The organism is Scandinavium sp., from assembly GCF_032012665.1.
GTDB lineage: Bacteria > Pseudomonadota > Gammaproteobacteria > Enterobacterales > Enterobacteriaceae > Scandinavium.
In genome coordinates, this window is record NZ_DALZVG010000003.1 from 198,274 (window position 1) to 301,705 (window position 103,432).

The 103,432-nt window shown below is 54.9% G+C and carries 87 protein-coding genes, 1 tRNA gene, 3 pseudogenes and 1 riboswitch; of the genes and pseudogenes, 40 read left to right on the forward strand and 51 right to left on the reverse strand.

Features of this window, described 5'->3' with window-relative positions; translation table 11 throughout:
- The 4 genes from RTU33_RS04350 to RTU33_RS04365 all read left to right on the forward strand — a co-directional run.
- The coding region (locus RTU33_RS04350; RefSeq protein WP_312625570.1) for a hypothetical protein at positions 1 to 4,047 on the forward strand (4,047 nt) is incomplete at its 5' end.
- A 179-nt stretch (positions 4,048 to 4,226) separates the two neighbouring features.
- Complete coding sequence (locus tag RTU33_RS04355; protein WP_312625572.1) at positions 4,227 to 5,720, forward strand: TolC family protein; 1,494 nt, start codon at positions 4,227 to 4,229, stop codon at positions 5,718 to 5,720.
- Between the two features lie 13 nt (positions 5,721 to 5,733).
- Entirely contained in the window at positions 5,734 to 7,869 is a 2,136-nt protein-coding gene (locus tag RTU33_RS04360; RefSeq protein WP_312625694.1) for a type I secretion system permease/ATPase, read from the forward strand.
- Between the two features lie 63 nt (positions 7,870 to 7,932).
- Positions 7,933 to 9,213: an HlyD family efflux transporter periplasmic adaptor subunit gene (locus RTU33_RS04365; RefSeq protein ID WP_312625573.1), complete on the forward strand. Its 1,281-nt coding sequence runs from the start codon at positions 7,933 to 7,935 to the stop codon at positions 9,211 to 9,213.
- A gap of 262 nt (positions 9,214 to 9,475) precedes the next feature.
- On the opposite strand, the gene RTU33_RS04370 is transcribed toward RTU33_RS04365, so the two are convergent.
- On the reverse strand, positions 9,476 to 10,042 hold the full coding sequence (locus tag RTU33_RS04370) for a serine acetyltransferase (protein ID WP_312625574.1): 567 nt from the start codon (positions 10,040 to 10,042) through the stop codon (positions 9,476 to 9,478).
- A gap of 217 nt (positions 10,043 to 10,259) precedes the next feature.
- Positions 10,260 to 10,335: transfer RNA gene (locus tag RTU33_RS04375), tRNA-Ile, on the reverse strand.
- Positions 10,336 to 10,462: 127 nt separating this feature from the next.
- Between RTU33_RS04375 and mug the strand changes: the two genes are divergently transcribed.
- Positions 10,463 to 10,969, forward strand: a complete 507-nt coding sequence (mug, locus tag RTU33_RS04380) for a G/U mismatch-specific DNA glycosylase (protein WP_312625575.1) — start codon at positions 10,463 to 10,465, stop codon at positions 10,967 to 10,969.
- 29 nt (positions 10,970 to 10,998) lie between these two features.
- Here the strand turns inward: mug and RTU33_RS04385 are convergent, their stop codons facing one another.
- The 4 genes from RTU33_RS04385 to rpsU all read right to left on the reverse strand — a co-directional run bounded on the left by RTU33_RS04385 (position 10,999) and on the right by rpsU (position 15,777).
- Positions 10,999 to 11,412 carry a hypothetical protein gene (locus RTU33_RS04385; RefSeq protein ID WP_312625577.1) on the reverse strand — a complete coding sequence of 138 codons (414 nt, stop codon included), beginning with the start codon at positions 11,410 to 11,412 and terminating at the stop codon, positions 10,999 to 11,001.
- A gap of 285 nt (positions 11,413 to 11,697) precedes the next feature.
- The gene (gene rpoD, locus RTU33_RS04390) at positions 11,698 to 13,545 is read right to left on the reverse strand and encodes an RNA polymerase sigma factor RpoD (RefSeq protein WP_312625579.1); all 1,848 of its coding nucleotides are present in this window, start codon (positions 13,543 to 13,545) and stop codon (positions 11,698 to 11,700) included.
- A gap of 155 nt (positions 13,546 to 13,700) precedes the next feature.
- Positions 13,701 to 15,446: a DNA primase gene (gene dnaG / locus RTU33_RS04395; protein ID WP_312625580.1), complete on the reverse strand. Its 1,746-nt coding sequence runs from the start codon at positions 15,444 to 15,446 to the stop codon at positions 13,701 to 13,703.
- A 115-nt stretch (positions 15,447 to 15,561) separates the two neighbouring features.
- Positions 15,562 to 15,777: a 30S ribosomal protein S21 gene (gene rpsU, locus RTU33_RS04400; RefSeq protein ID WP_001144069.1), complete on the reverse strand. Its 216-nt coding sequence runs from the start codon at positions 15,775 to 15,777 to the stop codon at positions 15,562 to 15,564.
- 226 nt (positions 15,778 to 16,003) lie between these two features.
- Between rpsU and tsaD the strand changes: the two genes are divergently transcribed.
- Complete coding sequence (tsaD, locus tag RTU33_RS04405; protein WP_312625581.1) at positions 16,004 to 17,017, forward strand: tRNA (adenosine(37)-N6)-threonylcarbamoyltransferase complex transferase subunit TsaD; 1,014 nt, start codon at positions 16,004 to 16,006, stop codon at positions 17,015 to 17,017.
- 81 nt (positions 17,018 to 17,098) lie between these two features.
- On the opposite strand, the gene ureG is transcribed toward tsaD, so the two are convergent.
- From ureG to plsY, 8 genes are all read right to left on the reverse strand, one after another.
- The gene (ureG, locus tag RTU33_RS04410) at positions 17,099 to 17,716 is read right to left on the reverse strand and encodes an urease accessory protein UreG (protein ID WP_312625582.1); all 618 of its coding nucleotides are present in this window, start codon (positions 17,714 to 17,716) and stop codon (positions 17,099 to 17,101) included.
- Between the two features lie 9 nt (positions 17,717 to 17,725).
- Complete coding sequence (locus RTU33_RS04415; RefSeq protein WP_312625583.1) at positions 17,726 to 18,400, reverse strand: urease accessory protein UreF; 675 nt, start codon at positions 18,398 to 18,400, stop codon at positions 17,726 to 17,728.
- On the reverse strand, positions 18,400 to 18,873 hold the full coding sequence (ureE, locus tag RTU33_RS04420; protein WP_312625584.1) for an urease accessory protein UreE: 474 nt from the start codon (positions 18,871 to 18,873) through the stop codon (positions 18,400 to 18,402). Before ureE ends, RTU33_RS04415 begins: the two co-directional genes overlap by 1 nt.
- A gap of 9 nt (positions 18,874 to 18,882) precedes the next feature.
- Positions 18,883 to 20,586: an urease subunit alpha gene (gene ureC / locus RTU33_RS04425; protein WP_312625585.1), complete on the reverse strand. Its 1,704-nt coding sequence runs from the start codon at positions 20,584 to 20,586 to the stop codon at positions 18,883 to 18,885.
- Positions 20,583 to 20,900 (reverse strand): urease subunit beta, encoded by a 318-nt coding sequence (locus RTU33_RS04430; RefSeq protein WP_312625586.1) that lies wholly within the window; start codon positions 20,898 to 20,900, stop codon positions 20,583 to 20,585. Before RTU33_RS04430 ends, ureC begins: the two co-directional genes overlap by 4 nt.
- A 9-nt stretch (positions 20,901 to 20,909) precedes the next feature.
- The gene (locus tag RTU33_RS04435; RefSeq protein ID WP_097162189.1) at positions 20,910 to 21,212 is read right to left on the reverse strand and encodes an urease subunit gamma; all 303 of its coding nucleotides are present in this window, start codon (positions 21,210 to 21,212) and stop codon (positions 20,910 to 20,912) included.
- Positions 21,213 to 21,221: 9 nt separating this feature from the next.
- Positions 21,222 to 22,046 carry an urease accessory protein UreD gene (locus RTU33_RS04440; protein ID WP_312625588.1) on the reverse strand — a complete coding sequence of 275 codons (825 nt, stop codon included), beginning with the start codon at positions 22,044 to 22,046 and terminating at the stop codon, positions 21,222 to 21,224.
- Between the two features lie 142 nt (positions 22,047 to 22,188).
- Positions 22,189 to 22,803 carry a glycerol-3-phosphate 1-O-acyltransferase PlsY gene (gene plsY, locus RTU33_RS04445; RefSeq protein WP_312625589.1) on the reverse strand — a complete coding sequence of 205 codons (615 nt, stop codon included), beginning with the start codon at positions 22,801 to 22,803 and terminating at the stop codon, positions 22,189 to 22,191.
- 107 nt (positions 22,804 to 22,910) lie between these two features.
- Between plsY and folB the strand changes: the two genes are divergently transcribed.
- Both folB and bacA read left to right on the forward strand, forming a co-directional pair.
- Entirely contained in the window at positions 22,911 to 23,273 is a 363-nt protein-coding gene (gene folB / locus RTU33_RS04450) for a bifunctional dihydroneopterin aldolase/7,8-dihydroneopterin epimerase (RefSeq protein ID WP_312625590.1), read from the forward strand.
- 99 nt (positions 23,274 to 23,372) lie between these two features.
- Entirely contained in the window at positions 23,373 to 24,194 is an 822-nt protein-coding gene (gene bacA, locus RTU33_RS04455; RefSeq protein ID WP_312625592.1) for an undecaprenyl-diphosphate phosphatase, read from the forward strand.
- Here bacA and RTU33_RS04460 read toward each other — a convergent pair.
- Complete coding sequence (locus RTU33_RS04460) at positions 24,187 to 25,425, reverse strand: multifunctional CCA addition/repair protein (protein WP_312625594.1); 1,239 nt, start codon at positions 25,423 to 25,425, stop codon at positions 24,187 to 24,189. The genes bacA and RTU33_RS04460 overlap by 8 nt on opposite strands.
- An 80-nt stretch (positions 25,426 to 25,505) precedes the next feature.
- Positions 25,506 to 26,126 carry a TIGR04211 family SH3 domain-containing protein gene (locus tag RTU33_RS04465; protein ID WP_312625596.1) on the reverse strand — a complete coding sequence of 207 codons (621 nt, stop codon included), beginning with the start codon at positions 26,124 to 26,126 and terminating at the stop codon, positions 25,506 to 25,508.
- A 198-nt stretch (positions 26,127 to 26,324) separates the two neighbouring features.
- Between RTU33_RS04465 and RTU33_RS04470 the strand changes: the two are divergent.
- The 4 genes and pseudogenes from RTU33_RS04470 to RTU33_RS04485 form a co-directional block, all read left to right on the forward strand.
- Positions 26,325 to 27,227, forward strand: a pseudogene (locus RTU33_RS04470) (inorganic triphosphatase); the annotation flags it as partial.
- 29 nt (positions 27,228 to 27,256) lie between these two features.
- Positions 27,257 to 30,097: a bifunctional [glutamate--ammonia ligase]-adenylyl-L-tyrosine phosphorylase/[glutamate--ammonia-ligase] adenylyltransferase gene (gene glnE, locus RTU33_RS04475; RefSeq protein ID WP_312625597.1), complete on the forward strand. Its 2,841-nt coding sequence runs from the start codon at positions 27,257 to 27,259 to the stop codon at positions 30,095 to 30,097.
- Between the two features lie 47 nt (positions 30,098 to 30,144).
- Entirely contained in the window at positions 30,145 to 31,578 is a 1,434-nt protein-coding gene (gene hldE / locus RTU33_RS04480) for a bifunctional D-glycero-beta-D-manno-heptose-7-phosphate kinase/D-glycero-beta-D-manno-heptose 1-phosphate adenylyltransferase HldE (RefSeq protein WP_312625599.1), read from the forward strand.
- Positions 31,579 to 31,924: 346 nt separating this feature from the next.
- A complete protein-coding gene (locus RTU33_RS04485; protein ID WP_312625601.1) occupies positions 31,925 to 36,358 on the forward strand; it encodes an autotransporter outer membrane beta-barrel domain-containing protein in 4,434 nt (1,477 codons plus the stop codon).
- A 60-nt stretch (positions 36,359 to 36,418) separates the two neighbouring features.
- Here RTU33_RS04485 and ubiK read toward each other — a convergent pair whose 3' ends face one another.
- Positions 36,419 to 36,700 (reverse strand): ubiquinone biosynthesis accessory factor UbiK, encoded by a 282-nt coding sequence (ubiK, locus tag RTU33_RS04490; RefSeq protein WP_312625603.1) that lies wholly within the window; start codon positions 36,698 to 36,700, stop codon positions 36,419 to 36,421.
- Between the two features lie 122 nt (positions 36,701 to 36,822).
- Positions 36,823 to 36,972, forward strand: a riboswitch (FMN riboswitch).
- Between the two features lie 102 nt (positions 36,973 to 37,074).
- Between ubiK and ribB the strand changes: the two genes are divergently transcribed.
- Positions 37,075 to 37,728: a 3,4-dihydroxy-2-butanone-4-phosphate synthase gene (gene ribB, locus RTU33_RS04495; RefSeq protein ID WP_312625604.1), complete on the forward strand. Its 654-nt coding sequence runs from the start codon at positions 37,075 to 37,077 to the stop codon at positions 37,726 to 37,728.
- 49 nt (positions 37,729 to 37,777) lie between these two features.
- Here ribB and zupT read toward each other — a convergent pair whose 3' ends face one another.
- Positions 37,778 to 38,551 (reverse strand): zinc transporter ZupT, encoded by a 774-nt coding sequence (zupT, locus tag RTU33_RS04500; RefSeq protein ID WP_312625605.1) that lies wholly within the window; start codon positions 38,549 to 38,551, stop codon positions 37,778 to 37,780.
- Positions 38,552 to 38,746: 195 nt separating this feature from the next.
- Here zupT and ygiD point away from each other — a divergent pair, with 195 nt between their 5' ends.
- The gene (gene ygiD / locus RTU33_RS04505; RefSeq protein ID WP_312625606.1) at positions 38,747 to 39,538 is read left to right on the forward strand and encodes a 4,5-DOPA dioxygenase extradiol; all 792 of its coding nucleotides are present in this window, start codon (positions 38,747 to 38,749) and stop codon (positions 39,536 to 39,538) included.
- Between the two features lie 46 nt (positions 39,539 to 39,584).
- Here ygiD and RTU33_RS04510 read toward each other — a convergent pair whose 3' ends face one another.
- The 3 genes from RTU33_RS04510 to tolC all read right to left on the reverse strand — a co-directional run bounded on the left by RTU33_RS04510 (position 39,585) and on the right by tolC (position 43,066).
- Positions 39,585 to 40,745 carry a glutathionylspermidine synthase family protein gene (locus RTU33_RS04510; protein WP_312625607.1) on the reverse strand — a complete coding sequence of 387 codons (1,161 nt, stop codon included), beginning with the start codon at positions 40,743 to 40,745 and terminating at the stop codon, positions 39,585 to 39,587.
- A 5-nt stretch (positions 40,746 to 40,750) separates the two neighbouring features.
- Positions 40,751 to 41,416: a DUF1190 family protein gene (locus tag RTU33_RS04515; protein WP_312625608.1), complete on the reverse strand. Its 666-nt coding sequence runs from the start codon at positions 41,414 to 41,416 to the stop codon at positions 40,751 to 40,753.
- Positions 41,417 to 41,587: 171 nt separating this feature from the next.
- The gene (gene tolC, locus RTU33_RS04520; protein ID WP_312625609.1) at positions 41,588 to 43,066 is read right to left on the reverse strand and encodes an outer membrane channel protein TolC; all 1,479 of its coding nucleotides are present in this window, start codon (positions 43,064 to 43,066) and stop codon (positions 41,588 to 41,590) included.
- A 199-nt stretch (positions 43,067 to 43,265) separates the two neighbouring features.
- Between tolC and nudF the strand changes: the two genes are divergently transcribed.
- Genes nudF through parE form a run of 5 tightly spaced genes read left to right on the forward strand, consistent with a single transcriptional unit; the run spans position 43,266 to position 47,667 of the window.
- Positions 43,266 to 43,898, forward strand: coding sequence for an ADP-ribose diphosphatase (gene nudF / locus RTU33_RS04525; protein ID WP_312625610.1), 633 nt, complete (start codon positions 43,266 to 43,268; stop codon positions 43,896 to 43,898).
- Positions 43,895 to 44,317: a DUF1249 family protein gene (locus tag RTU33_RS04530; RefSeq protein ID WP_312625611.1), complete on the forward strand. Its 423-nt coding sequence runs from the start codon at positions 43,895 to 43,897 to the stop codon at positions 44,315 to 44,317. Before nudF ends, RTU33_RS04530 begins: the two co-directional genes overlap by 4 nt.
- 24 nt (positions 44,318 to 44,341) lie before the next feature.
- Positions 44,342 to 45,169: a 3',5'-cyclic-AMP phosphodiesterase gene (cpdA, locus tag RTU33_RS04535; RefSeq protein ID WP_312625613.1), complete on the forward strand. Its 828-nt coding sequence runs from the start codon at positions 44,342 to 44,344 to the stop codon at positions 45,167 to 45,169.
- Positions 45,169 to 45,744, forward strand: a complete 576-nt coding sequence (yqiA, locus tag RTU33_RS04540) for an esterase YqiA (RefSeq protein ID WP_312625614.1) — start codon at positions 45,169 to 45,171, stop codon at positions 45,742 to 45,744. Before cpdA ends, yqiA begins: the two co-directional genes overlap by 1 nt.
- A 27-nt stretch (positions 45,745 to 45,771) precedes the next feature.
- On the forward strand, positions 45,772 to 47,667 hold the full coding sequence (gene parE / locus RTU33_RS04545) for a DNA topoisomerase IV subunit B (protein ID WP_312625615.1): 1,896 nt from the start codon (positions 45,772 to 45,774) through the stop codon (positions 47,665 to 47,667).
- Positions 47,668 to 47,958: 291 nt separating this feature from the next.
- Here the strand turns inward: parE and RTU33_RS04550 are convergent, their stop codons facing one another.
- From RTU33_RS04550 to RTU33_RS04600, 11 genes are all read right to left on the reverse strand, one after another.
- The gene (locus tag RTU33_RS04550) at positions 47,959 to 48,216 is read right to left on the reverse strand and encodes a hypothetical protein (RefSeq protein ID WP_312625616.1); all 258 of its coding nucleotides are present in this window, start codon (positions 48,214 to 48,216) and stop codon (positions 47,959 to 47,961) included.
- Positions 48,217 to 48,299: 83 nt separating this feature from the next.
- Positions 48,300 to 49,328 (reverse strand): fimbrial protein, encoded by a 1,029-nt coding sequence (locus tag RTU33_RS04555; protein ID WP_312625617.1) that lies wholly within the window; start codon positions 49,326 to 49,328, stop codon positions 48,300 to 48,302.
- A gap of 33 nt (positions 49,329 to 49,361) precedes the next feature.
- Positions 49,362 to 51,935 carry a fimbria/pilus outer membrane usher protein gene (locus tag RTU33_RS04560; protein ID WP_312625618.1) on the reverse strand — a complete coding sequence of 858 codons (2,574 nt, stop codon included), beginning with the start codon at positions 51,933 to 51,935 and terminating at the stop codon, positions 49,362 to 49,364.
- A gap of 28 nt (positions 51,936 to 51,963) precedes the next feature.
- Entirely contained in the window at positions 51,964 to 52,668 is a 705-nt protein-coding gene (locus tag RTU33_RS04565) for a molecular chaperone (RefSeq protein WP_312625620.1), read from the reverse strand.
- Positions 52,669 to 52,746: 78 nt separating this feature from the next.
- Positions 52,747 to 53,289, reverse strand: a complete 543-nt coding sequence (locus RTU33_RS04570) for a fimbrial protein (protein ID WP_312625622.1) — start codon at positions 53,287 to 53,289, stop codon at positions 52,747 to 52,749.
- A gap of 94 nt (positions 53,290 to 53,383) precedes the next feature.
- Positions 53,384 to 53,641 (reverse strand): hypothetical protein, encoded by a 258-nt coding sequence (locus tag RTU33_RS04575; RefSeq protein WP_312625624.1) that lies wholly within the window; start codon positions 53,639 to 53,641, stop codon positions 53,384 to 53,386.
- A 16-nt stretch (positions 53,642 to 53,657) separates the two neighbouring features.
- The gene (locus tag RTU33_RS04580; protein WP_312625625.1) at positions 53,658 to 53,975 is read right to left on the reverse strand and encodes a hypothetical protein; all 318 of its coding nucleotides are present in this window, start codon (positions 53,973 to 53,975) and stop codon (positions 53,658 to 53,660) included.
- Positions 53,976 to 54,236: 261 nt separating this feature from the next.
- Positions 54,237 to 56,378 (reverse strand): peptidase domain-containing ABC transporter, encoded by a 2,142-nt coding sequence (locus RTU33_RS04585; protein ID WP_312625627.1) that lies wholly within the window; start codon positions 56,376 to 56,378, stop codon positions 54,237 to 54,239.
- A 31-nt stretch (positions 56,379 to 56,409) separates the two neighbouring features.
- Complete coding sequence (locus tag RTU33_RS04590) at positions 56,410 to 57,669, reverse strand: HlyD family efflux transporter periplasmic adaptor subunit (RefSeq protein ID WP_312625629.1); 1,260 nt, start codon at positions 57,667 to 57,669, stop codon at positions 56,410 to 56,412.
- 20 nt (positions 57,670 to 57,689) lie between these two features.
- Positions 57,690 to 59,021, reverse strand: coding sequence for a TolC family outer membrane protein (locus RTU33_RS04595; protein ID WP_312625631.1), 1,332 nt, complete (start codon positions 59,019 to 59,021; stop codon positions 57,690 to 57,692).
- A gap of 4 nt (positions 59,022 to 59,025) precedes the next feature.
- Entirely contained in the window at positions 59,026 to 59,676 is a 651-nt protein-coding gene (locus RTU33_RS04600; protein ID WP_312625633.1) for a LuxR C-terminal-related transcriptional regulator, read from the reverse strand.
- A gap of 464 nt (positions 59,677 to 60,140) precedes the next feature.
- Here RTU33_RS04600 and RTU33_RS04605 point away from each other — a divergent pair, with 464 nt between their 5' ends.
- Positions 60,141 to 63,245, forward strand: coding sequence for an autotransporter outer membrane beta-barrel domain-containing protein (locus RTU33_RS04605; protein ID WP_312625635.1), 3,105 nt, complete (start codon positions 60,141 to 60,143; stop codon positions 63,243 to 63,245).
- Between the two features lie 475 nt (positions 63,246 to 63,720).
- Here RTU33_RS04605 and RTU33_RS04610 read toward each other — a convergent pair whose 3' ends face one another.
- The 6 genes from RTU33_RS04610 to qseB form a co-directional block, all read right to left on the reverse strand.
- Positions 63,721 to 64,332 carry a LuxR C-terminal-related transcriptional regulator gene (locus tag RTU33_RS04610; RefSeq protein WP_312625637.1) on the reverse strand — a complete coding sequence of 204 codons (612 nt, stop codon included), beginning with the start codon at positions 64,330 to 64,332 and terminating at the stop codon, positions 63,721 to 63,723.
- Between the two features lie 92 nt (positions 64,333 to 64,424).
- The gene (locus RTU33_RS04615; RefSeq protein WP_312625638.1) at positions 64,425 to 65,033 is read right to left on the reverse strand and encodes a LuxR C-terminal-related transcriptional regulator; all 609 of its coding nucleotides are present in this window, start codon (positions 65,031 to 65,033) and stop codon (positions 64,425 to 64,427) included.
- A gap of 422 nt (positions 65,034 to 65,455) precedes the next feature.
- Positions 65,456 to 65,770: a putative quinol monooxygenase gene (locus RTU33_RS04620; RefSeq protein ID WP_312625640.1), complete on the reverse strand. Its 315-nt coding sequence runs from the start codon at positions 65,768 to 65,770 to the stop codon at positions 65,456 to 65,458.
- 33 nt (positions 65,771 to 65,803) lie between these two features.
- Positions 65,804 to 66,385, reverse strand: a complete 582-nt coding sequence (locus RTU33_RS04625; RefSeq protein WP_312625642.1) for an NAD(P)H-dependent oxidoreductase — start codon at positions 66,383 to 66,385, stop codon at positions 65,804 to 65,806.
- Positions 66,386 to 66,490: 105 nt separating this feature from the next.
- Positions 66,491 to 67,840: a quorum sensing histidine kinase QseC gene (qseC, locus tag RTU33_RS04630; RefSeq protein ID WP_312625644.1), complete on the reverse strand. Its 1,350-nt coding sequence runs from the start codon at positions 67,838 to 67,840 to the stop codon at positions 66,491 to 66,493.
- Complete coding sequence (gene qseB, locus RTU33_RS04635) at positions 67,837 to 68,511, reverse strand: quorum sensing response regulator transcription factor QseB (RefSeq protein ID WP_312625695.1); 675 nt, start codon at positions 68,509 to 68,511, stop codon at positions 67,837 to 67,839. Before qseB ends, qseC begins: the two co-directional genes overlap by 4 nt.
- Before the next feature lie 151 nt (positions 68,512 to 68,662).
- Here qseB and RTU33_RS04640 point away from each other — a divergent pair, with 151 nt between their 5' ends.
- The 6 genes and pseudogenes from RTU33_RS04640 to RTU33_RS04665 all read left to right on the forward strand — a co-directional run bounded on the left by RTU33_RS04640 (position 68,663) and on the right by RTU33_RS04665 (position 76,648).
- Positions 68,663 to 69,064 (forward strand): YgiW/YdeI family stress tolerance OB fold protein, encoded by a 402-nt coding sequence (locus tag RTU33_RS04640; protein ID WP_312625646.1) that lies wholly within the window; start codon positions 68,663 to 68,665, stop codon positions 69,062 to 69,064.
- Between the two features lie 176 nt (positions 69,065 to 69,240).
- Positions 69,241 to 69,430 (forward strand): annotated as a pseudogene (locus tag RTU33_RS04645) (GyrI-like domain-containing protein); the annotation flags it as partial.
- 135 nt (positions 69,431 to 69,565) lie between these two features.
- A complete protein-coding gene (parC, locus tag RTU33_RS04650; RefSeq protein ID WP_312625648.1) occupies positions 69,566 to 71,830 on the forward strand; it encodes a DNA topoisomerase IV subunit A in 2,265 nt (754 codons plus the stop codon).
- A 155-nt stretch (positions 71,831 to 71,985) separates the two neighbouring features.
- Positions 71,986 to 72,726, forward strand: a complete 741-nt coding sequence (locus RTU33_RS04655) for a 1-acylglycerol-3-phosphate O-acyltransferase (protein WP_312625650.1) — start codon at positions 71,986 to 71,988, stop codon at positions 72,724 to 72,726.
- 87 nt (positions 72,727 to 72,813) lie between these two features.
- A complete protein-coding gene (ftsP, locus tag RTU33_RS04660) occupies positions 72,814 to 74,226 on the forward strand; it encodes a cell division protein FtsP (protein ID WP_312625652.1) in 1,413 nt (470 codons plus the stop codon).
- 184 nt (positions 74,227 to 74,410) lie between these two features.
- Positions 74,411 to 76,648, forward strand: coding sequence for a YgiQ family radical SAM protein (locus RTU33_RS04665; protein WP_312625653.1), 2,238 nt, complete (start codon positions 74,411 to 74,413; stop codon positions 76,646 to 76,648).
- Between the two features lie 81 nt (positions 76,649 to 76,729).
- Here the strand turns inward: RTU33_RS04665 and dkgA are convergent, their stop codons facing one another.
- Entirely contained in the window at positions 76,730 to 77,557 is an 828-nt protein-coding gene (dkgA, locus tag RTU33_RS04670; protein WP_312625655.1) for a 2,5-didehydrogluconate reductase DkgA, read from the reverse strand.
- A gap of 239 nt (positions 77,558 to 77,796) precedes the next feature.
- Positions 77,797 to 78,960: an alcohol dehydrogenase gene (yqhD, locus tag RTU33_RS04675; RefSeq protein WP_312625657.1), complete on the reverse strand. Its 1,164-nt coding sequence runs from the start codon at positions 78,958 to 78,960 to the stop codon at positions 77,797 to 77,799.
- Between the two features lie 194 nt (positions 78,961 to 79,154).
- On the opposite strand from yqhD, the gene RTU33_RS04680 reads away from it, so the two are divergent.
- Positions 79,155 to 80,054: an AraC family transcriptional regulator gene (locus RTU33_RS04680; protein ID WP_312625658.1), complete on the forward strand. Its 900-nt coding sequence runs from the start codon at positions 79,155 to 79,157 to the stop codon at positions 80,052 to 80,054.
- 35 nt (positions 80,055 to 80,089) lie between these two features.
- On the opposite strand, the gene yghB is transcribed toward RTU33_RS04680, so the two are convergent.
- Positions 80,090 to 80,749 carry a DedA family general envelope maintenance protein YghB gene (gene yghB / locus RTU33_RS04685; protein WP_312625659.1) on the reverse strand — a complete coding sequence of 220 codons (660 nt, stop codon included), beginning with the start codon at positions 80,747 to 80,749 and terminating at the stop codon, positions 80,090 to 80,092.
- 131 nt (positions 80,750 to 80,880) lie between these two features.
- A complete protein-coding gene (metC, locus tag RTU33_RS04690) occupies positions 80,881 to 82,068 on the reverse strand; it encodes a cystathionine beta-lyase (protein ID WP_312625661.1) in 1,188 nt (395 codons plus the stop codon).
- 250 nt (positions 82,069 to 82,318) lie between these two features.
- Between metC and exbB the strand changes: the two genes are divergently transcribed.
- Together exbB and exbD are read left to right on the forward strand one after the other, a co-directional pair.
- Positions 82,319 to 83,050, forward strand: a complete 732-nt coding sequence (exbB, locus tag RTU33_RS04695) for a tol-pal system-associated acyl-CoA thioesterase (RefSeq protein WP_312625663.1) — start codon at positions 82,319 to 82,321, stop codon at positions 83,048 to 83,050.
- A gap of 6 nt (positions 83,051 to 83,056) precedes the next feature.
- A complete protein-coding gene (gene exbD / locus RTU33_RS04700; protein ID WP_312625665.1) occupies positions 83,057 to 83,482 on the forward strand; it encodes a TonB system transport protein ExbD in 426 nt (141 codons plus the stop codon).
- Positions 83,483 to 83,532: 50 nt separating this feature from the next.
- Here exbD and RTU33_RS04705 read toward each other — a convergent pair whose 3' ends face one another.
- From RTU33_RS04705 to RTU33_RS04715, 3 genes are all read right to left on the reverse strand, one after another.
- The gene (locus RTU33_RS04705) at positions 83,533 to 84,429 is read right to left on the reverse strand and encodes an SDR family oxidoreductase (RefSeq protein WP_312625666.1); all 897 of its coding nucleotides are present in this window, start codon (positions 84,427 to 84,429) and stop codon (positions 83,533 to 83,535) included.
- Positions 84,430 to 84,490: 61 nt separating this feature from the next.
- Positions 84,491 to 84,946: a cytoplasmic protein gene (locus RTU33_RS04710; protein WP_312625667.1), complete on the reverse strand. Its 456-nt coding sequence runs from the start codon at positions 84,944 to 84,946 to the stop codon at positions 84,491 to 84,493.
- 2 nt (positions 84,947 to 84,948) lie between these two features.
- Entirely contained in the window at positions 84,949 to 85,353 is a 405-nt protein-coding gene (locus RTU33_RS04715) for a hypothetical protein (protein ID WP_312625668.1), read from the reverse strand.
- Positions 85,354 to 85,456: 103 nt separating this feature from the next.
- Between RTU33_RS04715 and RTU33_RS04720 the strand changes: the two genes are divergently transcribed.
- Complete coding sequence (locus RTU33_RS04720; protein ID WP_312625669.1) at positions 85,457 to 85,960, forward strand: ESA_00282 family adhesion-associated protein; 504 nt, start codon at positions 85,457 to 85,459, stop codon at positions 85,958 to 85,960.
- A 132-nt stretch (positions 85,961 to 86,092) separates the two neighbouring features.
- Here RTU33_RS04720 and RTU33_RS04725 read toward each other — a convergent pair whose 3' ends face one another.
- Complete coding sequence (locus RTU33_RS04725; RefSeq protein ID WP_312625670.1) at positions 86,093 to 87,133, reverse strand: aldo/keto reductase; 1,041 nt, start codon at positions 87,131 to 87,133, stop codon at positions 86,093 to 86,095.
- Between the two features lie 285 nt (positions 87,134 to 87,418).
- Here RTU33_RS04725 and RTU33_RS04730 point away from each other — a divergent pair, with 285 nt between their 5' ends.
- Entirely contained in the window at positions 87,419 to 89,038 is a 1,620-nt protein-coding gene (locus RTU33_RS04730; RefSeq protein ID WP_312625672.1) for a methyl-accepting chemotaxis protein, read from the forward strand.
- 67 nt (positions 89,039 to 89,105) lie between these two features.
- A complete protein-coding gene (locus RTU33_RS04735) occupies positions 89,106 to 89,393 on the forward strand; it encodes a DUF2623 family protein (protein ID WP_312625674.1) in 288 nt (95 codons plus the stop codon).
- Here the strand turns inward: RTU33_RS04735 and RTU33_RS04740 are convergent.
- Both RTU33_RS04740 and yghU read right to left on the reverse strand, forming a co-directional pair.
- Positions 89,343 to 90,365 carry a sensor domain-containing diguanylate cyclase gene (locus tag RTU33_RS04740; protein WP_312625675.1) on the reverse strand — a complete coding sequence of 341 codons (1,023 nt, stop codon included), beginning with the start codon at positions 90,363 to 90,365 and terminating at the stop codon, positions 89,343 to 89,345. The two genes, RTU33_RS04735 and RTU33_RS04740, sit on opposite strands and share 51 nt — an antisense overlap.
- A gap of 236 nt (positions 90,366 to 90,601) precedes the next feature.
- Entirely contained in the window at positions 90,602 to 91,468 is an 867-nt protein-coding gene (yghU, locus tag RTU33_RS04745; RefSeq protein ID WP_312625677.1) for a glutathione-dependent disulfide-bond oxidoreductase, read from the reverse strand.
- A gap of 241 nt (positions 91,469 to 91,709) precedes the next feature.
- Between yghU and RTU33_RS04750 the strand changes: the two genes are divergently transcribed.
- The 5 genes from RTU33_RS04750 to RTU33_RS04770 all read left to right on the forward strand — a co-directional run bounded on the left by RTU33_RS04750 (position 91,710) and on the right by RTU33_RS04770 (position 97,175).
- Positions 91,710 to 93,302, forward strand: a complete 1,593-nt coding sequence (locus tag RTU33_RS04750; protein ID WP_312625678.1) for an ABC transporter substrate-binding protein — start codon at positions 91,710 to 91,712, stop codon at positions 93,300 to 93,302.
- Between the two features lie 138 nt (positions 93,303 to 93,440).
- Positions 93,441 to 94,385, forward strand: coding sequence for an ABC transporter permease (locus tag RTU33_RS04755; protein ID WP_312625697.1), 945 nt, complete (start codon positions 93,441 to 93,443; stop codon positions 94,383 to 94,385).
- A gap of 6 nt (positions 94,386 to 94,391) precedes the next feature.
- Positions 94,392 to 95,237 (forward strand): ABC transporter permease, encoded by an 846-nt coding sequence (locus tag RTU33_RS04760; RefSeq protein ID WP_312625680.1) that lies wholly within the window; start codon positions 94,392 to 94,394, stop codon positions 95,235 to 95,237.
- A complete protein-coding gene (locus RTU33_RS04765) occupies positions 95,230 to 96,207 on the forward strand; it encodes an ABC transporter ATP-binding protein (RefSeq protein ID WP_312625698.1) in 978 nt (325 codons plus the stop codon). The genes RTU33_RS04760 and RTU33_RS04765 overlap by 8 nt, the downstream gene beginning before the upstream one ends.
- The gene (locus tag RTU33_RS04770; protein ID WP_312625681.1) at positions 96,204 to 97,175 is read left to right on the forward strand and encodes an ABC transporter ATP-binding protein; all 972 of its coding nucleotides are present in this window, start codon (positions 96,204 to 96,206) and stop codon (positions 97,173 to 97,175) included. Before RTU33_RS04765 ends, RTU33_RS04770 begins: the two co-directional genes overlap by 4 nt.
- A gap of 68 nt (positions 97,176 to 97,243) precedes the next feature.
- On the opposite strand, the gene RTU33_RS04775 is transcribed toward RTU33_RS04770, so the two are convergent.
- The gene (locus RTU33_RS04775) at positions 97,244 to 98,158 is read right to left on the reverse strand and encodes a LysR family transcriptional regulator (RefSeq protein WP_312625682.1); all 915 of its coding nucleotides are present in this window, start codon (positions 98,156 to 98,158) and stop codon (positions 97,244 to 97,246) included.
- Between the two features lie 104 nt (positions 98,159 to 98,262).
- Here RTU33_RS04775 and RTU33_RS04780 point away from each other — a divergent pair, with 104 nt between their 5' ends.
- Positions 98,263 to 99,678: an aldehyde dehydrogenase family protein gene (locus RTU33_RS04780; RefSeq protein ID WP_312625683.1), complete on the forward strand. Its 1,416-nt coding sequence runs from the start codon at positions 98,263 to 98,265 to the stop codon at positions 99,676 to 99,678.
- A 113-nt stretch (positions 99,679 to 99,791) separates the two neighbouring features.
- Here RTU33_RS04780 and RTU33_RS04785 read toward each other — a convergent pair whose 3' ends face one another.
- Positions 99,792 to 100,340: a thioredoxin gene (locus tag RTU33_RS04785; protein WP_312625685.1), complete on the reverse strand. Its 549-nt coding sequence runs from the start codon at positions 100,338 to 100,340 to the stop codon at positions 99,792 to 99,794.
- A 150-nt stretch (positions 100,341 to 100,490) separates the two neighbouring features.
- Here RTU33_RS04785 and gss point away from each other — a divergent pair, with 150 nt between their 5' ends.
- Positions 100,491 to 102,356: a bifunctional glutathionylspermidine amidase/synthase gene (gene gss, locus RTU33_RS04790; RefSeq protein WP_312625686.1), complete on the forward strand. Its 1,866-nt coding sequence runs from the start codon at positions 100,491 to 100,493 to the stop codon at positions 102,354 to 102,356.
- Positions 102,357 to 102,382: 26 nt separating this feature from the next.
- On the forward strand, positions 102,383 to 102,541 hold the full coding sequence (locus RTU33_RS04795; RefSeq protein WP_312625687.1) for a hypothetical protein: 159 nt from the start codon (positions 102,383 to 102,385) through the stop codon (positions 102,539 to 102,541).
- A gap of 230 nt (positions 102,542 to 102,771) precedes the next feature.
- On the opposite strand, the pseudogene RTU33_RS04800 reads toward RTU33_RS04795, so the two are convergent.
- A pseudogene (locus tag RTU33_RS04800) lies at positions 102,772 to 103,250 on the reverse strand (DUF4942 domain-containing protein); the annotation flags it as partial.
- Positions 103,251 to 103,432 lie beyond the last annotated feature (182 nt).

Sequence of the window (103,432 nt, forward strand, 5' to 3'; positions counted from 1 at the left end):
GCCAAAGACGACGCCAATAAGGCGATCGACGACATGGAGCATCTGACCGACAAGGAGAAGGACGATGCCCACAAGGCCGTTGATGAGGCCAAAAATGAGGATGAGGTAAACAAAGCCGTTGAGGACGCGGCCGAGAAAAACCTCGAGGGAGCTAAAGACGATGCCCTTCAGGTGGCTAAAGACGACGCCGACAAGGCGATCGACGACATGGATCACCTGACCGACAAGGAGAAGGACGATGCCCATAAGGCCGTTGATGAGGCCAAAAGTGAGGACGAGGTAAACAAAGCCGTTGAGGACGCAGCAGAGAAAAACCTTGAGGGCGCCAAAGACGACGCCAATAAAGCGATCGATGAGATGGAGCATCTGACGGACGAGCAGAAGGATGATGCTCACCAGGCCGTTAACGATGCGACCGACGTTCCGGGCGTGGAAAAAGCCGTTGAGGATGCAGCAGAGAAAAACCTTGAGGGCGCCAAAGACGACGCCAACAAGGCGATCGACGAGATGGAGCACCTGACGGACGAGCAGAAGGACGATGCTCACCAGGCCGTGAACGACTCAACCGATGTTCCGGGCGTGGAAAAAGCGGTGGAGGACGCAGCAGAGAAAAACCTTGAGGGCGCCAAAGACGACGCCAATAAAGCGATCGATGAGATGGAGCATCTGACGGACGAGCAGAAGGATGATGCTCACCAGGCCGTTAACGATGCGACCGACGTTCCGGGCGTGGAAAAAGCGGTGGAGGATGCAGCAGAGAAGAACCTCGAGGGTGCCAAAGACGACGCCAACAAGGCGATTGACGACATGGAGCATCTGACGGACGAGCAGAAGGATGATGCTCACCAGGCCGTGAACGACGCGACCGACGTTCCGGGCGTGGAAAAAGCCGTTGAAGACGCGGCTGAGAAAAACCTCGAGGGCGCCAAAGACGACGCCAACAAGGCGATCGACGAGATGGAGCACCTGACGGACGAGCAGAAAGATGATGCTCACCAGGCCGTTAACGATGCGACCGACGTTCCGGGCGTGGAAAAAGCGGTGGAGGATGCAGCAGAGAAGAACCTCGAGGGGGCCAAAGACGACGCCAACAAGGCGATCGACGACATGGGGCATCTGACGGACGAGCAGAAGGACGATGCTCACCAGGCCGTGAACGATGCGACCGACGTTCCGGGCGTGGAAAAAGCCGTTGAGGACGCAGCAGAGAAAAACCTCGAGGGAGCCAAAGACGATGCCCTTCAGGTGGCTAAAGACGACGCCGACAAGGCGATCGACGACATGGATCACCTGACCGACGAGGAGAAAGACGACGCCCACAAGGCCGTTGATGAGGCTAAAAACGAGGATGAGGTAAACAAAGCCGTTGAAGATGCGGCCGGGAAAAACCTTGAGGGAGCCAAAGACGCTGCCAATAAGGCGATCGACGACATGGCGTACCTGAGCGCTGAGCAGAAAGAGGCTGCCCATAAGGCCGTTAATGACGCGACCGATGTTCCGGGTGTGGAAAAAGCCGTTGCGGATGCCGCCAAAGATAACCTTGAGGGAGCCAAAGACGCTGCCAATAAGGCGATCGACGACATGGCATACCTGAGCGACGAGCAGAAAGACGCTGCCCATAAATCAGTTAATGACGCGACCGATGTCCCGGGCGTAGAAAAAGCACTGGACGATGCCGCCAAAGATAACCTCGAGGGAGCCAAAGACGACGCCAACAAAGCGATCGACGAGATGGCATACCTGAGCGATGAGCAGAAAGACGCAGCTCACCAGGCCGTAAACGGTGCGACCGACGTGCCGGGCGTGGAAAAAGCACTGGACGATGCCGCCAAAGCTAACCTCGAGGGAGCCAAAGACGACGCCAACAAGGCGATCGACGAGATGGAGCATCTGACGGACGAGCAGAAAGACGACGCTCATAAGGCCGTTAATGACGCGACCGATATCCCGGGCGTGGAAAAAGCACTGGACGATGCCGCCAGCCTCAATGTTGAAGACGATTCTTCATTCCTGGGCGATATTATCAGTGGCATATGGAATGCGATTATTGCAATTCCTAAAGGAATTTTAGAAGCACTTAAGTCGGTTATTTCGAAATTAGGTGATTACCACTTCTTGCTCGAATCAGGTCCTGCTGCCCTGACCGGTGTTGCATTGATCGTTTGGGAAGCGGTGGTTGAAATTATTCACGTGCCATTAAGCTTCTTGTCTAACATGGCTCAGTGGGTTATTGGCTTTACTACAGGTATTTTGGGCGGAATTTGGGGACCGTTAGGCACCATTCCACATATCCTGAATGGCATATTGATTCTCGTAGATGGTGCAGTTAATGCCATTAAAATTATCGTCGAAAGCATCGGTATTGGCGTTATTACCCTCCCTGCGATCATTACCGGGGCAATTGCCTGGGTGATTACCCTTGCTAAAGGGATTGGTGCTTTGTTAAGTGGCGACTCTTCCGCGATGGAAGATTTCATCTCTGACCTTTCACAATCATTTTTGCAAAACCCACTTATCCCATTAGTACTGGGTGATCTGTTCGTCGCGTTTATGGTTATCCCTAAACTGGCCGTTGAGGCTATAGGCGTCATTGCAGAGTGGATACTGGGAATTATCACAGGAGTGATGCAGTGGATCCCGGGATTAATACCTATTGCCAGCGTAGTCTCTGATTTCACACTTGCAATTGACGGTGTTATTATTGCCATTCATTATGGCTTAAGCAATGTTATTAACCTGATCACGAAATTGGGCATGGCGCTGATCATGGGGATCCCTATCGCTATCAGCACAGGGACATCAGCGGTTGCCATTATTGAAGCCTTTATCAAAGGTGTCCTGGGACTCGACGCAGATAAGGACACATCCGATAACCCGATCAATAATATTATTGATGCAATTATCGACTTTATTTCTTCACCACTGACCGCTATTGGAGATATTATCTCCTCAATATTCGAAAACATTGGGAACTTCATCAACGATCCGTTCGGCACTATCGGCGAAATGTTCCAGAATGTTATTGATATGATTCTCAGCCCGTTCAAGTTTATTATTGATGCAGTTGGCTCTGTCATTGATTTCATTACCAGTCCGTTTGCGATTGTGGGTGATATTATTAACGGTGTAATAGAAAGCATCGGTAAAATCATCAGCGATCCGATTGGCGCAATCGGTGATATGATTCAGGGGGTTATTGATATCATTCTCAGCCCGTTCAAGGCTGTCCTTGATGTAATTGGTTCCATCATTGATATCATTACAAATCCGATTGATGCGATATTTAACTTGATCGGCGATCCAATCGAATTTGCGTTTAAGTTTATTGCTGATCCGATCGGAACAATTTCCGATTTGTTCGGTAAAATCGTTGATACTATCCTGGGGCCATTTAAGGGACTCATTGATTTTATCGGAGATGTCATTTATGGCATTACTCACCCTCTGGAAACGATTGGTAATATCATTAACGATATTATATCGAAAATCTTTGGTGGTCCCGACGAGCCTGGTGAAGTTGACCCTGAACCGCTCATGGCAATTGTTGATGCCATTGAAACGGCTGTTGAGGCCACGACGCCTGCGGCTGAAGCAATTGATAATCTGCTCGTTCGCGCAGAGGGTGCTGTTGATAATTTCCTGAAGGCTCCGGTTGAATTCGTCTTTGGGGAAAGCAACGAGAAAGGCTCTTCTGTCAAAGATTTGACCGAAATTACGAGTACGCTCGATGAGTTAGCGGGTTATGCCGATGCTAATGTTGTTTCGCTGACCGAAATGGCTGAGGCGCAGGCTTCGCAGGAAGCAATTACGCCAGCGGTAAGTGAAGAGCTCACAGAGGCGCAGCTTGCTTCTGTCATGGAGGAAAGCAACGCCAGCGAGATTGATTTGGATTCACTCATTGGTGCAGAAAACGAGCTCATCGTAGCAGAGAATAATGCTCAGGATGAGCAACGCAGCGTCGAAGATACCGGAGGATATAGCGTATTTGAACAAATTATCAGTCAGCTACAGTTAAACGAAGATAGTTATCAGTTTGCTGCTGCATAATATTAAGTAATCACCTTTCCCAACAGCTTTATATATTGAGCTGTTGGGATTGGTCAGCCACATGTCTTATAAAAAGTGGCTTCTTATCAGCGCCATGAAGTATCTCTTCATCACGGATGCCAGAAACACATCATCATGGAATGATAACGCGTTGTATTTATAATTCAGGGAGATATCTGGTGGGACTTACTCATAAAACACTACTCTATTTATCCGTTACCATGGGAAATCTGTTAACGATCGCGGATGCTTCCTGTGAACTTATAACTTATCCCGTTTCATTTATTAATGAGGATAAATCATCTGCGACTTTCGAACCGAAAAAAGATCGGAACAGTGATGCCTCTGTTGTATATGTCAGGACTGTGGAAGCGAGCCCGTTACCAAAGAAACACGCTCCTGTGGCATCAGCGGCGGCGACTAAAAAAAATATCACTACTTCAAAAGAGAAATATAGCCTGCGCAGCGCAATATGGATGGCAGTCAGCTGGCACCCGGAAATAAAACGGGCAAAAGCTGAAACTGAAAGACTTAAGTCTATGGTGGATGAGGTCAGATCTGCATATTATCCTAATGTAGAAATGGGCCTTAATTCAGGAATAGAAAAAGATGGTTATACTGACGACAATAACAAAACCAATCAGCTAAATGTCTCAGTTGAACAGATGATTTATGATTTCGGCAATACTGGCGACAGGGTAGAGCTTTCTGAGCTTAACGTCATCGGTGCTAATTATGAAGTTGAAAAAGAGGTTAACGACATCCTCTATCAAACCATTAACGCTTATTTACAGATAGTTCGTTATCATCAGCTCATTGCCGCCGCCAGGGATCGCATTGACGGTTTTACTAAGATCAGAGATATAACAAAAAAACGCGTAGCCCTGGGGGCCAGCGCTGAATCTGACTACTCTCAGGCCAGCCTCAGAGTGGCCGAATCGCTCTCGAACTATAATGATTATATTTCTCAGTATAAAAAATGGTCAGCAACGCTGGATTATCTGCTAAACAAAGAGATTGCTTCCAGGATTATCATGGAATTTCCTGCTGACGTTGAAGAACTCTACAATAAAATATTACGTGATAATCCAGCTAATATTGAATCTCCGGCGATCAGGATTGCCAGGGCAAAAATAGAGATCTCGAAAAAACAAATTGATGTGCAAAGAAATGGGCATTACCCGAAGATCACGTTGACACCTTACTATGAACACGATTTGACATCCCAATCAACCGGTAACAGCGTTGCGAAAAATCGCGATCGCTATGGCGCATTTATAAATGTAAAAGTCCCGCTTTATCAGGGGGGGGCAGTGTCATCTAAAGTACAGCAAGCACAAGAAGCGTTAAATACTGCACAATTTAACTTAGATGCTGAACAAAATAATGCTAAACAGAAAATGATGGAATTTTCCAGCCAAATGATAAACACGAAAATCAGCCTGGAAAACAAACTGGAGCGGGAACAAAGTGCTATACGAACCCGGAATCTTTATATGTCTCAGTATCTGGAGTTAGGGACTCGATCATTCTCCGATTTAACCAGCGCTGAATCGGAGATCCACCAGACCAAAGCAGACATTATTAACAGTCATTATGCGATATCGAATCTTGCCCTTGAAAGTCTCTACTATGCTGGCAAGTTAATGAATTTATTACAAGATAAAAGGTAATATAGTGCAAGATATGGATTTCTTTTCCTGTATGGAAAGTGATAGTGACGCCAAAGAGTACTATCTGGAACAATGGAAAAGTGCGTTGGTTAATATTGCTCACCACTATCGACTCAATGTGTCAGAACAGAATATTCTGATAACATCGTTATGGCATGACAATGAGCCAACCCGGAAAATCATAGAAAACATGAGTCGTCGGGCCGGGCTTTCGTTTAAAGAAGACTTTGTTGATGGCTATCGGTTTAATTCCTGGCTCTTTCCTCAGGTGCTGGAAATGAAAGACGGGCGTCTGGCCATTATCAAAAGCATTGATGAGGATAAAAATTTTGTTATCTCGTTTATTGAAGACGGTGAGCTGATCTCGTTAGTGCCGGAAGAGCAGGTTCGCGCTGAAGGGCGCCGAATTATTACCTTGCGGCCGGCAAAAAACGTCTCCGATTCCAGAATTGACGATTATATCAAGCCGGCTGAGAAGTACTGGGTCTGGAAGATCATTTTTGCGGACATGAAGCCATACTACCTGGTCATCCTGGGTTCACTGTTTGTCAATATTCTCGGCCTGGCGGGTATCACTTACTCGATGCAGACCTATGATCGAGTCATTCCTGCGCAATCACACCCCACAATGTGGGTGCTTTTTATCGGCGTAGTTGTGGCGCTGATTTTTGATTTCACCTTACGCTTAATCCGCTATAGCGTAACGGACATTCTGGGAAAGCGTGCCGATTTGATTATTTCAGACCGAGTATTTGGCCGGGCCTTAAGGATTAAAAACCCTTACCGTCCAAAATCCACCGGTTCGTTTATTTCTCAGCTAAAGGAGCTGGAACAGGTTCGTGAAATGATGACCTCGTCGACCGTTGTCGCAATTACGGATTTGCCGTTCTTCTTTATGTTCCTGGTTATTATCTATTTCCTGGGCGGGATTGTCTTCCTTGTGCCTTTGGCTGGGGCAATTCTCATGGTGCTTCCCGGTTTATTGAGTCAAAAGAAACTTTTCCGCCTGGCCAATACGGCTACGCGAGAATCCAGCCTGCGTAATGCCATGCTGGTCGAGACGGTTCAGGGGCTGGATGACATTAAATTTTTACAGGCTGAGCATCGCTTTCAGCAGCAATGGCTGCATTACATTAAGACCACATCTGAAAATAGTCTGGAACTAAAGCATTTGACGCATACGTTAACCACCTGGTCTTATTTAGTGCAAAGTTCGGTGTTTGTATGCCTGGTTCTGGTGGGGACACCCTTTGTCATGTCCGGCGATCTGTCTACCGGTGCATTAGTCGCCTCATCCATTCTTAGCTCAAGAATGATGGCGCCCATTGCCCAAATTGCCAATATCATCACCCGCTGGCAACAAACCAAAGTGGCAATGACGGGCCTCGACTCGATCATGCAGTTACCGATTGATCAGCCGGAACATCAGCGGTTGATTCATAAGAAATTTATCGAAGGTAACTATTCGATTAAAAACGCCTCCTTTATGCATCATGCTGATGGCCAGAAAATAGCCGTGAGCATTGATTCGCTGGAGATCAAAGTGGGCGAGCGTGTTGCCATCCTTGGGCGCAACGGTTCGGGGAAATCATCGCTGTTAAATGCGCTTTCAGGGATGATGTGTCAGAGGTCCGGAGAGGTGATTCTGGATGGTATTAATATCAATGACATCGACCCCGCCGATCTGCGTCGCGATGTTGGATACTTGAGCCAAAACTCCCGGCTTTTTTTCGGTTCCCTTAGAGAGAATATTACGTTGGGCTCCCCTTTGGCGCGGGATGAGGACATCGTTGAAGCAATCAGGATCACCGGAGCCATTAATTTCATTAACCAACTTCCGTCTGGTTTAGATTATATTATCCAGGAAGGTGGCCATGGTCTTTCAGGTGGGCAGCAGCAAACAATTTTGCTGGCAAGACTGGTGTTGCGTAATCCTAATATTGTGATTATGGATGAACCAACTTCCTCTCTTGATGATGTTACTGAAGATGAGTTCGTCAAAAAAATGGGCAGCTGGATTTCTGGTAAAACAGTAATTATTGCCACCCATCGTAAAAAAATATTGAATCTCGTTAACCGGACTATCGTTGTATCTGGCGGAAGGATTGTGTTAGATAAAAGCAAGAATGAGATTATCGATGAAATGTAACCATATATTTTCAAGGTCGATAAATTTATATTGTGGTCCAGCTATTTCGGGTGATGGTTTTTAATGAAAAATATTTATGAAAAATTAAAAAAGAAATTTCTGTCTGCCAAAGACTTTTGTCAGCATGTGTTTTTTACAACCGATAAGGACGCAATCCGTCAGGTTCGGGCGACCGATGAATTTACGCTTGCCGATACCCATGGTGGCGTAAAGACCAGCCGGGCCCTTTATATCCTGCTCAGCATTGTCTTTTTCCTCAGTATATTTTTGCTGTGGGCCTCGATGTTCAGTATTGATGAGGTCTCTAAAGGCGATGGTCGGGTAATCCCCAGTTCAAAAGAGAAAATCATTCAGTCTCTTGATGGCGGGATCCTCGATAAGATAAATGTTAAGGAGGGGCAAATCGTTCAGGCGGGAGATATTATTGCCAGCCTGGATACGATAAGAACCCAGGCTGCAGTGATGGAGTCTGAATCTAAATATCGGGCTTTATTGGCCAGCAAGGTCAGGCTGTTGGCGGAGATAAGCGATCGCCCTTTGGTGTTTCCTGACGAGCTGAATGATTTTCCTGAAATCACCGACAGAGAAAGGATACTTTATACGTCGAGAAAAAATAATTATATTTCGTCGATTAAAGATATCCAGGCATCTAAGGTGTTATTAAACAATGAGCTGGCGATCAATACACGGCTTATGGCGCAGGGTGCATCAAGTAAAGTCGACGTTATCAGACTCAGGAAGCAGCTGGTCGATCTGAACATGAAAGAGTCAGAGCTGAATTACAATTATCAGGTCAGATCGGGCGAGGAGCTATCCAGAATTTCCGGGGAAGTGGATTCACTGTATCAAAAGATCGTTGGCCAGCGCGATTTGCTGAAAAAATCGACCATTACTTCGCCGGTCAGAGGGATTGTAAAGAATATAGAAATTAACACTATTGGCGGGGTTATTCCTCCTAATGGCACCATCATGAACATCGTTCCCCTTGACGATCGCCTGCTTATTGAAGCAAAGATCTTGCCGCGCGATATCGCCTTTATTCATCCCGGACAGCGTGCAATCGTCAAAATCACCGCATATGACTACTCAATTTATGGCGGCCTGGACGGTGAAGTGGTAACGATTTCTCCTGATACCATTTCAGACCCTCAAAAACCTGAAGTTGTCTTTTATCGTGTCTACATCAGAACGACGAAAGACCATTTACAAACCACCGATAACAAACAGCACTTTATCTCTCCAGGGATGGTAGCCAGCGTTGATATTAAGACCGGTAATAAGACGATTCTCCAGTACCTGATTAAGCCATTCAATAAGGTGGGGGAAGCATTAAGGGAGAGATAACAGAGGGGGTAAAATTGGCCATATGGTAAGGGTAAAAGGGCCTTCTGTAACCTTGGCGGGGCTTTTTCATGCCAGAAATGAACTACCCCCGATTTTCTGGATAAGTCAGACTGTATGTACACCATTCAGGAATCACCAAAGGATGGAATAAACTGCGCGGTGAAGCCCTGAAGACGGAACAGCAGGCGCCAGCCAATGGGATAGAGCACACCAGCTAAGATCAATGGGCCGATGATTTGTGATCGGCTCAGGTGTGAAGATATTAAGATGTTTTTTTCGAGATTATTTTTAATGATTTTCCGGTATAAACGGTGACATCGTCAGGGATGCTTTTATTTACGAACGACATTGCCCCGATCACAACGTTATTTCCAATGCTAATTTGGTCCGCAATGATGCAGGAATTTGCGCCGATACTGACATTGTTACCGATTAAGAGTGAGATCGGTTCCTTTTCGATATTCGTACCCGTGATGCCAATGGTTGTGTTTTGTCTTATCCGAAACGAATGACCAATTATGGCCGCGCCATTAATCACGATACCTTGATGATGTGATATCACGAGGCCCGGGCCGATATGCGCCCCCAGTTGTATCTCTGTTCCATACTTAGCGATCAGCCTTCTGTTTATCTTAGCGGCACGCTTTTTTAAAAACGAGTTGTTAGAGGTGTGCCAGAAAGAGGCGACACGCCACCAAAAATGATAGCGGCGGTTTGGACACTTTATCGCTTTATGTATCACCCTGTACCACGAAAATTTTTTGGTACTCATCATCACTTCTCGTTGCAGGCATTCACGCAAGTGTTCAGAACTAGATTTTCTATTCATGCATCTCATTCCCTGGTGATGTGAGGGGGAATTTAAATTCAATTAACACTTAAGGCAACCATTAAGGGAGTAGATTTATGATGCCGCAAGCTTCACTGTAGCTAAAAAGCATAAGGGAGACGTCGGTGTGTCTGGATGTCATGCGACACTCTGTGCATCGATATGAAAAAGCCACCTAAGAAAGGTGGCTTAATTATATGATTCTAAAACTTAAATTTGGTGGCCCCTGCTGGACTTGAACCAGCGACCAAGCGATTATGAGTCGCCTGCTCTAACCACTGAGCTAAGGGGCCGTGGCGGGGAATTATAAAGGAACTGGCGGGTGCAATCCAGCACCACGCGCATGGTTGCTGTTTTTATAAACAAATGGTTTTTCAATCCTTTATACTTTGGTTATCTCTCAGTAAGACAGGAAAGGCGATGATCAACGATATTCTGGCACCTGGTCTGCGCGTGGTGTTCTGCGGCATTAATCCCGGCAAATCGTCGGCACACACCGGGTTTCACTTTGCTCATTCTGGTAATCGCTTCTGGAAGGTGATTTATCAGGCCGGTTTTACCGACAGGCTGTTAAAGCCTGAAGAGGAGCAGCAGCTACTCGATACCCGCTGCGGCATTACCATGCTGGTCGAACGCCCTACGGTGCAGGCCAGCGAAGTGGCGCTGCATGAGCTGCGAAGTGGAGGAAGAGGGCTGATTGGTAAGATAGAGAGCTACCAGCCTGCGGCGTTGGCGATTCTGGGTAAGCAGGCGTACGAACAGGCTTTCAGCCAGCGTGGAGCGCAGTGGGGCAAGCAGCCGACGTCCATTGGCGCGACTCAGGTTTGGGTACTGCCAAATCCGAGCGGATTAAATCGTGCGACGCTGGATAAGCTGGTTGAGGCGTACAGAGAGCTCGATCAAGCGTTGATAGCTCGAGGGTTATAACCCGGCGTCGGACGCCGGGTCTGGCAAGATTAGAGCTGATTCGCCTGGTTGATCATCGACTGGCCTAACGTGCTCTGAATACGGTAACAAAGCGATTTCATACGCGAGTCGTAGGCGCCGGTCACCAGATCGTCAATCTGCGGGTTCAGATTTTCTTTCACTGAAAGGTACTGGCTGGTTTTACGGGTCAGCACCTGCATTTCACCGCTGTAGCGTTTATAGCTCTTGGGATTATAGGTTTTAAGCGCGGTCAGTTGTTTCACGCAGGTATCGTTGGCGATAAGAGTGGGGGCGCTGCTGACGGTTTGCGCGACAGCGGGCTGAGGCTCCACCACGACGGGCTGGGCAGGGAGCGGTGTGACCACGGATTTCGGCGTATTTTGCGGTTTGTTGACGCATCCTGCCAGCGCGATGCAAAGCATCAGAAGCCAAGTTTTATTCATTATGTTTTTAATTCCTGCGAGGTTTTCAATAGTCTAAAAGGAAATCATGACGCGATGCAGTGTCTGATTCACCTCATCTCTAAGCGCCATTAAAAGGAAAAAACTTAATATCTTAGGGGAAAATTCTGCGCCGATGAGTATAGAGCGTCACTGGGCAGGTTCAAAGATTCATAAACGGCCAAAAGTCAGGCTAAAACCGTAGATTGGGTGATGAAAGCTGCACTGATGAGCAAAAAAAAGCCACACTTGCGTGTGGCTTTTCTGTAGCGGATGAGCGTAACGAAATTAATCGTCCAGGAAGCTACGCAGCACTTCAGAACGGCTTGGGTGACGCAGCTTGCGCAGCGCTTTCGCTTCGATCTGACGGATACGTTCGCGGGTTACGTCGAACTGTTTACCCACTTCTTCCAGAGTGTGGTCGGTGTTCATGTCGATGCCAAAGCGCATACGCAGAACCTTCGCTTCACGCGCGGTGAGGCCCGCCAGCACGTCGTGCGTTGCCGCACGCAGGCTTTCGGTGGTCGCCGAATCCAGCGGCAGCTCGAGGGTCGTATCCTCGATGAAATCGCCCAGATGTGAATCTTCATCGTCACCGATTGGGGTTTCCATGGAGATAGGCTCTTTGGCAATTTTCAGTACTTTGCGGATTTTGTCTTCCGGCATCAGCATACGTTCGGCCAGCTCTTCCGGCGTCGGCTCGCGGCCCATTTCCTGCAGCATCTGGCGGGAGATACGGTTGAGCTTGTTGATGGTCTCAATCATATGCACCGGAATACGGATGGTGCGTGCCTGATCCGCGATGGAACGGGTGATCGCCTGACGGATCCACCAGGTTGCGTAAGTGGAGAACTTGTAGCCGCGACGGTATTCGAACTTATCAACCGCTTTCATCAGGCCGATGTTGCCTTCCTGAATCAGGTCGAGGAACTGCAGACCGCGGTTGGTGTACTTCTTGGCAATGGAAATAACCAGACGTAAGTTCGCTTCAACCATCTCTTTCTTCGCACGGCGGGCTTTGGCCTCACCGATGGACATGCGACGGTTGATATCTTTTACCTGTTCAATGGTCAGGCCGGTTTCTTCTTCAATCTGCTGCAGCTTCTGCAGGCCGCGCTGAACGTCGCCTTTCACATCGTTCAGTTTTTCAGACCACGGCTTATTCATTGCTACGGCGGCGTTGAACCAGGTTTCGCTGGTTTCGTTGCCGGTGAACAGGGTGATGAAGTTTTTCTTCGGCATTTTGCACTGTTCAACGCACAGCTTCATGATGATACGTTCCTGAATACGAACGCGCTCCATCATGGTCCGCATGCTGTTGACCAGGTAATCGAACTGTTTTGGCACCAGGCGGAACTGTTTGAATACTTCAGACAGCTTCTGGATCTCTTCCTGCGCCGCCGCGTGGCTACGACCTTTAGCTTTGATCGTGTCGCGGGTCAGTTCGTACTGAGTGCGCAGCTCACCGAATTTTTCACGCGCCAGTTCCGGATCGATGCTGTTGTCATCATCGCTGGAATCGTCGTCGCCGTCCTCTTCGTCTTCATCTTCGTCATCATCCTGCTCTTCCTGAGAGAGCTCAGAACCGACGTGGGTGGCGGTTGGTGCCATCTCTTCTTCAGCGTTAGGATCGACGAAGCCCGTGATGAGATCGGACAGACGCGCTTCCGCGGCTTCCACGCGATCGTACTGCTCAAGCAGGTAGGTGATCGCTTCCGGGTATTCTGCAACGGAGCACTGCACCTGGTTGATGCCGTCTTCGATACGCTTGGCGATGTCGATTTCGCCTTCGCGGGTCAGCAGCTCAACGGTCCCCATTTCGCGCATGTACATGCGCACCGGGTCGGTGGTACGACCGATTTCAGATTCAACGCTGGACAGCACCTGAGCAGCCGCTTCTTCCGCGTCCTCATCGGTGTTGTTTGAGTTTTCAGCCAGCAGGAGATCATCGGCATCCGGTGCTTCTTCCATCACCTGAATGCCCATGTCATTGATCATTTGGATGATGTCTTCGATCTGATCGGAGTCGACGATATCTTCCGGCAGATGGTCATTGACCTCGGCATAGGTCAGATAGCCTTGCTCCTTACCACGCTGGACAAGAAGCTTAAGCTGTGACTGCGGGTTTTGCTCCATAAGACGGTATCCACACTTAATTCATTGATTGGTGTCGGTCGGCGAAAACGAGTTACCGACTTTTAAAGCGAGGGCCTGCTTATATTATTGCCGCTGCGCCTCGGGGCGGCTTTCGGGGGCTTCCCGATTGATATTCGGCACTTAAGCCGTTGAATTCATTTTTTGGCCAGTTCCTGGTTCAGCGTCCAGAGTTCCCGGCGTTCTTCACTGCTTAATCCGTGTGTGCGGTCGCGAGCTATCAACTCTTCTTGCCGCTGGACCAGCAGTGAATCAAACATATGGTTTAACGAGTCGGTGAAAGTTTGTTCAGCGATTTCCTTATCTGCTATATCGTCCCACATCGACAGTTTTTCAAGGGTTGCGGCCTCATTTGTGCCGCGATACTGCTCAAGCATTTGGCCCGTTGTCAGTCCAGGCTGCGACAAACAAGTGTTGACCAGTTCAGAAAATAAGCCAAGCCCAGGCAGCTTTTTCGGATCAAGCCCGGTCAAAGGCGGCACCAGAGCAGCAAGCTCAGGGTTTTGCACCAATAACCCTATCAGTATACGCATGGTCGTGCGTTTTAGCTGAGGCGCGGGGCGGGCAGCGCCATTTTCTGCCTGTTTTGGCATTAAACGTTCAAGCTGCGCGTCGTCCAGGATCCCAAGCTTCTTGCCCAGCTCCTGGCGCAGATAAATACGCAGCGTTTCACCCGGGACCTGGGTAATCAGCGGCAGCGCCAGCGTACTGAGCTGTGCGCGCCCGTCCGGGGTGCTTAAATCGACCTGCGGCATCAGGCTGTTAAACAGAAACGTGGAGAGCGGCTGTGCCTGCTCCATCCGTGCTTCAAACGCTGCTTTGCCCTCTTTACGCACCAGCGTATCCGGATCTTCGCCGTCCGGCAGAAACATAAACCGCAATTGACGGCCGTCAGTCATATACGGCAGCGCGGTTTCCAGCGCTCGCCATGCGGCATCGCGGCCTGCACGGTCGCCGTCGTAGCAGCAGATGACCTGATTGGTCACCCTGAACAGCAGCTGAATGTGATCGGCTGTAGTAGAGGTGCCCAGTGACGCGACGGCATAATTAATGTCGTACTGCGCAAGCGCCACCACGTCCATATAGCCTTCGACCACCAGCAGACGCTGCGGTTCAGCTTCGGTTTGCTGCGCTTCATAAAGGCCGTACAGCTGGCGGCCCTTATGGAAAATATCGGTTTCCGGAGAGTTGAGGTATTTCGGCAGGGCATCGCCCAACACGCGGCCACCAAAACCTATCACCCGGCCTCGCTTATCGCGGATGGGGAACATCACCCTTTCGCGGAAGCGATCGTAGCTGCGTCCTTGATCGTTGGTGACTAACATGCCCGCGTCGGTCAGCGACTGCTGATTTTCCCGGTTGTTGCCAAAACGCTTCAGGACGTTATCCCAGCCCGGTGGCGCATAGCCAATCGCAAACCGGGCGATGACTTCGCTGCTTAAACCACGCTTTGTCAGGTACTGACGCGCAGGTTCGGCGACGGGTTGGTTCAGGGATTGCTGATAAAACGCGCTCAGACCATCCATGAGCTGATAGAGACTTTGCCGCTGATGGCGCTCTATCTGGGTTGGGCCAGAGCCTGCTTCGTACGGGACTTCGAGGTTGTGCATGGCCGCCAGCTCTTCGACGGTTTCCACAAACTCGAGCTTGTCGTAGTTCATCAGAAAGTCGACGGCGTTCCCGTGCGCACCACAGCCGAAGCAGTGGTAAAACTGTTTCTCACCGTTGACGGTGAAAGAAGGGGTTTTTTCGTTGTGGAACGGACAACACGCGTGATAATTCTTGCCCTGCTTTTTCAGCTTAACGCGCGCATCGATCAGATCGACGATGTCGGTTCTCGCCAGCAGGTCATTGATAAAGACACGTGGGATTCGTCCGGCCATAAGCCCCGTTAAGTTTTACCAATACATAAACGAAAATAAGCCGCGCATTCCTTCCGGAAGCACGGCCTTTACAGCTTAAACTCGGTCTGGATTGAGAGCGTGCGCTCCCAACAGATTAGTACAGACGAGTGCGGCGTGCGTTTTCGCGAGCCAGTTTCTTCGCGTGACGTTTCACAGCAGAAGCTTTAGCGCGCTTACGTTCAGTCGTTGGTTTTTCATAGAACTCACGACGACGAACTTCCGCCAGAACACCTGCTTTCTCGCAGGAACGCTTGAAGCGACGCAGTGCTACGTCGAACGGCTCGTTTTCACGTACTTTAATTACCGGCATGTAACTCTCACCTTTATAAATTCGGTTTGCCGCTGGCATCAACGCCAGCTTATTTCAAAATGGTGCGGAATTTTACTGCAACTGTCGCTGCTTTGTAAAGCACCAATGCCGTTTTTGAACGGGACTTTTGTAAGGGGCACGAGTATACACGAAGTCACCCCTGAGGGTATACATCAACCCGCATTCGCCCTACACTGCGCGGTATTGAAACGAGGTAAAACGAACCATGCGTGTACTGGGAATCGAAACATCCTGCGACGAAACCGGCATCGCCATTTATGACGATGTGAACGGATTGTTAGCCAACCAATTGTATAGTCAGGTGAAACTGCACGCTGACTACGGCGGCGTGGTGCCGGAGCTTGCCTCCCGCGATCACGTGCGGAAAACCGTTCCGCTGATTCAGGCAGCGCTGAAAGAAGCGAATCTGTCGGCAAAAGAAATTGATGCCGTGGCCTATACCGCAGGTCCGGGTCTGGTGGGCGCGCTGTTAGTTGGCGCAACCGTGGGGCGCGCGCTGGCGTTCGCATGGAACGTACCGGCCATCGCCGTTCACCATATGGAAGGTCATCTGCTGGCCCCGATGTTGGAAGATAATCCGCCGGAATACCCGTTTGTGGCGCTGCTGGTTTCCGGTGGCCACACGCAGCTGATAAGCGTAACGGGCATTGGTGAGTACGAGCTGCTAGGCGAATCTATTGATGATGCGGCAGGCGAAGCCTTCGACAAAACGGCGAAGCTGCTGGGGCTGGATTATCCCGGCGGCCCGATGCTGTCAAAACTGGCTTCTCAGGGCGCAGAAGGGCGCTTTGTTTTCCCTCGTCCGATGACGGATCGTCCGGGACTGGACTTCAGCTTCTCCGGCCTGAAAACGTTCGCTGCGAATACGATTCGCTCGAACGGCAATGACGATCAAACCCGCGCCGATATCGCCCGTGCGTTCGAAGATGCGGTCGTTGATACGCTGATGATCAAATGCCGCCGTGCTCTGGATCAAACGGGCTTTAAGCGTCTGGTGATGGCGGGCGGCGTAAGCGCCAACCGCACTCTGCGCGCGAAGCTCGCCGAAATGATGCACAAGCGTAAAGGCGAGGTGTTCTATGCGCGTCCCGAATTCTGCACCGATAACGGCGCGATGATCGCATATGCCGGCATGGTGCGTCTGAAAACCGGCGTTCATGCAGATTTAGGCGTTACCGTCCGTCCTCGCTGGCCGTTGGCTGAACTGCCTGCCGCGTGATTTTTTCGCCGGGCGGCACTTCGTTTGCACCGGCCTACGGTTTGTAGGTCCGGTAAGCGAAGCGCCGCCCGGCATTGATAATCACCCCTTCAGCATTCCCTTATCTTCCAGAAACGCAATAATCGTCTTTAGCCCTTCTCCGGCTTTCAGGTTGCTGAAGGTCCAGGGTTTGTCGCCGCGCATGCGGTTGGTGTCGCGCTCCATCACTTCCAGCGATGCGCCGACGTACGGGGCGAGATCGATTTTGTTGATCACCAGAAAATCGGATTTGGTGATCCCCGGGCCGCCTTTGCGGGGGATCTTTTCCCCTTCCGCCACGTCGATCACGTAGATCGTCAGATCCGCCAGCTCCGGGCTGAACGTTGCGCTGAGGTTATCGCCGCCGCTCTCCACGAAGATCAGATCCAGATTGCCGAATTTCTCACTTAATGCTTCTACGGCGGCAAGATTCATTGACGCATCTTCGCGAATGGCAGTATGCGGGCAGCCGCCCGTTTCTACGCCGACGATGCGCTCCGGCGCCAGCGCGCCCGCTTCGGTCAGAATACGCTGGTCTTCTTTGGTGTAGATGTCATTGGTGACGACTGCCAGGTGATATGTATCGCGCATTGCTTTACACAACGCTTCCAGCAGGGCGGTTTTACCGGAGCCCACCGGGCCGCCGACGCCGACGCGCAGCGGGTGTTTGTAACTTGCCATACCTTCTCCTCAGGAACGGAATATCCGGGAATATTGGGTTTCGTGACGCGCCGAAGCGATGGCCGAAAGCGGCGTCGCGGAACCGATCTCTTCGTCTGGGCAGTTCAGCCCCCGTTCAACGCCTGCGGCATAGCGCTCGCAGAGCGTCATTATTAATTTCTGCGCGGCCTGCTGCCCGAACGGCACGAGCTTCACGCCGGCCATCACCGCGCTTTCGATCCAGCTGTATCCGAGCGTCAGGGCCAGCTCGTGCAGGTTTATCTGCCAGCGCACGCCAAGCCACGCCATGCCGCACAGCTGGCTCTGGTTAAACAGAGTGCGCCATTGCGCAGGACATTCCGGATGCCAGTCGTAGAGCAGGCGGGTGAACGCCTGGCCGCGGTTACGTTCTTCTTCACGCAGCTCACGCGTTTCGCGACAGGCGAGCAGCCATGCCGTCCAGCGCTTCGCGGCTTCCGCATCGTCCTGCTCCCAGGCCTGATACAGTCGGGCGAGCAGCGGTAAATCAACGTGGAAAAAACTCTGCTCCATCTGCTGCGTTTGCCAGTGGGCAAAGGCGGCGCTGTCTTTCACCCAGCCTGCTTCGACTGCCCATTCCAGGCCCTGCGACCAGCTGTAGCCGCCGACCGGCAGGTTGCTGCTGGCGAGTTGAAACAGGCGCAGCTTTTGCGTGGCGCTGGTCATCAGTGGCTGTGCGAATGGCTGTGAGAATGATGATGATGTCCCTGCGCTTCGCTGGTGTACGCGCCGGCCTCAGGTTCGAACGGCAGATGTGCAAAGTTCACCTCAAGGCCGAACTGGCGCAGCATATCGTCGAGGACGTGGTCGTGATGAAAGCGCAGTTCGCCGGGCATGATTTGCAGCGGCACGTGGCGGTTGCCGAGGTGATAGCAGGCTTTGGCAAGCTGGAACGGATCGTCGCAGCGCACCACTGAAACGCCTTCATCGGCGGCGATCACTTCGATAAATTCGCTGCCGTCTTCGCTGGAAAGAATGTCGCCACCGCGCAGCAGCAGGCCGCGTGGCAGCATCAGTCCGGCTTCTCGCCCGTCGCTGAGCGTCACTTTGGCGCGACTTTTTACCCGCACGTCAATCGGCAGCGTGACGCTGGCGGTGAGGCTGTGCGCGTGTTCGACGCGCTGAGTCAGATACAGCATCTTTGCTCCTTAAAACAGAAAATAACGTTGCGCCATCGGCAGCACGTCCGCCGGTTCGCTGGTAATCAGCTTGCCGTTGACCTTCACTTCGTAGGTCTGGGCATCCACGGTGATATCCGGCTGTAAGCCGTTGTGGATCATGTCGGCCTTTTTCACCGTGCGGCAGCCTTTCACCACGGCAATCTGGCTTTTCAGCGCCAGCTTTTGCGGCACCCCGTTGTCGAATGCAGCCTGAGAAATAAACGTCATGCGCGTGTGATGACGTGCTGTGCCAAGTGCGCCAAACATCGGGCGATAGTGAACAGGCTGCGGCGTGGGGATAGACGCGTTGATGTCGCCCATCGGGGCCATTACGATCATCCCGCCTTTGACGATCGTTGCAGGCTTCACGCCGAAAAATGCGGGTGACCAGAGCACAAGATCCGCCAGTTTTCCTGCTTCGATGGATCCGACCTCATGGGCAATGCCGTGGGTTAAGGCCGGGTTGATGGTGTACTTGGCGATGTAGCGCTTCACGCGGACGTTATCGTTATCGCCGGTTTCTTCCTCCAGCGCGCCGCGCTGTACCTTCATGCGGTGTGCTACCTGCCATGTGCGCAGAATGACCTCGCCTACGCGGCCCATTGCCTGTGAATCTGATGAGGTCAGCGAGAACGCGCCAATGTCGTGCAGTACGTCTTCGGCTGCGATGGTTTCCCGGCGAATGCGCGACTCGGCAAAGGCCACGTCTTCGGCGATATCCGGCGACAGGTGATGGCAGACCATCAGCATGTCCAGGTGTTCGTCGATGGTATTGACGGTGTAGGGCAGCGTCGGGTTGGTGGAGGAGGGCAGAATATTCGGGCGCGCGCAGGCGGTGATGATGTCCGGCGCATGGCCGCCGCCCGCGCCTTCTGTATGAAACGTATGAATAGTCCGGTCGCCAATGGCCGCGAGGGTATCTTCGACAAAGCCTGATTCGTTCAGCGTGTCGCTGTGCAGCGCCACCTGAATGTCCATCTCTTCGGCGACCGTCAGCGAGCAGTCAATGGCAGCGGGCGTGGCGCCCCAGTCTTCGTGAATCTTCAGGCCGACCACGCCTGCGGCGACCTGCTCCCGGAGCGCGTCTGGATTCGAACTGTTGCCTTTGCCGAGCAGGCCAATATTGACCGGCAGTGAATCGATAGCCTGAAGCATCCGGCTGATATACCACGGTCCGGGCGTACAGGTGGTGGCGTTGGTGCCTGCCGCCGGTCCCGTGCCGCCGCCGATCATCGTTGTCACGCCGGAGACCAGCGCTTCTTCCGCCTGCTGCGGGCAGATCCAGTGAATATGAGTGTCGACGCCGCCTGCCGTCACGATCTTACCTTCGGCGGCGATCGCTTCGGTGCCTGCGCCGATCGGGATCGTGACGTTGGGCTGAATATCCGGGTTGCCCGCTTTGCCAATGGCAAAGATCCTGCCGTCCTTTACGCCGATATCGGCCTTCACGATCCCCCAGTGATCGACGATCAGCGCGTTGGTAATCACCAGATCCACGCAGTCGTTACTCAGCATCTGGCCCTGACCCATGCCGTCGCGGATCACTTTGCCACCGCCGAATTTGACCTCTTCGCCGTAGGTGGTGAAGTCGTCTTCGACTTCGATCCACAGTTCGGTGTCAGCCAGGCGGACTTTATCACCCGTTGTCGGGCCAAACATGTCGGCGTACGCCTGACGGGAAATCTCAGTCATGCTTTTGCCTCCAGCTCGCCCATTACGTCTGCGCGAAAGCCGAAAATACGCTTCTCTCCCGCCACGGCGACCAGTTCGACTTCACGCTTCTGGCCGGGTTCAAAGCGCACGGCGGTGCCCGCCGCGATGTTCAGTCGGAAGCCTTTGCAGGTGTCGCGCTCGAACTTCAGGGCCGGGTTCACTTCATAAAAATGGTAGTGCGATCCGACCTGGATCGGACGGTCACCGTGGTTCTCGACGATGACTTTTCGCGTTTCGCGGCCTGTATTCAGGGCAATATTGCCATTTTGGATCTTGTATTCACCGGGGATCATGGCGGTACCTCAGAGTATCGGATTGTGCACGGTGACGAGCTTGGAGCCATCCGGGAATGTGGCTTCTACCTGAATATCGGGGATCATTTCCGGCACGCCTTCCATTACCTGGTCGCGAGTCAGCACATGGCGGCCATCCTCCATCAGCGAGGCCACGCTTTTGCCGTCGCGTGCGCCTTCCATGATGAAGGCGCTAATCAGCGCCACGGATTCCGGATAGTTGAGTTTTACTCCTCGGGCGAGGCGGCGTTCAGCCACCAGCGCTGCGGTGAACAGCAGCAGTTTGTCTTTTTCTCTGGGCGTCAGTTCCATAGCGTTCTCTCAGGTCAGCCAGATGCGGGGAAGCAGAGGCGATTTGTTCAGTAACTGCGGTCGAAGCTGCTGCCAGACGTCACGCATTGCGCGCTGGCAGACCAGGTTATCGTGCGACAAAAAGCGGACCATTAGCAGGCCGTCGGCAAGCGTGGCACCGGCGAAGGCGTCAAGCGGCGCAAGCCTGTCGCGCACGTCCTCAAGCATGTGTTCATCGGCGGGATAGCACGTCAGGCTGCCAACCCACGGCTGTTCGGCCACGGCGCTTAAGTCACCGTTGCTCAGGCGCAGGCGCTCAATCAGCAGCGGCTCGCCGTTCTTCCACACTTCAAGACGGTTGCTGATATCGCCTTCGCTAAAGCGTTCTCCCATCACCGGGCGGCCAAAGCAGAACAGATCCCAGGCGAGCAGCTTTGCGCCTTCCTGCAAATGGAAAATGCTGTGCAGCGTGGCGCGGGCAGCGGGAAAGAAGATGGTGTCCTGCGGCAGCCATTCGAGAATGGCGTTTTCGCCGATGTCAAAACGCTGGTGAAGTTGAGACTGCGGGCCGCAGCTTCGGTAGAACTTGCTCGCGCCGGGCATAGTGATAAGCGTATGGCTGCCGGCTTCAAGGGTGACGTTGATAGCCAGCTCATCGCCACCAACGATGCCGCCGGGTGGATGAAGCAGGTAAAGGTGGCAGGTTTCGCCCTCGGGATAAAAGGGGCGCTGGACGGTGAGCGGACCGTAATGGCGGGCGGAAGCCAGCACTGTTTTTTCCGGCGTGCGGCGAAACAGCAGATCGAGCGTGGCGCGCCAGCCCGTATGTTCACTTTTCGGTACTGCGCCAGGCAACGAGGCACCCCTGCAATCGCGTGAATAATCAGACGATAATGAGTATGGATCAGCGTGCAGGCTTCGCGATCATAGGAAACGCTTATGATGTTAAGTAAATGCAATAATTGATGTCGCCGCCCGAACGGCGGCGAAGGGGAAACTATTCCTGCGGTTTTTTCTTGCGCTTGAGGCGCGACCAGATTTTGGTTTCCTGACGTCGCCACAGGCGCTGAATATTGTCATGATGGCGCAGCAAAATCAGGCAGGAGAGCATGGATACCGGGAAGGTGTACTGCGGTTTGAACCACCAGACATAGAACGGAGCGACCAGCGCGCTGATGATGGCACCCAGCGACGAATAGCCGCTCAGCAAAATAGTCAGTAGCCAGGTGCCGGCCATCACGCCAGTTAGATCCCAGCCGATAGGCGCGATAGCACCAAACGCCGTAGCAACGCCTTTGCCCCCGCGAAAGCCAAAGAAGATAGGCCAGATATGCCCGAGACAGGCTGCGATAGCGACGAGGCCGAGCCAGAACGGGGTGAACCCCAGCGCCCAGGCACCCCAGGTCGGCAACATGCCTTTGAGGATGTCGAAGATTAAGACTGCTACGGCTGCTCCCTTGCCGCCAATTCGTAAAACGTTGGTCGCTCCGGGATTCCCGGAACCGCTCACGCGTGGGTCAGGCAGACCCGCAATGCGGCAGACCAGAATGGCGCTGGAAATTGAGCCGCAAAGGTAGGCGAGGAAGACCATTCCAGGCTCGATTGCACTCATAACGCTGTTCCGTTTTGAAAATGTATCGGTATTCTCTTCATCTGTGGATAATACGCATATTTTGCCGGAAGTGGTATCCGGCACGGGCAAAAAGCAGGCAGGGCGTGATGGATATTGTATTTATAGAGCAACTTTCGGTTATCACCACTATTGGTGTTTATGACTGGGAACAGACCATCGAACAGAAGCTGGTGTTCGATATCGAAATGGCGTGGGACAACCGTAAATCAGCTGCCAGCGACAACGTTGAGGATTGCCTGAGCTATGCCGATATCAGCGAGGCGGTCATCGCCCATGTGGAAGGCGGGCGTTTTGCGCTGGTGGAACGCGTGGCGGAAGAAGTCGCGCAGATTCTGCTGACGCGCTTTAACTCACCGTGGGTGCGCATCAAACTCAGTAAACCGGGGGCCGTGGCGCGTGCGGCAAACGTGGGCGTTATCATCGAGCGTGGCACAAATCTGAAACCGTAAGAATAAATTCATCACAAGTAAACGAAACGCCGATAGTTATGTCTTAGAGCTGGATTCTTTTTAGCAGCTTCTTTTTTCTATTATTTAAGGGTTTATTGAATGAGCGATATGCACTCGCTGCTGGTAGCGGCTATCCTGGGTGTTGTCGAGGGACTGACGGAGTTTTTACCTGTTTCCAGCACCGGCCATATGATTATTGTCGGCCATTTGCTGGGTTTTGAGGGCGAAACAGCAAACACGTTTGAGGTGGTTATCCAGTTAGGATCGATCCTTGCGGTGGTGGTGATGTTCTGGCGTCGTCTGTTTGGTCTGATCGGCATCCATTTTGGTCGTCCACCGGTGCATGAAGGTATGGGGACAGGTCGCCTGTCGCTGATTCACGTGCTGCTGGCGATGATCCCGGCGGTGGTGCTTGGGCTGGTGTTGCACGATGCCATTAAATCGCTCTTCAACCCGGTAAACGTGATGTATGCGCTGGTGGTCGGCGGCGTGCTGCTGATTGCCGCTGAGCTGCTGAAGCCGAAAGAGCCGCGCGCAATGGGCCTGGATGATATGACCTACCTTCAGGCGTTTGCTATCGGCTGCTTCCAGTGTCTGGCGCTGTGGCCGGGCTTCTCCCGCTCGGGTTCCACCATCGCGGGCGGGATGCTGCTTGGCGTGAGCCGCTATGCGGCGGCAGAGTTTTCCTTCCTGCTGGCTGTGCCGATGATGATGGGCGCGACGGCGCTCGATCTCTATAAGAGCATCGGTTTCCTGACCAGCTCTGATATCCCGATGTTTGCCGTAGGCTTTGTGAGTGCGTTCGTGGTGGCGCTGTTTGCCATCAAAACCTTCCTGCACATCATCAAACGCATCACCTTTATTCCGTTCGCTATCTACCGCTTTGTCGTGGCGGCAGCGGTCTACGCGGTGTTTATGTAACCTGCGGACAGCGTTTGTCCTTCCACTGCGCGACGGCGTCAATGCGGCGTCGCGTCAGTTCTTCCCGCACTTCAGGCCCCTTGAATCCTGCCTCAATCACCGGTTTCGTCGGCACGGATTTCGCCACCTCCCACGCTTCGCGTAGCAGACGCCCCTGCGGATAATCGCAGGCTTCAAACGTGGTGCGCCCGCGCACGTCGGCTTCGCTGGTGAGCGCCAACTGCTCGACTCGCTGTGGTTTACGCCAGGCATCCAGGGAGTCAAAAAGCTTCACGATCGTCGCGGGTTTGAGAATGGGCAAGGTGTGAATGAGGTCATGGAATTCTGCCACCAGTTTCGCCAGATCGCGCATCTCGTTAGGCACCCGTAACCGGGCGCAAAGCTGTTCGACAAGCTTTACGCCAGCCAGACCGTGGCCATGATGGCGCGGCCAGAACTCTTTTGGCGTGAGTGCCTTACCGAGATCGTGGCACAGCGTGGCGAAGCGTACGTCAACGGCTGGCGTCAGCATTGCTGCCATCGTCAACGTCATCAGCGTATGTACGCCGGTGTCAATTTCAGGGTGCCATTTGGCCGGCGCGGGCACGCCGTACAGCGCGTCGATTTCCGGGAAAAGGACCTTTAATGCACCGCAGTCGCGCAGCGTCTGGAAGAATACCTGCGGGTTTCGTGTGCTTAGTGCGTTCTCGGTTTCTTTCCATACGCGTTCCGGCGTGAGGTGTTCAAGCTCACCTGCGGCGGTCATGTCGCGCATCAGCGTCATGGTTTCATCGGCGATGCGGAAACTCAAATGCGCGTAGCGGGCGGCAAACCGCGCCACGCGCAGTACGCGAAGCGGATCTTCACTGAAAGCCGGGGAAACATGGCGCAGCAGGCGGTTTTGCAGATCGGCCTGACCGTGATACGGGTCGATAATATCGCCGCTTTCGTCCTGGGCAAGGGCGTTAACGGTCAGGTCGCGGCGCTGTAAATCCTGCTCCAGCGTAACGTCCGGAGCGGCGTAGCAGGTGAAACCGGTATAGCCTGAACCGGATTTTCGCTCGGTGCGGGCGAGGGCGTACTCTTCGTGCGTTTTCGGATGGAGAAAAACAGGAAAATCGCGACCTACCTGCTGGTAGCCCGCATCGAGCATTTGCTGTGGGGTGGCGCCGACAACGACCCAATCTTTGTCTTTGACCGGCAGGCCTAACAACGCATCACGTACTGCACCACCGACCAGATATGTCTTCACGCCAACCTTCTCCCCTCACTGTTTTATCTGCTGATAATACGTAAGTGTAGAGGAGATGGCTAATCAGGCCGATGCTGGCATCAGTTCATCCAGCGATCGTTGCGTTTGCGGCTTGGCACCAGGCGCGGCAGAACCAGACCCAGAATCAGACCTACGCCGAGCACGCCGCCGCCGTACATAAACCACTGCATGATGATGGTGCGCTGCTTGTCATCGAGCTGCAGATTGGCGGCATTCACCTTTTTCTGCGCCACGATAAGCTCGTTTTTCAGCTTCTGGTTTTCGGCTTTCAGGCTGTTAATGACGCTGTCGCTTCCGGCGACTTTTTTCTGCATGTCTGCCGTGCGTTGGTTCCAGGTTCCGTCAATATTGTTCAGCTTGTCGGTCAGGGTTTTGACCTGGTTTTCGAGATCCGGCACGCGAGTTTTGAAGCTCGGTTCGCTTTTCAGCTCTTTCAGCGGGATCCATGCGGTACGGCCGTTGCTGTCGCGCACCTGGCCATACTGGGTGTTTTCATTGGTCTGGAGCAGGGTGACGGCTTCACCGGCGGTGACGGTGCCCGCAAGGCGATAGTTGTCGCCGGGGCCGCTGCGTACCCAGGTATTCAGCTCATCAGAAACGTAGCGAGTTTCTTCCGCGTGAACGGCAGCAGAAGCGCTAAGGGCAAATAAAGTTAATCCAATCAGGCGTAATTTAAGCATCGGGTCTTCGTTATTTTCATAAAGTGAGTCGATAGTAAAGGCATCAGTCTGACGATGCCAGGCATTCTACGGCAATCAGAATCGTCCAGGAGGCGATTGCATGGCAAAGTACCGCGAAATACACTCTACTGACAAAAAAGATGCGCGGAAGTTCGGCGTAACGATCAATCAAGGCTTCGCAACCATAAGAAATCAGTCATGGATCAGGAAATCGAATTAAAGTTCATCGTTGAGCAGCACGGCGTGGAGACGCTGCGCCGGCAGCTCAATACCCTCACCACGGAACACATTCCGGCGGCACAGCTTCTCAATATCTATTACGAAACCGCCGACAGCTGGCTGCGTCGTCACGACATGGGGCTACGCATTCGTGGCCACAACGGCCGCTATGAAATGACGATGAAAATTGCCGGGAAAGTGGTGGGCGGCCTGCACTCGCGACCTGAATACAATATCGACCTCGATAACGCCGAACTGGCGCTGGAAAAGCTGCCGGCTGAAGTCTGGCCGCAGGGTAAGCTGCCGCCGGAGCTGGCCTCGCAGGTGAAGCCGCTGTTCAGCACCGATTTTTACCGCGAAAAGTGGCTGGTAAACCACAACCAGAGCCGGATTGAGCTGGCGCTGGATTTGGGCGACGTCAAAGCGGGCAACCATCAGGAGCCGATTTGTGAGCTGGAGCTGGAGCTGCTGCACGGCAGCGTGGACGATATTCTGGATTTGGCCGAACAGCTGATTTCCGTGGGCGTGCTGCGTCAGGGTAGCCTCAGTAAGGCGGCTCGCGGTTACCACCTGGCGGCAGGTAATGCAGAACGTACTCTGAAAAAAGCTGAATTTAAAGAACAGGATAACGCGGCTCTCGAAGCGGCGCTGGCGCACTGGCAGTATCATGAAGAGCTCTGGCTGCGCGGCAAAGCTGAGGCGAAAGCTGAAGTGCTGAAGGCGGTGGCGTTTATCCGTGACGCGCTCCAGCGCGAACACGAAATGGCTGCCGCGCAAATGGCGCAAATTGGCGAAGCGATTGTCAGCGCATCCGATGCGAAAGGGGCAGCCTTTAAGCCGCAAATCGCGCAGGCCAAACTGATGCTGACGGCCTTTCTGGTCACCGGACGATAACTTTCACGAGGGCAGTCATGACGCCGTTTTCTTTGCAGTTAGAGCAGCAGTGGCAGACGGTGATTGACCGACTGCCGGCAGATTTCCCGTCTATGCCGCTGAGCCAGCAGGCGCAGGCGGCGATGGCCTTCAGTGATTTCATCAGCCAGAGCCTGGTCGCACACCCGGAATGGCTGGGCGAGCTTGAAAACAGCCCACCGCTCGCTGACGAGTGGCAGCACTATGCCGCCTGGCTTCAGGAACGGCTTGCGAACGTCAGTGACGAAAATAGCCTGATGCGCGAGCTGCGCCTGTTTCGCCGCCGCATCATGGTGCGCATCGCCTGGTCACAGGCCCTGTCGCTGCACTCCACCGAAAGCAGTTTGCAACAGCTGAGCCATCTGGCAGAAACGCTGATCGTCAGCGCGCGCGACTGGATTTACGATGCCTGCTGCCGCGAATGGGGCACGCCCTGCAATGCCGAAGGCAAACCGCAGCCGCTGCTGATCCTTGGCATGGGCAAGCTCGGCGGTGGCGAACTTAACTTCTCCTCTGACATCGACCTTATTTTTGCCTGGCCGGAGCACGGTTCAACCCAGGGCGGGCGGCGTGAACTCGACAATGCCCAGTTCTTCACCCGCATGGGGCAGCGGCTTATCAAAGCGCTCGATCAGGCAACGATGGACGGGTTCGTGTATCGCGTGGACATGCGCCTGCGCCCGTTCGGCGAAAGCGGTCCGCTGGTGCTGAGCTTCGCCGCGCTGGAAGATTACTACCAGGAGCAGGGCCGCGACTGGGAACGCTATGCGATGGTCAAGGCCCGCATCATGGGCGACCGGGAAGGCCTCTACGTCGACGAGCTGCGCGCCATGCTGCGGCCCTTTGTTTTCCGCCGCTATATCGACTTCAGCGTAATCCAGTCGCTGCGTAGCATGAAGGGGATGATCGCGCGTGAAGTACGCCGTCGTGGCCTCAAAGACAACATTAAGCTCGGCGCGGGCGGCATCCGTGAAATCGAGTTTATCGTTCAGGTGTTTCAGCTGATCCGCGGCGGGCGTGAGCCATCGCTTCAGGGCCGCTCGCTGCTGCCGACGCTGGAGGCCATCGATGCGCTGCATCTCCTGCCAGAAGGTGAAGCCGCGCAGCTGCGTGAAGCGTATCTTTTCCTGCGCCGACTGGAGAACCTGCTGCAAAGCATCAACGATGAGCAAACCCAGACCTTGCCGCAGGACGAGCTTAATCGCGCACGTCTGGCATGGGGCATGGATTTTGCCGACTGGGAAAGGCTCACTGAAGTACTGAACCAGCACATGGTCCAGGTGCGGCAGATCTTTAACGAGTTGATTGGCGATGACGAAGAAACCTCGGCGGATGAACAGCTCTCCGAGCACTGGCGCGAGCTGTGGCAGGATGCGCTACAGGAAGATGACACCACGCCGGTGCTGGCGCATTTGGCAGACAGCGCTCGTCACCAGGTGCTGGCGCTGATCGCGGATTTCAAAAAAGAGCTGGATAAGCGCACCATTGGCCCGCGCGGGCGTCAGGTGCTGGATTCACTGATGCCGCATCTGTTGAGCGAAGTGTGCAGCCGGGAAGATGCACCCGTTCCGCTGGCGCGCATCATGCCGCTGCTGACCGGTATTGTTACCCGAACGACTTATCTTGAATTACTGAGCGAATTTCCCGGCGCGCTGAAGCATCTGATTCGCCTTTGTGCCGCGTCGCCAATGGTTGCCAGCCAGCTGGCACGCTATCCGTTGCTGCTTGATGAACTGCTGGATCCGAATACGCTCTACCAGCCGACGGCGACCGACGCCTATCGCGACGAGCTGCGCCAGTATCTGCTGCGCGTGCCGGAAGAAGATGAAGAGCAACAGCTGGAAGCGCTGCGCCAGTTCAAGCAGGCGCAATTGCTGCGCGTGGCGGCGGCGGATATCGCCGGAACGCTGCCGGTGATGAAAGTGAGCGATCACTTAACCTGGCTTGCGGAGGCGATGATCGATGCCGTCGTGCAGCAGGCCTGGACGCAGATGATCGCCCGCTATGGTCAACCGAAACACCTGTCAGAACGTCAGGGGCGCGGTTTTGCCGTGGTCGGGTACGGTAAGCTCGGTGGCTGGGAGCTTGGCTACAGTTCCGATCTCGATCTCGTTTTCCTTCACGACTGCCCGGCGGACGTGATGACCGACGGCGAACGTGAAATTGACGGTCGACAGTTCTATCTGCGCCTCGCACAGCGCATCATGCACCTCTTCAGCACCCGCACTTCCTCGGGCATTCTGTACGAAGTGGACGCTCGCTTACGTCCTTCCGGTGCTGCAGGCATGCTGGTGACAACGACGGAGTCGTTCGCCGATTATCAGCGCAATGAAGCCTGGACCTGGGAGCATCAGGCACTCGTCCGGGCTCGCGTGGTGTATGGCGATCCGCAGCTTCAGGCGCAGTTTGACGCTATTCGTCGCGACGTACTGATGCTGCCGCGCGCAGGCGAGAAGCTGCAAACCGAAGTGCGGGAAATGCGTGAAAAAATGCGCGCGCATCTTGGCGGCAAACATCGCGATCGTTTTGATATTAAAGCGGATGAGGGCGGTATCACCGATATTGAATTTATCACGCAGTATCTGGTGCTGCGTTTTGCCCACGATAAGCCGAAGCTGACGCGCTGGTCCGATAACGTGCGTATCCTCGAGCTGCTGGCGCAAAACGACATTATGGATGAACAGGAAGCGCTGGCGCTGAGCCAGGCATACACGACGCTTCGCGATGCGCTGCATCATCTGGCCCTGCAGGAAGAAGCGGGGAACGTGGCGCTGGATGCATTTACGGCAGAGCGTGAGCTGGTTGCCGCCTCATGGCGGAAATGGCTGGTAATGCCCTGAGTTATGCTATTATCGCGCGCAATTGATGAATCTTTCAGGAGTCTGGAATGAAAGTAACGCTGCCAGAGTTTGAACGTGCAGGGGTGATGGTTGTCGGCGACGTAATGCTGGATCGCTACTGGTATGGCCCGACGAGCCGCATTTCTCCGGAGGCCCCGGTGCCGGTGGTGAAAGTGGATACCATTGAGGAACGCCCTGGCGGCGCGGCGAACGTGGCGATGAACATTGCTTCACTGGGCGCTAACTCCCGCCTGGTTGGCCTGACGGGCATCGACGATGCGGCACGCGCGTTGAGCAAAGCGCTGGCGGACGTCAACGTGAAATGTGATTTCGTTTCGGTGCCGACGCACCCGACCATCACTAAGCTGCGCGTACTTTCCCGCAACCAGCAGCTGATTCGTCTGGACTTCGAAGAAGGCTTTGCCGGCGTTGACCCTCAACCGATGCATGAACGCATCCAGCAGGCGCTGGGCCATATTGGGGCGCTGGTGCTCTCCGATTACGCCAAAGGCGCGCTGGAAAGCGTGCAGGCAATGATTCAGCTGGCGCGTAAAGCGGGCGTCCCGGTGCTGATCGATCCGAAAGGCACTGAGTTTGAACGCTATCGCGGCGCGACGCTGCTGACGCCTAACCTGTCTGAGTTTGAAGCCGTGGCCGGGAAGTGCAAGAGTGAAGCAGAAATCGTTGAGCGCGGCATGAAAGTGATCGCCGACTATGAGCTTTCTGCACTGCTGGTGACCCGTTCCGAGCAGGGCATGACGCTGTTGCAGCCGGGCAAAGCGCCGCTGCATATGCCGACTCAGGCGCAGGAAGTGTATGACGTAACCGGTGCGGGCGACACGGTGATTGGTGTGCTGGCGGCAACGCTCGCAGCCGGGAATTCACTGGAAGAAGCGTGCTTCTTCGCGAACGCCGCAGCAGGCGTTGTCGTCGGCAAACTCGGGACGTCCACCGTTTCGCCGATCGAGCTGGAAAACGCCGTGCGTGGCCGTGCCGATACCGGCTTTGGCGTGATGAGCGAAGACGAGCTGAAGCAGGCTGTTGCCGCTGCCCGCAAGCGCGGTGAAAAAGTCGTGATGACCAACGGCGTGTTCGACATTCTGCACGCCGGTCACGTCTCCTATCTTTCGAACGCGCGTAAGCTTGGCGATCGCCTGATTGTTGCGGTGAACAGCGATGCGTCCACCAAACGCCTGAAGGGGGAAACCCGTCCGGTGAATCCGCTCGAACAGCGTATGATTGTGCTCGGCGCGCTGGAGTCCGTTGACTGGGTCGTTTCATTTGAGGAAGACACGCCTCAACGCCTTATCGCGGGCATTCTGCCGGATCTGCTGGTGAAAGGCGGTGACTACAAGCCAGATCAAATAGCGGGCAGCGAGGAAGTCTGGGCGAACGGCGGCGAAGTGATGGTGCTCAACTTTGAAGACGGTTGTTCAACCACGAATATTATTAAGCGCATTCAGCAGGACAGCGACCGCTAAGCCTCAATTCACGCCAAAAGCGCCCCGCCAGAGGGGCGCTTTTTTTTGGGCGCTCTCCCGTCCCGGCACCAAAAACGCCCTTCATCTCTGTATCTGCGATGCTTATCAAATTTTAACTTGTTGATAACTTTTGTTTGCTGGTATTGCAACTATCATTAACATGCATCTGATTCCTGAATGCTGGCGCAGATATTTACCCAGGAAAATTTAGGATAAGTGTCTGTGTATATAAAATTCTTATTACTTGTGACTTATTAATGCATTTCTTAAGTTTTGTGCTTTTTTGTAGTTGTTAACGCTATGTCTTGCGCATTTCTACGGAATTTTATGTTTTTGGGGTGATGCAATGAAACCAACCTGTAGTCTCTCTTTTCTTACCTCCTGCATCTGTCTGGCGCTGACCTCAGGCCAGGTCTGGGCCACATGCAACGAGACGTCTCCCACGAACGGTCAGACCGTGACTTGCGATGCGACGACACCTGAAAGTACCTCCGTCGTGAGCGGCGCCGCCGTGACGAACGTGACCGTGAATGTGCTCCCGAGCGGCGAATTAAACGTGACCACCGGTCCGGCTATTTCCCTGGGTGATGGCAGTAAGATCGCCAACGACGGGACGATTAGTGGCTCTACGTCGGGCCTGCTGCTGCGTGAGGGCAGCAGCACCGTTACGAATAACGGCTCTATTACCGGCACTGCCGGGCCGGGAGTTATGTTTCAGGGAAGCGGCGGCAACACATTAAATAACAACGGTACCATCACCGGACGTGACGATAAAAATAATGCCGTTATCTTTGGGAGCGGCAATGATACGCTGTCGGTGGGTGTCGGAAGTCTTATCGATGGTAACGTCGATCAGGATTTTGGCTCTACTGGTACATCCGGTAGCGGTAACGACACTTTTACGATGGACGGGGGAACGATCAGAGGCACCGTTGATCAAGGCGTTGGGCCGGGTGTTGATCGTGCCACCATCACCGGCGGCACCATTGAAGGTGACTTCAGGCAGGGCGGCGGCAGAGATACTTTCGAAATGTCGGGCGGCACCATTACCGGGGAGTTTAATGATGGCGATATTGTCACCATCACCGGGGGGACTATCGGAAGCGTTGCGCTCAACCTGGGAAATGATGATTTTCGGATGTCCGGCGGTGAAATACTCGGGGATGTAAAGGGGCAGGTCAACAATGACAGCTTTAATATCTCAGGCACCGCGATCGTTGACGGCAATATCCTGGGTGGCATCGGCGATGATAGGCTTGTCTGGCAAAACGGAGGTACCATCAAAGGAAGTATTCTGATGGATGGCGATCCCAGCGGCGATAAAATTGGCAATGATGAAGTCACCCTTATCAACCAAAGCTCGGCCACAACCGCCTCATCTCCTGTCATTGATGGTGGGGCTGGCACCGATCGCTTCACTTTAGACAACAGTCAATATATTCATCGCGATGCGAATATCCTCTCTGGATTTGAGTCCGTTAACCTGACGAACAATTCCACGTTGACGCTGGATCACCGGGATCTCAAGTTGGGCGACAGCCAGGACGATAATGCCAGCACCGGCTTTACTATCGATGCAACCAGCACCCTCGCGATTGACAATGATAATGCCGTGGCCTTTACCGGACATCTTAGCGGCACCGGTACCGTCAGCACCGATACCAGCGGCAATGCGTTCGATTTTACCAGCAACAACAAAGACGATGGCTTTGAAGGTACGCTGGCGCTGGGTAACAGTACCCTGGCGCTGGAGGGCATCAATACTGAAGCGCTCAGCAACGCCACGCTGAAGGCCGGTGCAGGCAGCGTAACGACCGTGGGCAGCGGGCAGCAGCATATCGGCGGGCTGGCCTTTGACGGCGGAACCGTTATTTTCGGCTCGGTCGCACCGGGAGAGAAGACGTCTGATAATACGATTCAAACCGCAAAGGACCTCGATCTTAGCGGCTCGGGAACCGTGCAGGTTGATCTGGGCGATGCGGTGAATACGCCGCCCCAGACGGATGGCCGGGTTCCTCTGCTGGAGCAGGATGATGGCGATACCCTTATCAGGCTCTCCGGCTCGGACGGTACGGTAACCGGAACGGGCGGTGCGCTTGAGCTAAAAGACAGCAGCGGCAACGTTATCAGCAGCGGTAAAACGCAGGATATTCTCGATCGGGACGGCGGCAGCAAGGTAGCGGAAGGAACCTGGGACTGGCGTTTAACCTCCGGTGATAGCAATGATGGCCTGTATGTGGCCTATGCGCTGAAAGAGGTAAACCTGATTGGCCAGGGCAACAGCGCCCTTGTGCTGAACAGCGGTAGCAGCACGGGGAACGCCGCCGATCTTAGCGCGAAGGTAACCGGAAGCGGCGATCTGGCTATCGATACCGGCAGCGGAACCGTTTCGCTTTCCAACCGCAGCAACGATTACACCGGCGTTACGGATGTGCGCAGCGGTACGCTGCTGATGAGCAACGATAACGTGCTGGGCCAGACTTCGCTGCTGAAGCTTGCCGATAGCACGGGCCTGGCAATGAGCGGACATGCGCAGACCGTAGGGGCCGTAGACACTGCGGCCGGTTCGCTGATCGATATTGCCGGTGGCAGCCTTGGAATCAATAACGGCGGTACGGTGAATGGGCATCTGCAGGGGGCGGGAGCGCTGACGCTGAACGGCGGTGAGCTGACGATTAATGGCGCAAACACGGCGATGACTGCCACCACGACCCTGAAAAGCGGTTCGACTATTAATCTGGACAGCGTCCAGGGGCTGGGAAGTGGAAATATCGACAACGGCGGCGTGCTTAACCTGAATGGCGCGGCAGGAACGTTTGCAAATAACCTGAGCAACAGCGGACAGGTCAATCTGAACAGCAGTCAGACCGTGCTGGCCGGCGATAATCGCGGCTTCAGCGGCGAATTTAATATCGATAATGCCAGCCGGCTGACCGCAGGGCAGGCGTCTCATCTGGGCCAGTCGGTTATTCATGATGAAGGTACGCTGGCGCTGGTGACCGACAGCAACTGGTCGCTGGAAAACGCGGTGAGCGGTGCGGGTAATCTCGTGAAAGAGGGTGCCGGGCTGGTCACGCTTGCTGCGCAGAATATGACCTATACCGGCACCACGGATATTACCGGAGGTGGGTTAATATTCGGCGATCGCGGCAGCGATCTGACGCTCTCATCTTCTCAGGTCAATATTGCGGAAGGCGGCCTGCTGGCCGGCAACGGCACCGCAGCCGGCAGCGTTGATAATAAAGGCCTGCTGCAGGTTGGACACGCCGGGCTGGTGGTTTCTGCGGCTGCTCGTCAGGCCCTCGCCGCAACTCTGGCGACGGTTAGCAGTAATAACGACGCGCTGACGGTCGGCGGCAATCTCACTAACAGCGGGCAGATCCAGCTGGGCCAGACCGGTAGCGATGTGCTGGCAGGCAACTCATTGACGGTTAACGGCAACTATCTGGGAGAGGGCGGAAAAATCGCTTTCAACACCGCCCTGGGTGACGATAGCTCCCTGACCGATCATATGACGGTAATGGGCGACACCAGCGGCAATACGCTGGTGAGCGTGAGAAATGCGGGGGGGAGCGGGGCCAGAACGCTGAACGGTATTGAGATCATCTCCGTTGAGGGAAATTCGGCCGGTACCTTTACCAAAGATGGGCGTATTGTTGCGGGCGCCTGGGACTATAACCTGGAGCGCGGTAAAGGTGGGGCCAGCGATCCTGATAACTGGTATCTGACGAATAATGCCCCCACGCAGCCAGTCGGGCCAACCAACCCGACGGAACATGTGAATCCGGGAACGCCGATGTATCGTGTGGAAGCCGGGAGCTATATCGCCAACGTTGCGGCAGCAAACACTCTTTTTGTTACCCGACTCCACGATCGCCTGGGCGAGACCCAATATACCGATGCTTTAACTGGCGAAAAGCGCGTCACCAGCCTGTGGCTGCGCCAGGTGGGCACCCATAACACATGGAGAGACAGCACGGGGCAGCAGAAAACCCAGAGCAACCAGTACGTTGTGATGCTGGGCGGTGACGTGGCGCAGTGGAGCAGCGACGGACTGGATCGAGGGCATCTGGGCCTGATGGCCGGCTACGGTAATAACCACAGCAACACCCGCTCTGATGTGACAGGCTACCATTCAGATGGTCGGGTCAGCGGCTATAACGTTGGCGTGTACGGCACCTGGTATGCCAATGATGCGGAGAAGACGGGGCTTTACGTGGACTCCTGGGCCAGCTATAGCTGGCTGAAAAACACGGTCAACGGTGAAGATCTGGCCCGCGAGGAGTACGACTCTAAGGGGCTGACTGCATCGCTGGAAAGTGGCTATACGTGGAAAGTCGGTGAGTTCAACGGCAGTAAAGGTACGCTCAATACCGTTTATATTCAGCCGCAGGCCCAGGCTATCTGGATGGGGGTTAGTGCAGATGATCACACCGAAAGCAACGGCACCCACGTCAGCAGCAACGGTGATGGCAACGTGCAAACCCGTCTTGGCGTGCGTACTTACCTGAAAAGCCACAGCCGGCTTGATGACGGTAAAGATCGCGAGTTTGAACCTTTTGTTGAGGCTAACTGGATCCATAACACCCGTGATTTCAGCGTAACAATGAATAATGTGACGTTGAGCCAGTCCGGCGCGCGTAATCTGGGTGAGCTGAAAACAGGGGTGGAAGGTAAGCTGAGCAACAATCTGACGGCCTGGGGCAACGTGGGTCAGCAGATAGGCGATAAAGGCTACAGCAATACGGAAGCCATGCTGGGGGTTAAATACAGCTGGTAACCTGATACCAAATAAAAAACCCGTCCTGCGTGACGGGTTTTTTGATCGACAGAGAGCAGGCTACTGCTGATTTTCTGCTGAAGATGATGCCGCATCCGGCGTGGATCGGGCTTCCAGATCGCTGAGGCGCTGCTCCAGCAGAGCCAGCTTCTCACGGGTGCGCAGCAGCACCTGCGTTTGTACGTCAAACTCTTCACGGCTTACCAGATCCAGACGGGTCAGCTGAGACTGCAGCACCTGACGGATTTTCTTCTCGACGTCATCACCAAACTCACGCAGGCCTTTCGGCATCGACTCGTGAACCTGGCGGGCAATCTGTTCAATTTTCTTCGGATCAATCATTACGGTTTTCCTGATCGGGTCTGATTTGCAGATTATTGTAGTGCCTATAGCCTGCGCTATAAACCAGAAATGTTTGAAGCTTATGCATTGCCGGAGATAATCATTAGCGTTATAGTTATCTCGCTTATTCTCAGGGCGGGGCGAAATTCCCCACCGGCGGTAAATCAACCCAGGTTGAAAGCCCGCGAGCGCTTCAGACGCCAGTCTGAAGGTCAGCAGATCCGGTGTAATTCCGGGGCCGACGGTTAGAGTCCGGATGGGAGAGAGTAACGATCTACGGGCAAGGCCCGCTCACGTTATTTTTTTGCCGCTGCGTCGGCGCTCCTAAGACTGCCCTGATTCTGGTAACCATAATTTTAATGAGGGCTTTTACCATGAATCAGACGCTACTTTCCTCTTTTGGTACCGCTTTTGAACGTGTAGAACACGCGTTATCCGCGCTGCGCGAAGGCCGCGGCGTGATGGTACTCGATGATGAAAACCGTGAAAACGAAGGCGATATGATCTTTGCCGCTGAAACCATGACCGTTGAGCAGATGGCGCTGACTATCCGCCACGGCAGCGGCATTGTGTGCCTGTGCATCAACGAAGAGCGCCGCAAGCAGCTTGACCTGCCGATGATGGTAGACAACAACACCAGCGCCTTCGGCACCGGTTTTACCGTGACTATCGAAGCGGCGCATGGCGTGACCACCGGCGTCTCTGCGGCCGACCGCATCACTACCGTGCGTGCCGCCATTGCCGATGGCGCGAAACCTGCCGACCTGCATCGTCCGGGCCACGTTTTCCCTCTGCGCGCGCAGGCGGGTGGCGTGCTGACTCGCGGCGGTCACACGGAGGCGACCATCGATCTGGTGACCCTGGCAGGTTTCAAACCTGCGGGCGTACTGTGTGAACTGACCAACGATGACGGCACCATGGCGCGTGCGCCGGAGTGCATCAAGTTTGCTGCGGAACACAATATGCCGGTGGTGACCATCGAAGATCTGGTGGAATATCGCCAAAAACATGAGCGTAAGGCCAGCTAAGTCTGCCTGACGCTGAAATGAAGAACGCCGGGATAATCCCGGCGTTTTGCTATGCGAAATCCATCGTCTGTAACAGCACCAGGCTCAGCCCCATCACCGACATGCCACACAGCACGCCGTAGCTCGGGTTGTTATGCGGATCTATCTCTTTGGCGAGCGGCATCAATTCATCGACCGACAGTGCCACCATAATTCCGGCCACCGCGGCCATGATGGCAGCCATGACCACCGGTGATACCAGCGTTCCCAGAATCAGCCATGCCAGCACCCCGCCAAGAATTTCAGCCATGCCTGAAATCCCTGCCCAGAACACCGCTTTACGTTTCGAGCCCGTGGCGGCATAGACCGGCCCGGCGACGGCCAGACCTTCCGGAATATTGTGCAGCGCAACGGCGAGCGCAATGCCAAAACCGAGTTCCAGATTGCTGCTGGCGGTGACATACGTTGCAACACCTTCCGGGAAGTTATGCAGGCTGATGCCGAGCGTTAACAGGATTGCTGTCCGGCGCAGGTTACGTGGCATGATGGCTTTGTCGCCCTGCATCAAATCCTGCGGGTGGGCGTGCGGCAGCATACGATCAAGCGCGAAGTAGCCAAGCAGTCCAATCACAAACATGCCGTAGCCGAGCACCGGCGACATCCCTTCCGTGCCGAGCGCGGCGGGCAACATTTCCATCAGGGAAATCAGTAGCATAATCCCGGCAGCGAAGCCAAGAGAAAAGGCCAGTACGCGATCAGAAGGCTTCTGGCCTATAACGCCCAGCAGCGCCCCGATGAAGGTGGCCCCACCGGCAAGTAAGGTCAGAATCAAAGGTACTGACATAGAAACTCCTTAATGATAACCATTATCATTTATAGTAAAGCTCCCTTTTCCCAAAAGCGAGGGGGCAAAGGTGCTTTTACGTGTCCTTACATTCAAATTTCCTGATGATCATCATCACCGTTATCTGAGTTCATCCGCACTCAAAACCGCGTAATGTAGAGCCATCAATCCGACTGTTCCTGTAAGGATATCATCATGTCTTCTTCCCGTATGCCAGCTCTGTTTTTAGGTCACGGTAGCCCGATGAACGTGCTGGAGGATAACGTGTACACGCGTGCCTGGCAGCAGCTGGGCGAAACGCTGCCGCGCCCAAAAGCGATCGTGGCGATTTCCGCGCACTGGTTTACGCGAGGAACGGGCGTCACGGCGATGGAAGCCCCGAAAACCATTCATGATTTCGGTGGATTCCCGCAGGCGCTGTATGACACGCACTACCCGGCTCCGGGGTCGCCAGAGCTTGCTCAGCGGCTGGTTGAGCTGTTAGCTCCTGTGCCCGTTGCGCTTGATAAAGAAGCCTGGGGCTTTGACCACGGCTCCTGGGGCGTGCTCATTAAGATGTACCCGGATGCTGATATCCCGATGGTGCAACTGAGCATAGACAGCACGAAACCCGCTGCCTGGCATCTCGAAATGGGACGTAAACTCGCGGCTTTGCGCGATGAAGGTATCATGCTGGTGGCGAGCGGTAACGTGGTGCATAACCTGCGCACAGCGCGCTGGCATGGCGAAAACTCGCCGTATCCTTGGGCGACCTCGTTCAATGAATTTGTGAAAGATAACCTGACCTGGCAAGGGGCAACGGAAGCACATCCGCTGGTAAATTACCTCGATCATGAAGGCGGTTCATTATCGAACCCGACGGCGGATCACTATTTACCGCTGCTGTATGTGCTGGGCGCGTGGGACGGGCAGGAGCCTGTCAACATTGTGACAGACGGGATTGAGATGGGGAGTCTGAGTATGCTTTCGGTACAGATCGGGGAGTGATGAAATTGCCCGGAAAACAACGCGTCGCCGGGCATTTGCAAGAGCGTTACTCCACAAAAGTATGCGGATAGAAGCGTGACAGATCCTGAGTGATCAGCGCCCGATCTTCACGAATGCCGATCCCGGCAGGCTGGTCGTTGATCAGCCAGCTACCGATCAGCGTATAGCTGTCGCCAAATTTAGGTAGTTCGCAAAACTGCTGGACGATCATGCCTTCTTCGCCGTAAGGCCCTTCAACCGCTTCCAGCACTTCACCGTTCTCCACGATCGACACATTTGCGCCTTCACGGGAGAAAATCGGTTTCTTCACGTACTTCGCCATTTCCGGGTATTCGTCTTCGGCGAAATACGCTGGCAGCAGGTTCGGGTGATCCGGGAACATTTCCCACAGCATTGGCAACAGGGCTTTGTTGGAGATAATGCTTTTCCAGGCCGGTTCCAGCCAGCGCACGCCAGCGTCTTCGAGCTTGGTGGAGAAAATCTCCCGTAGCATGTATTCCCACGGATAGAGCTTGAACAAATTGCTGATAACCTGATCCTGCAGATCGGTGAACTGACCCTTTTCGCCAAGCCCGATATCTTCGATGTACAGAAATTCGCTGGCGACGCCGGCTTCGTTGGCGCAGTCCTGCAAATACTGCACGGTACCGCGATCTTCTTCGGTGTCACGGCAGCAGGTAAAGTGCAGCAGATTAAAACCGTGCTGTTCACGCAGCACGGCAAAGCGCTCAATCAGCTTTTCCTGCAGGCTGTTAAACTGATCGCTTCCCTCAGGCAGCTTTCCGGCATTGAGCTGATCTTCCAGCCAAATCCACTGGAAGAATGCTGCTTCGTACAGAGACGTTGGTGTGTCTGCGTTATTCTCCAGAAGCTTAGGTTCACCTTTGCCGTCCCACGCCAGATCGAGGCGGGAGTAGAGCGACGGCTGCTGCGTTTGCCAGGACTGGCGCACGAAGCTCCAGGTGTGCTTCGGGATGCGGAACTTAGTCAGCAGTTCATCGCTGCTGACCACGCGTTCCACAACTTTCAGGCACATCTGATGCAGTTCGGCGGTGACGTCTTCGAGTTTCTCGACCTGATCAAGCGTTAGTTTGTAATAGGCGTCTTCACACCAGTACGGCTCACCGTACATGGTGTGGAAGTTGAAGCCATACTCGGTGGCTTTTTCGCGCCAGTCCGGGCGCTCGGTGATGCTGACTCTTTCCATGACGGTTAGCCGCCCATCGAACGGGTGGAGGTTCCCGCAGCGCTGCGCGACATGGTGGACTGTTTAGCGACGGACTCACCAAAGCCGCCGCGGGTGACGGTGCTGGTGGTGGCCGGTTTTGGTGCCATCGCGGTTTTCGGCACGTTCATGGTGCGTCCGGACTGCGCTGCGCCGTAGCTTTTCCCGCCTGCGTCGGTGTACTGACCGTACGCCGGGCTTGCCGGGTTTTTCGAGCTGAACAGCGGCTGCTGCTGCATTCCGCCACTCATCATGCGGCCCATCATGTAGCCTGCCATCAGCGGCATCCAGAAGCTGCCGCCGCCCTGCTGGGCCTGCGCCTGATTTTCTGGAGCCATGCCTGCCTGGGCTGGCGCCTGCTGGCACTGGCCTTCGCCAAACTCTGCCACGCAGTCTTCACGGCTGGCGTATTTTGGCGCGGTGCGCTCGGCTTCTTTCAGCGCATTATTGTACGAGGCGGTACATTCGGCGCTTTTGCCCGGGTTGGCACTCGAGCAATCATCCGCGTTCTGGTACATCGATACCGTTTCATCTGTTTTTTCGCAGCCTGAAAGCATAAAGACTGCGGTGATCGCCAGCGCAACCGGCGTCAAATGGCGTGCGCCCCAGTTCTTGCGGAACGAAGCGTGATTAATTGTTTTTGTCCGTTTCATTATCTTTCATCCTGGACCCAGTGGTAGCGCTCAGGATAGTGGATGAGTGGTTGAAATTGAAGCGATGAGGGACGAGCGACGCAGATCTTTACGTTGCCTTACGTTTATTTTTGTGGGAGTTGTGAGAAAAGGAATAAACCCCGGCGAACGATGCCGCCGGGGCAGCCCGAATCAGTTTTTGAACGGGTTAGAGCCAGTGCTGCTGGTGGTTCGCTGGGCGGCTGGCTGCGCCGCAGGTGCGGTGCTGGCGCCATTGCCATTATAACCATCCGCGTTAGCGTCCTGCTGGGCATTCTCAGGCGCAACGGTTTCCGGAGAGGTGGAAACCGGCTTACCGAGCGTGCCGTTCAGGGCCAGCAGGTCGTTCTCATTGAGCGTACCCAACGCTGACTTGATGTTCAGCTGGTTGATCAGATAGGTGTAACGCGCGCTGGAGAGCTGCTGTTTTGCGTTGTACAGCGTGGTGGTCGCATCCAGAACGTCAACGATGGTGCGGGTACCGACCTGGTAACCGGCTTCCATCGCATCCAGTGAGCTCTGCGCAGAAACAACGGCCTGTTTGTAGGCGTTGATGCTGCTCACGGAAGCGTTGATGTTATTAAAGGAAGAACGCACGTTCTGTACCACGTTGCGGTGCGCGCTTTCCAGCTGCTCGCTTGCGCCAACAAAGTTGTACTGCGCTTGTTTCACCTGCGAGGTGACTGAGCCACCGCTATACAGCGGCAGGCTGAAGTTCAGGCCAATCTGATTCTGACCGATGTTGCGATCGGTATACTGGCTGCTGGTGGCGTTGCTACCGTTATACTTGGTATCCGTAACGCCGGTAGACGCTGTCAGACCCACGGTCGGCATATGGCCGGTTTCTGCATAACGAATTTGCTCACGCGCCAGGTCCTGGCTCAAACGAGCCTGCAACAGCGCCAGGTTACGATTTTCAGCCTCTTTCAGTAGCGCATTCACCGGCTGTGACTTGTCCGTTTTGAAGCTGCTGACGTTCAGAGAGGCCAGTTCCGGATAGTAGTTACCGGTGACCTGGCGCAGCTGTTCAACGGCGTTGTCGAGGTTGTTACGGGCAGTGACTTCGTTTGCCAGCACGGTATCGTACTGTGAACGGGCGTTCTGCACGTCAGTGATAGCCACGAGACCGACGTTAAAACGTTGAGTCGTCTGATCCAACTGTCGGTAAATCGCCTGTTTCTGTGCTTCGGTGTAGGAGAGCGAATCGATAGCGCTCAGCACGCCAAAGTAAGCGGTTGCCGTGTTCAGGATCAGGGTTTGCTGATCGGTCTGGTAGGTGACGTCCTGAATACCCGCGGATTTTTCCTGCAGCGTCAGGGCGCGCCATTTCGACATATCGAAAATGGTTTGCGTCAGGGACAATGAGGCACTGGTCGCATTAGAATTGATACCATTCTGATCTTTATAGCCGTTCGTATAGGTATAATCTGCGCCTAAACCGAGCTGAGGCAGTAACGGGCTGCGTGCTTCGTTAATTTTTTCGAATGCAGCATCACGATCTGCCGCGGACTTACGCAGGTCCGGGTTGCTCAAACGTGCCTGCTGATACACCTGCAACAGGTTTTCCGCATGGCTTAGTGCGCTGAAGCCCGTCAGGCTTAAGCCGATAAGGATGGGGAGCAATTTCTTCATTTGCATTCCTTGTTGTGAAGCATTTAGCGCTGATCTAATTCAAAAAGATTCGTCGATTGTACCAGAGTCTTGCCGCTTAAAAAGTTGGCGTATCGTGCCATCTGACGTTAATTTGCACCAATCTATCACAGCACCATTAAAAAGTAGTCAAATGGGCCGGAAATCCATAATTTCATCACGAAGTCACCAGGAATGAACGATGAGCAACAAACCACAGTCAGTCGTTACTTACGGCAAAAATGATGTAGAAATTATTGCACGAGAAACGCTCTACAGCGGTTTTTTTTCGCTGGAGTCGTGGCGTTTCCGTCACCGGTTATTCAATGGTGAAATGAGCGGTGAAGTGCGTCGTGAAATTTTTGAACGCGGGCATGCCGCAGTCTTGCTACCCTTTGACCCAGTGCGTGATGAAGTTGTGCTGGTGGAGCAGATTCGCATCCCGGCTTACGATACCAGCGAAAGCCCGTGGCTGCTGGAAATGGTTGCCGGGATGATTGAAGAGGGCGAAACACCTGAGGACGTGGCCCGCCGTGAAGCGGTGGAAGAGGCCGGTCTCGACGTGAAACGAGTCAAAAATATGCTCAGCTATCTGGCAAGTCCAGGTGGCACCAGCGAGCGCCTGACCATTTTGGTCGGCGAAGTGGACGCCACGACCGCGCACGGTATTCACGGTCTGGCAGATGAACACGAAGATATTCGGGTGCATGTGGTTAGCCGGGAACAGGCTTACCGGTGGGTAGAAGAGGGAACAATCGATAACGCAGCCTCTGTCATCGCCCTGCAATGGCTGCAATTGCATTATCAGGCATTACGAAACGAGTGGACAAAATGAAGCGCTATACACCTGACTTCCCTGAAATGATGCGTCTGTGCGAAACCAACTTCGCCCAGCTGCGCCGACTGCTGCCCCAAACGGATGCGCCCGGCGAAACGGTGAGCTATCAGGTGGCCAATGCGCAATACCGGTTAACGATCAGCGAATCGACCCGCTACACTACTCTGGTGGAAATTGAGCAGACCGTGCCCGCCGTGAGCTACTGGAGCCTGCCGTCAATGACGGTGCGCCTTTACCACGATGCGATGGTGGCTGAAGTGTGTTCGAGTCAGCAGATTTTTCGCTTCCAGGCACGGTATGATTACCCGAATAAAAAGTTGCATCAACGCGACGAAAAGCATCAAATTAACCAGTTTTTGGCCGACTGGCTGAGGTACTGTTTAGCACATGGAGCGATGGCGATTCCGGTTTGTTAGCGTCGTGAAACCTAAGGACACCATTTGGAAAGCCTGTTAAATCTCACTCTGGCTGGTGGGGCCGGGGTGAGAGTCTTACAAATCACTGATACTCACCTGTTTGCTGAAAAACATGAAACGCTGCTGGGAGTGAACACCTGGGAAAGTTACCAGGCCGTACTGGCAGCCATCCACGCTTCAGAGCGTGAGTGCGATCTCGTCGTCGCCACTGGGGATTTAGCACAGGATCACTCATCCGCGGCCTATCAGCATTTCGCTGAAGGCATCGCGGGCTTTGACGCGCCCTGCGTCTGGTTGCCCGGCAACCACGATTTTCAGCCAGCCATGTACAGTGCTCTACAGGATGCGGGAATCTCCCCGGCAAAGCGCGTCTTTGCTGGCGAAAACTGGCAAATTCTGATGCTTGACAGCCAGGTGTTTGGCGTACCGCACGGTGAACTAAGTGAATTCCAGCTCGAATGGCTGGAACAACGTTTGATGGAATCCCCCGATCGCTACACGCTGTTGCTGCTGCATCATCACCCGCTTCCGGCCGGGTGCAGCTGGCTGGATCAGCACAGTCTGCGTAACGCGGGTGCGCTGGATCGCGTGCTTATGCGCTTCCCAAGGGTTCGGCATTTGCTCTGCGGGCATATCCACCAGGAGATGGACGTGGACTGGAACGGCCGTCGGATGATGGCGACGCCGTCAACCTGCGTGCAGTTTAAACCGCACTGTGCGAATTTTACTCTTGATACCATTGCCCCAGGCTGGCGCTGGCTGGAACTGCATGCTGACGGTACGCTTACCACCGAAGTCTGCCGCCTGGACGGTGCGCAGTTCCGCCCGGACACTGCTTCAGAAGGATACTGATGTCTACGCTTCTCTATCTCCACGGATTTAACAGTTCGCCGTTATCGGTGAAAGCCACGGCCATGAAGACGTGGCTTGCGGAGCACCATCCGGAAATCGATATGGTGGTGCCACAGTTGCCTGCATTTCCAGCACAGGCGGCGGAGCTACTGGAGAAACTTGTCATGCAACACGGCGGGGCTCCGCTTGGGATTGTAGGGTCGTCGCTCGGCGGCTATTACGCCACCTGGCTGTCACAATGCTTCATGCTGCCTGCCGTGGTGGTTAACCCGGCGGTACGTCCGTTTGAGTTGCTCACCGGTTACCTCGGTCATAATGAGAATCCCTACACCGGGGAGCAATATGTGCTAGAGTCACGCCATATTTACGATCTGAAAGTGATGCAAATCGACCCGCTTGAAGCGCCGGATCTACTCTGGCTGCTGCAACAGACGGGCGACGAGGTGCTGGATTATCGCCAGGCCGTTGACTACTACGCCGCTTGTCGACAAAACGTTGAAGAGGGCGGGAATCATGCCTTCATCGGCTTTGAAGATCATTTCACACAGATTATTGATTTTCTGGGACTGCGTTAATCAGTCCTGACTACTCGTGAACATACCATGACGCAATCTTCTTATAACGCTGATGCCATTGAGGTACTCACCGGGCTTGAGCCGGTTCGCCGCCGCCCGGGAATGTACACCGACACTACTCGTCCTAACCATCTTGGTCAGGAAGTGATTGATAACAGTGTGGATGAGGCACTGGCAGGTCACGCCAAACGCGTGGAAGTGATTCTGCATGCGGACCAGTCACTCGAGGTTATCGATGACGGGCGCGGCATGCCGGTCGACATTCACCCGGAAGAAGGCGTTCCGGCGGTAGAGCTGATCCTTTGTCGTCTGCATGCGGGCGGTAAATTCTCCAATAAAAACTACCAGTTCTCCGGCGGCCTGCACGGCGTAGGGATCTCGGTGGTGAACGCCTTGTCAAAGCGTGTAGAAGTCAACGTACGCCGTGATGGCCAAATCTACACCATCGCCTTTGAAAATGGCGAGAAGGTGGAAGACCTGCACGTGAGCGGCACCGTCGGTAAGCGTAACACCGGCACCAGCGTGCACTTCTGGCCGGACGAAAGCTTCTTCGACAGCCCGCGCTTCTCCGTTTCGCGCCTGACGCACCTGCTGAAAGCGAAAGCGGTGCTTTGCCCGGGTGTGGAAATTGTCTTCAAAGACAAAGTAAACAACAGCGAGCAGACCTGGTGCTACGCTGACGGTCTGAACGACTACCTGAGCGAAGCGGTGAACGGCCTGCCGCTGCTGCCGGAAAAACCGTTCGTTGGCAGCTTTGCCAGCGATACCGAAGCCGTTGACTGGGCGCTGCTGTGGCTGCCAGAAGGTGGCGAACTGCTGACCGAAAGCTACGTTAACCTGATTCCAACGATGCAGGGCGGCACTCACGTGAACGGCCTGCGCCAGGGTCTGCTGGACGCAATGCGTGAGTTTTGCGAATACCGCAACATTCTGCCGCGCGGCGTGAAGCTGTCGGCGGAAGATATCTGGGATCGCTGCGCGTACGTGCTGTCGGTGAAAATGCAGGATCCTCAGTTCGCCGGGCAGACTAAAGAGCGTCTGTCCTCACGCCAGTGTGCGGCGTTCGTTTCCGGCGTGGTGAAAGATGCCTTTAGCCTGTGGCTGAACCAGAACGTTCAGGCCGCAGAAATGCTGGCCGAAATGGCGATTTCCAGCGCCCAGCGCCGCCTGCGTGCTGCCAAGAAGGTGGTGCGTAAAAAACTCACCAGCGGTCCGGCGCTGCCGGGGAAACTGGCAGACTGCACGGCACAGGATCTCAACCGTACAGAGCTGTTCCTCGTGGAAGGAGACTCGGCGGGTGGTTCAGCCAAGCAGGCGCGCGATCGTGAATATCAGGCGATCATGCCGCTGAAGGGCAAAATCCTGAATACCTGGGAAGTGTCGTCCGATGAAGTGCTGGCTTCGCAGGAAGTGCACGATATTTCGGTGGCGATCGGCATCGATCCGGACAGCGACGATCTGAGCCAGCTGCGCTACGGCAAGATCTGTATCCTTGCGGATGCGGACTCCGATGGACTGCACATCGCCACGCTGCTGTGTGCGCTGTTCGTGAAGCATTTCCGAAACGTAGTGAAGGCCGGCCACGTCTACGTCGCCATGCCGCCGCTGTACCGTATCGACCTGGGTAAAGAGGTCTATTACGCGCTCGACGAGCAGGAAAAAGAGGGCGTACTGGATCAGCTCAAGCGTAAGAAAGGCAAACCGAACGTCCAGCGCTTCAAAGGCCTGGGTGAAATGAACCCGATGCAGCTGCGCGAAACTACGCTCGATCCGAACACTCGCCGTCTGGTGCAGCTGTTTATCGACGATGAAGACGATCGCCAGACCGATGCGGTAATGGATATGCTGCTCGCCAAGAAACGTTCCGAGGATCGCCGTAACTGGCTGCAGGAAAAAGGCGACATGGCGGATCTGGAAGCCTGAGGCAAAAAGGACAGGGTGGTTTAGAAAGGCACACGCACCACCCTGCCAAACTACTGCTCAATTAACCTGCCGGGGCTGATGAAATCTCCCCCTGCGTCGGGTGGCATCAAAAGCTTTCCCCGCGCGACCTCTGCTCTGCCCAGTCACATCCTCTTAATAGCGCTGCTTTGATTCATTTCGGCGGGCTTACGTTCATCATGGCGGGAGAGGTGTAAAAATGGCGGGCTGAAAATTCATCCCGCCAGAGTAGCGTTTAAGGCCACTATTGCCTTAATTCACGCGCGACGCTTATTACTTGAACAGTGGAGCAGGCAGCGGAGCGGGAGCGGGTTTTTTGTGGAACAGGCCATCCAGGAATGAGGAGACATTCTGGAAAATTTCTACGATCTGACCGATACCGTTACCGACTTCTGACAGCACGCCGGAAGCGCCTTTCAGGCCGAAACCCTCCAGAACCTCACCAATTCCTTTACCGATGGCAGCACCCGTATCTGCAATGGCACCTGCGCCTGATACCGCTTCGATTTCCTGATTGTGTAATTCTCTCATTTTTTCATCCTTACTCTTGAGGTTTAAATAAACCCGGCGGCGAACGCATTTTTCAGCGCCGGGGTTGGGAAGCATATTCCGCACTACTGATAGTCAATCTGATAGACCAGGATCGACTGCAGCTTGCCGGGAGTCATATTTTTGTCCCGAACGTAATATCCAGCCCGCAGCGGTATGGTGACCACCGATTGCCCGTCTTCGAAGTTGCCGACCTCAAAGTTCTGGCCAACGGTTACCGGCGTGAACGGCTGACCCCGGGCACCCTGGAACATCTGCAGGGCAATCCCCGGCGCGCTCTCGCCTGAGTCCAGACTTTTGAAGAAGAACAGCCCATCGCTGGCCGAGCCTGGAACGTCCTGGCCGGTAAGCTTCATCATGATTGCCTGGGTGCTCCAGAGCGTGGAGTTACAGGAAAGCTGAACGTTAATATCAGCCGTGTGCCCGTCAACCGGCCCTGTTCCCTTCACGTCGCTGATGTTGAGTGGCGGCAGATTTGCGGTGTAGTTGCCACTGCCCATTACGTCACAGGTCTGAGTGGTGAATACCAGCTTGTTACCGTTTTTCATATAAAACACCATATCGCTGGTATCGAACTGGTCGCCCACGCTGAACAGCATGACGGTGTTTTTCGTGCTGAGAAGCGTGTTCTCTGCGGTTTTTACCAGCTCAATAGTGACGTCCAGAGTAAGACGCGTGGCGTCTTTCGTGGACAGGCTCGGAAGCCAGATATAGCTGGTCTGGAGCCCGGTATTAAAAGCCTTACGGGTATTACCGCGGTCACCGGCTACCGTGATATAGAGCGTTAATCCGCTTTTGCTGCCAAACACGTTGGAGACATCCGAGCGGTTGATATAAATGGGCTCGGGCCCGCTGATTGAGCTGCCTTTTCTGCCATCCTTCGCACACCAGATAGGGATCTGGTGTGTTTTGCTAAACAGCACGGTGCCAACAGGGGCGCTGGCGTTAATGCCATTCGGCATTTCGTTGAAGTCGAACAACGTTGTCACCATTGACGAACTGTCAAAATCGCAATGCACCGCCGCCTGAGTGATAAGCGGCGCGGTGATAAGGCCCGCGCCGAGCGTCAACAGTATAAAAAAACGCTTAAGCATATAGTTTTCCTGATCTTTACGTTCACACCGACGTTAGCTGCGTTGGTCTTCGTCCGGCTGCGTCATGGCAATATTCTGTCGAGGCGTTTGATCGACGCCGTCACAAACCGTATTCACGCGTTCGAAGTTCTGACCGGAGCGGGGATGGCCCACGGTGAGGTCGAAACCGCAGGTAAATTTCTGCCGGCGTTCGCCCCAGCTGATGTTGAGACGATCTTTCCCTTCTTCCAGGCGGGCATAGATTTGGCCGCCCTGGGCCACTACGCCGACGGCTTTACCCTGACCGTCGGTTACGGCGGCGCCGAATGGCAGCGCATCGCCTTCAGGCGTGGTGGCGCGAATCAGCACCATGCGGCCCTTATCGGTCGGGTAGTCGATTTTGACGATGGCACCCTGAGCCGGAGCAATCTGTTTGCTGGTGGTCTTAAGATCCACGTCAAACGGCAGTCCTTTCGGATCGATCGCCACTTCATTCACGCGGTATGGCGTCATATAGGGCACCAGCGCCAGGCCCCAGCGGTTAACCTCTACGCCCGGATAGCCTTCAACAGCGGCGCCCTTGGCATCTTTAGCAGAAACCACAGCCATGGTTGTCAGGCTGTCATACGGGCTTGCTACGACGCCGTCAGTCAGCGCCACGACGCTTCCTGACATGCCCACGGAGTAGCCGTGATAGTGCTCGCCCTTCGAGAAACTGCCGTTCAGCGTTGTATCGCGGAAGCGGTAGGCGCCATTGAGGTTGCTGGAGTAGCGGTTGTCGTAGTCGCGCCCTGCGGAAACGTTATAGGAGAGCTGATTGCGTTCCCCCAACTGCCCGCTCAGCCCCATCTGCGACATAACGCCGTTGTCGTCAATGGTGGTGTAGTTGTTAAGGGTTGGGCTATGGTCGCTGTGCCCCAACGGAACAGAGAAGTTCAGCAGGTATTGCGTCTCACGGACGTTGTCGCTGTCGGTGGTGCGGCTGATGGCCAGGCCGTAGCTGAGCCAGCGGTAGCTGTTGTTATAACCTACCTGGAACTGAGTATTGCTGCCGCTACGGTTCCAGTAATTCTCCTGGTAGCCGGAGACATAGAGCTGTCCAAAGAGATCCCCAAGATCCTGGTTTACGGTCAGCGATACGCGGTTACGTGGACGGTCCAGCTTCTGCCAGGTCACATTGTCGTTGCCTTGCCTCAGGTGGTCGGACAGATAGACCGCATTATGCAGATCCAGATAGCCGGAAGAGGAAAAGCGGTAAGCCGCAAGCGAGAAGCTACTGTTGGTCGAGGAGATAAATTTACTGTAGCTGGTACGCAGGCTCATCCCGTTATGCGATTCGCCTCGATCGGAAAAGCGGGTGCCGTTTACATCGAGGGAGATAGCGCCAATCGGGGTACCGAATGCGCTCCCGGCCATGCCTGAATAATAGAAATCAGTCGAGGTGGTGCCCAGGTAGGTGGTGACATAATTATTGATACCGCGCTTCCAGGTCCCCTGGAAGACGTAAGGCGCATCGGAAACGTTGATGTTTCGCAGCTTACCGGCCATCAGGCTGTAATTCGTACGGCCCGGACGCAGCAGCTCGGGAACAGAAGCGTAAGAGACGGAAAAGGTACTTTTCGAACCGTCAGCTTCCGTTACCGTCACCAGCAGATCGCCGCCGTAGCCGGTAGGATAGAGATCGTCGATCGAGAACTCACCCGGTGGGACCGATGTCTCGTAGATCACCTGACCGCGCTGTTTTACGGTGACTTTGGCGTTCGTTCGGGCAATACCGCGAATGTTTGGCGCGTAGCCGCGCATAGAGTCCGGCAGCATCTGCTCGGCGGTGCTAAGCTGAACGCCCCGATAGCTGAAAGAGTCGAACATCTCGCCGGAGGTATTGCCGTCCCCAACGAGCAGGCGGGAATTCCATGCCGCGATATCACGCTGCAGGTTAGTGGCGAAGCTGGTGTATTTTTCCTGGCCGCTGTTGTCCCAGCGATAGTTACCCGCGTGCCTCAGCATCCACTCTCCGAGATTCAGCCCGCCCTTCACATCACCGAAGAATGACTGATAGTCATTCATCTGGCTGTGCTGCTCAAAGTAGGTTGCGCCATAGCTCAGATACAGCGCTTTCTCGCCGTAGGACCACATGGATGGTGGAACATATCCGCGCGCGCTCTGGCTGAGCCAGGCCTGTGGGATGGCGAGGTCGAGACGCATATCTGACGGACTGAAGCGGGCGCTGGCACCCGGCACGATGGACTCAAGCGTCGGGCAACCGTCAGGCTGCGTCAGCGACGCTTCAGCCTCCGGGGTCAGGCGAGTGTGGTTAAGGCCGATTCGGGTAGCGAGATCGTTGCTAATACAGAGGCGAGATTTGCCGCCAACGTTACGCACCTTTACCTCGGCGCGATCGAGCAGCCTGCCATTCAGGTATACGTCCGGCTGATAGTCTCCTGCTTCAATGCGGTATTCCCCGTTGAAGCGGGAAATATCCACTTCCTGTCCGGCGGCATTATCCAGAAAATCGGCGTTAAAATTCACATCGGCAAAAACCTGAGGTGCAGCGATGCCGCCAATAACAGAAATCACGCCGAGCGCCAGCTGTGATAATTTGAATCTGTGAGAAATAAGAAATTTCATAGTCACATCCATGCACAGAAATGAATAGCTACCCTTTTTTCAGCTGCGCTTTTACCGTGCCGCCATAATCATTGAGATAGCTAAAAGTAATGTTGTTAGTTCCAGGATTGCTGCCTAATTTAAAATTATGGGAAGAGAATGGCGCAATCATTGCACCCTGGATACCGCTTCCTTCCGTACTGTTGGCAGTCAAATAGATCTTCGTTATCGTTATATTAAATGGCGTTGGGTTTTTGACTTCAATACAGGTGCTGCATGAACCCACAGACCAGGTTAATTTATCTACGGCATCAGTATAGGATTCGGATTTCATCGCCTGCGGGCGGAAGAAAAGCTTAATGCGCGAACGGAACGCCATTTGTACGTTGTTGCCATGAGCATTTTCTGGATTGGGTGGAATATCCAACACGTTCAGATAAAAAACGGACTCCCGGTCTGCCGGAAGATTTTGACCAGTATATGAGATACGTAGCGTTTGCCCTTGTTTAGGCTCAACCCGAAATACCGGCGGCAATATCACGAAAGGTACGTCGATTTGATTAACCTTTGCGGAACTGTTGCCTTTGTCAATCCACGTCTGGACGAGGGATGATTTATTTCCTTCATTATTCAGGCGCAGCGTGATTTCTTTTTCACTTTCAGGATATACCACGCGGGTGCCGTTGATAACAATACCAGCCTGAGCAACCGAAGAAGAGAGAATTAATAAAAGCAGGAAATTCAAAGCGCGCATGTTTCAGGAATCCCTGGATAATATCCATAAACAACAGGGAACGAAGCGTTCCCTGTTAAATTAAATCAACGCTGATTCTTATTCGTAATCGATGGAATAAGTTACAGATGAAGCCACTTTACCTGCAGTAGATGCACCGGTAGCGTAGTAACGAGCCTGGTAAATCAGGTCAGCAGCGCCGCTGTTCAGCGGAGTCGCTGCGTTAGCACGCTGGCTGTCGTTACCTGCTTCCAGAACCACGTCAGCATCGTTCAGGAGCTGGATCTGTACGTTTTTAGCGCCGTCGGTCAGGGTATTGTTCAGACGACCGGTTGCTGCATCAACGGTAGCGCCAGATTCAAAGTAGGCACGCACGTTAGAGTCGGTTGGAGTACAGCCGGTCAGGTGCATAACGAAATTAGTTGCCCCAGCGAATTCACCCGGTGCTGCCAGCTGAGTAACAGGCAGTTTCGGCAGGTTAACGGTAGAATCACCGGTTGCGCTGTCGTCAACGGTCACTTTACAGGTGGCAGCAGTCAGTTCACCGTTGATGGTGATTGTACCAACCGGCGCTGCGGATACCGCGCTTGCAGACAGACCCATTCCCATAACAACTAAAGAAGCGATAATTGCCTTTTTCATATAAATCCTTTTTGTATGAATAGCGATCCCCATGCATGGGGAATTGCATTTTCATTGATAGTGTGAAATTAAAAGGGATAATTATCCCTTTAACTTATTTCCCGGAGAGAAACTTAATTCCGGTTGCGACGGCTGCGGCAATAGTTACCAGACCAGTAACCAGTGCCAGGCCGTATTCGTCGCCCTTGCCTGTAGCCTGTGAAGGCTTAGTCGGGCCAGCAGACCAGCCCGGTTCAATAGCACCGGTATCAGAATCTGAACCGAAAATACCATGACGGAAAAAGTTCAGAATATCTGAAGTTAAGCTGCCGCCTGCCACTTCCTGCAGGTCTTTATTCTTTATCTCTTTCATAATGGTTTACTCTGAATCAAACTTTAGGAGTCGGGATCGTGTGATCGAACCACTGATCGGTAGAGTTATTGAATGCTTCGAGAGTCTTATCCCAGCCGTTTACCAGACCATAGGTAAAGCCAGTGATTGCCCCCTGAACACCACCGATCACCATAGTGACGGCAGCTGCGATGGCGCCAACGCCCAGAATACCGCCGGTGCTCCCGCCGGAAACGCCGCCTTTTGCCAGGCCAACGTTGATTCCGGTGATAGAGCCGAGGATGCCCGCGCCCAGAGTGTCAAAGAAGCCAGCACCCGCTACTTCGTTAATTTCAGAGATCTGCAGTTCACGCATTTTTTATTCCTTAAAAAATAAATTAATCAATTCTGCAAGCACCCGATGACTTCGCTGCCTGTAAAGTGATTATAAAGAAGCGGGGCTGACGCCCTCAATAGATTAACTTCTAATGTATCCTGGGCTTTTTTAATAGAGGAGGAAATAATCTTATATTAATTGTGTGGGTAAGTGATTTTGGGGAGGGGGTAAATACAGGGGTATGTTATTTAAAAAACGCAGGCCATTGGCCTGCGTTGATGTTAATAATAAACTCTGTAATTATTCAAGCGAGTTTTCGAATTGCTGATGTGTAAGCTCCTGAATACCTTCCCGGCTCAGCAGAATAATACGATCCGCACTGCGGATGGTTTCCGGCCGATGTGCGATAATAATACGGGTGATATTCATCTGCCTGATAGCATTATTAATGGCGCTTTCGCGCGCAACGTCGAGATGACTGGTGGCCTCATCAAGAATCAGGAGGTCAGGATCGCGATAGAGTGCGCGCGCCAGCAGCACACGCTGGATCTGTCCGCCGGACAGCGACGAGCCCATATCGCCCACAAGGCTGTTATAGCCCATCGCCATCGCCATAATTTCTTCATGGATCTGGGCGAGCTTTGCCGCCCGCTCCACTTTCTGCTGGTCGTAGTGGGAATCAAAGAAGCTGATGTTATCGCTTAACGAACCCGCGAACAGGATGTCATCCTGCATAACGCTGCCGATGCGCTCGCGATACCAGCTCATACCCAGCTTGCGGATGTCCTGGCCGTTAACCTCAATCGTACCGGAGGCCGGCTTGAGCAGGCCGAGCAGCAGCTTAACCAGCGTCGATTTCCCCTGGCCTGAGGGACCGATAATGGCGACCGACTCACCAGCGTTAATGGCCAGGCTGTAGTTTTCCAGCACCCAGGGTTCGGTCAACGCGTAGCGAAAAGAGATATTGTTGACCTGCACCGAAAAAGCTTCACGGCTGGCGCTGGAAGGGAGTGACACGCTGTTGTCCATATCGGTTTCCTTATCTGACAGTACGATGTCTGCCAGACGCTCGCCGTGAAGCCGCAGCATCCAGAACTCGATAACGGCGTTGATTAGCCCGGTTGCGCGGCTGATAAACTGATCGGAGAAGCTGGAAAAGGCGATCAGCATCCCGCCCGTAAAATGACCGTCGAGCACCTGAAGGGCCGCCAGCCAGATCAGCACCACGCGGCCGACGCCGGAAATCACCCCCTGCAGGGTGCTGAAGCCGATGCTCAGGCGCTGGATGTGAATACCTTTATTGGTTGCCTCAACCAGCTCGTTGGCGTAGGTGGAAACGCGCATCTCCTGCTTATTGCTTAGTTTGACGGCCTGTACGCCGCGAATGGACTCCAGCAGCTGCGACTGGGCGCGGGCGTTAGCGATAAGCTGATCTTCGTTTGCCTGGCGGAACGGGCGGAAAGATATCCAGCGAATAATGATATAAATCGCCAACATGCCCAGCACGACCCAGGTCAGCTCCATGCTGTAGGCAAACAGCATGCACAGCGTCACCACGGCCATGACGCCGTCGAGAATAGAGGAGATAAAACGGCTGGTCAGCGTACTCTGAATCGTACCGATAGAGCCAAAACGCGACACGATATCTCCGGTGTGGCGCTCTTCAAACCATGACATAGGCAGGCCCAGCAGGTGAGAACAGACGTTTGCCGACCACTGCACGCTCAGCATGCTGGAAAACCAGGTGGTGACCCAGGAGCGAATTGCCGTGATGGCGCTTTGCAGCACAACAACGGCAATAAAGGCGCTGCCGAGCAGCGTCAGCAAATCTTTGTCTGCGGACGGTAGCACCTGATCCATCACCCATTGGGTATAGAAAGGCGACAGCAGCGAAAAAAGCTCCAGCCCGATGGAGAGGATCAGTACCTGCATAAAGGCGGAGCGGATCCCGCTTACGTTGCCGATGAGCTTCATCATCGACAGGGATTCTTTTTCCTCTTTTTTCTCGAAGCTTGCCGCTGGCAGCAGCTCAAGCGCCACGCCGGTAAAGGATTTTGAAACCTCCTCAAGCGGCACCTCACGGCGACCCCTGGCGGGATCGTGGATAATGATTTTCTTTTTGGTTACTGCCTTGAGGACCACGAAGTGGTTCATGTCCCAGTGCAGAATGCAGGGCATACGCAGCTTGTGCAGCTCGTCAATTTCCAGACGCAGCGCGCGGCTCGCCAGGCCAAGCTGATGTGAAACCAGCATCACGTCGCCCAGCGTCGCGCCCTTCAGTGAGGTCGAGAAGCGGCGGCGCAGGGTGATCATGTCGATTTTATGGCCGTAGTAGTTGGCAATCATGCCCACGCAGGTCAGACCGCACTCTGCCGCCTGAGTTTGCTGGATAACCGGCAGCTTCTTGCGCCAGGAAAAATTCAGTTTATTGTGCAGATTCATTTTTTATTCATGCTCTTATCAGTTGTCGCAATCAGGCAGAAGTACTACGGCTCAGGGCATAGAGTGGCTCAAGCACCCACTCATACAGGCGGCGTTTATCGATCAGGAAGTCCGCCTCGACGGCGCTGCCCGGCAGCAGCCGCTGCTCGCGGCCGTAGGCATGAACAAACTGCTTATCGAGCCTGACCTTAACCAGGTAGTGCTGTTCCTGAACCTGATTGTTGCCGGTAATCTGGGCGACCTCCTGCGGCGAGAGGGCCACGCGGGATATTTCCGTTACCCGGCCATACTGCTGGCCGAATTTTTGCCAGGGATACGCCTGATATCGCAGTACGACCCTTTGTCCGGGACGGATAAAGCCGATTGCCCGGCTGCTGACCATGATGCGTGCCTGTAGCTCGGTATTTTCGGGCAGCAGCGATGCCAGCGTCTGGCCCTGGCTGACAATTTGCCCGCGCTTCACCACCACCGAAGCCACCGTGGCTTTCTGCGGCGCGTCAAACACCACCGAGCGGCGGGATTCGTTTTCGATCATGCTCTGGCGCAGTTCCGCCATTCGACGGGCGATATCGTTAGCCTGATTCAGCTCGTTGATCGGTTGCTCGCGGATCTGCTGTAGCGTCTGGGTGAGCTGCTGTTGCAGGTCAATACGCTGCCTGGCTACGTCCTGAATACGTGACTCGGCCTCAAGGCGCTGGGTTTCCTGCTCTTCGACCTGGCTGTTAGAGGCGTAGCCTTCCCCGCGCATCATTTTCAGCTTGTCCACTTTCTCCGCCGTCAGGCGCATCTGCTTAACGCGACTGCTGCTGATATCCGCAAGGCTTTTGATCTGCTGTTCGAGCAGGCTGCGCTTGTCCAGCAGCCCTTTACGGGTTTCTACGGACAGGGCATCCAGGTTCTCACGCTCCTTTTGCAGGACCTTAAGCTGTAAATCCAGCTGCTGGGCGATGCTCTCTCTGGTCTGACCCATACGGGTGGCGACTTCCGATGACACGGTCACCAGCGGAGCGCCTTTGTTTACGCTGTCGCCCTCCTGGATAGTGAGATCCGTTACGGTGCCGGTGTTCATCGCCACGATATCCATAACCCCTTCAATGGGGATTAATGCTCCGGTGGCGTTCTCACGTTTGGTATAGGTACCGAAAATGCAGAAGGCGAGCGTAACGAGGGTGACCAGCGCAACAAGGCTGATAATGACCCAGCGATAGGGCGGGCAGTAAAGCGCTACGCTACCGATTGACTTTGACTTGTTCGCGTCAAGCGCTTCCTGGCGAAATAATGATTCAGACATTCAGAGAGTCCATGTAGGGTTTAATAGCGGGCAGGGCAGGTGAATTTCTTCAGCCAGGCGTAATTGAGGTCGCCCGTCGCGCTGGCCAGTTTGATATTCGACGTAATGTATTCGTACTGCGCGTTGGCAAAATCACTGAGCGATTTGAAATAATCTTTTTCTGCATTGAGCCTGTCGATAGTGGTCCTCATGCCCAGCTCGTAGGCGTATTGCGTTGACTCCATTCTTTTTTTGGCTGAGACAATGCCGCGATCGTATGCGCTAATCGTCGCTTCGCCAGCGCGAACACCGGACCAGGCGCTTTCCACATCCTCGAGCGCCTGGCGCCGTGCATCGATCAGCAAATCTTTGGCCTGTTCCTTACGGTGGGCCGCCTCAATGCTTTGCGAAATCTGGCTTCCACCGGCGAACAGAGGTACTGAGACATTGATACCAATGTTGGTATTGCGGGTTTTTGACGTGGTGCCAAAGACATCATCCAGCACGTTGCCATCTTCGGCGCGGCTCCAGTTGTTGCCATACGAAGCCTGAAACGTGACGACCGGCAGGTGTTGCCCTGCAGCCGCGACGACGTCGGCCTGGCTTTGGTTCATCACAAACTGCGCCGCCTGAATATTCAGGTTCTGGCTCTCCGTACGTGACCTCAGCAGCGCCAGCTGGGGCAGTTTTTTTGGCGTAACGCAGTCCATTCCGCTAACAGGCACGCTATTGCCCGACTGGCCGGTCAGTCTTTCGAAACGAATTTTTGCATCCTTGAGCTGGCTTTCGGCTGAAATCACGTCGGCCACGGACTTATCAAAATTCGCCTGCGCCTCGTCAACGTCCAGGCGCGTTTGCTCGCCGATAGCGAGCGCTTTACTCGCTGAATTAAGCTGTTGTTCGAACGCCACGCGTGCTTTATCGGCGTTATCCAGCACGCGGGAGTAATAGATGACCGTAAACCACGCATCGCTGACGTCGCTGATCATTTTCTGCTGAGCGAGCATATACCTGACCTGCGCCTCATCGGCGATGGCGTCACCCCGTTGCCAGTCTGCGTATTTACTGAGATCGAAAAGGGGTTGGGTTACATTGACCGCGGCATTATGACGCGTGACGCCTGCAGCATAAGAAGCCTTCGGCTGATCCTGCTTTGACCATGCGCCGTTCAGCGAGACCACGGGAAGCAGGCCCGCAAAGCCCTGAATCCGCTTTTGCTGCTGAGCATCGTTGAGGTTTCTTGCCGCCAGAATGGTCGAATCATAATTGTCCGCAGCGATCACGGCTTCCTGTAGCGTTAAGGCGCTGCAGTACTGAGGGTGCAGAAAAAAAACAGATGAAATGATTGCTGATGTCCAGGCTCTACTCTGCATACTGTTATTCCATTACTCCGGCGAGCTGAATAAATTTTAATAATTCACTGTTGGTTGAAATATTTAGCTTCTTCATCGCGTTGTGTTTTTGCGTTGCAACCGTACTGACTGCCCGGTTCTTTCGCGCCGCGATTTCTGAAATAGAAAAGCCCTGCGCCAGTAGATACAGGACATCCCACTCTTTTGACGAGAGCATTTGCGGCCCCTTATGTGCCGCACGCAGAATGGCTTTAATGCTTTCAGAAACATAGGGAAGCTGACGTTCGCTACCGATTACGCTGCTCATTGCCTGATGCAGCTCAGTGATATTGTCATTAGCGCTCACGATGGCCTCGAACTTCATATCGATAATTCGCCGCAGCAGCCATATATTCGTTCCGGAGATAAACAGTACCCGCCGGACATGATGTTCGCTACAGAGCTTGCAGAACCGCGTGCTGATGTTACTGCTCCACTCCTTATGGCTATATAGGTAGTTAAATTCGGTAATAAGAATATCAACGTTATTATCAGTAATCTTTTCTAATAGCTCATCAACGCCGGAGATCACTTCCAAAGATAAGGGGCAATTATCCAGTGCCTTCTCCAGATACTGACAAATGATTTGTTGATAAATATTATTTTCATAAAATACAGCGACTTTCAGGCGTTCCATTCCGTTGTCCATAGCAATGGAGTATTCCATCTTTTTTATAGCGGAAGATGTCAGGTAACTCGTTTTAAGCTGGCGTAAAAGCGTTGGCTGAAGCAAGCAAGGTGACTGGCATCAATAATCAACTTTTTTATGGTAATGAAAAAGAATAACGCTCTCAATGCCTTTTTTAGAAAAATATCGAAGGACTTTTCTTCTGATATTTGAATAATCCTATGTGTCGGAAAATAATCACAAGGAATAAATAATCCTATTATCAGAATTTAAGCAATGAGTGTTATTATTGATTAATAAACTATCAATCCTCCAGACCGGACCCCTTATACAACATTAAGGCGCTGCGGAAGGCATTATATTGCTATTGCGCAACGTCTTAAGTATTTATCCCAACATGCAACAAGCTAAGGAATGCGACTATGTCAAGGCAATCACGAATTGTCTCCCATCGTTTGATCACGGGATTGTGTTTGATTACTCTCCCTGCCACGTCTGCGCTGGCGGCGGCAGTAACCGACGGAACCACCCTACAGGTTAAAAAAAATTACTCTGCCACCAGCATTGGTGATTATCCGCTTAATGCTCAGGGGCAGAACAGCGTTATCGAAACCGGTATTGATGGGCTGCTGTTTACCAGTGATAAAGACTCTACGTCTGCGGCGCTGGCGACGGATAAAGGCAAACTTATTCTTAATAACGCAACCCTGACCTCCAGCGGTAAGGTCGCCGATGGCGTCAAGCTGGATAATGGCATTCTGAATGCTACCGGCGGGACAATTACCGCGACGGGCTCGGCCGCGCGAGGTATCGGTGCCAATAATGGCTCTCAGATAATGCTGGATAACACCATGGTCAACGCCGCCGGTTCCGCGATGGCGGCGATTAACCTGAGTAATCAGAGCGTACTGGAGGCCACCGGCGCCCGTATTGTTGCGGCGGATAAGGCCATGGGCCTGCAGCTTAAATCCAACAGCGCAGAGATGAAATCCAGCGCGACGTTGAAAAATACGACCGTCTCCTCCCAGAACAGCGATGCTATCCGCGTGATGAACGGTGATGTGACGCTGGAAGGTGCCATTCTCAGCAGCGCAGGGGCAAACGGCTACGCGCTGAATGCCAACGGCGGGGCGACTATCAACGCTACCGGCGGCCGTTTCCAGACGACGGGAGCGGACGGTGACGCAGTATGGCTTGCCTCCGCTGATTCGATCCTGACGGCAAAAGACACCAGCTTCTTTACGACCGGCGATAACGCCATTGCGGTCAACGCCCAGTATGGTGAGGCCACGCTCACCGGTAACACCATTGAAACTGCCGGTGATATGTCTTACGGGCTGTACACGGAAAACAAAATTAAAGGCGATATGCTGACCATTGATACCCAGGGTGCGGGCAGCTCCGGAGTGTTTGCAGCACGGGGAGGCGACATTGCCTTAAGCGGAGCGGAAATCAGCACGCTCGGTCAGCAGGCGGACGGTCTGAGAGCCATCGACAGCTCATCTCTTCAGGCGAATAACGTCACCGTAGCGACCAAAGGTAATAGCGCCTCCGGGGTCTATTCCAACGGATCAAACGTGACCTTGACCGACAGTAAGCTCAGCACTGAAGGCGCGCGCAGCATGGGGATTGCCGCCGTCGCGGCGGGCAGCGTAGCGGCAACCGGCGTCAATGTGACGACCCTGAGTGATGGCGCTTCGGCGCTCTTTACGCAGCAGGGAAGCATTAATTTTGCCAACGGCGAGCTTGCGACCAGCGGAAAAGCAGCCGCTATTCAGGCTCAGGGAAACGACAGCGCGCTGCCTGAAAGTCACGTGACGCTGAATACGGTAAACGTAAATGCCGCTCAGGGCCCATCGGTACAAAGCGAGGGCGGTACTCTGACTCTGGATGCGGCCAACAGCACCTTTAACAGTGGTACGGGCGTGGTGCTGAACGTGCTGGCGAGTGACGGCACGGCGGTGACGCTGAATGCGGATAACAGCGTCCTTAACGGCTCGCTGATTTCTGACAGTGCGGACAGCGTCTCGACCGTTGCGCTCAACAGCGGTTCACATCTGATTGGGGCCAGTAAAAATATCACCTCCGTTGCGCTGGATGGCTCCAGCCGCTGGGACGTAACCGCCAATTCTGACGTCCAGTCCCTGAGCAATAACGGTCTTATTGCCTTCAGCGCGCCGGATGACCAGGGGCACAAGACGCTGACGGTGAACGGTGACTACAGCGGTAACGGTGGCACTATCGTCTTTAATACCCTGCTGGGTAATGACAATTCCCCAACGGATAAAATGATTGTTACGGGCGATATCAAAGAAGGCGATACGCGCGTGACCATCAATAATCTGGGCGGAAAAGGGGATTACACCGTTAACGGCATTGAGGTCGTTAAGGTGGGCGGGACGTCTTACGGCACGTTCACCAGCTCAGGGCGTATCGTGGCCGGTAACTATGACTACCGCCTGCAGAAACAAAATCAAAGCTGGTACCTGACGAATGAGGCTCCGTCTCCCGATCCGGAAGATCCGAACAAAGATGACGGTAGCAATTCGGGCGATAACGACGGTGGTAACGGCGGCAACCCTCCTGTGCCGCCGCCGCACGGTAACAAGCTTCAGGTGCGCCCTGAATCCGGCGGCTACCTGGCAAACCTGATGGCAGCTAACACGATGTTTGCCACCCGTATGCAGGATCGACTCGGGGAAGGGGAATATGCGCGCGATGGCCAAAGTGGACATGCTGATGGCCTCTGGATGCGCCATGTTGGTAACACCACCAGCTTCAACATTAACTCTGACCAGATGAAGGCCAGAACCAACCGCTACGTGGTTCAGCTGGGGATGGATATGGCAGACTGGAGCACGACGGGCCTCGATCGCTGGCACGTCGGCGGAATGGTCGGTTACGGTAATGCCAAAAGTAACATCCGTTCGTCGGTCACCCATTATCGTACCGACAGTACAGTAGAAGGCTACAGCGCCGGGATGTACGCGACATGGGTACAGTCCGAGAAAGATATGTCCGGTGCTTATCTCGACAGCTGGGTGCTGTATAACTGGTTCCGCAACACGGTTAACGGTCAGGGGCTGCCGAGTGAGCAGTATCATACGCAGGGCTTCACCGCTTCCGTTGAGGCGGGCTATACCCTGCCGTTGACCAGCAATGAGCGCCTGAGCAGTTGGTTGCAGCCAAAAGCTCAACTGAGCTGGATGGACGTTGCGGCTAAAAATCGTCGCGAGGCAAACGGCACGAGAGTAACGGATCAAAACGACGGGATGCTCAGCTCCCGCCTTGGTCTTCGCGCTTATCTCAAAGGCCACAGCCATCTGGACGATAATACCGGCCGTGAATTCCAGCCTTTCGTGGAGGCGAACTGGATCCATAACTTCGATACTTACCAGGTGCGAATGGACGGCATCAACAACGAGGTGCTGGGTACCCGCGACATCGGTGAGCTTAAGCTGGGCGTGGAAGGTAAAATTGCCCATAACTTTACGCTCTGGGGCAACGTCGCTCAGCAGATGGGTGATGATGGCTACGCTGATACCGGCGTGCTGCTTGGGGCAAGACTTAACTTCTGATTGTTCGCTATGACCTGCGGGAGAAGCCTTGAGGTTTCTCCCGTATTCTGTTGTTTCCCAATCCATTTGCCGTATCGTCTGCACCGATCCACTCTTCTTTAATCTGCACGTTAATTCCCTGCTTTCTTCTTGCCTGTAGCGTCTCACATTGCGCGTTATGGCAGCTTTTGCTGTTGTACCGCCCCGTTTCTGCAATGGACTAAAAGCCTGTGCCAGGGGCTGTTTAACTGCGTCTCCTGATGCAGTTAAAGAGGAGCAGTCAACGTTAAGCTTGTCGGGGGCCAATTCACCGGCCGGATGTCAGGTTTGCGATGAACAGTATTGGGTCGAGGGCTTTATTGCCTAAGAAGGCGGTCTGTGAAGGAGGTCTGGAATTGGGAGAGACTGCTGCGCCTGGCGTGGTGCGCAGGTGCAGCGGCTGTCATTAATTCGGAGTTACGGACGGTTCCCGTCGATTTGCAGGGCAGACGTCAGATCAGCAGATAATATGTCTGAGAGAAGAGTAAAACCTGCTATTGCATTGGGTATTTAATTTACGCATGGCGGCATACTTATGCAGGTAAACCGTTTTTACATTGCATCCCATATAGTTGGCGATTTGCTTGGTCTTAAGGTTTCCGGAATAGCCGCGCATCACGCTGATTTCCTCGTCAGTTAAAGGAACCTGATCGCGTCCGGCTATATTAATATTCAGGCCATAATGAATACCGGCATTTTTACTCTTGGTGATAATCACATTCCACAGCGCATTGACTTCACGCAGGGAAATCAGCTTATTAATTGATCCATCAACATCATCCGGCGCGAGGAAGCCTGCCCCTGCGGAGTAAATATAGATACTTGCCGTGGGCTGACGCTCGCGGAGATCGCGAATATCGCTTTGAATATCGACTAAAAACCCGTTGGCGGTCAGTGGGTCATAAAGGATAATATCATATTGCGTCTCGCTGTCCGCCAGAGCGGAAAGGTTCGGATAGTTAGTTAAATAAACCGTATCCTTTTCATCATGTCTTAATGCCGACAGTCCGATAGTAACGTATTCGCAGCTGTCGACGACAGCAATATTGATAATCCGCGCTCTGTCCATAAGAGTTCTCCCTCCAGTTATTAATGATTCCTGGCATATAACAAATAACCGTTGGCACGGCGATCGCAGCGATGCCTGCGCCAATAACGGGCTCAGGCGTCCAGTGTGCTCATTGTGTGTATGCTGCTGTGAAACATATGCATATATCGCAACAGCACCACGTCGTTAGAACGCGCCGCGCCAATTTTGCGCGCGACGTTAATTTTTAAGTGGCTTATCGTTTTTACCGAAAGGTGCATTTTGGCACCTATTGAGGTTTTACTATGGCCCTGCAGCAGCCCGGACAACACGCGTTTTTCCTGGGGAGTGATAAATGCCGGGTTAGCCTCGGATTTCTGGCCCAGAGTATGTACCAGCTGTAAAAGTTGCTGTCCGGTCGCTTTTTTGGAGGTCAGGCAAAGCCAGCCATAGATAATGAAACTCGAGTCAAGCGAGACATCCAGCATCACTATAGTGCGCAATTCAGGTTGTTCTATATAGGCCGAAACGGCTTTCAGCAATGCCACATCATCAATACTGATAACGACCATGTCATCGTCGCCAGCGTTGTTCCTGATTGCTTCCAGAGACGCGATGCATTCCTGCAGGGCAGGGGCTGCGTAAACTGCCGTGTCGGTGCAGTTTTCCCGTAGCGCTAAGGTAATGCCTTCCACGAGCCAGGCATCATTGGTCAGAATATGTATTGTCCTTTCTGTGTGCATAGCATTATCCCTTTGCGTCTCCTGAACCCAGCGGCAGCCTCTTTTATAAAGGGGTATCAGCCGTAGATAAATTATCGTTACCCGGAGTGTGGTTTTGCAACGTTATACTTTTTAAGTTCGTATTTTATTTTAATAATCTTAAAGTAATGGGCGCTTATCTTATTTTTAGTGTTTTATGCTGACATTGTCGCGTGCGGTAAGCTTTTAGGTATCATTATTATTGGGCGGAATGCTCCCTTATTTTCGAATGAAGCAAGGAGAATGAAGAGAGAAAATGTGGGGCACAGAAACGAGCTGACAGCAGGTTATACCCGGCGTGCAGGCAGCCAAGGGCGTAAGCCGCAGGTTAAGAAAAAGAGAGATAAATTCAGGATAAAAAAACGCAGCCGGAAGGGCTGCGGTTTTTTCTTATGGGGGTGAAATCAGACGCCGGTCTCGAGAATGCGGATTTCGGATTCCAGCACGTCGCCTTTGACCGCTTCACTCCACGCTTTCATGTGTGGAGTTTGCAGATGGGCTTCAAGATGAGCAACGGTTTCCCACTGTTCGACCATGATGATGGAGTCCGGCGCGGTCGCCTGGAAGCTCACGCCTGCGGCGTGGTCAACCATTGGCGCGTAGCCGTGACAGCCTTCTTCCTTCAGCACGGTTGGAATAATTTTCGCGAACTGATCCAGTACGGCCTGACGGTGGTGCTGACCAGGACGGGTACGGATCTCAGCAATAACGGTTAACATAATAAACGCACTCCTTTTTATGCAGGCCTTCAGTTAACCAAAAATCTCGCCAAGATGCTTGCGATATTCTGCTACATAGCGCGGCACGTCCGGCATTTTGATCACGTCGTTGGCGATAAAGGTCGGCAGCGCTTCCATACCGAGGAACTGGTTAGCTTTATGGAAGGGCAGGTACACGCCGTCAACGCCCACGCCGTGGAAGAATTGGTTTTCTTCGGTGAAGGCTTCCATTGGTGCGTTCCAGGTCAGGGAAAGCATGTACTTTTTGCCCTGAATCAGGCCGCCGGAGCCATATTTTTTGCTGGCGTCAGAACGGGTACGGCCGTCGCTGGCGTACAGGGAGCCGTGACCTTCGGTGAATACGTCGTCAATGTACTTTTTCACGGTCCACGGCGCACCCATCCACCAGCCCGGCATCTGCCAGATAACCGCGTCGGCCCACAGGAAGTTTTGCACTTCGGCCTTCACGTCATAATCGCTGTCAGCACGCACAACACGGACTTCATGCCCGGCGTCGCGCAGGAAGCCGTCCGCGACCTCGGTCATGGTGTCGTTCAGCTGACCGTTGGAGTGACCAAATTTCTTACCGCCATTGATAATCAGGATCTTGCTCATCGTTATTCCTCAGACAAATACGTTTGCCTTTAGTGTAACGCCGACGGCATTGCGATGAAATTCGTAAAATGTGCAAAGTCTTTTGCTGTTTGAGCAATAATCGTTCTATCCGCTGACGCGCGCGATAAACCCGCCTTCCGGTGCATTGCTGAAGACCACGCTCATATGATGCAGGGCAGCGATGCGCTGGACGATGGAGAGTCCCAGACCGCTGCCGGGTTCATCCTGGCCCGGCGGGCGATAGAAGCGCTCGCCTATGCGGGCGAGGGCCTCGGGGCTGATGCCGGAGCCATTGTCGCGGACGGTAAAGCCGCGCGCATCCAGCGTTACGTCAATCGTGCTGCCGCGCGGGCTGTAGCGCACGGCGTTGTCGAGCAGATTGCGCACCAGCAGGCTTAGCAGCAGCGCCTGGCCTTTGCGTCGGACCTCAGGCGCAGTGATATGCAAACGGACTTCAATCCCCGCCTGCTGCGCCGTGTGGTAGATATCCATCACCGAAGACTGCAGCAAATCGGCAAGCGAAAGCGTCTCCACGTCGTCGAGCTCCGCCAGCGAATCCAGACGCGACAGGGTTAACAGCTGCTCCACCAGGCGTGACGCGCGATCGATACCGAAGTGAAGCTGCGACAGCGCTTTCTCAAGGCTTGCCGGATCGTCCATCGAGAGCTGCGCCACTTCCGTCTGCACCTTCAGCGCGGTCAGCGGGCTGCGCAGCTCGTGGGCGGCATCGGAGGTGAAGCGTCGCTCGCGTACCATCATGTTATGGGAGCGGCTGAAAAGCTGGTTGAGGGCCTGTACCAGAGGGCGCACTTCTCCTGGTACACCCTCCGTGCTGAGCTGTTCGTCTGAGTCCGGCGTTCGATGTTGCAGCGTGTGGGCCAGCTTTTTTAACGGCGCGAGCTCACGGCTCAGCAGCAGGATGAGTAACAGCACCATCAAAGGCAACGCGACCAGCCACGGCGTCAGCTGTGAAGTGACGATGTCCAGCGCCATCTCCTGACGGTAGTCCCATTCCTGGCCAACGACGATACGGTATTTTTCATCGGCGGTGGTGATCCACAGAAAACGCCATTCATCGTCGTCGTTTTTGATGCGGCCATCGTCGAACCCTTCCCGGCGATAGTGATAGGGAATATCGCGCCCGTTGTCGCCATCGTTCAACACCATCCGTCCGTCGGTGGTGAAAATAGCGAACGCCAGCGCATCGTCGTCGAGATGGCCGTGCTTAATTTTCTTTTTGGTGCGCAGCGCGGGCGTGGCGACATGCAGTTCATTGAAGTCCATCGCGCTCAGGCGCTTAGCGAACAGCATCTGCTGAGTATCGAACAGCTTGTCGAGCTTGTGGGTGGTTTGCTGCCAGGCGATAAAGCTGGCGCAGCTCCAGGCGACGAGCGTTAACAGGATAAACAGCAGCGTCAGACGCAGGCGCAGACTCATATAGCGAAGGCGCTTCATTTGTCACCTGCGTTTGGTGAACCGAGGGTGTAACCGATCCCATGTACGGTGCGAATAAAATGGCTGCCGAGCTTGCGGCGCAGGTGATGCACGTGAACCTCAACGGCGTTACTGGAGACATCGTCGTCCCAGTTATAGAGCTTTTCTTCTATTAATTTGCGCGGCAGCACGCGCCCGGCGTTGCGCATCAGCAGCTCAAGCAGGGCAAACTCTTTTGGCTTCAGCGTCAGGGGCTCGTCGTTCAGGGTTGCGGTCAGGCTGTCGGGGTTGAGCGTCAGCGGGCCGTGGCGCAGCGCGTTGCTGGCCTGGCCGTGCACGCGGCGAATCAGCGCCTCCAGACGCGCGGCGACTTCAATCAGCGCGAACGGTTTACAGAGGTAGTCGTCGGCGCCGGCGCGCAGGCCTTCCACGCGTTGGGCCAGCGCATCGCGTGCGGTCAGAATCAGCACCGGCTCTTTGCGCCCCTGAGATCGCCACTCGCGCAGGATCTCCAGCCCGTCCATACCCGGCAATGTGAGGTCGAGGATCACCGCATCATAGGGCGCGGTGTACAGCGCCGCTTTACCCTCTTCGCCGCGCGTAAACCAGTCCAGGGTAAAGCCCATTTTGACGAGCCCGGCCTTCAGCCCGTCGCCAATAAGCTTATCGTCTTCCACCAGTAAAATGCGCATCCCTACCTCTCTTTTGCCCCGACGTCGACGGTCAGTAAACCCGCGCGCGACGGCGGTGTACAGCATTAAATTTTCTTTTTTCGCCTTAAGAACTCGTTAAGTATTGACCTGTTTAATGGAGGCCAGAGTCTACTTAAAGGGAGAAATAACCATGAAAAAAACCTTAGCGATAGCGGCCATTGTGGCCCTGATGTCAGCTCCAGCGTTTGCCGCCAATACCCAGGGCGGATTCAGCGGACCGGGCTCAACGACAACCAGCAGCCAGAGCGGCGGTTTCGTCGGTCCGAACGGCACCGTCACCACGGTTGAGAAAGCAAAATCGATGCGCGATGACGCGTGGGTAACGCTGCGCGGCAACATCGTTGAGCGCCTGTCTGACGACACCTACACCTTCAAGGATTCGAGCGGCACCGTGAACGTGGATATCAGCCATAAACGCTGGAATGGCGTCACCGTCACGCCGAACGACGTGGTGGAAATTCAGGGGGAAGTCGATAAAGACTGGAACTCCGTTGAAATCGACGTGAAGCAAATCAGCAAAGTCAGCAAATAATCTCTCTGTGCCGCCGCTCCCGCGGTGGCGCTGTTTGCACCTCTGGTACACTTGCGCAAGATCGGTCAGGATTACCCTCGATCGTTCGGGCAAAGTTGGCCATCTGGACGAACCGCTGACGCTGGACAATCTCAGCAGCATGGCCTGGGATGACCCGGCCACTACGCCGCCGGAGGCGTTTCGCGGTCGGGCGGCACATCGGATCGCTTGATAACCTGTCGCAGACGGTCTGGTCGCTGTTTCGCGACTGGCTGCCGGGCAGCGGCGAAACCCTGCGCGATGCGCCGGTGTTCTTCCATTACCTCAATTTCGTCAATGATGTACCGGAGCGAACTGCAAACGGATATCTCTTTGCCACTGGCGTAACGGCACCATGCCGCAGCATTCCACCGCCGCCGCAAAACTGCTTATCTCCTGTGACTCAGCGCGACAGATAAGGTACTATCTGCGGCAATATTGCCCCCTGCATGGCCGGGCGAATTCGTTGAGGAATCACAATTAATGAGCGATATGGCAGAGCGCCTTGCGCTACATGAGTTTACGGAAAAGGCGTACCTTGACTACTCCATGTACGTCATCATGGATCGCGCCTTGCCGTTTATCGGCGATGGCCTGAAGCCGGTCCAGCGTCGCATTGTCTATGCAATGTCCGAACTGGGGCTGAACGCCAGCGCCAAATTCAAAAAATCCGCCCGTACGGTCGGTGACGTGCTGGGTAAATACCACCCGCACGGCGACAGCGCCTGCTATGAAGCGATGGTGCTGATGGCGCAGCCGTTCTCCTATCGTTACCCGCTGGTCGACGGCCAGGGGAACTGGGGGGCGCCGGACGATCCGAAATCCTTCGCGGCGATGCGTTATACCGAATCGCGCCTGTCGAAATATGCCGAAGTGCTGCTGGGTGAACTTGGCCAGGGCACCGTGGACTGGCTGCCGAACTTCGACGGCACGCTGCAGGAGCCGCGCATGCTTCCGGCCCGCCTGCCGAATATTCTGCTGAACGGCACCACCGGCATTGCCGTCGGTATGGCGACGGATATTCCGCCGCACAACGTTCGCGAAGTGGCTCAGGCGGCCATCACGCTGATTGAAAAACCGAAAACCACCCTCGACGAACTGCTCGACATCGTGCAGGGGCCGGATTATCCAACCGAAGCAGAGATCATCACTTCGCGTGCCGATATCCGTAAAATTTACCAGAGCGGTCGCGGCTCCGTGCGTATGCGCGCGGTGTGGAAGAAAGAAGATGGCGCTGTGGTGATCACCGCGCTGCCGCACCAGGTTTCCGGTGCGCGCGTGCTGGAGCAAATCGCCAGCCAGATGCGCAACAAAAAGCTGCCGATGGTTGACGATCTGCGCGATGAATCAGATCACGAAAATCCGACTCGCCTGGTGATTGTGCCGCGCTCCAACCGCGTGGACATGGATCAGGTGATGAACCATCTGTTCGCCACCACCGATCTGGAAAAAAGTTATCGTATCAACCTGAACATGATCGGCCTGGATAACCGTCCGCAGGTGAAAAACCTGCTGGAGATCCTCACCGAATGGCTGGCGTTCCGTCGTGATACCGTCAGCCGCCGTCTGAACTACCGCCTGGAAAAAGTCCTCAAGCGCCTGCATATCCTCGAAGGTTTGCTGGTGGCGTTCCTCAACATCGACGAGGTGATTGAGATCATTCGTACTGAGGATGAGCCGAAGCCGGCGCTGATGTCGCGCTTTGGCATCAGCGAAACTCAGGCTGAAGCGATCCTCGAACTGAAATTGCGCCACCTCGCCAAACTGGAAGAGGTAAAAATTCGCGGCGAGCAGAACGATCTTGAGAAAGAGCGCGATCAGATTCAGGCGATCCTCGCTTCCGATCGCAAAATGAGCAACCTGCTGAAGAAAGAGCTGCAGGCTGACGCTGACGCCTTTGGCGACGACCGTCGTTCTCCGCTGCGCGAGCGCGAAGAAGCGAAGGCGATGAACGAGCACGATATGCTGCCGTCTGAACCGGTCACCATTGTGCTGTCGCAGATGGGCTGGGTGCGCAGCGCCAAAGGCCATGATATCGACGCTAAAGGCCTGAGCTATAAAGCGGGAGACAGCTGGAAAGCGTCGGCGAAAGGCAAGAGTAATCAGCCGGTGGTGTTTGTCGACACCACGGGGCGCAGCTACGCCATTGACCCGATTACGCTGCCGTCAGCGCGCGGGCAGGGCGAGCCGCTCACCGGCAAGCTGACGCTGCCGCCGGGTGCCACCGTCGAGCATATGCTGATGGAAAATGACGATCGGAAGCTGCTGATGGCCTCCGATGCCGGCTACGGTTTCGTCTGTACCTTCAACGACCTGGTTGCACGTAACCGCGCCGGGAAGACGCTCATCACCCTGCCGGAAAATGCGCAGGTGATGCCGCCGCTGGTGATCGAAGATGAGTCCGATATGCTGCTTGCCATCACCCAGGCAGGCCGCATGCTGATGTTCCCGCTGAGCGACCTGCCACAGCTGTCGAAAGGCAAGGGCAATAAGATCATCGGCATTCCTTCCGCCGATGCGGCGAAGGGCGCAGATGGCCTCGCGCATCTCTACATCCTGCCGCCGCAAAGTACGCTGACGATTCATGTCGGAAAACGGAAGATCAAGCTGCGTCCGGAAGAGCTGCAAAAAGTGACCGGCGAGCGCGGCCGTCGCGGCACGCTGATGCGAGGCTTGCAGAAAATCGACCGTATCGACATTGATTCACCGCTGCGTCCTGCTGCGGGCGCGGGCGACAGCGAAGAGTAACTCCGATGCCCCTTCCTGCCGGAAGGGGCTATAAAATTTGCGGTAAACCGTTGTTAATTCGTGCGCTGCGATTAACAATAATCGGAAAAGGGTTCCGCAAGTCATATCACCTGATCGATATATAACTCTAAGCGTTCAGGATCTCAGAGGTAGCTATGCTATTGATTTTTCGCGCAATCATCGTTGTCATTTACTGCATCCTGGTGTGCGTTTTTGGCTGCATTTATTGTCTGTTTAGCCCACGTAATCCAAAACACGTCGCGACCTTTGGTCATATGTTCGGTCGACTGGCGCCCGTTTTTGGCCTGAAAGTCGAAAAACGTTTGCCGCAAGGGTATGAAAACTTCGGTAACGCCATCTATATCGGCAACCATCAGAACAACTACGATATGGTGACGGCCTCCAACATCGTGCTGCCGCCAACGGTGACCGTAGGCAAAAAAAGCCTGCTGTGGATCCCGTTCTTCGGTCAGCTTTACTGGCTGACGGGCAACCTGCTTATCGATCGTAATAACCGCGCGAAAGCACATGGCACCATTGCCGAAGTGGTTAATGCCTTTAATAAGCGCAAAATTTCCTTCTGGATGTTCCCGGAAGGCACCCGCAGCCGCGGCCGCGGCCTGCTGCCGTTTAAAACCGGGGCGTTCCATGCCGCTATTGCCGCAGGCGTGCCGATTGTGCCGGTGTGCGTGTCCAACACGTCGAACAAAATCAACCTCAACCGCTTCAATAACGGGCTGGTGATCGTTGAGATGCTGCCGCCGATTGATACCAGTACCTGGGGTAAAGATCAGGTTCGCGCCCTCGCCACGCACTGCCGTGAAATGATGAAGGCGAAAATCGCTGAACTCGACCAGGAAGTGGCCGAGCGCGAAGCGGCGAATAAGAAAAAGTAAACGTGTTACCAGGCTGCTCTGCGCTGGCCTGCCACGCTGTTTGGGAACGGTTTCCCTCTGTTTAGCAGTTTGTCTCATGGAGTTTATATGTCACTCAGTCGGCGTCAGTTTATTCAGGCATCCGGAATTGCGCTTTGTGCTGGCGCCGTGCCGCTGAGGGCAAATGCGGCGGGCCAGCAGCCTGCATTGCCCATCCCTCCGCTTCTGGAATCACGGCGTGGACAGCCGCTGTTCCTGACGCTACAGCGTACGCACTGGTCTTTCACCCAGGGCACACGAGCGCCGGTGTGGGGCGTGAACGGACGCTATCTGGGGCCGACGATCCGCGTCTGGAGCGGCGATGACGTCAAGCTTATCTACAGCAATCGCCTGACGGAAAACGTGGCGATGACCGTTCGTGGCTTGCAGGTGCCGGGCCCGCTGATTGGCGGTGCGGCGCGTATGATGTCGCCGAACGCGGACTGGGCGCCGGTACTGCCGATTCGCCAGAGCGCCTCCACGCTCTGGTATCAGGCGAACACGCCTAACCATATGGCGCAGCAGGTCTATAACGGCCTCGCCGGAATGTGGCTGGTAGAAGACGACGTGAGTAAGTCCTTACCTATTCCGAATCACTACGGCGTGGACGATTTTCCCGTCATCATTCAGGACAAGCGCCTGGATAACTTTGGCGCGCCGGAATACAGCGAGCCGGGCAGCGGCGGCTTCGTCGGCGATACGCTGCTGGTGAACGGTGCGCAGAGCCCGTATGTCGAAGTTTCGCGCGGCTGGGTGCGTTTGCGCCTGCTGAACGCCTCAAACTCTCGTCGCTATCTGCTGCAGATGAGCGACGGGCGGGCGCTGCACGTGATCTCGGGCGATCAGGGCTTCCTGCCCGCACCGGTATCCGTCAAACAGCTTTCACTGGCGCCGGGCGAGCGTCGTGAAATTCTGGTCGATATGACCAACGGCGACGAAGTGTCGATCACCTGCGGTGAAGCGGCGAGCATCGTTGACCGTATTCGCGGCTTCTTCGAGCCGTCGAGCATTCTGATTTCCACTCTGGTGCTGACGCTGCGCCCGACCGGGCTGCTGCCGCTGGTGACCGACAGCCTGCCGATGCGCCTGCTGCCGGAAGAGATCCTGACCGGCACGCCTGTTCGCAGCCGCGACTTCACGCTCAATGACGATCCGGGCATCAACGGTCAGCTCTGGGATCCGCAGCGCATCGACGTGACCGCGCAGCAGGGCTCGTGGGAACGCTGGACGCTGCGCGCCGATAACCCGCAGTCGTTCCATATTGAAGGCGTGATGTTCCAGATCCGCAACGTAAACGGTGCGATGCCGTTCCCGGAAGACCGTGGCTGGAAAGATACGGTCTGGGTCGACGGGCAGGTCGAGCTGCTGGTGTACTATGGCCAGCCGTCGTGGCCACACTTCCCGTTCCAGTTCTCCAGCCAGACGCTGGAGCTGGCCGACCGCGGGTCTATCGGGCAGATACTGGTGAACCCGGCGCCTTAACCCTCACCCGGCCCTTTCTCTCTGGAAAGGAGAGGGAGAAAATCCAGCAGATACTGTTCCCTCGCCCCTTTGGGGAGAGGGTTAGGGTGAGGGGAAAAATTGCATCCCACCCTTCAATTTCCCCTTAAAACCAGCGTATAATCGCCGCCTTTTGATGTCTCTTTTTTAACCACCCGGAAGCACTATGAGCGCAATTTCCCTGATCCAGCCGGATCGCGATCTCTTTTCCTGGCCCCAGTACTGGGCAGCCTGTTTCGGCCCGGCGCCTTTTTTACCTATGTCCCGGGAAGAGATGGATCAGCTTGGCTGGGACAGTTGCGACATTATTCTGGTGACCGGCGACGCCTACGTCGACCACCCGAGCTTCGGGATGGCCATCTGCGGACGCATGCTTGAAGCCCAGGGCTTCCGCGTCGGGATCATTTCCCAGCCGGACTGGAACAGCAAAGAAGACTTCATGCGTCTGGGCAAACCGAACCTGTTCTTCGGCGTGACCGCGGGCAACATGGACTCGATGATCAACCGCTATACCGCCGATCGTAAGCTGCGTCACGACGACGCCTACACCGCGGATAACGTAGCGGGTAAGCGTCCGGACCGCGCCACACTCGTGTACACTCAGCGCTGCAAAGAAGCCTGGAAAGACGTGCCGGTCATTTTGGGGGGCATCGAAGCGAGCCTGCGCCGCTCTGCGCATTACGACTACTGGTCTGATACCGTTCGCCGCTCGGTGCTGGTGGACTCCAAGGCCGATATGCTGATTTTCGGCAACGGCGAGCGTCCGCTGGTGGAAGTCGCGCATCGCCTGGCGATGGGAGAGCCGGTGGCGCAGATCCGTGACGTGCGCAACACCGCGATCATGGTAAAAGAAGCGCTGCCGGGCTGGAGTGGGGTGGATTCCACCCGTCTGGATACGCCGGGGAAAATCGACCCGATTCCGCATCCTTATGGTGAAGACCTGCCGTGCGCCGACAACAAGCCCGTCGAGCCGAAAAAAGCCGAAGCCAAACGCATCACCGTACAGCCACCGAAGCCAAAGCCGTGGGAGAAAACCTATGTGCTGCTGCCTTCCTACGAGAAAGTGAAAGGCGACAAAGTACTGTATGCGCACGCCTCGCGCATCCTGCACCATGAAACCAACCCAGGCTGCGCCCGCGCGCTGATGCAGAAGCACGGCGACCGTTATATCTGGCTGAATCCGCCCGCGATCCCACTCTCTACCGAAGAGATGGACAGCGTGTTTGCGCTGCCTTACAAGCGCGTGCCTCACCCGGCATACGGCAGCGCCCGCATTCCGGCCTATGAGATGATCCGCTTCTCAATCAATATCATGCGCGGCTGCTTCGGCGGGTGTTCGTTCTGCTCGATCACCGAGCACGAAGGGCGCATCATTCAGAGCCGCTCTGAAGATTCGATTATCAACGAGATCGAAGCCATTCGCGACACGGTTCCCGGATTTACCGGTATTATCTCCGATCTGGGTGGCCCAACCGCCAACATGTACATGCTGCGCTGTAAATCCCCGCGCGCCGAGCAGACCTGCCGTCGTCTCTCGTGCGTTTACCCGGATATCTGCCCGCACATGGATACCAACCATGAGCCAACGATCAACCTCTATCGCCGCGCCCGCGATCTGAAGGGGATCAAGAAGATCCTGATCGCCTCTGGCGTACGCTACGACATTGCTGTGGAAGATCCGCGCTATATCAAAGAGCTGGCGACGCACCACGTCGGCGGCTATCTGAAGATAGCGCCAGAGCATACCGAAGAGGGCCCGCTGTCGAAGATGATGAAGCCGGGCATGGGCAGCTACGACCGCTTCAAAGAGCTGTTTGATACCTATTCAAAACAGGCCGGGAAAGAGCAGTACCTGATCCCTTACTTCATCTCCGCACACCCGGGCACCACGGACGAAGACATGGTGAACCTGGCGCTGTGGCTGAAGCGTCACCGATTCCGTCTCGATCAGGTGCAGAACTTCTACCCGTCGCCGCTCGCTAACTCGACGACCATGTATTACACCGGTAAAAACCCGCTGAGTAAGATTGGTTACAGGAGTGAGGATGTCTTTATTCCGAAAGGGGATAAACAGCGTCGCCTGCATAAGGCGCTGCTGCGCTACCACGATCCGGCGGGCTGGCCGATGATTCGTCAGGCGCTGGAAGAGATGGGTAAAAAGCATCTGATTGGCGGTCGTCGCGAATGCCTGGTGCCGTCTCCGACGCTGGATGAAATGCGTGAAGCGCGTCGCCAGAATCGTCATACTCGCCCGGCGCTGACCAAGCATACGCCGGTGGCACATCAGCGTAACCCTGGGGCTCGCAAGCCTGCGGAGGGTGCCGCGAAAGCCGGCGCGTCTACTGCAAGAAATGCGGCGGCCCGCAGGCCGAAACCTGCCGCTAAGCGTGCGGCGAAGCCATAAAAAAATGCCCGGCCAATGACCGGGCGTTTTGCTGTCAATCTTAGACCACCTTCTGAGAAGGTGGTCTTTTACTTTTGGGGCTTAACCGCCAAACTGATCCGGATCCGGCCCGAGGCGTTTACCCTGGTCGAGTTTCGAGATTTCCCCCAGCTCATCTTTATCCAGACGGAAATCCCAGACGTCGAAGTTTTCGGCAATACGCGCCGGGGTGACCGATTTCGGGATAACCACCAGCCCGCTGTCGAGATGCCAGCGAATCACAACCTGTGCCGGGGTTTTACCATATTTTTCAGCCAGATGGCGAATGATGTTCTGGTCGAATACGCCCTCGCCGCCCTGCGCCAGCGGGCTCCAGGACTCAGTCTGAATTTTGTGGGTCGCGTTCCAGGCATGAAGCTGACGCTGTTGCATCAGCGGGTGAAGCTCAATCTGATTGATAACTGGCGAGACACCGGTTTCGTCTATCAGCCGCTGCAGGTGAGCGATCTGGAAGTTACACACGCCGATGCTTTTGACCAGACCCTGCTCCTGGAGTTTGATCATGCCGCGCCACGCTTCAACGTAATGATCGATAGCCGGAACCGGCCAGTGCATCAGATACAGGTCGACATAGTCGAGCTGGAGCTTATCAAGGCTCTCCTGCAAGGCCTCAGCCGGGCGCTTCTGATCGTCGTTCCACAGTTTGGTGGTGATGAACAGCTCATTGCGCGCGACACCAGCGCTGGCTAATGCCTTGCCTACGCCATCCTCATTTTTGTACGCTGCGGCGGTATCAACAGAACGATAGCCGACCTCCAGCGCTTTATGAATGGCGGTAACGACTTCCTCGTTGCCTGCTTTCCACACGCCAAGACCCAGCTGCGGCATCACGTTGCCGTCCTGGAGTTTGATTACGGTTGGATGTGTCATGCATTCCTCCTTTCCCCGTCATATTTCGAGCCGCAGATGTGTTGGCCGCACTCCCTCACCCCAGTCACTTACTTCAGTAAGCTCCTGGGGATTCACTCCCTTGCCGCCTTCCTGCAACTCGAACTATTCAGGGGATGAAATTAACGTTGCCGGAGGAGAGGAGTGAGTGCCCTCCGGCAAATCAGTAACATTAAGTCTGGACGAAATACGAGAAAACGAAAGGTTAAGCGGAAAAAGCCTTAGCGTGCCGCTTCGTAAATGCGACGGCTCACCTCAAGGGTAATATCCTGCTTTTCGCCGAGTTGCGTCATGCCGTGCTCTTCAAGCTTTTTCAGCAGCGCCGGGATGGCGCTGCCGTCCAGGCCGTAGTCGGACAGACGCGTTGGGACGCCCATCGCTTCAAAGAAGCTGCGGGTGGCGGCGATGGCGGCGTCGATGCGGGCATCGTCAGTGCCTTCGGTGATGTTCCACACGCGTTCCGCATATTGCAGCAGTTTAGCGCGTTTGGTGTCGCGTTTTTCGTTCCACAGCGATGGCAGTACGACTGCCAGAGTCTGGGCATGATCGAGGCCGTGCATCGCCGTCAGCTCATGGCCGAGCATGTGGGTTGCCCAGTCCTGCGGCACGCCTGCGCCAATCAGACCGTTCAGCGCCTGAGTGGCCGCCCACATTACGTTGGCACGCACGTCGTAGTTCTCTGGCTCTTTCAGCGCTTTCGGGCCTTCTTCGATAAGCGTCAGCAGAATGCCCTCGGCGAAGCGGTCCTGAATCTTGCCGTTTACCGGATAAGTCACGTACTGCTCAACGGTGTGGACAAAAGCATCCACTACGCCGTTCGCAACCTGGCGCGGCGGCAAGGTGTAGGTGTAAACAGGATCCAGAATGGCGAACACCGGACGCACCAGCGGGTTCATAAACGCCTGTTTGTCGCCGGTGGTTTTGCGGGAGATAACTGCACCCATATTCGATTCTGAACCCGTGGCAGGCAGCGTCAGCACGGAGCCCATCGGAATTGCGCTTTTGATGTTGCTGCCGTGGGTTTGCAGGATTTCCCACGGATCGACGCCGTCAGCATAGTGCGCGGCTGCGGCGATAAATTTCGTGCCGTCGAGTACGGAGCCGCCGCCCACGGCCAGCAGGAAAGTGACCTTCTCATCACGGGCAATTTTTACTGCGTTCATTAGCGTTTCGTAAGACGGATTAGGCTCGATGCCGCCGAACTCCAGCACGTCCAGACCATTCAGGGCGCTCAGCACCTGGTCCAGCACGCCGGTCTTTTTGACGCTGCCGCCGCCGTAGGTGACGAGTACGCGGGCGTCAGCCGGGATTTGCGCGCGCAGATCGGTAATGGCGCCTTTACCAAATAAAATACGGGTTGGAGTGTGCAGGTCGAAATTAAACATGGCTTATTCCCTCTGTTTCGGGTGAGAAAGACGACAGCAGGAGGCTGCCTGATGGAACGTATTGTGGTCCTGTGACCCGATTGCCTCAATGCACAAACCTGCCGATGTATTGCCCATTTCTCCAGGTGGCTGGAGAAAATGAACAGTTAAGCTCACAATGTCTTCATCGAAAGAGACCCCGGATATCGCCTGCCATGAACCGTGAAGAGACCTGTCAGCTGCTGACAGAGAAAATTAAGCAGCTGAAAAATAATGAAGAAGTGCTGAACCGGCTGCTGCCGGATATTCGCCTGCTCTATGGCACACAGCCCGGTACCCGCACGCCAGTGATGTATCAGCCCGGCATCGTATTTCTCTTTTCCGGCCATAAAATCGGCCACATTAACGAGCGCGTTTTTCGCTACGACGCCACGGAATACCTGCTCCTGACGGTACCGCTGCCGTTCGAGTGTGAAACGTTCGCTACGCCGGAAGTCCCTCTGGCGGGTTTGCGGCTGAACGTGGATATTCTGCAATTGCAGGAGCTGCTGATGGACATCGGCGAAGATGAACTGTTCCATCCGTCGATGGCGGCGAGCGGGATTAACTCTGCCAAATTATCTGAGGAGATCCTCTGCGCCGCTGAACGGCTGCTGGATGTGCTGGAGCGCCCACTGGATGCGCGCATTCTGGGTAAACAGATTATCCGTGAAATGCTTTATCACGTGCTGATGGGGCCACGCGGTGGCGCGCTGCTGGCGCTGGTCAGCCGCCAGACGCACTTCAGCCTGATAAGCCGCGTGCTGAAGCGCATTGAGAGTCAGTACACGGAAAACCTGAGCGTGGACCAGCTGGCGGCTGAAGCCAACATGAGCGTCTCGGCGTTTCATCACAACTTCAAATCGGTAACCAGCACCTCGCCGTTGCAATATCTGAAAACCTACCGCCTGCATAAAGCGCGGATGATGATGGTTCACGATGGCCTGAAGGCCAGCACCGCGGCGATGAAGGTCGGGTATGAGAGCGCGTCCCAGTTCAGCCGGGAGTTTAAGCGCTACTTCGGGATGACGCCGGGCGAGGATGCGGCGCGTATTCGGGGAATGCAGGGAGCGTAGCCCCGGTAAGCGTAGCGCCACCGGGGAAAACGAATTCAGGCGCTACTGTACTTCTTCTTAATCACCACAATTACCGTACCGAGCAGGCCTGCGACCAGCAGGAAAATCGGCAGGATCATCAGGAAAGTCATCACCTGGTCTTCGTGCTGTTTCACAAACGGGATCATGCTCAGCGCGTAGCCAAAGCTCGTCACCACGCCAACCCACAGCACGGCGCTCAGCCAGTTAAAGAACTGGAAGCGGCGATTTGATAAACCGGAAATACCTGCCATGGTTGGCAGCAGGGTGCGGACAAACGCGAGGAAACGCCCTGCCAGCAGGGCCAGTAAACCGTGCCTGTCGAACATGCAGGTTGCCCGCTCGTGGTATTTCACCGGTAGCTGCGAGAGCCAGCCCTTCACCGTTTTTGTGTTGCCAAGCCAGCGACCCTGAATATAGCTCAGCCAGCAGCCGAGGCTTGCAGCGACCGTAAGAATGGCTAACGTCGGCACAAAGTCCATCACGCCTTTGGCTATCAGCGCCCCCGCGAGCAGGAGCAGGCTGTCCCCCGGTAAAAAAGACGCAGGGAGCAGACCATTTTCTAAAAATAGCGTTGCAAACATCACCAGATAAACAACACCCACCACGCGGGGATCCGCCAGCGCGGCAAAATCATGCTGCCAGAGTGCGGCGGCAATCTCCTGGATAACAACCATGGACTTTCCTGTGGACTGACATTTTCTGTGTAGTGTACTCCTGAATCGCCCGGGATGCCTTGATCCCGGACGCAACAATGCAGGCAGTTTTTTGCGGAGACTGTCTGAAATTGTGTCCATCGGTTGCCACTTTACACGATGCGCTCAAAGCCCGCCGCTAAATCGAGGAGAAGATCGTCAACATTTTCTAAACCGATATGCAGGCGAATCAGCGTACCGCTGAAATCCGGCTTGCCGTCCGGACGAATAGCCGCCAGCTGTTCTGGCTGTGTCGGTAAAATCAGTGACTCATAGCCGCCCCAGGAGTAGGCCATGCTGAAGAGCGTAAAGTGGTCCAGATAGGCCGCAAGCTCGCTGTCGCTCAGGCGTTTTTTGAGAATAAATGAGAAAAGGCCGCTGCTGCCCGTAAAGTCTCGTTTCCAGAACTCATGGCCTTTACTTCCCGGCAACGCAGGGTGGTTCACGCGCTCTACCTGCGGATGCTGAGCCAGCCATTCGGCAATTTTAAGACTGCTTTCGTGGTGTTGGCGTAAACGCACGCCGAGGGTTCTCAATCCACGGCTGGCCATATAGGCGGTATCGGCGTCGACCATCTGACCCATCAGGTAAGCATTCTCACGCAGCTGATCCCAGCAGCGGGCATTTGCGACGGCGGTGCCAATCATGCCGTCGGAATGACCAATCAGGTATTTGGTGGCGGCCTGAATCGAAATGTCGATATCAAACTCAAGCGCCTTAAACAGCACGCCCGCAGCCCAGGTATTGTCGATCATAATGATGGCTTCTGGCGCAACGCGACGTACCGCGCTGACGATTGCCGGAACGTCATGCACTTCCATGGTGATGGAGCCGGGAGATTCCAGGAACACAACTTTGGTATTGGGCTGAATCAGGTCGGCGATGTCCGCGCCAATCAGCGGATCGAACCAGCCGGTGGTGACGCCAAGCTTCGCGAGGATTTTGGTACAGAAATCCTGGCTTGGCTCATAGGCGCTGTTGGTCATCAGGACGTGATCGCCGTGCCCGACAAACGCCAGAATGGCGTTGGCCACGGCGGCCGCGCCACAGGGGAACAGGGCGCACCCGGCACCGCCTTCCAGCTCGCACATAGCTTCCTGCAAAGAGAAGTGCGTCAGGGTGCCGCGACGGCCATAGAACAGTTCGCCTTTTGCGCGGTTGCGCGTGGCGTGCTTTTTGGCCTCGACCGTGTCGAACACCAGAGATGACGCGCGCTGAACAACGCTATTCACCGAGCCAAGCGTGTATTTTTTACTGCGGCCAGCGTTCACCAGCACGGTATCAAGTTGCTTTTCGGACATGTTCGTCTTACCTATTTTTATACGTCTGGACGTCTAAACTAACATGATTGCAGGGTGAAGTACGAGGAGCGAGCAGATTAAGCAGAAAATTTTGCTGGAACGCAGTAAAGCCCCTTTTTCCTGCGTGAGCGCAATGAAACTTAGTGATGATTGCGTCAATATGTAAATAGTAATGAGAACGACTATCAATTCGACGACTTTTTGATATCATTACGCTCAGATTTTGTGATTTGGATCCTGGAGATACAGAGTGGGTAATAATTTGATGCAGGCGGATCTCTCCGTTTGGGGTATGTATCATCATGCCGACATCGTGGTTAAGGTGGTCATGATCGGCCTGATTCTGGCATCGGTTGTCACCTGGGCAATCTTCTTCAGTAAAAGCACCGAACTGCTGTCGCAAAAGCGCCGCCTCAAGCGTGAGCAGCAGCTGCTGGGCGAAGCCCGCTCCCTGAATCAGGCAAGCGACATCGCTTCCGCCTTCCCGGCCAAAAGCCTCAGCGTTCAACTGCTCAACGAAGCGCAGAACGAGCTGGAGCTCTCCGCAGGCGCCGAAGATAACGAAGGCATTAAAGAGCGTACCGGTTTCCGTCTTGAGCGACGCGTTGCGGCGGCTGGCCGTCATATGGGCCGTGGTAACGGCTATCTGGCGACCATCGGCGCGATTTCTCCGTTCATCGGCTTGTTCGGTACCGTCTGGGGCATCATGAACAGCTTCATCGGTATTGCCCAGACGCAGACCACCAACCTGGCTGTGGTTGCACCTGGTATCGCAGAAGCGCTGCTGGCCACGGCGATCGGTCTGTTCGCCGCCATCCCGGCAGTGGTTATCTATAACATCTTTGCCCGCATGATTGGCAGCCACAAGGCGTTGCTCGGTGATGTGGCCGCACAGGTTCTGCTGCTGCAAAGCCGTGACCTCGACCTGAACGCCAGCGGCACGCCGCCGGTACGTACCGCCCAGAAATTACGGGTAGGGTGACAGCCAATGGCAATGCGTCTGAACGAAAATCTGGACGACAACGGCGAAATGCATGAGATCAACGTGACGCCGTTTATCGACGTCATGCTGGTGCTGCTGATTATCTTTATGGTGGCCGCGCCGCTGGCAACTGTAGATGTCAAAGTGAATCTGCCGGCTTCCTCCAGCCAGCCGCAGCCGCGTCCGGACAAGCCGGTGTATCTGTCCGTGAAGGCGGATAACAGCATGTTCCTCGGTAACGATCCGGTTACCGAAGAGAGCATGGTGAATGCCATCAATGCCCTGACCGAAGGCAAGAAAGACACCACTATCTTCTTCCGTGCGGATAAAACCGTTAACTACGAAACGATGATGAAGGTAATGGATACTCTGCATCAGGCAGGCTATCTGAAAATCGGCCTGGTGGGTGAAGAGCACGCTGCGGCGAAATAATTTTCCACTCAGTCATGAAGCCGACGCTGATCCCTCTGCGTCGGTTTTTTTTAGCCCAGATGTTCTCCCCCGCATACGCCGTGCACTTCTGCGGTGACATAGCTCGATTCCTCACTCGCCAGATAGACATACACAGGCGCCAGCTCAGCAGGCTGACCTGCACGCTTCAGCGGCGTCTGCTGGCCAAATTTCGGTAGCTTGTCCTGGGTTTGCCCGCCTGAAATCTGTAACGGTGTCCAGATTGGGCCAGGTGCGACCACATTGACCCGTACGCCCTGCGGCGCCACCTGTTTGGCAAGCCCGCGGCTGAAGTTCAGGATTGCCGCTTTTGTCGAAGCATAGTCCAGCAGGTGCGGGCTGGGCTGATAAGCCTGAATGGACGAAGTGGTGATGATGCTGGCGCCGGCAGGCAGCAGCGGCAGCGCTTCCTGAACAATCCAGAACAGCGCGAACACGTTGATGGTATAGGTCTTCACCACTTGTTCGGTGGTGAGTGCCTTAATCTCTTCAACAGCAACCTGCTTACCGGCCACCAGCGCCAGAATATCGAGGCCATCCAGCGCCTGGTGAGCCTGATGGGGGAGCTGTCGGGCGAAGTGCTCATCGCTGAGATCGCCCGGCAGCAGAACGGCTTTTCTGCCCGCAGCTTCAATCAGTGCCTTCACCGCCTGAGCATCCTCTTCCTCTGCCGGGAGATAGTTGATGGCGACGTCAGCGCCTTCGCGCGCATAGGCAATGGCCGCCGCGCGGCCAATGCCGGAATCACCGCCGGTAACCAGTGCCTTGCGGCCCGCTAACCGGCCGCTGCCCGTGTAAGACTCCTCACCGCAGTCAGGAACCGGCTGCATCCTGGCCTGAATGCCGGGAGCGGTCTGTTTCTGTTGAGGGTAATCTTCGCGGTAATAGCGCGTCAGCGGGTTCTGTAGTCGAGTCTGATCGTGTCCCATAGCGTTCCCCTTTTCACTGAAGTCAGCTATTAAGGGTAGTTGCTGTGCGGGACAGGGATCACTATCCGGAATGTTCTGTCGCTTTCGGAGGCGTTTTTGCCGGGTGTAGAGAGTGGCGTTCTTCCGGGGCAACGATGTTGACGCTGGCGGTACGGCAGTTACCGTCTGACAGTTTGCGAGTCAGGCGCAGTGTAGCGGCCTCGCGCGCCAGAATGTGCTGATAGCTTGATTCAATATGCGCCAGAATTTTCTCTTTTAGCTGAGGATTGCGCGTCATGATTTCGGCAAGCGCTGCGCCGTAAATCTCTTCTTTGACCTGGAAGGCGTAAATTTCCCGACGATACTGCCACTTCATGCGGACCAGCGCTGCGGGAATAGAGACCAGCGCGCGGGCTATCTCGGCAATCACCGCGTTTTTCTCGTTTTTAAGTGCCTGGAGATTGTGCTGCAGAATGATGGCGTCGCTGTTTTTGTCGTCTAAAGTCAAATAAACGTTATTATTCTCACCCACTTTCATTTTTATTCAGCCTGAAAATCGTAAAAAAGCGAAGTGGTTTTTTCACGCGTAATCAAATTAAGCCAAATTTCATTGCCGTCTTCATTAATTTTATTGGTGCATTCGCTGATAATTTGACTTAATTCCTGTGCGTCGATTTCGCCTTCCATTTGTAGATCATTGAGAACGCGCGCAAAGGCTTCGATTTTTACCACACGAAACAGCCTGTCTGTAATATGGCGATCGCGCTCTTCCAGCAGCATGTTGCGCGACTGGCCGCTATGGCCGACAGAGGCTAATATATCGGCCTGAAAATGTTCGAGGCTTATCTTTCCCTGAGTCAAATTAGCGTGACTTTCTGCTGTTGCGTTATTTTGTTCTGTGCCGGAAATATGAAAGCGTGCCGGAATCAGCGACTCGGGTATCATGCCTGATGTCCTTTTAGTTTCAACAGGATAAGGGCGATAGGGATGTGGGGTTCGTTGACAATATCATGGTGTAAATTTAAAATCAAAAAAAATGGAGCCAACCATGAACAGTATTATTTATTTCGTGATAGCCCTGCTGGTGCTCACTGTTGTTATTCTTTTAATCATCTCTGGTCTGTTTAAAAATGACGTTGTGGAAGAAGCGTCTGCACCCGCGCAGCTGAAATTGCTCAGTAAAGAAGAGGGTGAAGACCATTTTTCTGTGCTGATGAACGCGATAACCCCGGTATGGTACTGGCGAGTCAATCATGAATATATTGATTTTCTTCATGCTACAATAAAACGGATGAGTATCGCTGAATTAAAGGCTACCGATGGGTTATTTGAAGCCCAGCGGCGCTGCAGCGATCTCAATTCTGCGGTGTATAAGTACTATGACAATATAAAAAAGCGCTGCCTCAATGGTGAAAAGGTGCCACACGGAGACCTCGACGTGCTCAACCTCCAGCAGTGTTTTCGCGAATTTAGCCTGAATGCCTATCCATCACTGGTGGCGCTGGTATGGCCGGAGTTTCAGCGCCCGCAGGTGGATCCGCAGGCGGTTTAGGTTGATGCCACTATGGCAGACGCCCTCTCCCTAACCCTCTCCCAAAGGGAGAGGGAACTCAACAATGCGCTGTTTTTGATTTTCTCCCTCTCCCTCAGGGAGAGGGCCGGGGAGAGGGAGAGCCGCCTGTGCTTATTTATCCGAAGAAGCCTGCCATAAATTCAGCTGCCCGTCGGCCACGTGTTGGTCAATCTGCGCCAGCTCCTGCGGCGTAAAGGTCAGGTTGGTCAGCGCCTGCACGTTCTCCTCCAGCTGCTCTGGCCGGCTGGCACCAATCAGCACCGAGGTCACGCGGCTATCCTTCAGCAGCCAGCTCAGCGCCATCTGCGCCATGCTTTGCCCGCGCGATTGCGCCATCTCCTGCAACAGCCGCAGGCTTTGCAGATTGCTCTCGCTGAGCATATTTTCCGTCAGCCCTCGCGCTTTTTTGCCTTCAGTTTGCATTCTGGACCCGTCCGGGATGCCGTTCAGGTATTTCCCCGTCAGCAGCCCCTGGGCCAGCGGCGTGAAGGCAATGCAGCCGACACCGTTCTCTTCCAGCGTATCAAGCAGCCCGGTTTTATCGACCCAGCGATTCAGCAGGTTGTAAGACGGCTGGTGGATCAGCAGCGGGATTTTCCAGTCGCGCAGCAGCGCCACTATTTGCTGTGTGCGCTCGGTCGAGTAGGACGAAATCCCGACGTACAGCGCTTTCCCGCTCTGCACGGCCTGGGCCAGCGCGGCGGCGGTCTCTTCCATTGGCGTTTTCTCGTCGACGCGGTGGGAATAGAAAATGTCGACATAATCAACGCCCATACGCTTAAGGCTCTGGTCGAGGCTTGCCAGCAGATACTTGCGCGAACCACCGGAGCCGTACGGGCCCGGCCACATATCGTACCCGGCCTTTGTCGAGATAATCAGCTCATCGCGGTATGCCGCAAAATCCTCCCGCAGCAGGCGGCCAAAGTTTTCCTCTGCGCTGCCCGGCGGCGGGCCATAGTTATTGGCAAGATCGAAATGGGTGATGCCCAAGTCAAAGGCTTTGCGCAGCAGCGCGCGCTGAGAATCAAGCGACTGAATGTGACCAAAACTGTGCCACAACCCCAGGGACAGCGCAGGCAGCTGCAGCCCGCTGTTGCCGCAATAGCGATACTGCATCTGTTGATAACGTTCGGAACTGGCGAGCCAGGACATAGAAGCTCCTTCTGGTCTGTATTTTGAAACGACGTTTCTATATTAGCGCCTGAAAATGTTCCGGTAAGTTCGGGCGATCACACTGCTGGCGATTAATAAGGTATACGCAATGACCAGGCCCCGTGGCGCTGGCATGGAAGCGGACCCTGGCGTGGTTCAACCGCTACCTGCGTTGAAAGTTTCATAAAAAAATAATCACAAAAGGTTAGAAATTCTCAGGGTGCTGCCGATAACGAGGTATCTGTGACGAACATCACAATATATTTGCAACGGCCAGGAGAATTTATGCACTTGCTTCGTAACTTTACTATCCGGTTGGTCATGCTGACCATCCTCGGTATCTTTGGACTGCTGTGGTCCGGCGTTGGGCTTTACAGCGTCTACTCTTTGTCGAAAGTCTCTCAGGGCAATGAGGTGGACAGGGCGCTGGTAACGCAAATGACGCTGCTGAGCCAGGGCAACGATCAGTATTTTCGTTTTGTCACTCGCCTGAGCCGGGCGATGGAGAGCAAAGCGGCAGGCAGTACTCCGGACTTCGCACCGGCACAGCAGGCGCTGGATAACATGCGCCGCAAGCTGGAGGCGTTAAAAGAGATTTCGCCGGGTCCAATGGATGCGCAGGTATCTGCCGGAACGCTCGCCAGCTGGCAGGCATTGCTGGATAACGGCGTTACGCGCCAGATGCAGCTGGCGACACAGGGCTCCGCAGAAGCGTATCGTCAGCAGGCCAGTAACGTTACACCCGCCCTCAGCCGCGCTTTTGGTGCAAGCACTGAGAAATTTAATACCCAGGCCAATAGTGCGCTCGACCATACCCGCCAGGTGGTGGATCACCTCACGTCCGTTACCCGCACGCTTATCATCGCTACCGTTGTTATCGGCCTGTTGCTGCTGCTCTTTTCCGACCGCTATCTGGTTACGATGCTGGTGAAACCGCTTGACCGCGTGCGCCAGCATTTCCGGCTGATGGCGCAGGGCGATCTCAGCCAGCCAATGTTACCGTTTGGTCGTAACTGCGTAGGGCAGCTGGTGCCATTACTGAACAGCATGCAGGAGAGCCTGCGCGATGCGGTTAGCTCAATCCGCCACGGCAGTGAAAATATCTGGCGTGGCGCGACGGAAATCTCTTCCGGAAACAACGATCTCTCTTCGCGCACGGAAGAACAGGCGTCTGCGCTGGAAGAAACGGCGGCAAGCATGGAACAGCTGACTGCCACCGTCAAACTGAATGCCGATAACGCGCAGCAGGCAAGCCACCTGGCGGATATTGCCTCGCAAACGGCGGGCAAAGGCGGGGCGCTTGTGGAGTCCGTGGTGCAAACCATGTCCGGAATTGCCGACAGCTCGAAGAAAATTGCTGAAATCACCACCGTCATCAACAGCATTGCCTTCCAGACCAACATTCTGGCGCTGAATGCGGCGGTGGAAGCTGCCCGGGCAGGTGAGCAGGGACGAGGTTTTGCGGTGGTGGCCGGGGAAGTGAGAAACCTGGCGAGCCGCAGCGCCGGTGCGGCAAAAGAGATTGAAGGGCTGATTGCGGATTCCGTTACGCGCATCGACAGCGGCGTGCGGTTGGTTAACGACACCGGCAGCACGATGGACGCTATCCTCCGTGCCGTTCAGGAAGTGACGACCCTGATGAAGCAAATTGCCAGCGCCTCGTCAGAGCAGAGTAAAGGGATATCGCAGGTCGGCGTCGCTATCACGCAGATGGACAGCGTCACCCAGCAAAACGCCTCGCTGGTGGAGCAGGTCTCCGCTGCCGCTTCGGCGCTGGAGCAGCAGACGCAGGTGCTCCAGCGTTCGGTGCAGCAGTTCCGTCTGGCAAAAGATGACAATCTGAACGTGCCCGAGACGCCGTTTACACCAAAAACACCGCCTTCCCCGGAATGGGTAGCTTTCTAAATTTCACTGGATCACGCTCAAAATTTCGCTATATAATTTTTTATATAACGATATTTGAGGGGATGCAATGGACAACCATTTTGGCAAAGGTCTGATGGCCGGATTGAATGCGGCACAGGCTGAAGCTGCGGCAAACGTTGGGCAGTACTGCGCGGATTACAAGCGGGGGTTCGTGCTGGGCTTCAGTCACCGGATGTTTGAGCAGACGGGAGACAGGCAGCTCAGCGCGTGGGAAGCGGGCGTGCTGACGCGCCGCTACAATCTCGACAGAGATATGGTGATGGATTTCTTTCGCGAGAAGAACTCAGAGGCGGCGGTACGCTACTTCATGGCGGGCTATCGCGTCGAGCGATGAATCTTCGTTAGAGAGTGAAATGAGCGTCTGACCAATCGCCGCGCCGTTTTTTCCGGTGTGCTTGATCTGATACATCGCAATATCGGCCCGCAGAAGCGCGGCGCTGAAATCGTCTTCGGCCTGCACCTCATTGATGCCAATTGACGCCCCGACCGTGGCGGTGCCGCTTGCCAGCTCAAACGGCGTCAGCGCTGCGCGCAGGCAGTTGTGGGCGGTGCTCCAGACCAGCAGGCTGTTGAGTGAAAAGGGCAGCAGCAGGACAAACTCATCGCCGCCGAGCCGCCCCACCACAGATTCCGGCGGGCAGGCCTCGCGCAGGCGCTGGCTTAGCTGCATCAGCAGCTCATCGCCGCAGCGGTGGCCAAACCGGTCATTCACCGCTTTAAAATCGTCTAAGTCGATAAAGGCTACGCACATGGCTTCACCCAGCTGCATGCGCGAGAAATGCTTCAGCAACGCATGGCGGTTAGCGAGCCCGGTTAACGGATCGTGATTCGCCAACCGGGAAAGTTGTTCCTCGTACTGCTTCTCTTTGGTCATATCGATGTGGGTGCCGGTGACCTTCAGCGGCCTGCCGTCGGCGTCCCATTCACTGACCCGCCCTCTGTCTAACACCCAGGTGACGGTGCCGTTTTTGTGCAACATGCGGTGCAGCGCTTCGTAATACGGCGCTTTCCCTTCCAGATGACTATAAAACGCATCTAAAACCCGCTGCTTATCCTCCGGGTGCAGGTGTTCCCGCCACACGTCGAAATGAGCGCTCAAAGCTTTGGGCTGATAGCCGAGCATCGCGCCCCAGCGACGATTAAAAATAATGAGTTTTCCACTGGGAATATCCAGCTGCCATAAACAAAGCCCGGTACCATCGAGAGCAGCGCTGAGCTTGCTCTTTGCGTCACGGGCAATGCGCAACAGCCGGGCGTTATGCTTTTTCAGATTCTGGATCTGCTGTTTCAGGGCGATTTCAGACATTTATATGCCATATGCCGGAGGAAGACATATTCATACTAATAATGTATTGGCGTGTAAATATCGTGTGAGAAAAAAGTGACCGGGTGTTTGTCCGGTCAATGAGCTTTCCTGAACAAACAAGGAAAATCAATTTTGATTTTCGGCTACTTTCCCACAAAGAAGGGAAACACCACGCTTTTTCCCTTCTTTGTCTGTGAGTTGTGACCGGACGATGACGTCCGGTCGACGGGAAGGGATTATCCCTGGCGTTTATCTTCGGTATTGGTGTCGAAATCGCTGGCGCTGTGGCGCTCATGCAGCTGCTCGTTAAGCGGCCCCTGCGCGCGGTTGACGATACGCCCGCGCTTCACCGCCGGACGATTGCCGACATCCTGCGCCCAACGCAGCACGTTTTTGTAGCTCTCCGCATCAAGGAATTCTGCGGCGTTATACACCGCACCCAGCACCACGTTGCCGTACCACGGCCAGACTGCCATATCGGCAATGGTGTACTCCTCGCCCGCCACATAGCGATTTTTTGCCAGCTGCTTATCCAGTACGTCGAGCTGGCGTTTGGCTTCCATCGTGAAGCGATCGATCGCGTACTCAATTTTCACCGGGGCATAGTTATAGAAGTGGCCGAAGCCGCCGCCGAGGAACGGTGCTGAGCCCTGTAACCAGAACAGCCAGTTCAGCGCTTCCGTACGAGCCGCAGGATCTTTCGGCAGGAAGTGACCAAACTTTTCCGCCAGATAGAGCAGGATTGAGCCAGATTCAAATACGCGCAGCGGCGGATTGACCGAATGATCGCTCAACGCCGGAATCTTGGAGTTTGGGTTGACCTCGACAAAACCGCTGGAGAACTGATCGCCCTCGCCAATGCGGATCATCCACGCGTCATACTCCGCGCCGGTTACCCCGAGCGCCAGCAGCTCTTCGAGCATGATTGTCACTTTCTGGCCGTTCGGCGTACCCAGCGAGTAGAGCTGCAAAGGGTGCGTCCCGACCGGCAGCGCTTTTTCATGGGTTGGGCCGGAGACCGGACGGTTGATGTTGGCGAACGCGCCGCCGCTGTTCTTGTTCCACTCCCAGACTTTCGGAGGCTGATAGTTAGTGTCAGACATATGAGTACCTGGTTTGTTGGTTGACGTATTGAGGCAGTGTAGCAGGTGATAATGCCAGGCTTTAGCATTCAGCGGCGTGATGGGGCTAACGGCTTATTTTAAAAACATCTTATATAGATCGTTTCGGATATAAGCTTAAACAAAAATCGCATTTCAAATCGTGTGGCAAAGGCTCCACTATGCACGGCGAACTGCACCGTAAAGCAGACAAAAAATAATGATGGCAAGGAGTTAATAAAGCATGCGCAAGTTGGTTTTCTCCGCCGCGATGATCTCGCTGGCCTTCGGTCTCGCGGGATGCGATGACGCAAAAAATAAAGACACCGTAAACGCTCCGGCGGCAAACCAGAACGCCGCGCCGAAAGAGGGCGGTTCGCTGATTATCGGCATTACCTCCGGCGATCCGCTGGCGGTAAACCCGATTTACGCCAGCGACCGCACGACGCTGACTATCATGCAGGCGCTTTATGCACCGCTTTACAGCTACAACGACGGCAAAATCGAATGGGGCCTGGCCGAAAGCCTGACGCCGTCCGCCGATAATCTCAGCTACACCCTGAAGCTGAAGCCGAACCTGAAATGGCAGGACGGCCAGCCGCTGACAGCCGACGACGTGGTTTTCACCTTTAACAAACTGCTGGATGAAAAGCAGCACAGCTTCTTCCGCAGCATGTTTATGTTTGGCGGTAAGCCGGTTGCGGTGAGCAAAGTCGACGATTTGACGGTGAAATTTACCCTGCCGCAGGTCAGCGCCGCGTTCGTCGGTACTTTAGTGCAGATTTACCCCATTCCGCAGCATGTATTCGCCAACGAAGCCGATCTGGAAAAGAGCAGCAAGAACGATGCGCCGGTGGGCTCCGGGCCGTTCAAATTTAAAGAGTATCGTGCCGGGCAGTACTACGCGCTGACCCGCTTTGACAACTACTGGAACGGCAAAGCGAAGCTCGATTCCGTGACCTACCGCTTCGCCAAAGACAGCAACTCCGCCAACCTGGCGCTGCAAAACGGCGAAATCAACCTGAAGATGGTCGACCCACAGGACGTCTCACGCCTGAAAAACACCGGCAAATTCGACTTCGTGACCTATCCGGAAGGGCGTCTGGCGTACATGACCTTCAACCAGAACGTGCCGGTGATGCAGAGCAAAGCGCTGCGTCAGGCAATCGCTTATGCCATCAACAAGGATGACCTTGTCACTACTGCGTTCACCTCACAGGATTACGCCAAACCGGCCACGTCGTTCCTGACGCCGGACACGCTGTACCACTCGGACGACGTGGACCAGTACAAGTTCGATCTGCAAAAAGCGAAGGATTTGCTGAAGGAGTCGGGTGCTCCGGCGAACCTCAGGCTGCGCCTGGCCTATGTGAACACCAATAAAACCCAGGAGAGCATGAGCCTCTACATTCAGCAGCAGCTGAAGGCGCTGGGGATTAACGTGGAGCTGATGCCGCTGGACGCCAACGCCATGTCCCAGCGAAGCCTCGATATGAAGAACACCGCGTGGGAGCTGAACCTCGGCGGCTACATCATGGGTGCCGAGCCGGACGGCTACAAGTCGCTATTTATGAGCAACGAAGCCTACAACTACGCGCACTACAAAAATCCGCAGTTCGACGCGCTGTGGGATAAAGGCGCGATTGAAACAGACGCTGCCAAACGCGGTGAGATCTACAGGCAGATTCAGCAGACCGTAGCGACCGATATGACGTACTACCCAATCGCCTACACCAATGCGACGGTCGCGGTCGATAAACGCTTTGGCGGTACCGCAGAAGCCGAACCTAAGCCGGTTTATATGTTCCAGGATCTGTCGAAGATTTATCAAAAATAATCAGTGATATCTGAACGCTGACTCTGTGCCGGGCGGCACGTTGTTTGCCCGGCCTACCAATCCTGTAGGCCCGGTAAGCGTAGCGCCACCGGGCACTTTCTCAGCGGCCAGTTTTGTGAAGGGAATGTCGTGAACTCAATGCTGACGCGTCGGCTGCTGCAACTGCTGCCGATGCTTTTCTTTATTTCGCTGGTGGCGTTCCTGCTGGTGAAGCTTGCGCCGGGCGATCCCGTGCAGGCGTATATCACCCCGAGGATGGCGCCAGAGGATATCGAACGTATCCGCCACAGCCTCGGGCTCGATAAGCCGCTGGTCACCCAATACTTCCTGTGGCTGAAAAACGTCCTTCAGGGCGACCTCGGTTATTCGCTTATCTACCATCGTCCGGTGCTGGAAATGATTGTCGAACGCATTCCCGCCACGCTCGGGCTGATGGGGGCGTCGCTGGTTCTGGCGATTATCCTCGCGGTGCCGCTTGGCCTGCTGGCGGGCGCGTTTAAGCACCGCTGGCTCGATCACTTTCTCAACCTGTTTGCCTATGTCGGCATCTCCGTGCCGATTTTCTGGTTCGGTATTCTGCTCATTACCGTGTTTGCCGTGCAGCTTAACGCGCTGCCGAGCATGGGGATGCGTACGATTGGCGTCGAGGATAGCTGGGCCGACGTCGTGCGCCACGGCGTGCTGCCATGTATTGCGCTGACCTTTTACAACCTCTCCAACTATGTGCGCTACGTACGCTCGAACACGATCGGTCAGCTTTCTGCAGACTACGTGCAGACGCAGTTAGCCTACGGTGCTACTTACCGCACGATCCTGTTTCGTCACGTGCTTAAAAACGTGCTGCTGCCGGTGATCACTCTGTTTGGCCTGTCGTTTGGCGAGCTGATCGTGGGCGCGTACGTGACCGAAAGCGTCTTCTCCTGGCCGGGCATGGGCCTGCTGGGCATTCAGGCGATCGCCTCGCTGGATTATCCGCTGATCATGGCAATCATCCTGTTGTCGTCGCTGATGCTGATCCTCGGCAACCTGCTGGCGGATCTGCTCTATCGCTTCGCCGATCCCCGCATCCGGACGCTGAGGTAGCAGACGATGAGCAGAAGATGGCAAAACGTTCGTCACCAGCTGAAACGGAATCGTCCGGCGCAGTTTTCCCTGCTGGTGCTCTTCATTTTTATTCTCGCGGCGCTGGCGGCGGGATTCAGCCCTTACGATCCGGACCAGATGGCGCTCGGCGCGCGCATGCTGCCGCCCGATGCCGGGCACTGGTTCGGCACCGATGAATACGGTCGGGACTATTTCACCCGCGCGCTCTACGGCGGCCAGATCTCATTGATGGTTGGCTTTCTGGTGATGATCTTCTCCACCCTGATTGGCACGGTGGTCGGCACCCTCAGCGGCTATTTTGGCGGCTGGATCGACAACCTGATGATGCGTGCCGTCGAAATCCTGATGGCGATCCCGGCGTTCTTCCTGCTGTTGGTGCTTAATGCGTATCTGAAGCCGGGCGTCGAGAGCATCATCCTGATTATCAGTCTGCTGACGTGGATGAACATGTCGCGCATGATCCGCGCCGAAACGCTGTCGGTGAAGGAGCGAGAATATGTACTCTACGCCCGCGCGTCCGGTGAGCATCCGCTGCGGATCATCGTGCGCCACATTATTCCCGGCGTGCTGCCAACGATTATCGTCGCCGCCACGCTGAATATCGCCTCCGCGATTCTGATGGAGTCGACGTTAAGCTTCCTCGGGCTTGGCGTGCAGCAGCCCGCCGCGTCCTGGGGAAGCATGCTGAATAATGCGCAATCGTACATCGGAGAGGCTTCCTGGCTGGCGATGTTCCCGGGCATTCTGATCCTGCTGACGGTGTTCAGCTTTAACGTGCTGGGCGACGTGTTCCGCACCGCCTTTGAGCCGGGAGCCAACCGTGATGCATAACTTACTGGAACTCGAAAACTTAACAACGTCGTTCTTTACCCGCGACGGCGAAGTGCATTCGGTGCGCGGGGTGAGCTTTGCGCTGCAGCCCGGCGAGCTTGTCGGCATCGTCGGAGAATCGGGCTGCGGCAAAAGCGTCACCTGTAAGTCGGTGATCCAGCTGCTCGGTAATACCGGTAAAATCACCGGCGGCCATGTGCGCTTTCGCGGTGAAGATCTTGCACGGAAAACGCCGGAGCAGATGCGGCGCATTCGCGGCAACGATATCGCGATGATCTTCCAGGATCCGATGACGGCGCTGAACCCGGTGCTGACCGTTGGCCGCCAGATGACGGAAATTTTGCGCCGCAATAAAGGGCTGTCGAAGCGTGAGGCGAAAGCCAAAGCGGTTGAAATGCTGGGCCGCGTGGGCATTGCGGATGCAGAGCGGCGCTTTGACCAGTATCCCCATGAGTTCAGCGGCGGGATGCGCCAGCGCGTAATGATCGCCATTGCGCTCTCCTGCGGTCCGCAGCTGCTGATTGCCGATGAGCCGACCACCGCGCTGGACGTGACCATTCAGGCGCAGATCCTGCGTCTGCTGAAATCGCTGCAGCAGGAAACCGGCACGGCGATTTTGCTTATCACCCACGATCTCGGCGTGGTGGCGCAGGTATGCAGCCGCGTGGTGGTGATGTACGGCGGACAGGTGATGGAAGAGGGCAGCGTGGAGGACATTTTCTGGCAGCCTCTGCATCCGTACACCCGCGGGCTGCTGGCGTCTTTACCGCGTGCAGATGAACCTGAGCATCGTCTTTCGCCGATCGAAGGCTCTCCGCCAGGTTTGCTCAACCCGCCGCCGGGCTGCCCGTTTGCTGAACGCTGCCCGCAGAAGATGGCGCAGTGTGACAAGCAGCCACCGTTTTACGCCAATAATAACGGCCACCGCACTGCATGCTGGCTATGGCAGGACAAGGAGATCCCCGCATGAGTCAGGAGCCATTAATTCGCGTACGTGAATTGCGTAAGCACTATTCCCTCGGCGGCGGCCTGATGAGAAAAGGGCTGACGGTCAGGGCCGTCGACGGCGTCAGTTTCGATATTCTGCCGGGCGAAACCTTTGGCCTGGTGGGCGAATCCGGCTGCGGTAAATCGACGCTCGGGCGGGCGATCCTGAGGCTGTTCGACATCACCTCCGGCGAGATTACCTTTGCCGGGCAGGAGATTGCGCAGGCGAACGAGAAAACCCTCAAGCCGCTGCGTCGCCGGATGCAGGCCATTTTTCAGGATCCGTACTCCTCGCTGAACCCCGGTATGACCGTGCAGCAGCTGGTGTCCGAGCCGATGCAGATCCATGGCTATGACAAGCAGACCCAGCGAGATCGTGCGCAAGAGCTGTTGTATAAAGTTGGGCTCAAGCAGGAGCATTTACAGCGTTTCCCGCATGAGTTCAGCGGCGGGCAGCGCCAGCGCATCAGCATTGCCCGCGCGCTGTCGGTACGCCCGGAGTTTGTGCTGTGCGACGAGCCGCTTTCGGCGCTGGACGTGTCGGTGCAGGCGCAGGTGGTGAATATCCTGCAGGATTTACAGCAGGAGCTGGGGCTGACCTATCTGTTTATCGCCCATGACCTGTCGATGGTGCGCCATATCTCCAGCCGGATTGGGGTGATGTATCTCGGCAAGCTGGTGGAGGTGGCAGAGGCCAATACGCTGTATCAGCACCCGGCGCATCCGTATACGCGAGCGCTGCTGGCCTCCGTACCGCAGCCCGATCCGCGCGTGCGTCATCTCGATCACGGCGGGCTGAAAGGGGAAATCCCGGGCCCGACGGCGGAAATCAGCGGCTGCCGGTTCTGTAGCCGCTGCCCGCAGGTGATGCCGGTTTGTCGCGAGCAGGAGCCGCCGATGCAGGAGATTGCCCCGCGCCATTTTGCGGCGTGCTGGTTGTTTAAGGTCTGAGTTTTACCTGCGAAATCTGCCCGGTGACGGCTTACGCCTTACCGGGCCTACAAAAAGCGCAGGCCGGGTTAGCGCAGCGCCACCCGGCTTTCATTGCGCAGCTCATGCACTAGCTCAATAAACGCCTTCAGCCCCGGCGGAACGTGACGTCTGCCGGGGTAGTAGAGCTGCAGGCCGCCAAACGGCTGACTCCACTCGTCCATCACGCTGATTAGCCGCCCGGCGGCGATATCCTCATCCACAAACCAGTTGGAAATAAAGGCGATGCCGATCCCGCTGAGGGCGGCGCGATGAATGGCGCGCATCTCGTTAAGCACGATACGCGGCGGCACGTTGACGTTGATTTTCTGCTGGTTGCGCTCCAGCTCCCAGTGATAAATGCCGCCGTGGGACATGCGCATGCCGACGCTCTGATGTTTCAGTAAATCATCCGGCGACTGCGGCGTGCCGTGTCTGGCCAGATACTCCGGCGTAGCGACGATCAGCATGCGGATGTCCGGCGTGAGCGGTACGGCAATCATGTCCTGAGGCACGGATTCCGCCAGGCGGATCCCCGCGTCATAGCCTTCCGCTACAATATCGACCAGCCGGGATTCGCTGGTGATCTCCAGCCGTATTTGCGGATAGCGTTTCAGGAATGTTTCCAGCAACGGTTCATACAGTATCGACACGCTCTCCTGCGGAGCGTTAATGCGCAGCGTACCCGTGGGCGTATCGGGCACGGCGGTGATCTCTTCCGACGCGCGCTGAATTTCTGCCAGCGCAGGCGCAATCCGCTCGACGTAGCGCTCGCCTGCAGGCGTCAGCGCTACGCTGCGGGTGGAACGGTTGAACAAGCGCACCTTCAGACGGCTTTCCAGCCCGGCAACGGCATTGCTGACCGCCGTGGCAGACATGCCGAGTTCGCGCGCCGCGGCGCGAAAACTTTGACGATGGGCGACGGCGAGCACCACTTCCAGCTCCGTGAATCCTGTGCGATGCATAGATTATCCCGATTTTCGTGACAGTCCATTCAGGATAGACCCTCTTATCGTAGCGGTCATCCGTTTCTATACTCGCTCCACAAACTGAATATGTGGGGAATACCATGCAGCACATCGACAGCATTTACATCAACGGCGAATTCGTTACTCCGCACGGCGAAGAGCGCTTTGAACTGTTCAACCCGACAACCGAAGCGGTAATTGGCACCGTGCGCCTGGCTGATGAAGTCGACGCCGAACGGGCGATCGCGGCAGCGAAAGCGGCGTTTCCTGCGTGGTCCAGCACGACGAAAGCGGAGCGTATCGCCGTGCTGAAGCGTATGCACGCTGCCGTTGCGGCGCGAGAGGATGAGCTTCTGGACGCTATCGTTACGGAATACGGTGCACCTGCGGTTCGCGGGCGCTGGATGGCGCAATACCCGGCAGACGTGATTGCTCAGGCGATTGAGGCGCTGGAGTCGTTTGAATTTGTTGAGCAGGCAGGCAGCGCGCAGGTGATCATGACCCCGGTGGGCGTGGCGGGGCTTATCACGCCGTGGAACAGCGACGCCGGGTTTATCTGCAATAAGCTTGCCACGGCGATGGCGGCGGGCTGTACGGCGGTGATCAAACCGAGCGAGATGAGCGGCATTCAGACTCAGGTTGTGACCGAAGCGCTGCATGAAGCCGGTATTCCGGCGGGCGTGTTCAATATCATTACCGGGCGCGGCGAGGTGGTGGGCGACGCGATTAATCATCACCCGGATATCGCCAAAATCTCTTTTACCGGTTCGACGGCGGTGGGCAAGCATATCGTTGAAAGCGGAGCGCGGACCCTGAAGCGCGTGACGCTCGAGCTCGGCGGGAAGTCACCGACGATTATTCTGGACGATGCCGAAACCGATCGGGCCGTGCCGCTGGCGCTGGCCGCAGGGTTTATGAACAGTGGCCAGGCGTGCGTCGCCGGAACGCGTATTCTGGTGCCGCGTAGCCGCCAGACGGAATTTGAACAGGCGTTCGTTCAGGCGGTAAGTAAGGTGCAGTCCGGCGATCCGCGTAATGAAAATACCGATATCGGCCCGATGGTCAGCCGCAAGCAGTGGCAGCGCGTGCAGGACTACATTCGTCTTGGCGTGGAAGAGGGAGCGAAGCTGCTGGTTGGCGGAGAAGGGCGCCCGGCGGGCATGACGCAGGGCTGGGGCGTGAAGCCGACCGTCTTTGTCGGGCATAACCAGATGCGCATTGCCCGTGAAGAGATTTTTGGCCCGGTTCTGGTGATGATCCCTTACGACGATGAAGCCGAAGCGCTGGCTATCGCTAACGACACGACCTATGGCCTGAGTGCGATGGTGCTTGGCAGCAACACCGAACATGCAGTGCGCGTTGCGCAGCAAATTGAATCGGGTCGTGTGCTGGTCAATACGATGGCACATGAACCTAAAGCGCCGTTCGGCGGCATGAAGCAGTCCGGCCTGGGCCGCGAAATGGGCAAATGGGGCATACAGGCTTATCTGGAGGCGAAAACGCTGCTGGTGGGATAACGTTGGATGGCCGGGCGGCGCGTGACTTGCCCGGCCTGGGTGAACACTCAACTGTAGGCCCGGTAAGGCGTCAGCCGCCACCGGGCAATCAGACACCGGGCAACGCTCAGTGGTTATGCCAGAATTCGCTCAGCCCAAACGGCAATATCATCCCCGCTGCCTAAATCTGGCTGAACCAGCCCGTTTACCATAAACGTCGGCGACACGTGGATCCCGTTCTGGCGGGCGTATTTACAGTGCCATTTAATCAACGTTTGCAGCTCCGGCACCGCGAACGCTTCGGCGACCTGTACGCCGCTGTAGCGTTCAATACGTTCCAGAATGTCCTGCGGCGTGGCCTGCATATTCGGCCCGCTGCAATGATCCGTGAATTCAAACTCCTCCCGACGATCTGCCACCGCCTGCATCACTTTTTTGGCTTTGGCTTTACCGTCCGGCAAGGTTGATGCGGCAAGAATGCAGCGGACGATTACGCCAGAGAAAAGATGCCACGGCTGTGACTGCAAACGGATTTTTATCGTCAGCTTATCTTCTCCGACGGCGGCCAGCAGCGCGTCAAGTTTGTTGAACGCTTTTACCGAGAAGGGGCAGGTAGGTTCCAGAAAAACCTCGAAAGTTTTTGGACCGTGCCCCCACTCCAGCGCCTGTGCCTGTAAGCTCATGTTGACTCCTGATGTTGTGTTGTCGTTTCGATTATCTTATCTGCGAGGTGTATGATTAAGCCACTTCTGTCAGAACATTGGCAATGCGCAGACGACGACAGGAATTCAGTAAGCCGCCTGCTCCCCCGAACGAAAAATTAGGTTGGAAGAATGAGTACTGGAATCTCCGGCAGTGATGCACCTTTTGGAACGTTGTTAGGGTATGCGCCGGGAGGCGTGGCGATTTACTCCTCAAACTACAGCAGTTTAGGTCCTGATTTCTCTCACAGCGATGTTTCTTTTCGCAGCTATATAGATAACGAATACATGGGCCACAAATGGCAGTGCGTTGAGTTTGCGCGCCGCTTTCTGTTTCTGACCTACGGCTTTGTATTTACCGATGTCGGCATGGCCTATGAGATTTTTTCCCTGCGCTTTTTACGCCAGGTGGTGAACGATAATCTTTTGCCGCTGCAGGCGTTTGCCAATGGCTCAAAACGTCCGCCGGTAGCGGGTTCGCTGCTTATCTGGCAGAAGGGCGGCGAGTTCAATGAAACTGGCCACGTGGCGGTCATCACGCAGCTGGTGGGCAATAAGGTTCGCGTGGCCGAACAGAACGTGATTCATCATCCGCTGCCGCAGGGCCAGCAGTGGACGCGCGAGCTGACGCTGGTCGTGAAGGACGGGCACTACACCATTGAAGACACGTTTGATGACACCACCATTCTGGGGTGGATGATCCAGACGGAAAACAATGAACACAGCCTGCCGCAGCCCGCGCTGCCGGGGAAAGCGCTGAATATTCAGGGCGCGCGCCTGGAAAATAAAGGTCAGTTCGATGGCGCATGGCTGAACGAGCAGGAGCCTTTGCAGGCCGCCTACGTTCGGGCCAACGGTCACTTTATCAATCAAGATCCCTGTCAGTATTTCACCATCACCGAGTGCGCCGAGCAGGAGCTGGTGAAGGCGACCAACGAACTGCACCTGATGTATCTGCACGCCACCGACAAGGTGATGAAGGATGACTCGCTGCTGGCGCTGTTCGACATCCCGAAAATCCTCTGGCCACGCTTACGTCTTTCCTGGCAGCGGCGTCGCCACGATATGATCACCGGGCGCATGGATTTCTGCATGGATGAGCGTGGGCTGAAGGTCTATGAGTACAACGCCGATTCGGCGTCGTGCCATACCGAAGGTGGCCTGATTCTGGAGCAGTGGGCAAAAACGGGCTATCGTGGCGAAGGCTATAACCCTTCAGAAGAGCTGTTAAGCGAACTGATTGGCGCGTGGAAACACAGCAGCGCTCGCCCGTTTGTCCACATCATGCAGGACAAGGATCTGGAGGAAAATTATCACGCCCGCTTTATGCAAAAGGCGCTGACGGAAGCCGGGTTTGACAGCAAAATTCTCTACGGCCTGGACGAGCTACGCTGGGATGCCGCCGGGCTGCTGATCGACGGTGACAACCGTCCGGTGAACTGCGTGTGGAAAACCTGGGCGTGGGAAACCGCTATTGAGCAGGTGCGTGAAGTCAGCGAAACCGAGTTTGCCGCCGTGCCGATCCGCACGGGCCACCCGGATAATGAAGTACGCCTGATAGACGTGCTGCTGCGCCCGGAAGTGATGGTCTTTGAACCGCTGTGGACGGTAGTGCCGGGCAACAAGGCTATTCTACCGGTGCTCTGGCAGCTCTTCCCGAATCACCGTTATCTGCTGGATACGGATTTTGTGGTCAATGAGGAGCTGGCGAAAACCGGCTATGCGGTGAAGCCGATTTCAGGCCGCTGCGGCAGCAATATCGACCTTGTCAGCCACGATGAAGAGCTGCTGGACCAAAGCTCAGGCAAGTTCGTCGACCGTAAAAATATCTACCAGCAGCTCTGGTGCCTGCCCAACGTCGACGGCAAGTACATTCAGGTGTGCACCTTCACCGTGGGTGGCAACTATGGTGGCACCTGCCTTCGCGGTGATGAGTCTCTGGTCATCAAGAAAGAGAGCGATATCGAGCCGCTGATAGTGGAGAGCCGGAAAGAGTAGACCTGAGTTTTGCTCGCGGGATGAGGGTGTCATTCCGCGAGCGAATCATCGAACCCGCTTCGATGCAGAGTCCGGAAGCAGAAAAGCAAAAAACCGCCTTTTGGGCGGGTTCTTTAAATAGTGGCGGAATCGGAATCGATGTGTTGCAATTTCATATTGATTTTTATGGTTTATTTTTGATGTGATTAATTTTATACCCTCAATTGTACCCTCGGTCCGTATTTGTCGGTTTTTGGTGTCTCGAACCGGGGAACGAAGATGCTGACATTATGAGTTTGCTTCTTATGTACATCTTTTTGAGGGTGATACTGTTTGTACCTCATCATTTGAACAAGTTGTCTGCGCATTTGATTTGTCTCAAGCTCTCACTGTTCTCAAGAGTAAAATGATAAAAGCTGTTACCTCCATCTCCTACATCAATATGCCAGCTTTTCTTCACGATGTACGCAAACGCTGCTTTGCAGACCAAAGTCTTCTTACCATCGACGATGATTTTCTTACCAAACATACATGGGCTGCTGCTCTTGTAGTCCCAGCTCAGCCCTTTAAATACGTTAATGATCCCGCGCTCAAAGACTTCGCTTTATTTTGATGCTGCTCAAAGGTACTGACAATATTGTCTTTACTTATGGTGGGGATGTCGTCCTTCTCCAGACTATCGTACCATTCGTCACGTGCCTGGGCATCCATTAGTGCAATCGTCCCGGATTTGTTCATCAGATCGCGCCAGATGCTGGTAGTGACCTGCGAGATCGTGTCAAGTTGCTGGATCAGAGTGTCGATGCATTCCAGTGCGTTATTACGTCCGGTGACGATACGCTCAATACTGGTGGAGCAAATTACGTCGGTATGGTCGGTTAACACTTCGGGTTCGGTGAAGGTAAGTTCTGACATCAGTAATCTCCTTTATATAAAGCAAAGCACCAACTGGTGAGGGCAGGCGTTTATGCTGTGTGATGAGTATGGTTCGATGGTTAATCTGCTGTGCCCTGTTGCAGAAGCTGCAGATGATGGAGGTCGCGTGGACTGACCCCACGCCCGTAGACAAATTCTGTCCTCACGACGAGGCCTGTTCG

What these genes read in the sequence shown, in the direction of transcription:
- RTU33_RS04360 (WP_312625694.1), top strand. Translation starts at nt 5,734, where the DNA reads ATGGATTTCTTTTCCTGTATGGAAAGTGATAGTGACGCCAAAGAGTAC.
- RTU33_RS04365 (WP_312625573.1), top strand. Translation starts at nt 7,933, where the DNA reads ATGAAAAATATTTATGAAAAATTAAAAAAGAAATTTCTGTCTGCCAAA.
- RTU33_RS04370 (WP_312625574.1), bottom strand. Translation starts at nt 10,042, where the DNA reads ATGAATAGAAAATCTAGTTCTGAACACTTGCGTGAATGCCTGCAACGA.
- mug (WP_312625575.1), top strand. Translation starts at nt 10,463, where the DNA reads ATGATCAACGATATTCTGGCACCTGGTCTGCGCGTGGTGTTCTGCGGC.
- RTU33_RS04385 (WP_312625577.1), bottom strand. Translation starts at nt 11,412, where the DNA reads ATGAATAAAACTTGGCTTCTGATGCTTTGCATCGCGCTGGCAGGATGC.
- rpoD (WP_312625579.1), bottom strand. Translation starts at nt 13,545, where the DNA reads ATGGAGCAAAACCCGCAGTCACAGCTTAAGCTTCTTGTCCAGCGTGGT.
- dnaG (WP_312625580.1), bottom strand. Translation starts at nt 15,446, where the DNA reads ATGGCCGGACGAATCCCACGTGTCTTTATCAATGACCTGCTGGCGAGA.
- rpsU (WP_001144069.1), bottom strand. Translation starts at nt 15,777, where the DNA reads ATGCCGGTAATTAAAGTACGTGAAAACGAGCCGTTCGACGTAGCACTG.
- tsaD (WP_312625581.1), top strand. Translation starts at nt 16,004, where the DNA reads ATGCGTGTACTGGGAATCGAAACATCCTGCGACGAAACCGGCATCGCC.
- ureG (WP_312625582.1), bottom strand. Translation starts at nt 17,716, where the DNA reads ATGGCAAGTTACAAACACCCGCTGCGCGTCGGCGTCGGCGGCCCGGTG.
- RTU33_RS04415 (WP_312625583.1), bottom strand. Translation starts at nt 18,400, where the DNA reads ATGACCAGCGCCACGCAAAAGCTGCGCCTGTTTCAACTCGCCAGCAGC.
- ureE (WP_312625584.1), bottom strand. Translation starts at nt 18,873, where the DNA reads ATGCTGTATCTGACTCAGCGCGTCGAACACGCGCACAGCCTCACCGCC.
- ureC (WP_312625585.1), bottom strand. Translation starts at nt 20,586, where the DNA reads ATGACTGAGATTTCCCGTCAGGCGTACGCCGACATGTTTGGCCCGACA.
- RTU33_RS04430 (WP_312625586.1), bottom strand. Translation starts at nt 20,900, where the DNA reads ATGATCCCCGGTGAATACAAGATCCAAAATGGCAATATTGCCCTGAAT.
- RTU33_RS04435 (WP_097162189.1), bottom strand. Translation starts at nt 21,212, where the DNA reads ATGGAACTGACGCCCAGAGAAAAAGACAAACTGCTGCTGTTCACCGCA.
- plsY (WP_312625589.1), bottom strand. Translation starts at nt 22,803, where the DNA reads ATGAGTGCAATCGAGCCTGGAATGGTCTTCCTCGCCTACCTTTGCGGC.
- folB (WP_312625590.1), top strand. Translation starts at nt 22,911, where the DNA reads ATGGATATTGTATTTATAGAGCAACTTTCGGTTATCACCACTATTGGT.
- bacA (WP_312625592.1), top strand. Translation starts at nt 23,373, where the DNA reads ATGAGCGATATGCACTCGCTGCTGGTAGCGGCTATCCTGGGTGTTGTC.
- RTU33_RS04465 (WP_312625596.1), bottom strand. Translation starts at nt 26,126, where the DNA reads ATGCTTAAATTACGCCTGATTGGATTAACTTTATTTGCCCTTAGCGCT.
- glnE (WP_312625597.1), top strand. Translation starts at nt 27,257, where the DNA reads ATGACGCCGTTTTCTTTGCAGTTAGAGCAGCAGTGGCAGACGGTGATT.
- hldE (WP_312625599.1), top strand. Translation starts at nt 30,145, where the DNA reads ATGAAAGTAACGCTGCCAGAGTTTGAACGTGCAGGGGTGATGGTTGTC.
- RTU33_RS04485 (WP_312625601.1), top strand. Translation starts at nt 31,925, where the DNA reads ATGAAACCAACCTGTAGTCTCTCTTTTCTTACCTCCTGCATCTGTCTG.
- ubiK (WP_312625603.1), bottom strand. Translation starts at nt 36,700, where the DNA reads ATGATTGATCCGAAGAAAATTGAACAGATTGCCCGCCAGGTTCACGAG.
- ribB (WP_312625604.1), top strand. Translation starts at nt 37,075, where the DNA reads ATGAATCAGACGCTACTTTCCTCTTTTGGTACCGCTTTTGAACGTGTA.
- zupT (WP_312625605.1), bottom strand. Translation starts at nt 38,551, where the DNA reads ATGTCAGTACCTTTGATTCTGACCTTACTTGCCGGTGGGGCCACCTTC.
- ygiD (WP_312625606.1), top strand. Translation starts at nt 38,747, where the DNA reads ATGTCTTCTTCCCGTATGCCAGCTCTGTTTTTAGGTCACGGTAGCCCG.
- RTU33_RS04510 (WP_312625607.1), bottom strand. Translation starts at nt 40,745, where the DNA reads ATGGAAAGAGTCAGCATCACCGAGCGCCCGGACTGGCGCGAAAAAGCC.
- RTU33_RS04515 (WP_312625608.1), bottom strand. Translation starts at nt 41,416, where the DNA reads ATGAAACGGACAAAAACAATTAATCACGCTTCGTTCCGCAAGAACTGG.
- tolC (WP_312625609.1), bottom strand. Translation starts at nt 43,066, where the DNA reads ATGAAGAAATTGCTCCCCATCCTTATCGGCTTAAGCCTGACGGGCTTC.
- nudF (WP_312625610.1), top strand. Translation starts at nt 43,266, where the DNA reads ATGAGCAACAAACCACAGTCAGTCGTTACTTACGGCAAAAATGATGTA.
- RTU33_RS04530 (WP_312625611.1), top strand. Translation starts at nt 43,895, where the DNA reads ATGAAGCGCTATACACCTGACTTCCCTGAAATGATGCGTCTGTGCGAA.
- yqiA (WP_312625614.1), top strand. Translation starts at nt 45,169, where the DNA reads ATGTCTACGCTTCTCTATCTCCACGGATTTAACAGTTCGCCGTTATCG.
- parE (WP_312625615.1), top strand. Translation starts at nt 45,772, where the DNA reads ATGACGCAATCTTCTTATAACGCTGATGCCATTGAGGTACTCACCGGG.
- RTU33_RS04550 (WP_312625616.1), bottom strand. Translation starts at nt 48,216, where the DNA reads ATGAGAGAATTACACAATCAGGAAATCGAAGCGGTATCAGGCGCAGGT.
- RTU33_RS04555 (WP_312625617.1), bottom strand. Translation starts at nt 49,328, where the DNA reads ATGCTTAAGCGTTTTTTTATACTGTTGACGCTCGGCGCGGGCCTTATC.
- RTU33_RS04560 (WP_312625618.1), bottom strand. Translation starts at nt 51,935, where the DNA reads ATGAAATTTCTTATTTCTCACAGATTCAAATTATCACAGCTGGCGCTC.
- RTU33_RS04565 (WP_312625620.1), bottom strand. Translation starts at nt 52,668, where the DNA reads ATGCGCGCTTTGAATTTCCTGCTTTTATTAATTCTCTCTTCTTCGGTT.
- RTU33_RS04570 (WP_312625622.1), bottom strand. Translation starts at nt 53,289, where the DNA reads ATGAAAAAGGCAATTATCGCTTCTTTAGTTGTTATGGGAATGGGTCTG.
- RTU33_RS04575 (WP_312625624.1), bottom strand. Translation starts at nt 53,641, where the DNA reads ATGAAAGAGATAAAGAATAAAGACCTGCAGGAAGTGGCAGGCGGCAGC.
- RTU33_RS04580 (WP_312625625.1), bottom strand. Translation starts at nt 53,975, where the DNA reads ATGCGTGAACTGCAGATCTCTGAAATTAACGAAGTAGCGGGTGCTGGC.
- RTU33_RS04585 (WP_312625627.1), bottom strand. Translation starts at nt 56,378, where the DNA reads ATGAATCTGCACAATAAACTGAATTTTTCCTGGCGCAAGAAGCTGCCG.
- RTU33_RS04590 (WP_312625629.1), bottom strand. Translation starts at nt 57,669, where the DNA reads ATGTCTGAATCATTATTTCGCCAGGAAGCGCTTGACGCGAACAAGTCA.
- RTU33_RS04595 (WP_312625631.1), bottom strand. Translation starts at nt 59,021, where the DNA reads ATGCAGAGTAGAGCCTGGACATCAGCAATCATTTCATCTGTTTTTTTT.
- RTU33_RS04600 (WP_312625633.1), bottom strand. Translation starts at nt 59,676, where the DNA reads ATGGAACGCCTGAAAGTCGCTGTATTTTATGAAAATAATATTTATCAA.
- RTU33_RS04610 (WP_312625637.1), bottom strand. Translation starts at nt 64,332, where the DNA reads ATGGACAGAGCGCGGATTATCAATATTGCTGTCGTCGACAGCTGCGAA.
- RTU33_RS04615 (WP_312625638.1), bottom strand. Translation starts at nt 65,033, where the DNA reads ATGCACACAGAAAGGACAATACATATTCTGACCAATGATGCCTGGCTC.
- RTU33_RS04620 (WP_312625640.1), bottom strand. Translation starts at nt 65,770, where the DNA reads ATGTTAACCGTTATTGCTGAGATCCGTACCCGTCCTGGTCAGCACCAC.
- RTU33_RS04625 (WP_312625642.1), bottom strand. Translation starts at nt 66,385, where the DNA reads ATGAGCAAGATCCTGATTATCAATGGCGGTAAGAAATTTGGTCACTCC.
- qseC (WP_312625644.1), bottom strand. Translation starts at nt 67,840, where the DNA reads ATGAAGCGCCTTCGCTATATGAGTCTGCGCCTGCGTCTGACGCTGCTG.
- qseB (WP_312625695.1), bottom strand. Translation starts at nt 68,511, where the DNA reads ATGCGCATTTTACTGGTGGAAGACGATAAGCTTATTGGCGACGGGCTG.
- RTU33_RS04640 (WP_312625646.1), top strand. Translation starts at nt 68,663, where the DNA reads ATGAAAAAAACCTTAGCGATAGCGGCCATTGTGGCCCTGATGTCAGCT.
- parC (WP_312625648.1), top strand. Translation starts at nt 69,566, where the DNA reads ATGAGCGATATGGCAGAGCGCCTTGCGCTACATGAGTTTACGGAAAAG.
- RTU33_RS04655 (WP_312625650.1), top strand. Translation starts at nt 71,986, where the DNA reads ATGCTATTGATTTTTCGCGCAATCATCGTTGTCATTTACTGCATCCTG.
- ftsP (WP_312625652.1), top strand. Translation starts at nt 72,814, where the DNA reads ATGTCACTCAGTCGGCGTCAGTTTATTCAGGCATCCGGAATTGCGCTT.
- RTU33_RS04665 (WP_312625653.1), top strand. Translation starts at nt 74,411, where the DNA reads ATGAGCGCAATTTCCCTGATCCAGCCGGATCGCGATCTCTTTTCCTGG.
- dkgA (WP_312625655.1), bottom strand. Translation starts at nt 77,557, where the DNA reads ATGACACATCCAACCGTAATCAAACTCCAGGACGGCAACGTGATGCCG.
- yqhD (WP_312625657.1), bottom strand. Translation starts at nt 78,960, where the DNA reads ATGTTTAATTTCGACCTGCACACTCCAACCCGTATTTTATTTGGTAAA.
- RTU33_RS04680 (WP_312625658.1), top strand. Translation starts at nt 79,155, where the DNA reads ATGAACCGTGAAGAGACCTGTCAGCTGCTGACAGAGAAAATTAAGCAG.
- yghB (WP_312625659.1), bottom strand. Translation starts at nt 80,749, where the DNA reads ATGGTTGTTATCCAGGAGATTGCCGCCGCACTCTGGCAGCATGATTTT.
- metC (WP_312625661.1), bottom strand. Translation starts at nt 82,068, where the DNA reads ATGTCCGAAAAGCAACTTGATACCGTGCTGGTGAACGCTGGCCGCAGT.
- exbD (WP_312625665.1), top strand. Translation starts at nt 83,057, where the DNA reads ATGGCAATGCGTCTGAACGAAAATCTGGACGACAACGGCGAAATGCAT.
- RTU33_RS04705 (WP_312625666.1), bottom strand. Translation starts at nt 84,429, where the DNA reads ATGGGACACGATCAGACTCGACTACAGAACCCGCTGACGCGCTATTAC.
- RTU33_RS04710 (WP_312625667.1), bottom strand. Translation starts at nt 84,946, where the DNA reads ATGAAAGTGGGTGAGAATAATAACGTTTATTTGACTTTAGACGACAAA.
- RTU33_RS04715 (WP_312625668.1), bottom strand. Translation starts at nt 85,353, where the DNA reads ATGATACCCGAGTCGCTGATTCCGGCACGCTTTCATATTTCCGGCACA.
- RTU33_RS04720 (WP_312625669.1), top strand. Translation starts at nt 85,457, where the DNA reads ATGAACAGTATTATTTATTTCGTGATAGCCCTGCTGGTGCTCACTGTT.
- RTU33_RS04725 (WP_312625670.1), bottom strand. Translation starts at nt 87,133, where the DNA reads ATGTCCTGGCTCGCCAGTTCCGAACGTTATCAACAGATGCAGTATCGC.
- RTU33_RS04730 (WP_312625672.1), top strand. Translation starts at nt 87,419, where the DNA reads ATGCACTTGCTTCGTAACTTTACTATCCGGTTGGTCATGCTGACCATC.
- RTU33_RS04735 (WP_312625674.1), top strand. Translation starts at nt 89,106, where the DNA reads ATGGACAACCATTTTGGCAAAGGTCTGATGGCCGGATTGAATGCGGCA.
- RTU33_RS04740 (WP_312625675.1), bottom strand. Translation starts at nt 90,365, where the DNA reads ATGTCTGAAATCGCCCTGAAACAGCAGATCCAGAATCTGAAAAAGCAT.
- yghU (WP_312625677.1), bottom strand. Translation starts at nt 91,468, where the DNA reads ATGTCTGACACTAACTATCAGCCTCCGAAAGTCTGGGAGTGGAACAAG.
- RTU33_RS04750 (WP_312625678.1), top strand. Translation starts at nt 91,710, where the DNA reads ATGCGCAAGTTGGTTTTCTCCGCCGCGATGATCTCGCTGGCCTTCGGT.
- RTU33_RS04755 (WP_312625697.1), top strand. Translation starts at nt 93,441, where the DNA reads ATGCTGACGCGTCGGCTGCTGCAACTGCTGCCGATGCTTTTCTTTATT.
- RTU33_RS04760 (WP_312625680.1), top strand. Translation starts at nt 94,392, where the DNA reads ATGAGCAGAAGATGGCAAAACGTTCGTCACCAGCTGAAACGGAATCGT.
- RTU33_RS04765 (WP_312625698.1), top strand. Translation starts at nt 95,230, where the DNA reads ATGCATAACTTACTGGAACTCGAAAACTTAACAACGTCGTTCTTTACC.
- RTU33_RS04770 (WP_312625681.1), top strand. Translation starts at nt 96,204, where the DNA reads ATGAGTCAGGAGCCATTAATTCGCGTACGTGAATTGCGTAAGCACTAT.
- RTU33_RS04775 (WP_312625682.1), bottom strand. Translation starts at nt 98,158, where the DNA reads ATGCATCGCACAGGATTCACGGAGCTGGAAGTGGTGCTCGCCGTCGCC.
- RTU33_RS04780 (WP_312625683.1), top strand. Translation starts at nt 98,263, where the DNA reads ATGCAGCACATCGACAGCATTTACATCAACGGCGAATTCGTTACTCCG.
- RTU33_RS04785 (WP_312625685.1), bottom strand. Translation starts at nt 100,340, where the DNA reads ATGAGCTTACAGGCACAGGCGCTGGAGTGGGGGCACGGTCCAAAAACT.
- gss (WP_312625686.1), top strand. Translation starts at nt 100,491, where the DNA reads ATGAGTACTGGAATCTCCGGCAGTGATGCACCTTTTGGAACGTTGTTA.